Raw genomic sequence first — 82071 nt, 5'->3', positions numbered from 1 at the left:
TCAACACCAGACCCCGGAAAACCCTCGGCTGGAAAACACCAGCGGAAACTCTCGACGAATTTCTCCGAGTGAGCCATACCTGAAGTGTTGCGACGACCGGTTGAATCCGCCCTGGGTCGCCCGGTCAAGCCGGGCGATGACAGCGAATATGTGGGTGCAGATCGGTTCACTCTCTCAGGCCGTGTGCTTGGCGTAGGCGGCTTCGTCCATCAGGCCGCCGAGCTCGCTCTTGTTGGCGATCTTGAGCTTGAAGAACCATGCTTTGCCCGCCGCGTCGGAATTCACCATCGCGGGCTCGGCGGCGAGCGCGTCATTGACCTCGATCACTTCGCCCGAGATCGGCGCATAGACGTCGGAGGCCGCCTTGACGGATTCGACGACCGCGGCGGCTTCCGCCTTCGTCAGGCTGCGGCCGACTTTCGGCAACTCGACGAACACGACGTCGCCGAGCTGCGACTGCGCGTAGTCGGTGATCCCTATGGTGGCGACGTCGCCTTCGATGCGGAGCCATTCGTGGTCGGACGTGTACAGCGTCGTCATGGAATTCCTCTAGCGTTTATAGGTATTGGGAACGAAAGGCGTGGGCGAAACCTTCAGCGGCAGGCGTTGCCCGCGCACTTCGGCGAAAACGGTGGTGCCGACGGCAGAGAGGGAAGTGGGCACATAGCCCATCGCGACCGGTGCATTGAGGCTCGGCCCGAAGCCGCCGGAGGTGACCTTGCCGATACCGGCAGAAGAGGCGGCATCGGCGAAAAGCTGGGCCCCCTCGCGCACCGGCGCGCGGCCTTCGGCCCTCAGCCCGACACGGCGGCGCGGCGCGCCCTTGTCGAGCTGTTCGAGAATTCTTGCCGCGCCCGGAAAGCCGCCGGCGCGTGCGCCGCCATGGCGGCGGCTTTTCTGCACGGACCATTCGAGGGCTGCTTCCGCCGGCGTGGTCGCGGTGTCGATATCGTGGCCGTGTAGGCAAAGCCCGGCCTCGAGCCGCAGGCTGTCGCGCGCGCCGAGTCCGATCGGCAGCACATCGGGATTGTCCAGCAGCCGCATTACCAGCGCCTCGGCGGCGGCGGCCGGCACCGAAATCTCAAAGCCATCCTCGCCGGTATAGCCGGAGCGCGACACGAAGCAGTCGAAGCTGCCGACGCGGCGCGGCCCGGCATCCATGAATTTCATGGCCGAGACGTCGGCGCCCAGCTTCGCGAGCGCGCTCTCCGCCTTCGGGCCCTGGAGCGCAATCAGCGCGCGGCCGGCGAGCGAATCGATGATGCAGCTGTCCGACAAATGCGCGCGCAGATGCGCCTCGTCCTCGGCCTTGCAGGCGGCGTTCACCACCAGGAACAAGTGATCGCCGAAATTCGCGACCATCAAATCGTCGAGGATGCCGCCGTCCTCGTTGGTGAACTGGGCGTAGCGCTGCCGTCCCGGCGCAACCGCAACGATGTCCTGCGGCACCAGCCGTTCCAGCGCGCGCGCGGCGTCCTCGACCCGGCCGGATTTCGGCCGGAGCGCGAGCTGGCCCATGTGGGAGACATCGAACAGGCCGGCCGCCGTGCGGGTATGCAGATGTTCTTTCAACACCCCGGCCGCGTATTGCACCGGCATGTCATAGCCGGCGAACGGCACCATCTTGCCGCCGCGCGCAAGGTGCAGCGCGTGCAACGGTGTGTGTTTCAGGGTGCTATTCGTCGCAAGCATCACAGGGCCCTCTCGGTTCCCGGGAATCGGTCCCGAAAACCAGCAAGAAAGCCCCATCTGTCGCTGTGCCTGAGAGTATTATCCCGTCGGCGGACGCGTCCGGACCTTGCCGTCCTCAGCGCCTCTTTCCAGATGTCGTCAAGTCACGCGGTCCGTTTGCCTGAGAGTTTCCGGGGCGGTTGCTCCTTCGGCGCCGGCACCAAAGCCGATCTCTCCCGACGTGACTGTACTCGAACAGATGGGGAGGAAACACGTCCGGCCCAAGCCTGTCAACGCGGCATGCGCGCTATCAACGAGGTTTGTGTGCTGCGGCAACCCCCTGATCTGGCTGCACAGTTTCTGGACAGGGTGGCAAGCAATGTCTAAAAGCGTTTGCCCGGGAGATTCAGGCGTTTTGGCCGGACCGGACCCCAAGCCCCCGATTGGAAGAACATGAGCGGCGTCAACGAGATCAGGTCGACTTTTCTGAACTACTTCAAGACCAACGGTCATGAGATCGTGGCCTCGTCCCCGCTCGTGCCGCGCAACGACCCGACCCTGATGTTTACCAATGCCGGCATGGTGCAATTCAAGAACACCTTCACCGGGCTCGAGAAGCGGCCCTACCAGCGCGCCACCACCTCGCAGAAATGCGTCCGCGCCGGCGGCAAGCACAACGACCTCGACAATGTCGGCTACACCGCGCGCCATCTCACCTTTTTCGAGATGCTCGGCAACTTCTCGTTCGGCGACTACTTCAAGGAGCGCGCGATCGAGCTGGCCTGGAACCTGATCACCAAGGATTTCGGGCTGAAGAAGGACAAGCTGCTCGTTACCGTTTATCACACCGACGACGAGGCCGCCGGCTACTGGAAGAAGATCGCGGGCTTCTCCGACGATCGCATCATCCGCATCCCGACCTCCGACAATTTCTGGGCGATGGGCGATACCGGCCCGTGCGGGCCCTGCTCGGAGATCTTCATCGACCGCGGCGAGCACATCTGGGGCGGTCCGCCCGGCAGCCCCGAGGAGGATGGCGACCGCTTCCTCGAATTCTGGAATCTCGTGTTCATGCAGTTCGAGCAGGTGACGAAGGAGGAACGCGTGCCGCTGCCGCGCCCCTCGATCGACACCGGCATGGGGCTGGAGCGCATGGCCTGCATCATGCAGGGCGTCGACAGCGTGTTCGAGACCGATCTCTTCCGTCACCTGATCGATGCCACCGCCTCGGCGCTGGGCAGCGGACCGGAAGAGCAGACCGTAGCCTCGTTCCGGGTGATCGCGGATCATCTGCGCTCCTCGGCTTTCCTGATCGCCGACGGCGTGCTGCCCTCGAACGAAGGCCGCGGCTATGTGCTGCGCCGGATCATGCGCCGCGCGATGCGCCACGCGCAGCTGCTCGGCGCGCACGAGCCGCTGATGCATCGCCTGGTCTGGGCGCTGGTGCGCGAGATGGGTCAGGCCTATCCGGACCTGGTGCGCGCGGAGAACCTGATTGAGGAGACGCTGCGGCTGGAAGAGACCCGCTTCCGCAAGACGCTGGCGCGTGGCCTTGCCATTCTCGACGAGAAGAGCGCCGGCCTGAAAAAGGGCGACATGTTCGACGGCGACACGGCATTCACGCTGTACGACACCTACGGCTTCCCGCTGGACCTGACGCAGGACGCGCTGAAGTCGCGCGGCATCAGTGTCGACCAGGCCTCGTTCACCGACGCCATGGAGCGCCAGCGCGAGAAGGCGCGCGCATCCTGGGCGGGCTCGGGCGAAGCTGCCAGCGAAGCGATCTGGTTCCCGCTGCGCGAAAGGCTGGGGGCGACCGAATTCCTGGGCTACGAGACCGAAAGCGCCGAAGGCGTGGTCGCAGCGCTGGTGAAGGACGGCAAGGAGATCGACAGCCTCAAGGCCGGCGAGACCGGTTCGATCGTGCTGAACCAGACGCCGTTCTATGCGGAGTCCGGCGGCCAGGTCGGCGACATCGGCGTGCTGACTGGCGAGGGCGGGATCAAGTTCCGCGTCACCGATACGCAGAAGAGGGCCGGCGATCTCTTCGTCCACAACGGCACGGTGGAGCAGGGCACGCTGAAGGCCGGCACCGCGTTGCAGCTCGAGGTGGATCATACGCGCCGCTCCTCGATCCGCGCCCACCATTCGGCGACGCATCTGCTGCACGAGGCGCTGCGCCAGGTGCTCGGCGACCACATCGCCCAGCGCGGCTCGCTGGTGGCGCCCGATCGCCTGCGCTTCGACTTCGTGCATCCCAAGCCGATCACGGCGGAAGAGCTCTCTCGCGTCGAGGACATCGCCAACGACGTGGTGCTCGAGAATGACGAGGTCACCACCCGCATCATGGCGGTGGACGACGCCCGCGAGGCCGGCGCGCGTGCGCTGTTCGGCGAAAAATACGGCGACGAGGTCCGTGTCGTCTCGATGGGCAAGGGTCCGCGCGAACAGGGCCGCAACGCGCTCGGCTGGTCGGTCGAGCTGTGCGGCGGCACGCATGTGCGGCGCACCGGCGATATCGGGCTGATCTCCGTCATCAGCGAAAGCGCGGTTGCCTCCGGCGTGCGCCGTATCGAGGCGCTGACCGGCCGTCACGCCCGCAGGCACGCCAACGACACCATGGCGCTCGCCAAGACCGCGGCCTCCGAGCTGCGCACCTCGATCGAGGACGTGCCGGCGCGTATCGCTTCGCTGCTCGAAGAGCGCAAGAAGCTGGAGCGCGATCTCTCCGACGCGCGCAAGAAGCTCGCCATGGGCGGCGGCGCCTCCGCGGGCAACGGCGCGGCAGGCGGCGTGCGCGAGGTCGGCAACGTCAAGCTGCTGGCGCGCGCGGTCGAGGGCGTCGAGACCAAGGATCTGAAGAGCCTGGTCGACGACGGCAAGAAGCAGATCGGCTCGGGCGTGGTCGCCATCGTCGGCGTCACCGGGGACGGCAAGGCCGGCCTCGTGGTCGGCGTCACCGCCGACCTGACCTCGCGCTTCAACGCGGTCGAGCTGGTGCGCAAGGGTTCGGAAGTGCTGGGCGGCAAGGGCGGCGGCGGGCGGCCCGACATGGCGCAGGCCGGCGGGCCCGACGGCGCCAAGGCCGATGCGGCGCTGTCGGCGATCGAAAAGGCCATGGCTGGCGCCTGAAGCGTTGAGGCGGCGCAAGCCAGCCCGCGCCTTCCGCGCTAGTATCGCAAAATCCCCTTGATTCCGCAGTCCGCGTCAGGGGAAGGGCCGGCTGGCGGACTTGGGCTCGTGGGGCACTGGCGGTGGCAATCGTTCCGGAAAGGCGTTCGGTGGACGATCCCGATCTGAGGGACCGCCTCTACGAACTGCTCGAGCACGATCATCTGCCGAATTCGGTCGGCTCCCGCTTCGTCCGGCTGGTCGTCGCCATCATCGTCATCGACGTGCTGGCGATGATCTTCGCTTCCGTGCCGGAGATCGACGCCAGGTTCGGCGCGCTGTTCACCGCCATCGAGATTGCCGCAGTGGCGGCCTTCGCGCTGGAATATGCCGTCCGGCTCTGGACCATTGCCGGGCATTCGATCGGCGACGTCTCGCCGCTGCGGGCGCGGCTCGACTATGTCTTCTCCAGCCTCGGCGTCATCGACCTGCTGTCGTTCCTGCCCTCCGGCATCGCGCTGGTCGCGGGCGACCGCATTACGCTGGTGCTGACGGGAATGCTGCCGTTTCTGAAGCTGGTGCGTTATTCGCCGGCGCTGCGCTCGCTGCTGTCGGCCATCCAGGCCGAGCGGCGGGCGCTGTTCGGCTGCGTGGTGATCCTGACCGGCGTGGTGCTGCTGTTCGCCTGCCTGCTCTATGCCATCGAGCACAATGTGCAGCCCGACAAGTTCGGCAATATTCCGCAGGCGATGTGGTGGGCGATCGTCACGCTCGGCACCGTCGGCTATGGCGACGTGGTGCCGGTGACCGTGCTCGGCAAGATGATCACGTCGGTCGCCGTCGTCCTCGGCTTCGCCATGATCGCGCTGCCGGTTGCGATCATCTCGACGTCCTTTGCCGAGGAAGTGCGGCGCCGCGATTTCGTCGTCACCTGGGGCATGCTGGCGCGGGTGCCGCTGTTCTCGCATCTCGGCGCCTCCGAGATCGCCGACATCATGCGCCTGTTGCGCGCGCAGACCATCGAGGCCGGCGAGGTGCTGGTCCGCCGCGGCGACATCGCCTCCTCCATGTATTTCATCACCACCGGCGAGGTGGAGATCGACCTGCCCAACCAGCGCGTGCGGCTGACCGACGGCACCTTCTTCGGCGAGATCGCGCTGCTGCGGCGGACCAACCGCAGCGGCACCGTGACCGCCACCCGCAAGACGCGCCTGCTTGCGCTCGACGCCCAGGACTTCCACGCCCTGATCGAGCGCCTGCCGGCGTTGGCGGCCCATGTGAAAGAGACCGCGGAAGCCCGGCTTGCCGAAACCGGGGAAGCGGCGCAGCGCGGCGACATTGCGCCCGCCGAAATCGCGCTGGCCGAGCAGGCCGCGGAGCCCACCGATCGCTAGATGCGAAAAAGGCGGCCCAAAGGCCGCCTTTCGTCATTGCCGGATCGGGCGAAATCTCAGGCCATCGCCTTCGCGAGATTGTCCGAGACCTTGTCGAGGAAGCCGGTGGTCGACAGCCAGCGCTGGTCGGCGCCGACCAGCAGCGCGAGATCCTTGGTCATGTAGCCGGCCTCGACGGTGTCGACGCAGACCTTCTCCAGCGTGTTGGCGAACTTCGCCAGCTCCGCGTTGTTGTCGAGCTTGGCGCGGTGGGCGAGGCCGCGCGTCCAGGCGAAGATCGAGGCGATCGAGTTGGTCGAGGTCTCCTTGCCCTTCTGGTGCTCGCGGTAGTGGCGGGTCACCGTGCCGTGGGCGGCTTCAGATTCAACCGTCTTGCCATCGGGGGTGAGCAGCACCGAGGTCATCAGGCCGAGCGAGCCATAGCCTTGCGCCACCGTGTCGGACTGCACGTCGCCGTCGTAGTTCTTGCAGGCCCAGACATAGCCGCCGGACCATTTCAGCGCCGAGGCCACCATGTCGTCGATCAGGCGGTGCTCGTAGGTGAGGCCCTTGGCGTCGAACTGCTTCTTGAACTCGCGCTCGAAGATGTCCTCGAAGATGTCCTTGAAGCGGCCGTCATAGACCTTCAGAATCGTGTTCTTGGTCGAGAGATAGACCGGGTAGCCGCGCATCAGGCCAAAGTTGAGGGAGGCGCGGGCAAAGTCGATGATGGAGTCGTCGAGGTTGTACATCTCCATCGCCACGCCGGCGCCGGGTGTCTTGAACACCTCGCGCTCGATCACGGTGCCGTCCTCGCCGACGAATTTCATCGACAGCGTGCCCTTGCCGGGGAATTTGATGTCGGTAGCGCGATACTGGTCGCCATAGGCGTGGCGGCCGATGATGATCGGCTTGGTCCAGCCGGGGACGAGGCGCGGCACGTTCTTGCAGATGATCGGCTCGCGGAAGATGCAGCCGCCGAGGATGTTGCGGATGGTGCCGTTCGGCGACTTCCACATCTCCTTCAGGCCGAATTCCTTCACCCGGGCCTCGTCGGGGGTGATGGTGGCGCATTTGACGCCGACGCCGACCTTCTTGATGGCGTTGGCGGCGTCGATGGTGACCTGGTCGTTGGTCTTGTCGCGGTATTCCATCCCGAGGTCGAAATAGAGCAGTTCGACGTCAAGGAAGGGGTGGATCAGCTTGTCCTTGATGTACTGCCAGATGATCCGGGTCATCTCGTCGCCATCGAGTTCGACGACGGGGTTGGACACCTTGATTTTTGCCATGTCGAAAGAAGCCTCTAGGGAACAGCGCGTTTTAGGCGGGTTGGCGGGATTATGCGTCGGGCTATAGCACTGCCCGTCCCCGGGCGGAAGCGATGCGGATATGCACTTTAAGCTCATCCTTTGGCTGAGAATGCCGCCGGACGGACCGCGGGTCCGCAGGGCTCCGGGAGGCGCGTCCGGGCCGCAAAAAGGGCTTCCGGCCCAACTTCCAAAGCCGCCGCTAACGTGATTATTCCACTTGAGAATTTCGGCCGGACAGGCAAACGAGGGCGAAAGAGGATGGGCAGGGCCGTTGAGACCCTGATTCAGAATCTTCGCAAGTTGAATCAGAAAGTGAAGTGATGTCCGGAACGGACAGGACAAAATCAGCTCCCGAGCTCGCGGGTCCCGTCGTCATCCTGGTCGAGCCACAGCTCGGCGAGAATATCGGCATGGCCGCGCGCGCCATGGGTAATTTCGCGCTGGGCAGGCTGCGCCTGGTCAATCCGCGCGACGGCTGGCCGAACATCGCCGCCCAGCGCGCGGCCGCCGGGGCCGACCACATCCTGGAGAAGGCGGAGCTGTTCGACACCGCGCAGGCCGCGGTCGCCGATCTCGACCTCGTGTTTGCCACCACCGCGCGCGCCCACGACCAGGCCAAGCCCGTGATGGCACCGGAAGCCGCCGCCCGCGAGATGGTCGGCCATATCGCTGCCGGGGGCGGCGCGGGTATCCTGTTCGGCCGCGAACGCGCAGGCCTGACCAATGAGGAAGTGGCGCTCGCCAACCGGATCGTGACCTTCCCGGTCAATCCCGGCTTCGCCTCGCTCAACCTTGCCCAGGCCGTGCTGCTGATGGGCTACGAGTGGTTCAAGCTGGCAACCGCGGGTGCGCTGCCATTCGCCATGCCGGAACGTTCGGAGCGGGCCTCCCACCACCAGATCGACGCCTTCTTCGAAAACCTGGTGCGTGAGCTCGACAAGGTCGAATTCCTCCGCCCGCGCGAGAAACGCGACACCATGCTGGTGAACCTGCGCAACATCTTCACCCGGATGGAGCCGACCAAGCAGGACATGCACACCCTGCACGGGGTGGTGATGGCGATCGCCGAGGGACGCAAGGGGCCGGCCAAGGGCGGGGTGCTGGACGGGCAGCAGGCAACCCGGCTGCGTGCATTGCTGGCCGAGCAGGGCCAGCAGGGCGGCGTGGTTTCCGACTCCGGCAGCACCCTGAAGGGGCTGGCCCGGCTGCTGCGGCGAAATCCGACCGACGCCGAGCGCATCCTGTGGCAGGCGCTGACGCGCGACCGCCGCTTTGCCGGCCAGTTCAAGCGGCAGACTCCGGTGGGCCGCCAGATCCCCGATTTCGTCTCCTTCGTGCATCGCCTCGCCATCGAGCTGGTCAATCCGGAGGAGTCGGAGGCGATCGTCGCCGATCGCGCGGCGCGAAAGACCTGGCTGGAGAGCCGGGACTACAGGGTGGTCAGCATCAGGACGGCCGACATCGAGCGCGATCTTGAGACCCAGCTCGACCTGTTGCAGAAGAGCCTGACTGGCGGAGACTAGACCGCCGCGAGTTCAGCAGCGCCCGCGCGCTTCGGCCGCTTCGTCTTCGCCGGCTCGAACAGCGAGCCTGCCGCGAGTGCCGCCGTATCGGCAACGCCGGGATCGCGCGACACCATGGCGGCGACGATCGCGCCGTCGATCAGCAGGGCGAGCTGATGCGCGAACAATGCCGGCTCGGCTGCGCCCATTTCGGCCGCAAGCCTCTCGATATGCGCGAGCACGACCTTCTTGTGGCGCAGCGCGATGTTGCGGAACTGCTTCTGGTCCTTGTCGTGCTCGGCCACCGCATTGATGAAGGGACAACCGTAGAAGCGATCCTCGGCGAACCAGGTCTTGAGAGCGGGGAAGATGCGCATCAGCTTGGTCTGCGCGTCGCCGCCGCCGGATTCAATGGCGCCGATGAACCATTCGCGCCACTGCTTGCCTTCGCTCTCCAGCACGGCATGAACGAGGTTGGTCTTCGAGCCGAACAGTTTGTAAAGCGTGGTCTTCGCCGTGCCGGCTTCGTCGATGATGGCGTCGATGCCGGTGGCGTTGATGCCGTCCTTGCAGAACAGCCGCGTCGCCGCGTTCAGCAAACGTCCGCGCGCGGATTCGTCATCGGCAGGTGCGAACGCCGCGGCGCCTTTCTTCCTCGAAGCTGATTTGCCCATGCGCTTCAGTAAATCGGAACGCGGCAAAATCATCAAGCCGCATCTTGCATCTGCCCAAAACAATCGCTGCGGCGGCAGCATCTGCATCGCCCATGAGCAGGCACGCGCTGATCAATCTGCGGGCAGGGCAGCGTAACGACCTGCAACGCCTCGTCTTTTGATTTCCAGCGTTTCTGGCACGACTTATGCAGGAAACAGACCGTTCGGTATCCTAACTCCCGGGAGAGAAACTGATGACTGCGGTCGCTCAAAAAACAGTGCTGACAGGCTGCCTCGCGCCCATCGACAAGGGCGGGCTGGAGCAGCTCATCGCCAACGGCAAGGCCAACCCCAAGGTGATCAAGACCTTGAAGTGCAAGACGGTCGCCGAGGGCAAATTCCGCCACGCCAACTACATCCGCAATCTCGCGCCCTACATCGTCGACGAACCGCCGGGGCTCCTCGGCGACGACACTGCTCCGAATCCGTCGGAAGCCTCGCTTGCCGCGCTCGGGTCCTGCCTTGCCGTCGGCCTCCACGCCAACGCCGTGCACCGCGGCTGGATCGTCAACAAGCTCGAGCTCGAACTCGAGGGCGACCTCAACATCACGGCGGTATGGGGCACCGGCGACGTCAGCGAGAAGCCGGTCGGTTTCACTGACGTGCGCATCAAGGTCGACATGGAATGCGAGGGCATCTCGCAGGACGAGATCAGCGCACTGGTCGCGCATGTGAAGAAGTGGTCGCCGGTCGCCAACACCTTTACCCGCCCCGTCAATCTCGAAGTCGGAATCTAGGCAACGCAAAGGTGCGGGAGGCGATCATGGGTTCACTGGCTTTATCGCGGGTCGAAACGCTCGACCGGCCCGCACCTTCCATTGTCGACGAGGTGGCGCGCATTGCGCGTCAGGAACTCTCGCCGCTGGCCTCCGCCATCGACGAGGGGACGGTCTATCCGGCCGAAGTGCTGCGCAGCTTCGGCAAGGTCGGCGCCTGGGGCAGCCACGTCCCGCAGGAAGGGCCCGCCGACCTGCGCGGTGCCATCCAGTCGATGGCCGTGATCGGGGAGGTCTGCGGCGCCACAGCCTTCATGGCATGGTGCCAGAGCACGCTGGTCTGGTACGCAGCCAATTCGTGCAACGTGAAGCTCGCCGCGCGGTTTGGCGACGGCTTTTGCTCCGGGCGCGTGCTCGGCGGCACCGGGCTCTCCAACCCGATGAAGACGTTCTTCGGCATCGAGAAGTTCAAGTTGAAGGGGCGCAAGGTCGACGGCGGTTACATCGTCAGGGGCGCGTTGCCCTGGGTGTCCAATCTCGGTCCCGATCATTTCTTCGGCACCATCTTCGAGCGCGAGGACGAGCCCGGCGGCATCGTCATGTTTCTCGCCGACTGCTCCGATGCCGCGATCACGTTGCAGCCCTGCAAGCCGTTCCTGGCCATGGACGGCACCGGCACCTATGGCGTGCAGTTCCGCGACGTCTTCGTGCCCGATGAATTGATCCTGGCCGAACAGGCAGGACCCTTCGTCAAGAAGATCCGCGCCGGCTTCATCCTGCTGCAGGCCGGCATGGCGCTCGGGCTGATCAAGGACTGCATCAACATCATGGATGAGGTCGACCCAATGCTCGGCCACGTCAACCGCTATCTGCCGCAGCAGCCGGCGCAGTTCCGTGAGCTGTACGCCGAGTTCGAGAAGGAAGGGATGACGCTCGCAGCCGATCCCTACAATCCGGACGACAGCTTCTGGCGCCGCGTGGTCGCGCTGCGCCTGCGAATGGGAGACGCCGCGGTCGCTGCAGCGCACGCGGCGATGCTCCATTGCGGCGCGCGCGGCTACCTGAAGAGCCATCGCGCACAGCGCCGGCTTCGCGAAGCCTATTTCGTCGCCATCGTCACCCCTGCCACCAAGCAGCTCCGCAAGATGCTGGCGGAGTTCTGATGGCGCGATTCGGTTCGACCTGACTGCAACCACCACAACAGGAGAGGCCTGCCATGACGGACGTTCTGATTACTGCCGGCGAACTCGCCGAATTCATCAAGAAGGAGCCGTGCGTGATCATCGACACGCGCAATCCGGATGCCTATGCGGCCGGCCACCTGCCGGGCGCGGTGAACGTGCACGAGATCTTCACCTACCTTGCGACATCGACGCCGGAAGGCATTCATGAGCTGAAGACCAAATTCGCCGACGCCTTCGGCGCCGCCGGCCTTTCGGGCAAGGAAACCGCCGTCATCTACGAACAGTCGATGAATTCCGGCTTCGGCCAGTCCTGCCGCGGCTACTACCTGCTGACGATGCTGGGCTATCCCAGGGTGAAGGTGCTGCACGGCGGCTACGACGCCTGGGCGGCGGCAGGTTTGCCGACGACCAAGGAAGTGCCGAGCCCGGTGAAGGCATCGTTCCCGATCGTGCCGGAAGCCGGCGACATCCTTATCGACGCCAAGACAATGCTTGCGGCGCTCGACAAGCCCGGCATCGCGATCCTCGACGTCCGCGACGTCGACGAATGGATCGGCGACAGCTCCTCGCCCTACGGCAAGGATTTCTGCCCGCGCAAGGGCCGCATTCCAGGTGCCGTGTGGCTGGAATGGTACCGGATGATGAAGCCTACCGGCGAGGGGCCGCGCTTCAAGTCCAAGGACGAAATCCTGGCGGAATGCGCCACCGTCGGCATCTCCCAGAACACGCCGGTCTATCTCTACTGCTTCAAGGGTGCGCGAGCATCGAACACCTTCCTGGCGTTGAAGAACGCTGGCGTGAAGGACGTCCGGATGTATTTCGGCTCATGGAACGAGTGGTCGCGCGATCCCGCGCTGCCGATCGATCAGGGATTGCCGATGGCATCCGGCGTTACCGGCAAGGCGGCATAGAAACTGCATGAACAACCAGCGCCCGGCCGCGCAAGACGCGGCCGGGCCTTGATGAAGACAAAGGGGCGCAGCATGTCCATCTTCGACGATCCCTTCGATTCCGAGCGCGAGCTGGTCAGGGCCGGCTGTGTTTGCGGCCAGCACCGCTCGGCCGCCGAACATGATCATGCGGAGCGCGAATTGCGCTGCGAGCCGGTCGCCCCGCCGTCGAGCGATGAGAAGCGCTACGAGGGAGTCGTTGCCTCCGCGGTGATGCGCGCGGTGTTTCCGCAGGACATGGCGCGCCGCGCCTTCCTGAAATCGGTCGGTGCATCCACCGCGCTTGCGGCGGTCTCGCAATTCTTCCCGATCAAGGCCGTCACCGAAGCCTTCGCGCAAGGCGGCCCGCCGGAGAAAAGGGATCTCAAGGTCGGTTTCATCCCGATCACCTGCGCCACGCCGATCATCATGGCATCCCCGCTGGGATTCTACGCCAAGCAGGGGCTCAACGTCGAAGTGGTGAAGACCGCGGGCTGGGCGGTGATCCGCGACAAGACCATCAACAAGGAATACGACGCTTCCCACATGCTGGCGCCGATGCCGATCGCGATCTCGCTCGGGCTCGGCGCGCAGCCGATCCCGTTCACGGTGCCGGCGATCGAGAACATCAACGGGCAGGGCATCACGCTTGCCATGAAGCACAAGGACCGGCGCGATCCCAAGGACTGGAAGGGGATGAAATTCGCCATTCCCTTCGATTACTCCATGCACAATTATCTCCTGCGCTATTATCTCGCCGAGCACGGGCTCGACCCCGATACCGACGTGCAGTTGCGCTCGGTGCCGCCACCGGAAATGGTGGCGAACCTGCGCGCCGACAACATCGACGGCTTCCTGGCGCCCGACAACATCTGCCAGCGCGCGATCTATGACGGCGTCGGCTTCCTGCACATCCTCTCCAAGGAGATCTGGGACGGCCATCCCTGCTGCAGCTTTGCCGCCAGCAGGGAGTTCATCACGACGTCGCCGAACAGTTTTGCGGCGCTGACCCGCGCCATCGTCGATGCCACCGGCTATGCGGCGAAGGCGGAGAACCGCAAGCAGATCGCGGAGGCGATCGCGCCGGCAAACTACATCAATGCGCCCGTCACCGTGCTGGAGCAGGTCTTGACGGGCACCTATGCGGACGGGCTTGGTGGCGTGAAGACCGATCCCAAGCGCGTCGATTTCGATCCGTTCCCCTGGCAGTCCTTTGCGGTGTGGATGCTCACCCAGATGAAGCGCTGGGGCCAGATCAAGGGCGATGTCGACTACAAGACGGTGGCCGAGCAGGTCTATCTGGCCACCGACACCAAGAAGGTGATGGCCGAGATGGGGTTGACGCCGCCCTCGGACTCCTACAAATCGTTCTCTGTGATGGGCAAGACGTTCGACCCCACCAAGCCCGACGATTATCTCGCGAGCTTCAAGATCAGAAAGTCGGCCTGACGGGTTACTGCCAGCCCGCCTGCCGCGGGCGGGCGGGCGCAATCCCGAGCGACTTCATCCGCGACGCCAGCGTGGTGGGCTTGATGTCGAGCAGGGAGGCGGCGCCGTTCGCGCCGAACACTTTTCCGTTGCACGCCGCCAGCGCCGCCAGGATGTTGCTGCGCTCGAGATCGCGCAACTCGGCCGATGTCATCACCGCCGGCCGTTCATCGCTGTTCGGGCGCTCGCCGCCCGCAACCGGCTTCGGACCCGATACGTCCGGCAGATCGATCCGCAGCCGGCCGTTTTGCGCCAGGATCGCGGCGCGCTCGATCACGTTCTGCAATTCGCGGACATTGCCGGGCCAGTCGTAGCGCGACAGCCGCCGCACATCGCCTTCCGAGAGGCGCAGGTTGGACGCGGGCTCGGAGCGCTCGCGCATCAGGAAATGCTGCGCGAGCAGCGGAATGTCCTCGCGGCGCTCGCGCAGCGGCACCGACTCGATCGGAAACACGTTGAGGCGGAAGTACAGGTCCTCGCGAAACCGTCCGCGCTGCACCTCCTGCTTGAGATCGCGGTTGGTGGCGGCGATCAGGCGTACGTCGACCACGCGCGTGCGTTCCTCGCCGACCCGCTCGAAATTACCCTCCTGCAGTACGCGCAGCAGCTTGCCCTGCAGCTCCAGGGGGATTTCACCGACTTCGTCGAGGAACAGCGTGCCGCCATCCGCAAGCTCGAAGCGGCCGATGCGGTCGCGTAGCGCGCCGGTGAAGGCGCCCCTGACATGTCCGAAGAACTCGCTTTCGAACAGCTCGCGCGGGATGGCCGCGCAGTTGACCCGGATCAGCGGCCGGTCGCGGCGCTGGCTCGCCTCGTGAATGGCGCGCGCGATCAGTTCCTTGCCGGTGCCGGACTCGCCGCTGATCATGACGGCTGCGGTGGCGGGTGCGACCAGCTTGACCTGGCGCAGCGTCTTCTGGATCGCCTCGCTCTGGCCGATGATGCCGCGCGGATTGGTCTCGATGCGGATTTCCTCCTGCAGATAGGCGTTTTCGAGCTCCAGCCGTTCGCGCAGGCGGTCGACCTCGGCAAGCGCTGCGTGCAGTTTTTCGTCGGCCTCGCGGCGCTGGCTGACGTCGCGGAAAACGATCACGGCGCCGACCACCACGCCGCGGTCGCGGATCGGCGTCGAGGTGTATTCCACCCACACCGGCGTTCCGTCCTTGCGCCAGAACACTTCGCCATCGACGGTGTGAACCGCGCCGTCGCGGAATGCCGCATAGATCGGGCAGTCGTGATCGGGATAGTGCCGGCCGTCGGGATAGGTGTGATGCACAATCGGGTGGATTTCCTTGCCGACCAGTTCGTCCGCCGCCCAGCCGAGCATGCGCTCGGCGGCGGGATTGACGAAGGTGGTCTTGCCCTCGGCGTTGACGCCGTAGATGCCTTCGCCCGCCGCGCGCAGGATCAGCTGGTTTTCGCGCTCGATGTCCTGGAAGACGCGCTCGACGCGCTGCCAGGCCGCAAGCCCGCTGCGCATGTGGTCTTCGGCCGTGGCATCGACGTAGCGGCGGCGGCGCTGATCGAGGTCGCTCATGCCTAGCAGCATCAGCGTGCGCCCCTCATGCGGCAGCCACGATCCCGAATATTCCAGCCGCAATTGCTGTCCGGTGGCGTGGCGCGGGGTCAGCGCGTCGGTCCAGTAGGAGCCCTTGTCGAGCACGGCCTGGGTGAAGGCGATCAGCGCCGGCATCTGTCCGGCATGCAGGGTGCTGATCCTGGTCTCCCGCAGCAGCGCGCGATCGTAGCCGAGCAGGGTGCAGGCGGCGGGATTGGCGTCGACGATCTGGTCGGCCTGGGGATCGAGCAGCAAAGTGGGCTCCACCAGGTAGTCGAAGGCGAGGGTGCGCAGGTCGGCCTCACGCCCGGCTGCGGCAAGCCCCGGTGCTGCGAACTCCATGGTTCGTACTCCGAAAACTCGTAATTTGGCTACGATTTCTCGTACACTACGAAATATCGTGATAGTCCGTCAAATCCGGAAGCTGCGGAGCTGACTGGATAATCGCCTCTTTCCGGGAATGGCACGCTCCTTGCTCCAATTGCCTCAGCAATAGGCAGGAGGCCTCATGTCCACCTTCGACAATCCCTTCGATCCGAACCGCAGGCTTCACGCTGGCGGCTGCAGCTGCGGCCGGCATGTCAGCGAGGCCGAGCATCAGGCGGACATCCAGTTGCAGGTCCAGCCATCGGTCGAGAACGAGGCGAAGCGCTACGAGGGCGTGGTTGCGTCCGCCGTGATGCGCGCGATGTTTCCGCAGGATGCCGCCCGCCGCGCCTTCCTGAAATCGGTGGGCGCAGCGACGGCAGCCGCGGCACTTTCGCAGTTCTTCCCGCTGAAGACGGCGACCGAAGCGTTCGCGCAAGGTGGGCCGCTGGAAAAGAAGGACCTCAAGGTCGGCTTCATCCCGATCACCTGCGCTACGCCGATCATCATGGCCGCGCCGATGGGGTTCTATGCCAAGAACGGCCTCAACGTCGAAGTCATCAAGACCGCCGGCTGGGCGGTGATCCGCGACAAGACCCTCAACAAGGAATACGACGCGGCACACATGCTCTCGCCGATGCCGATCGCCATCACCATGGGCGTCGGCTCCAATCCGCTGCCTTACACGGTGCCGGCGATCGAGAACATCAACGGCCAGGCCATCACGCTCGCGATCAAACACAAGGACAGGCGCGACCCGAAGAGCTGGAAGGGCTTCAAGTTCGCCGTGCCGTTCGACTACTCGATCCACAATTACCTGCTGCGCTACTACCTCGCCGAACACGGTCTCGATCCCGACGTCGACGTGCAGATCCGCGCGGTGCCGCCGCCGGAAATGGTCGCCAATCTGCGCGCCGACAACATCGACGGATTCCTCGGCCCCGATCCGATGAACCAGCGCGCGGTCTTCGACGGCGCCGGCTTCATCCACATCCTCACCAAGGACATCTGGGAAGGACATCCCTGCTGCGCCTTTGCGGCGTCGAAGGAATTCATCACGACGATGCCGAACACCTATGGTGCGCTGCTGAAGTCGATCATCCAGGCGACCGCCTTTGCGCACAAGGCGGAGAACCGCAAGCAGATTGCGGAAGCGATCGCGCCGGCCAATTATCTGAACCAGCCGCAGATCGTGCTGGAGCAGATCCTGACCGGCACGTTTGCCGACGGCCTCGGCAATATCGTCAACCAGCCGAACCGCGTCGACTTCGATCCGTTCCCCTGGCAGTCGTTTGCGATCTGGATCATGACGCAGATGAAGCGCTGGGGGCAGGTCAAGGGCGACGTCGACTATGCCGGCATCGCCGCGCAGGTCTATCTCGCCACCGACGCCATCAAGCTGATGAAGGAAGCCGGGCTGACGCCCCCCACGGCGACGACGAAGAGCTTCTCCGTGATGGGCAAGACCTTCGACCCCGCGAAGCCGGAAGATTATCTCGCCAGCTTCAAGATCAAGAAGGCGAGCTGACGATGTCCGCTTCCCTCCGCCTGCGTGCAGCGATCGTCTCGATCGCGCTGTTCGCCGTCTTCATCGGCATCTGGCACATCGCGACGCGCCAGACCGCGGCGGTCGGCAACATGAGCCCGGAATACGCCAAGCTGATGGGCGTGACCGCGACGCAGGGCAAGTCGGCGATGCCCGGCCCGCTCGACGTCGGCGCCAAGCTGTGGGAGCACCTCAAGCGTCCCTTCTACGATAACGGTCCCAACGACAAGGGGCTGGGTATCCAGCTCGGCTATTCGATCGCCCGCGTCGGGCTCGGCTACCTGATCGCGGTCCTCGTCGCCATTCCCCTTGGCTTCCTGATCGGCATGTCGCCTCTGATGAGCAAGGCGCTCGATCCCTTCATCCAGGTGCTGAAGCCGATCTCGCCGCTCGCCTGGATGCCGCTCGCGCTCTACACCATCAAGGATTCCTCGATCTCGGCGATCTTCGTCATCTTCATCTGTTCGGTCTGGCCGATGCTGCTCAACACCGCCTTTGGCGTGGCCAGCGTGCGCAAGGAATGGATCAACGTCGCGCGCACGCTGGAGGTCGGCACCATCCGCCGCGCCTTCACCGTGATCCTGCCCGCCGCGGCGCCGACCATCCTGACGGGCATGCGCATCTCCATCGGCATCGCCTGGCTCGTGATCGTCGCGGCCGAGATGCTGGTCGGCGGCACCGGCATCGGCTACTTCGTCTGGAACGAGTGGAACAACCTCTCGATCACGAATGTGATCATCGCCATCCTGACCATCGGCGTCGTCGGCATGCTGCTCGACCAGATCCTCGCGCGCTTTGCGCGCATGGTCACCTTTCCGGAGTAGGCTGGCGTGACCGACAAATTCATCTCCATCGAAGGCATCGCCAAGCGCTATCCCGGCGCCGACGGCGGCACCACCGCCGTGTTCGAGAATTTCTGGCTCTCGATGTCGCGCGGCGAATTCGGCTGCGTGATCGGCCATTCCGGCTGCGGCAAGACCACCGTGCTCAATATCCTCGCCGGCCTCGACGAGCCGAGCGAGGGGGCGGTGATCGTCGACGGCCAGGCGATCGAAGGCACCAGCCTCGACCGCGCCGTGATCTTCCAGAGCCATGCGCTGCTGCCGTGGCGCACGGTGCTCGGCAACGTCGCCTACGCCGTCACCTCGAAATGGCGCAACTGGGACCGTGCGAAGGTCAAGGCGCATGCGCAGACCTTCATCGACCTGGTTGGCTTGACCGGCTCCGAGCACAAGCGCCCGTCGGAACTGTCCGGCGGCATGAAGCAGCGCGTCGGCATTGCGCGCGCGCTGTCGATCACGCCAAAGATCATGCTGATGGACGAGCCGTTCTCGGCGCTGGATGCGCTGACGCGCGGCACGCTGCAGGACGAAGTCCGCCGCATTTGCCTCGAGACCGGCCAGACCGCCTTCATGATCACCCATGACGTGGATGAGGCGATCTATCTCGCCGACAAGATCTTCCTGATGACCAACGGTCCCGGCGCGGTGCTGGCGGAGGTCGTCGAGAACCCGCTGCCGAAGGATCGCGGCCGCATCGATCTGCACCGCCATCCCTATTACTACGCGCTGCGCAACCACATCGTCGATTTCCTGGTCAGCCGCAGCAAGATCTTCGTCGCCGAGAATCCCGGCCACGATCCGCGCCACGTGCCGGTGGTGCGGCCGGGCCTCAACGAGCCGGCCATCGTCGCGCCGCCGCGCCCGGTCGATGTCAATTCCGCGCAGGCCATCGCGCGCTGATCTCAGGAAAGGAAGACTGCCATGATACGATCCGACCTCACGGAGAAGCTGCTCGACATCAAGCGCGAGAAGGGCTGGAGCTGGAAGCACATCTGCGACAAGATCGGCGGCTATTCCGAGGTGCTGATCGTCGGCGCCATTCTCGGCCAGATGAAGCTGACCAAGCCGCAGGCGGCGAATGCCGGCGAGTTGTTCGGGCTGTCGAAGGCGGAAGTCGCGATGCTCAACGAGATCCCGATGCGCGGCACCGGCACGCCGATGCCGCCGACCGATCCCCTGATCTACCGCTTCTACGAAATGGTGATGGTCAATGGCCCGGCGTGGAAGGCGCTGATCGAGGAAGAATTCGGCGACGGCATCATGTCGGCGATCGATTTCGACTTCGTCATGGAGCGCCTGCCCAATCCCAAGGGCGACCGCGTCAAGATCACGATGTCCGGCAAGTTCCTGCCCTACAAATACTACGGCGCCAGCGGCAACGTGCCGGAGTATGGGTTCAAGGAGGGGTGACATTGGCGTCGCGGTGGCGACGACAATGTCATTTCGGGCGGCTCGAAGAGCCGAACCCGGAATCTCGAGGTTCCGGGTTCATGCTTTGCATGCCCCGGAACGACGGTAGATTACGCCGCCGCGCCCTTCGCAAACGCCTCGCGCACTTCCTTCATCGGCGCCATCTCGCGAACATAGGTGAAGGACTCCTGGTCCTTCATCTCGCGGGCGCATTTCAGGAACGCCGCCAGCGCGACGCGCGCCATGGCGCCGCCGACCGAGATGCGCTTGACGCCGGCAGCTGACAGTTGAGGGACGGTCAGTGTCGGATCGGCGAAGCCCATCACCAGGTTGAACGGCTTCTTCAGCGCCGAGACGACCGTCTTGATGGTCGCGAGGTCGTAGAGGCCCGGCGCGTACAGCACGTCGGCGCCGGCGGCCTCGAAGGCCTGCAGCCGCTTGATGGTGTCGTCCACATCCTTGCGGCCATAGAGGAAATTTTCCGCGCGCGCCGTCAGCGTGAACGGAAAGGGCAGCGAGCGTGCCACTTCGACCGCGGCCTGCACGCGCTCCACCGCGAGATTGAAATCGTAGATCGGATTGCTCCGCTCGCCGGTCGCATCCTCGATCGAGCCGCCGACGGCGCCGGCCTCTGCGGCGAGCCGGATCGCCTGTGAGGCCGCCTTCGGCTCGTCCGCGCCGCAGTTCTCCAGGTCGGCATTGACCGGCAGGTCGGTGGCTTCCGCGATGGCACGGCAGTTGTCGATGATTTCCGCAAGGCTCGGCGTCGCGCGGCCGAGCGTATTTGCCAGCCCGAGGCTGGTGGTTGCCAGCGCCTCGAAGCCCATGGCGGCGAGCAGGCGCGCGGTGCCGGCGTCCCAGGGGTTCGGGATGATGAAGGCGCCCGGGCGCTCATGCAGGGCGCGGAAGGTTTCTGCTTTTTCAAGTTGCGTGGGCATCGGGCTCTCCAATCCTGCGATCGGTGAGGGATAGCGCCGGTTTACCCATCAGCCAAATTTGTTATTCTTTGCCATATCATTAGTTTCTTGCATGGAGGTGCGAAGTGGACAGCGACGCGCTCAACACTTTTCTCACGGTGCACCGCAGGGGCGGTGTGTCCAATGCGGCCCGCGCGCTGCATCGCTCGCAGCCGGCGATCTCGCGCCGCATTGCGCTGCTCGAGCAGGAACTCGGCGTGCCCCTGTTCGAGCGTGCGGCCGGCCGCACCAGGCTCAGCGACGCCGGGCGCGTGATGGTGCCCTATGCCGAGCGTGCAGTCGCGGCAGCGCAGGATGCGGAGAATGCGATCCGGGCGCTGACGCGGCAGAATGCGGGGCCGGTTTCGCTGGCGGTGGTGGGCACGCTGGCGGGCGGCCGGCTGTCGCAAATCCTCAGGCGTTTTGCGCGCGAATATCCCGATGCCGATCTGACGCTGCGCACGGCGACCAGTGCGGAGGTGAGCGATCTGCTCCGCCGCGGCGAAGCGACGGTCGGCCTGCGCTACGACATGGACCGCTTGCGCGACCTCGACCATGAGCGTCTGGCCACCGAGCAGTTGCAGGTGGTTTGCGCGCCGGACCATCCGTTGGCCGGCAAGCGCGTCGCACGGCTGGCGGATCTGCGCGGCGAGCGGTGGATCGCCTTCCCGGAAATCCCGGGCCGCCGGGAAATCGCGGCCTCGCACGTCTTCGCGCTGTTCATGACCCATGGGCTGGGCGAGATCGCCTGGACGCCGGTGGACAGCCTCACCGCGCAGAAGCGGCTGGTGGAGGCGGGGCTTGGCATCGCGCTGCTGACGCAAAGCCATGCGGCGGACGAGTTGAGATCGAAAGTGATCGCGACCATAGGGGTCGGCGACCTCGCGGCAAGCCAGGACATTGTGGCCGTGACCCGACGCGGCGGCTTTCTCAGCGCGGCATCGCAGCGGCTGCTCGAAATCATTCGCGAGGGCTACGCCGGAACGAATTCGGCCGGCCACAAGGCGGGCCGGCCGAAACGGGTTCGCGCACGCAGTCGAAGAAAGTAGGCGGAGACCGTTACTTCCCCTCTTTCACCTGGGCAGCGGCCACGGCCATGAGATCGCTCATCTTGGCACGGACGTCCGCATCCGTGATCGCAACGCCCTTCTTGGCGAAGTCTCCGGCTACCTTGCGGAGCACGTCGTCATCGCCGGCTTCCTCGAAGTCCGCGGCGACTACTTCCTTGGCGTAGGCGCTGGCGGCATCGCCCGATATTCCGAGCTTTTCGGCGGCCCACAGGCCGAGCAGCCGGTTGCGGCGGGCTTCGGCCTTGAATTTCTGTTCCTCGTCGAGGGCAAACTTCTTCTCAAAACCCTCTTCGCGCTTGTCGAATGTCGTCATGTCGGAGTTCCGATCCCCTGCCGGTTTGGACGAGGGGCGGCCGATTGCGACGACCCTCTCGGCTGCCTACATAAGTGTCAGATTGGGGCGGAACAACGGGTTTTTAAGCCGCAGGTAAAACGAACGGAATCGGCCCGGAAACCGCCCCGGTATAACTAGCCCCCCAAGGGCCGGGTCGATTGTGCTGGATAGGCCAATCGGTTAGGTTGCCCAAAGGTCCGGTTCCTGTTCTGTTTCCGTTGGGCGATTCAGGTTCCTGGCCTTCACGGCAGCTCCGTCGTGGGTCTTCAGTCCTGTTCATCCGGAGCACACCAAATCGATGGATTTCAACAAAACACGGTACATCCCAATGAGCCGTCGGCGACGCATTTATGAAGGCAAGGCCAAGGTGCTTTACGAGGGCCCCGAGCCGGGCACCCTGATCCAGCACTTCAAGGACGATGCGACCGCCTTCAACGCCAAGAAGCATCAGGTGATCGAGGGCAAGGGCGTCCTCAACAACCGGATCTCGGAGTACCTGTTCCAGCACCTCAACGACATCGGGGTGCCGACCCACTTCATCCGCCGTCTCAACATGCGCGAGCAATTGATTCGCGAGGTTGAGATCGTGCCGTTGGAGGTGGTGGTGCGGAACGTCGCCGCCGGTTCGCTGTCGCAGCGCCTCGGCATCGAGGAAGGTACCCAGCTGCCGCGCTCGATCATCGAGTTCTATTACAAGAACGACCAGCTCAACGACCCCATGGTGTCGGAAGAGCACATCACCGCGTTTGGCTGGGCGACGCCCCAGGAGATCGACGACATCATGGCGCTGGCCATCCGCGTCAACGACTTCCTGACCGGGCTCTTCCTCGGCATCGGCATCCGCCTCGTCGACTTCAAGATGGAATGCGGGCGGCTGTTCGAGAACGAGATGATGCGAATCATCGTCGCCGACGAGATTTCCCCGGATTCGTGCCGGCTGTGGGACGTCAAATCCAACGAGAAGCTGGACAAGGACCGTTTCCGCCGCGATCTCGGCGGCCTGCTGGAGGCCTACACCGAGGTGGCGAAGCGCCTCGGCATCCTCATGGAGAACGAGCGGCCGGCCGGCACCGGTCCGGTGCTGGTGAAGAGCTAATTCTTAAGGAAGCGATCGTGAAGGCACGCGTTACCGTTACGTTGAAGACCGGCATCCTGGATCCGCAAGGAAAGGCCATCGAAGGCGCGCTGAAATCGCTCGGCGTCGAGGGCGTCGCCAGCGTACGCCAGGGCAAGGTGTTCGACATCGAGATGGCCGGCGCCGACAAGGCGAAGGCCGAAGCCGCACTGAAGGACGCCGCCGACAAGCTGCTGGCGAACACCGTGATCGAGAACTATCGGGTCGAGCTGCTCTAGATGAAATCCGCCGTCCTCGTCTTCCCCGGAATCAATCGCGAGCGCGACATGGCGCGGGCGCTGAAGCTGGCCTCGGGCAAGGAGGCGGCGATGGTCTGGCACGCCGAGACCGCGCTGCCGAAAGGCATCGATCTCGTGGTGGTGCCCGGCGGCTTCTCCTATGGCGACTATCTGCGCTGCGGCGCCATTGCGGCGCGCGCGCCCGTGATGGACGCGGTGCGCGACTTCGCCGCCAAGGGCGGCCTCGTGCTCGGTGTCTGCAACGGCTTTCAGATCCTCTGCGAGGCGGGCCTCTTGCCAGGCGTCCTGATGCGCAACGCGCGGCTGAAGTTCATCTGTCATGACGTGCATCTGCGCGTGGAGCGTTCCGACACGCCGTTCACGCGCGGCTACAATGCCGGGCAGGTGATCCGCGTGCCGGTCGCCCATGGCGAAGGCAATTACGAGGCCGATGAGGAAACGCTGAAGCGGCTCGAGGGCGAGGGGCGGGTGCTCTATCGCTACTGCTCGGCGGAGGGCGTGGTGGACGAGGCCTCCAACATCAACGGCGCCGCCAATTCCATCGCCGGCATCGTCAGCGAGCGCGGCAACGTGCTCGGCATGATGCCGCATCCGGAAAACCACGTCGAAGACATCATGGGCTGCACCGACGGCCGCGGCCTTTTCGCCGGGCTGGTGCAGCACCTGGAGCAGGCGGCCTGAGACGGGCGCAGTCGCTCTTGCCTGGACCCTGCCTTGACTGCATCATCTGCCCAACAGCATTGATGAGGAGGCCGTCAATGGTTGGGACCAAGACCGGTGCGTGGCTCGGGCTTCTAATGGCTGTTGGCTTGCCGGCGTTGGACGCCAACGCGGCGCCGAAGCAGCTCTATGGCAAGTCCGTTGTTGTCGGCTGGACCGAGCAGGTCACCCAGAAAAGATCCGATGGCGCCGCCTCCAACCCGACGATCGTGCGCGAACGCCTGGTGTATGTCAGTGGCGCCGGGCGCGTATTCGTGAAGGGTAGAAATAGCATCAACAACCCGAGATATTCGGGCCGCAAGGATTTCGAACGGGGCCCTGGCGAAGGTGCTTCCGAGGGTACTCCCAATTTCCAGGGTGACCGGTTGGTGGGAACCGGGGTTTATAGCGGCTTCGCGCGGCGCCTGGTCGTGACCTTCGATCCGTCGTTCACAAGCTGCTCCGCCTCGGTGGTGTATGGGCGTTCCGGCGGTCCCAGCGTCTGGAAAGATATGAACGACAGCCGGATCACTTACGAGGTTCAGTCGATCAACGTGGGTGGAACGACTTGCTCCGTTCGCGAAGGTAACGCGGTGGCAAATTGATTTGGGCTTGGCTCGTCGCGCTGCAACCAGCAAAGCGATATCTGTGCCGGCGGCGGCTGTCTGTGGGAGAGATGAATTTGAAGCGAAACGTCCTTGCCGGGATATTGCTGATGCTGGCAGGCGTGTCCGCGGAAGCGCAGAACTTTCCCTCCCGGCCCGTCACTTTGGTCGTGCCGTTTGCGGCTGGCGGCACATCCGACGTGATCGCGCGCACGGTCGCCGAACAAATGACGATCGCGCTCGGCCAGCCCGTGGTGATCGAGAATGTCGGCGGCGCCGGCGGGTCGATCGCGCTGGCGCGTGTCGCCCGCGCGGAAGCCGACGGCTACACCATCACGCTCGGCAACGCCGGCACCAATGCGGCTGCCTACACCATCTATCCCAAGCTGAGCTTTGCGCCGGAATCGTTCGCGCCGATCGCCGTGGTGGCGAAGACTTTCGGCATCATCGCGCTGCGCAAGGATTTTCCGGCGAAGAACCTGCAGGAGTTCATCGCCTGGGCCAAAGCCAATCCCGGCAAGGTCAATCTCGGCCATGCCGGCGTCGGCTCCTCGAATTTCCTGATCTGCAAGGCCTTTGCGCATGCTGCGGGCGTTGACGTGACGCTGGTCGGCTATCGCGGTGCGGCGCCCGCGCTGACGGATGCGATCGGCGGCCAGATCGACGGCGTCTGCGATGCTGCTGCCTCGGTCGCGCAGCCGATCAACGAGAAGCTGGTGAAGGGCCTCGTCGTCGGCGCAAATGTGCGGCTCGCCTCGCTGCCGGAGCTGCCGACGTCGGCGGAAGCGGGCTTGCCGGATTTCGAGGCGCAGGGCTGGAACGGCCTGTTCGCACCCAAGGGCACGCCGGCCGATATCATCGCGAAGCTCAATGCGGCGGCGAAGACGGCGGTCGAAAGCGAGCCGGTGAAGAAGCGCTTTGCCGATCTGTCGACCGTGGCGCCCGCCGCCGGCGAGCAGACGCCCGACGTGCTGCAACAACTCGTCACGCGCGACGTCGAGAAATTCCGGAAGCTGCTCGCCGATCCCGGGGATCAGAAGTAGCGTTCTACTCGCCGCGCAGCCGTCGCATCGCGACCCTGAACGCATCGCCCGGCACGGTCATCGCTGCCACACCAGCCATGACCAGCACGAGGCCGAGCGCGAGATTCGTCGGAACGGCTTCGCCGAGCAGCAGCACCGACAGGCCGACGCCGATCGGGATGCGCAGATATCCTTGCGCATTCGTCGTGAGCGTGCCGAGCCGCTGCAGGCACATGTAGAACAGCATCAGTCCGAGCGCGCTGGAGAATATCCCCATGGTGAAGGCCGCCGCCAGCGCTTCCGGCGTCGGCCGCAGGGTCCAGGGGTGATCGATGATCAGCGACAATGGCAACAGCACGCAGCCGCCGAACAGCAGCGAGCCCGCCGCCACCACCATCGGATCGTAGTCCGACAGCCGCAAGCCAAAGATCGTCGCGCAGGCAAAGGAGACGGTGGCGAGCAGGATCGCCATCTCCGCGACGATGTCGCTGGACAGGCCGCCGAGCGCATCGAGGCCGATGATCGCGGCGGTGCCGCCAAGCCCGAGGATCGCGCCAACGAGTTTGAGCAGCGTCGCCGGCTCGTGGCGGGTGATGCCCCAGGTGATCAGGAATGCGAAGATCGGCGTGGTCGAGGCCAGCACCACCGTGGTCGCTGCCGGCACGTATTGCTGCGCCCAGGTGATCATCAGGAACGGAATGGTCGAGTTGATGGTCTGCTGTTGCGCAAACAGCTTCCACGCCTTCGCATCCGTCAGCAGGCGCAGTCCGCGGAAGCGCAACACCGCGATGAGGAAGGCGGCTGCGATCAGCGAGCGCGCCGAGATGAAGGTGATCGGCGGGATCGACCCCAGTCCGATCTTGGTCAGCGGATAGGTGGAGCTCCAGCAGCATGCCAGCGCCAGCAACAGCACGTAGTCGCGCCAATGGTGTTGCCGCGGCTCGACGGGGGAAGGGGCGGGCTGCGGCGCAGGCGCCGCTTCGATCTCGCTGAGTGCTGTGCTCTTCGGCAACTTGTTCTTCCCGGCGCTCCCCAGCCTTTATGGACTTATCGACGGGGAGCACACAAGGCGGCAAGCTGCATGGCTATGCGCCGGCCGCGGGCGGCTTCTTCCACTTCACCCGCTTGATGGTGCCGGAGAAGGTGAACAGCTTGCGCTCGCCCGAACGCAGCGTGCCGCGCAGGAAGATCAGCGAGCCGCCGGCGCGCGTGACCTCGCCGTCGCATTCGATCAGCTCGCCCTCATGTGCCGCGTCGAGGAATTCGCAGGAAAAGCCCACGGTCACGCCTGGGCCCCGCAAATGCGCCGAGGCGATCGCGAACAGGCAGTAGTCGGCAAAGGCCATGTAGCAGCCGCCATGGACGTTGCGCTGGCCGTTGAGGTGCTTCTTCTCGACCCGGAAGACGCATTGCACCTTTCCGGTCTCGTCCATGCGGTGCCAGAACGGCCCGTTATGGGTCTCGAAGGCGTCCCGGGTCCAGGTGCGCCATCCCTTGAATTCGCCCTCGGTTTCGGTGTGTACGTCGGGGCGGAGGTTGAATGCGTTTTGGGGAAGCTCGTTCACGAAAATGGGCCTTCAATTCAGGATTTGGGCCCTTAAATCCGATCCTTGGCCAATAGGCAAACCGCGTTCCTGCGGCACCCCTCTGCAAAGCTCTGGACAGCGGGAAAATGCCCCCTAAAAGGCCTTTTCCAGCCCCTCCGGACTTCCTATTACGGGCCTCATGCAGACCAACGAACCCGAGATCACCCCCGAACTCGTCGCCAGCCACGGGCTCAAGCCCGACGAATATGAGCGCATCCTGAAGCTGATCGGGCGGGTCCCGAGCTTCACCGAGCTCGGCATCTTCTCGGCGATGTGGAACGAGCACTGCTCGTACAAGTCCTCGCGCATCCACCTGCGCGGGCTGCCCACCAAGGCGCCATGGGTGATCCAGGGTCCCGGCGAAAATGCCGGCGTCATCGACATCGGCGACGGCCAGGCGGTGGTCTTCAAGATGGAGAGCCACAACCACCCGAGCTACATCGAGCCCTATCAGGGCGCCACCACCGGCGTCGGCGGCATCCTGCGCGACGTCTTCACCATGGGCGCGCGGCCGATCGCCTGCCTCAATGCGCTCTCCTTTGGCGCGCCGGAGCATCCGAAGACGCGGCATCTGGTGTCCGGCGTCGTCGCCGGCGTCGGCGGCTACGGCAATTCCTTCGGCGTGCCGACGGTGGGCGGGCAGGTGCGTTTCCACACCCGCTATGACGGCAACATCCTGGTCAACGCGATGGCCGTCGGCCTCGCCGACGCCGACAAGATCTTCTATGCGGCCGCCTCCGGCGTGAACATGCCGATCGTCTATCTCGGTTCGAAAACCGGCCGCGACGGCATCCACGGCGCCTCGATGGCTTCGGCCGAGTTCGACGACGATTCCGAGGAGAAGCGCCCCACCGTGCAGGTCGGCGATCCCTTCGCCGAGAAGCTCTTGCTGGAAGCGTGCCTCGAGATCATGGCAGCCGATTGCGTGATCGCGATCCAGGACATGGGCGCGGCGGGACTGACCTGCTCGGCGGTCGAGATGGGCGCCAAGGGCGATCTCGGCGTCGACCTCATTCTGGATTCGGTGCCGACGCGCGAAACCGGCATGAGCGCCTACGAGATGATGCTCTCGGAAAGCCAGGAGCGCATGCTCATGGTGCTCAAGCCCGAGAAGGAAAAACAGGCCGAGGCAATCTTCAAGAAGTGGGGTCTCGATTTTGCCGTGGTCGGCTACACCACGCCGAGCAAGCGCTTCGTGGTCAAGCATGGCGGCGACGTGATGGCCGATCTGCCGATCAAGGAGCTCGGCGACGAGGCGCCGCTCTATGACCGGCCGCATGTCGCGTCGCCCGCATTGCCCGTCGTGCATGCGCGCGACGTGAAGACGCCGATGAGCATTGCGGCCGCGCTGGAAAAGCTGATCGCCACGCCGGAGCTGTGTTCGAAACGCTGGGTGTGGGAGCAGTACGACCACGTCATCCTCGGCAATACCGTGCAGCGGCCCGGCGGCGATGCCGCCGTCGTGCGGGTGCAGGACGGCCCGAAGGGCCTCGCCATGACCGTCGACGTGACGCCGCGCTATTGCGAGGCAGATCCCTATCAAGGCGGCATGCAGGCGGTTGCGGAGGCCTGGCGCAACATCACCGCGGTCGGCGGCAAGCCGCTCGCGATCACCGACAACCTCAATTTCGGCAATCCAGAGCGGCCCGAGATCATGGGCCAGTTCGTCGGCTGCCTGAAGGGCATTGGCGAGGCCTGCCGCGCGCTCGACTTCCCCGTCGTGTCCGGCAACGTGTCGCTCTACAACGAGACCAATGGCCGGGCGATCCTGCCGACGCCATCGATCGGCGGCGTGGGCGTCCTCGACGATTTCACTAAATCCGCGACGCTCGCCTTCAAGGCCGCAGGCGAGGCGATCCTGCTGATTGGCGACACCCATGGCTGGCTCGGCCAATCCGTGTACCTGCGCGACGTCTGCGGCCGCGAGGAGGGCGCTCCGCCCCCGGTCGATCTGTCGGCCGAGAAGCGTAACGGCGACGTCGTGCGCGGCATGATCCACGCGGGGACTGCCACGGCTGTGCACGACGTCTCTGATGGCGGGCTGCTGGTGGCGCTTGCCGAGATGGCGATGGCGAGCAACATCGGCGCGCAGCTCCTGGCCGCGCCGTCCTCGATCGTGCCGCATGCCTACTGGTTCGGCGAGGACCAGGCGCGTTACATCGTCACCGTGCCCGCGGCCGACGCTGGCCTCGTGCTGGCGAAGATGAAGGGCGCGGGCGTGCCGTGTGTACGCATCGGCACCACGGGCGGTGAGGCGATAGCGGTGGCGGGCGAGCCGCCGGTGTTGATCGCGTCGCTGATGAAGGCGTTCGAAAGCTGGCTGCCGAATTACATGAACGGCAAGGGTTAGTTCCGCCGTCATCGCGAGAATTGCTTCGCGGAGCCTGTCATCGGGCGCGCATTCGCGCGACCCGTTGGCTCGCAATGACGGCATAGAGACAGCGCGCCGTCACAACACCTTGCTCGCCCCCGGAATCTGCCGCAGCGCGCGGGTCAGCGCCCAGCTGAACGCGACCGTCAGCACGAAGACGATCGTCGCCTTGATGATGGCGTGCAGGCCGTAGTCATTCAGCCAGTAGACCAGCCACAGCGCGATCGGATAGTGCACCAGGAACATGCCGTAGGCGTCCGACTGCATCGGGTCGAGCAGCATGGCTGTGCCCGAATGCTTGAACCTTTGAAAAAACGCCAGGATCAGGAACATGATGGCGACGCTGAAGACGGTGAAGCAGATGGCATAGATCGCCTCATACCAGTCCGGCAGCGGCGACGGATTCCCCAGTATCTCGCGCTTGATGAAGATCAGCCCCCAGAGCAGGCAATACGGCACGATCGCGAGCACCATCCAGTCCCAGCTGACCCTTGCCATCCGGCCGTCCGCCGCGAGCAGGCCGCGATCCATGTTCGCAACGCCGATGCCGGCGCCGAAGAAGAAGTAGCTCGCATAGAGCATCACGCGGCCGTGCTGCACCGAGAACGGCCCGAATTCGAACCAGCTGCTCGGTCCGTAGTGAACCAGGCCGGGAACGTAGAACGCAGCGGTAACGGCGAGCATGACCGCGAAGAACACTGCGGGCCGGCGCCGGCCGTGCAGCGAGAGGCGATTGATGGGATCGAGCAGGTTGGGTGACAGCCGATACAGCAGACAAGCTACCAGGTCGAAGGCGAACAGGACCCAGAGAAACCAGATGGGTCCGCTCGGCCACGGGCCCTTCGTGACCATGTTCCAATAGTACTCCGCAAAGCCGATCTCGGGATGGTGCCGCAGCGAGATGGCGTAATAGGCGAGCGGAATGACCGTGAAAGCGCAGATCACGAACGGCAGGCCGAGCCGAAGCAGGCGGCCCGCCAGATAGCCGCGCGGTCCCTTGCGAGCGATGCCAGACCATGCAAACAGGCCGGACAGGAAGAAGAACATCGCCATGAAGAAGCTGTCGGTGGCCAGCACGACCATGTCGAAGCCGAAGAAGTATTTCGGATCGGAATGCCCAAAGTATGTGTAGGGGATCACGGCATGATGCAGCAGCACCACCAGCGTCAGAAAGGTGCGGGCACGATCGAGCGAAAGGTTGCGCGACTTGGCCCTCGGCGCGGCGTGCGCGTCGGCCACAACAGGTGAAACGGTAGTCATGGACCCCCGGGCAGGCTCTTTTGCCGGTCAAATCTCGCAGCGAGAACCGGTTTCAGCAAGACCTAACCAGGCAGGTACGCACCGGAATCAGTGACGTTTCAGCGAGCCGCCGTCATTGCGAGGAGCCAACGGGTCGCGCGAACGCGCGCCCGATGACAGGCTCCGCGACGAAGCAATCCATTTCTCTCACCCCACTTCCTCGACCTTCACTCTGTCCGGGTAGAACGCCAAGTATCCCGCAATCTCCGCCATCGCGGGATACGGGTCCTCGTAGGTCCAGATCGCGTTCTGCAGCGTCGTGCCGTTGGCCTTGATGGAAAAGTAGTTCGCGTCCCCCTTGTAGGGGCAGTGCGTCACCCGTTCGGTGCGCTCCAGCAGCGCCGTGTTGGCATCGGTGCGCGGCACATATTGCACGGCGGGATAGCGTGCCTCCTTCAGGGTCAGCGCATGGGTGGTGTCGGCGATGACCACGGAGCCGGCGGAGACGCGGACCCGCTTCGGATTGGGCGTGATCGTTATCGGATGGTCCGGACCGGGGAGTTTCATGGATTTTGTGCCTTTTTTGATCAGCCCGTCGTGATCGATGCGGGACAATTGGGCAGATTCCAAACCTTGGGCCGCCGCAATATAGTATCGGGATACGTGACCTAGAAGGCCGTCCGCGCTAGGTTCGGCCATCTCGGCCGCGCGATCCGGCCCTGATTCGAAACCCCCAAGGAGGTCTGCTGGAATGCCGATGGACGCCCACGATATCGAATCGATGATCAAGGCAGCGATTCCCGACGCCGAGGTGACGATCCGGGATCTGGCCGGCGATGGCGACCACTATGCGGCAACCGTGATCTCGGAATCTTTCCGCGGCAAGTCCCGTGTGCAACAGCACCAGATCGTCTACCAGTCGCTGAAGGGCCAGATGGGCGGCGTGCTGCACGCACTCGCCCTGCAAACCGGCGTGCCCGAGGGCTGAACGCCGGGACACGGGGGCAGGGCCATGACGGCGGACAATCCACGCGGCGCGATGTTCCGCGTGCTGGTGCCGGACCGGCACGCCCGCGTCACCAATGCCGAGCTGTTCTTCGATCTCGTCTTCGTCTTTGCCATCACGCAGCTGTCACATTCGCTGCTGCATCACCTGACGCCATTGGGCGCGCTGCAGGTCACGCTGCTGTTCCTCGCGGTGTGGTGGGTCTGGGTCTACACCACCTGGGTCACCAACTGGCTCGACCCCGAGCAGACCCCGGTTCGCATCCTGCTGTTCCTGTTGATGCTCGGCGGGCTTGTGCTGTCGACGTCGATCCCGAAGGCGTTCGAGGAGCGTGGCCCGTGGTTTGCGAGCGCCTATGCCGCCATGCAGGTCGGCCGCACGGCATTCTGGCTGTTGGTGACACCGAAGCACCGGACACCGGTTCGCCACAATGCGACCCGCATCCTGGCCTGGCTCTCCTTCTCCGCCCTGTTCTGGATTCTCGGCGGGCTCGCCGAGGGAGAGACCCGGCTCTATTTCTGGATCGTGGCGCTTGCCATCGAATACCTCTCGGCAGCGGTGAGGTTCTGGACGCCAGGGCTGGGATTTTCGTCGGTTGAGGCCTGGGCCGTCGAGGGCGGCCACATGGCGGAGCGCTGCTCCCTCTTCATCATCATTGCGCTCGGCGAAGGCATCGTCGTCCAGGGCGCGACCTTTGCCGAGCTGTCATGGACCCACGAGAACACTGCCGCGTTTCTCTCGTCGCTGACAGGCAGCATCGCGATCTGGTGGATTTATTTCCACAGGGGTGCGGAGGCCGGCGCCGAGATGATCACCAGGTCCGCCGAATCCGGGCGGGTGGCGCGTCTCGCCTACACCTATCTGCACATGCCGATCGTCGCCGGCATCATCCTTGCCGCCGTCGCCGACGAACTCGTGCTCAAGCATCCGGGCGGCCATGCCGACAGCACGACCGTGCTGGCCGCAGTCGGCGGCCCGCTGTTGTTCCTGGTCGGCACCATCCTGTTCAAGCACGCGATCCGCGGCTTCCTGCAACTGTCCCACGGCGCCGGCATCGTTGCGCTCGCAGCCGTCGGCTGGTTCGGCCGCGATTTGTCGCCGCTATGGCTGTCGATCGCCACCACCGCGATCATGATCATGGTCGCGGTCTGGGAAACGCTGTCGCTGCGCTCGAAGCCTTGAAGCGTTGTGCTATTTCTGGTCGACGACGCTCTTGAGCACGAGATCGGAAAGTCGCACCACAAGTGCACGGAGCCGTGCATTTTCCTCGAGCAGGGACACGACGTCGTGCTCCATGCCGGCATCCCAGTCGCTATCTTCGTCGTGATGAAATGAGGTTGGGTGCCGGGAATCCTGCCCGGCCGGTTGCGGATACGCGTTGCTCATAACTAACATCCCCTGGCACGAACTCACCCCAGCCAAGCCGCGGCGGGAACGTCGTCTGAGTCGGCGTCAAAATTTCGACGATAAAAGGGTATTCGCTGGCCGAAGCCATTCCGGACTCGACTCAAAAGTTCAGAAAGGTTTAATAAGTCTCTGTCACCTTCGGTAACGAAGAAGATGTCTTTAGGGCGCGGCGGCGCTGACATCTTCTCGCCACAACCCCGACCAGCGCGATAACCCTTAACCCCCACGGTATTCCGTGGCCGGGAATGCGCGCTGATGAAACAACACGAAGCAAAAGCGTTGATCCTCGAGGAATGGGACCGCTGGATCGCCAAACAGGCGGTCGATGCGGGCGGCCCGACGGGCAAGGATTCCCTGAAGTTCTTTTTCGAGCTGGAAGACAGCAAGTCGCCGCTGCTGGATTTCCAGTCGCGCGGCCACGACAAGTGGCGGATCATCCATGCCTGGCTGTTGAGCGCGGAGCGCGTCAACGACGTCTGGGTGCCCGCGCCGCGCATCGTGCCGTCGCGCCGGCCGAGGACCGCGCGAGACAGGCTGCGGGCGAAGACCTGAACTCAGGTGACGAGCAGGCCCGCGGCGAGCGCAAGCCCGCAGATATAGGTGAACAGCGCGCCGAAAAACCGCGCCGGGTTCGGCCGGTTGAGCGACGGTCCGAACAGCAGCGCGCCCGCCAGCGCAAAGCGCGCCACCGTCGCGAGCACGATGATGGCGACGATCCAGGTCGGTGCGGGCTTCGTCGCGTACCACAGAAACAGCACCGCAAAGAACGGCGCATATTCGGCGGTGTTGGCATGGGCCCGCACCGCACGATGCAGCGGGTCGACGGGGCTCGCGTCATGCCCGACACTGCGCCGGTTCTGCCGGCGCTGCATCGATACGTTGAGGCCGAGCCCGAACAGCAGCAGTCCGAGCAGCGCGGTGCAGACGATGGCGACGTTCATGGCTTCCCCAATTCCCGATGGCGGGGAAGCTAGCAAGACAAGGCGCGGTCTCGCAACCTATTCGGCGGAAGCGACCAGCGCGTGGACCGAGAACATGCGGCCCTCGTCGGTCCAGCTCTCCTTCACCTGCCAGCCCGAGGTCTGAGCCAGCGTCGTGAAGCGGTCGAGACTGTATTTGTAGCTGTTCTCGGTGTGGATGCTTTCGCCGGGGCGGAACGAGAAGTGGTGGCCGAGCACGCGCACGCGCTGCGCCTTGCGGCTGATCAGGTGCATCTCGATGCGATGGCGGTCGCGGTTGTAGACGGAGCGATGGATGAAACCCGAGAGGTCGAAATTGCCACCGAGCTCGCGGTTGATGCGTTCCAGCACATTGAGGTTGAAGCGCGCGGTGACGCCGGCGGCATCGTTATAGGCGTCGTAGAGCGTGCGTTCGTCCTTCTCCAGATCGACGCCGAGGATCAGCTGCGCGCCGCGCCCGAGGATCTTGCGCGCGCTGAGCAGGAAAGCCTCGGCTTCCTGCGGTTCGAAATTGCCGAGCGTCGATCCCGGGAAGAAGCCGACCTTCGGCATACCAGCGACGGCGGCCGGCAAGGCGAACGGCGCGGTGAAGTCGGCTGCGACCGGATGGACGTCGAGCGCAGGAAAATCCCGGCGCAGGCCGTCGGCCTGGGCGTTGAGAAAATCGCCGGAAATATCCACCGGCACGTAGGCCGCAAAGCGCGAACGCTCGAGCAGCAGCCGGACCTTGGTGGTGGCGCCGGCGCCGAACTCGACCAGTGCGGCGCCCTGCGGGATCAGGCCGGCGATCTCGCCGCCGCGCTCGCGCAGGATCGCAAGCTCGGTGCGGGTCGGATAATATTCCGGCAGCACCGTGATCTGCTCGAACAGCTCCGACCCCTTCGCATCGTAGAAATATTTCGGCGAGAGTTTCTTGGGGAATTTCGAGAGGTCGCCGATCACGTCGCCGGCGAATGCCGACATCGCGTCGTCGAAGCGGTGCGGTTCGGCCAAAGCGGGGGCATGTACGTTCATGATACTCTCCCGAACGCGCTTTCCGGCGCGCGATTGTGATGAAATCAGGCGTAATCGGCGAGGCGCAGCCCGGTGAATTGCCAGCGATGGTGCGGATAGAAGAAGTTGCGATAGGTGATACGGCTGTGGCCAGCGGGAGTTGCAAGCGATGAGCCGCGCAGCACCAGCTGGTTGACCATGAACTTGCCGTTGTATTCCCCGAGCGCGCCCTCGACCGCGCGGTAGCCGGGATAGGGCGAGTAGGAGCTGCGGGTCCATTGCCAGACGATGCCGAAGGCGTCGTTGAGGAGGCCGGCGCGTGCGGCGACTTCCCATTCCATCTCGGTCGGCAGGTGTTTGCCGGCCCACCGCGCGAAGGCATCGGCCTCGTAGTAGCTGACATGGCAGACGGGCGCGGCGGGATCGACCGGCCGCAGGCCGCCCAGCGTCATGATCTGCCATTCGCCGTCGGCCTTGCGCCAGTGGCCGGGCGCTTCCCAGCCCTCATTGCTGACGGTTGCAAAACCGTCCATCAGCCAGAGCGTCGCGGTCCGGTAGCCGCCGTCGGCAATGAAGGCGAGCCACTCGGCGTTGGTGACCAGGTTGCGTGCGAGCTTGACCGGGCCGACCAGCGCGCGGTGCGCCGGCTTCTCGTTGTCGAAATGAAAGCTGTCGTCGGCATGTCCGACGGTGTGAATGCCCTCGTTGAGGGCAGCCCAGTCCTCGCCGCCGCGGGTCGATGCCGGGAACGTCCAGGCCGGATCGTAAGCCGGCGGGATCGGGTTCTGCGCAAAGGCGTGCAGGATGTCCGTGTACATCAGCTCCTGATGCTGCTGCTCATGGTTGAGGCCGACTTCCACCAGCGGCGCCAGCGCCTTCAGCGTGGCTTCGTCTGCGCTCTGGAAGAATTTCACGACCGCTGCGTCGACATGCTTGCGATAGGTCGTGACCTCATCGGCGGTGGGGCGGGTGAGAAGGCCGCGCTGGGCGCGGGCGTGGCGGGGGCCGGCGCTGACGTAATAGGAATTGAAGAGATAGGCGTAGTCGGGATGGAAGGGCGCATAGCCCGCGCAGTGCGCGCCGAGCAGGAACTGCTCGAAGAACCAGGTGGTATGGGCGCGGTGCCATTTCGCCGGGCTCGCGTCAGTCATTGACTGGATCAGCTGGTCCTCGGGCGACAGCGGCGCCGCACGCCGCTCGGTCTCGTTGCGCACTGCCAGATAGCCATCCACCAGCCGCTGTCCGAGCGTCCCGGGATCGGAAAACAGTGACGGAGCGGAGGCGGAGAGGGGGGCCGCGGCGGAGGCTGTTTTCGTCACGATGGTCTCCAATCAGGGAGAGAACGTTACTCTGGCAGATGGGTTCCTGGAGGACAGTTCGTCCTAGATAGGGCATCCGTTTCGGGAAAAAAGCCTTATGGCGCTATGATATTGCTGCGGCCGGGCTATGGCAGCCTGTGGCAGCAGGGCTCCCGGCCCCGGCCCGCATGCCAGCTCCCCGCCATTTTACTTTGGACGAACAAGGGTTTGGGGTTACATATAGGCCAGTCGCCGGGTTAAATCGGCCGTATCGGTCCCGCCAAGGCAGCGCCGCAGGGGGCCTGCCCAGAAGGAAACCAAGATGAGCATCGAGCAATTTATCGACAACGAGGTGAAGGCCAACGACGTCGTGCTGTTCATGAAGGGCACGCCACAATTTCCGCAGTGCGGATTCTCCGGCCAAGTGGTGCAGATCCTCGATCACATCGGCGTCGGCTACAAGGGGCTGAACGTCCTGGAGTCGGCAGAACTGCGCGACGGCATCAAGACCTATTCGAACTGGCCGACCATCCCGCAGCTCTACGTCAAGGGCGAGTTCATCGGCGGCTGCGATATCGTGCGCGAGATGTTCCAGGCCGGCGAATTGCAGCAGCTGTTCGCCGACAAGGGCATCGCGGTCAACGCTGCGGCCTGAGGCCGGGACTTGGCTTCGCGCCTGATCGGCAAGGCGCGGCTGGAAGTCATCGTTGCCGACATCACAACACTTGGCGTTGACGCCATCGTCAACGCCGCCAACACGTCGCTCCTCGGTGGGGGCGGCGTCGATGGAGCAATCCATCGCGCGGCCGGCCCCGAACTCAAGGTGGAATGCGAGACCCTCCACGGTTGCGCAACCGGCGATGCGAAAATCACCAAAGGCTATCGGCTGAAGGCGCGCCACGTCATCCACGCGGTCGGGCCGGTTTGGAATGGCGGCAGCCGCGGCGAAGACGAACTGCTCGCATCCTGCTATCGCCGCGCGATTCAATTGTGTCGGGCTCATGACCTGGCCTCGCTGGCCTTTCCCGCCATTTCCACCGGCGTCTATCGCTTTCCCGCCGACCGCGCGGCACGCATTGCGGTTGCCGCCACCGTGAGCGCGCTGGAAGCCGCCCCCGCGGTAAACCGCGTCATTTTCTGCTGCTTCTCCCGCGACAGCGCGACGCTGCATGAAGAGGCGCTTGCCGCCTTCGGCAGCCCTTGCCCTGACTGACCTCTCCGCTACACTCCTCGTACTGATGCAGGAGGGGTTGATGCATTTCAGGAATTGCGTGCGTGCGCCCGCTATCGGCGCGTTGCTGGCGCTTGTTGCCGTCTCGCCAGCTGCCGCCCAGCCCTTCGCCAGCGAGGGCACGTACGAAATCCCGGCCGGCGCGAAATTCAATCCGGAGAAGCTTGCGAAGATAACCGCGTTCTTCAAGAACGAGGTGGAGACCGGGAAGATCGCCGGCGCGGATATCCTGATCCGGCAGCGCGGCAAGGACGTCTATCACGAGACCTTCGGCGTGCAGGATGTGGTGTCCAAGGCGCCGATCACGGACAAGACCATCTTCCGCCTCTCGTCGCTGACCAAGGCGATCACCTCCATCGTGGCGATGCAGCTGGTCCAGGACGGGAAGATGAAGCTCGACGATCCCGTCTCGAAATACATTCCCTCCTTCGCCAAGGTGAAGGTCGGCGTCGAGAAGAAGGCCGAGGACGGCAGCAAGACGCTCGAGCTGGTCGATCCGGTCCGCCCCATGACCATTCTCGACCTGCTGCGTCACACCTCCGGCGTCACCTACGGCTTCTATGGCGACAGCCTGGTGCGCAAGGCCTACAAGGACGCCAACCTCTATGCGGGCGATTTCGACCTCGCCGAATTCGCCGAGCGCATCGCCAGGCTGCCGCTGCACAACCAGCCCGGGGCGCTCTGGCAATACGGCCATTCCACCGACATCCTCGGCCGGATCATGGAGGTCGTCTCGGGAAAATCATTGCTCGAGGTCGAGAAGGAAAAGCTGCTCGATCCCCTGGGCATGGTCGATACCAACTTCTTCGTCACCGAACCCGAGCGGCTGAAGCGGCTCGCCCAGCCGGTGCCGAACGACAGCGACTTCCGCGTCGGGCGCCAATACCGGACCGAGGTTCGCCAGAAGTGGGAGTCCGCCACCGGCGGCATGGTCTCCACCATGGACGATTTCTCGAAGTTCGCGCAGATGCTGCTCAACGGCGGGACCTATGACGGCAAGACCTACCTGACGCCGGAGACGTTCAAGTTGATGTCCGCCGACCACATCGGTCCCGGCTCCGGCGTCGACCGCGACTATTTCTATTTCCCGGGGGACGGTTTTGGCATGGGGCTCGGGCTTGCCGTGCGCACCGATCCCGGCAACGCCAAGCCGCCGCCGCCGGGTTCGCTGGGCGAGCTGAAATGGGACGGCGCCAGCGGCTGCTATATGGTGATCGACCGCAAGCAGGAGATGCTCTTCGTGCTGCTCGAGCAGACGCCGTCGGAGCGCCAGCGTATCCAGCGCACCCTCAAGCTGCTGGTCTATGAAGCGCTGGCGAACTGAGCGCGCCGCGGGGCGCTGGCTTGCCGCCGCAGCGCTCGCGATTCTGCTGTTCGCCGGTTGGGCCGGCGAGGTGCGCGCCGGCTCCCGCTCGCCGGCCGCGGGGACGCTGTCGCCCGAGGCCTTGAAGCGGATCGGCGATACCGTTCGCAGCGAGATTGCAGCCGGCAAGATTCCCGGCGCCATCCTGCTGATTCAGCAACACGGCAAGCCGGTTCATTTCGAATGCTTCGGCATCCGCGATCCCGACACCGGGCAGCCGATGACGCCGGATTCGATCTTCCAGATCTATTCGATGTCGAAAGCCGTCACGTCGGTCGCGGTGATGATGCTGGTCGACGACGGCAAGCTGTCCCTCGACGACTCCGTCGCGAAGTACATTCATTCCTTCGCGGACGCCAGGGTCGGCGTCGATCTTTCCGATGAGTCGGGAAAGCATCCGCTCAAGCTCGTGCCGTTGCAGCGCCCGATCACGATCAGGGACCTGTTGCGCCACACGTCGGGCATCACCTACGGCTTCTTTGGCGAAACCCAGGTGCAGAAGCTTTATGCCAATCCGCTGCTGTACGCGGGCGATTATGACAACGCCGACTTTGCCGACCGGATCGCCGTGCTGCCGCTCGCCGACCAGCCGGCAACGCGCTGGAACTACAGCCATTCAACCGACGTGCTCGGCCGCGTCGTCGAGGTGGTTTCGGGCCAGACGCTTTACCAGTTCGAGAAGCAGAGATTGTTCGATCCGCTCGGCATGTCCGATACCGCCTATCATGTCGCAGACAAGGCGAAGTGGCCGCTGATTGCCAGGGGATTCTTGGTCGATCGCTTCCGGGTTGCCGGGATCAAGGATCCGACGGAGAAGCGGCGCTGGGAGTCCGGCGGCGCCGGCCTGGTCTCGACCATCGCCGACTACGCCCGCTTCCTGCAGATGCTGCTCAATGGAGGCGAACTGGACGGCAAGAGATATCTCAAGCGCGAGACCGTCGCGCTGATGACGTCGGACCAGATCGGGCCGAAGACCGGGATCATTCATGATCCCTTCTATTTCCCGGGCCCCACCAGCGGCTTCGGTCTTGGCTTTGCCGTGCGCACCTCGCCGCCGCCCGGCACGACCTGGCCGCTCGGCGAGTATCGCTGGGATGGCGCCGGCGGCAGCTTCTATTTCGTCGATCCCGTCGACGACATGTTCGGAATCTTCATGGTGATGGCGCCGACACAGGGCGGGCGGATACAGTTGAACCTGAAGACGATGATATTCGAGGCAATGGGGAAGGGGCTGCGCAGGGACTGACGAGATCAGGCCACCGCGTTTCGCGCAATCGTCTCCCGATAGAACGATGCGCTCAGCTTGGGTGAGCGGCGCTGGGTTTCGAAATCGACGTGGTAGAGTCCGAAGCGTTGCTCAAATCCGTCTCCCCATTCGAAATTGTCCATCAGGCTCCACAGGAAATACCCGGATACGGGCACGCCTTCGGACGTCGCGCGCTGCAGCTGCGCCAGGTAGTTTCGCAGATACATGATGCGGTCCACATCGTAGATGGTGCCGTCGGCGGCCGGCTGGTCGCTCCCGGACGTCCCGTTCTCGGTGATGTAGATCGACTTCACGTTCCACACCTTGGCGACGTGGCGCGGTACCCAGTACATCGTTTCGGGACCCGGTCTCAGCCAGGTCGCCTTCATGTGGGGAAACGATGCGGGGAACGGCGCGAGCGTAAAGCCGCGTTCGTTTTCGGCGGCAATGACATAGTGGTCCGGTGTGTAGACGTTCAACCCGACAAAATCGAGCGGCGATGAAATGATGCGCAGGTCTTCGGCGGTGAATTTCGGTGCATCCTTGCCGGCCAGGTATGTGTCTGGATATTTTCCTTCCAGGATCACCGTCAGATAGCCGGCGTTGAGCTCGCGCATGGCCATCTCGGCCGCGCGGATGTTCGCTGGCGTTTCGATGGCGGGAATGCAGCTCACGGCGTTTTCCGCCGGACCGACCTTCGTTCCGGCACGCGCACTGGCCCGGATCGCCCGCACCGCCATGCCATGTCCGAGCGCGACGTGGTGGCGGACCTGGTTGAGTTCCGCCTGCGGCAATTTGAGGCCGGGGGCGTCGGCGCCGATGCCGTGGCCGAGGTGAACGAACCGGGAGCATTCGTTGATGGTGAAGAAGTGCTTCACCCGATCGCTCAGGCGCGCAGCCACATAGGCTGAATAGTCCGCAAAGGCTTTCGATGTGTCGCGGGAGGTCCAGCCGCCGAAGCGGTCCTGCAGCGCCTGCGGCAGGTCCCAATGATAAAGCGTGGCAAACGGCGCTATGCCGTTTGCCAGCAACTCGTCCACCAGTCGGTTGTAGAAATCGAGGCCTTTCGGATTTGGCGAGCCGGTGCCTTCCGGAAAGACGCGCGGCCAGGCAATCGAGAAGCGGTAGGCCTTGGTGCCCAGCGCCTTCATCAACTGAACGTCTTCCTTGTAGCGATGAAAGTGATCGCTCGCGGTGTCGCCGGTGCTGCGATCGGAGATCGTCCCCGGCGTGTGCGCAAAGCGGTCCCAGATCGACGGGCCGCGGCCATCCTCGTTCACGGCTCCCTCGACCTGGTAGGACGAGGTGGCCGTGCCCCACAGAAAGCCCTTGGGAAAGGTCGATCGGGCTCGTCGTTTCGGCTCGCTCTTCCTGGACCGGTCGGTCTGACCGGAGGCCGCCGAGGGGGCCGACAGGCCAAGCGCCGACGCGGCGGCGAGGCCAGCGAACTGGCGGCGGGAAAACTGGTTGGAGGCCATCATTTCACGTGTTTGCAGCCGGGTTGCCATTCGCGCCCAGCCTTGATGCAGATTGGAAGCAGATGCTACAAACTCCCGTCACATCGCGCAAACCGTACGGGATCATCACCTTGCGCACGCCGCTGGCGCTTCTGTCCGTTTCCCTTGGCATCGTTGCAGCGGTCTGGTGGTGGTTGGCCGCGCCGGTCACCCTGGCGCGTGCGCCGATCGATCCCGCGGCGAAACTGGAATGCGTCTCCTACGCGCCCTTCAGGGGCGATCAGACGCCGCATAACCCGGACCTGATCGTCAGCCCGGACCAGATCGCCGAGGATCTGGCCGTACTGGCCGGGATAACCAAATGCATCCGCACCTATTCCATCGACAATGGATTGGACAAGGTGCCCGAGCTCGCGTCCAAGGTGGGATTGAAGGTCCTGCTCGGGGTGTGGCTCGGACGAACTCGCGCGACGAACGCTATCCTGGCGGACAAGGCGATCTCGCTCGCCAGGGATCATTCCGGAACGGTCAGCGCGATCATCGTCGGCAGCGAAGTGCTGCTGCGCGGCGACATGATCGTGTCCGACCTCCGCGAGATCATCCGCTCGGTCAAGCAGCGCGCGAATGTGCCGGTGACCTATGCCGACGTCTGGGAGTTCTGGCTGCGTCACAAGGAGGTCGCCGCTGACGTCGATTTCGTCACCGTTCATTTCCTGCCTTATTGGGAGGACGTTCCCGTGCGCGCCGAGGAGGCCGCCGCCCATGTCGATCAGGTCCGGCTGCAGGTCGTGGCGGCGTTCCCCGGCAAGGAAATCCTGATCGGCGAAACCGGCTGGCCGAGCCACGGGCGGATGCGCGACGGTGCGCTGGCTTCGCGCATCAATCAGGCCCGCTTCATTTCCGATATCCTCGGCCGCGCCGCGCGCGACAAGTTTCGCGTCAACCTGTTCGAGGCCTATGACGAGCCGTGGAAGCGCAAGTGGGAGGGGTCGGTGGGCGCCCATTGGGGCTCGCTGGATGCGACCGATCGCAAGCTGAAATATCCGGCCGGGGCGGAGATCAGCAACTATCCGTCCTGGAAGCTGCAACTGGCATGCGGCCTCGCTTTCTGCATTTCGGTGTTCGGGGCCGGCTTGCTGACGCTGCGGCTTCGGCCATCGCCGCCGCCGCGAGCCTCCGCTTGGGTTGCGGTGGCGATCTGCGCGACGACAGGCGGAGTCCTGCTCGGAATCGGCGTCGAGAAAATGCTGCTCGAAAGCTACGGGATCGGCGGCTGGCTGCTGCAGGGCTCGCTGATTGCCGCAGGAATGGCCGCACCGTTGCTGTCGGCTCATGCGCTGGTGGCGGGGCGTTCGCTTCCGACTTTCTTCGCAGTCCTGAGTCCGGCGGACGACCGGGGCCCGTCGCCGATGACGCGGAGCCTGGGCATCACCCTGATCTTGACCACCCTGCTGGCAACGGAGACGGCACTGGCCCTCGTCTTCGACGGGCGCTGGCGGGATTTTCCGTTCGCCAGCCTCACCATGGCCGTGATGCCGTTTTTTGCGGTGGCCATGTTCAATTCCGCCGAATCGGGCAGGCGGCCGCTGGCCGAGTGCGTGTTCGCGGGATTGTTCGCTGTCACCGCGCCCTATATCGCCTTGAACGAAGGCGCGCAGAACTGGCAGTCGCTGTGGACCTGCGCGGCCTATCTCGTGCTCGGCATCACGCTATGGCGGCCGCGCGCCGTTACCTTCGCCGAGACGGCGGCGGATGCCGTCCCGGCCGTTGTCATGGAGCCGGCTGCGCGCGGCTGACGGGCGGGCGCTACGCCGAGCGAACGATCTCGCGCACGTGGCCGACCATCTCCTCGATCATCCCTGCCGTGACATCGAGATGCGTGCAGGCCCTGATGCGGCCGTCCATCATCGCCAGCAGCACGCCGCGCGGGCGCAAGGCCGCCACCATCTTATCGCCGGAGACGCCGGCGCCGTCGGGCTTGAAGAACACGAGGTTGGTCTCGGGCTGCTGCACCTCGATGCCGTCGATCTGCGACAGCCCGCGGGCCAGCGCGCGCGCATTGGCGTGATCTTCCGCAAGGCGGTCGACATGATGATCGAGCGCGTAGATGCAGGCGGCTCCGCAGACGCCGGCCTGCCGCATCGAGCCGCCGAGCCGCTGCTTCCAGCGCCAGACCTCGTCGATGAATTCGCGGGAGCCTGCGATGACGCCGCCGATCGGGGCGCCGAGACCCTTTGAGAAATCGATCCAGGCCGAATCCCATCCCGCCGCCATGTCGCGCGCGGAGATGCCGGTGGCAACCGTGGCATTCAGCAGCCGCGCGCCGTCCATGTGGGTCGCCATGCCATTGGCCTTGGCGATGTCAACGACTTCATCCAGCGCCGCCTTCTTCCAGATCGTGCCGCCGCCGATATTGGCGGTCTGCTCGACGCTGACCACGGTCTGCGGCGGCTGGTAGCGCGAGCGCGGATGCAATGCTGCCCGAAGCGTTTCCGGCGAGAATTGTCCGTCATCGCCCTTCAGCGGCGTGATTTGGAAGCCGCCGAGCGCGGCATGCGCGCCGCCCTCGCGGGCGATGATATGCGCGGTCTCATGCGCCAAGATCTCGTCGCCCGGCCGGCAATGCACCAGCGTCGCCGCGACATTGCACATGGTGCCCGAGGGCATGAACACCGCGGCTTCCTTGCCGAGCAGGTCGGCCACGCGCTCGCATAGCGCGTTCACCGTCGGATCGTCGCCGATCTGCTCGTCGCCGACTTCCGCTCTTGCCATGGCCTCGCGCATCCCCGGCGTCGGCCGCGTCTGCGTGTCCGACAGCAGGTTGATGCGCACCGGCGGCGCCTTGGGATCGCGCGGGGGAGGGGTGTAGAACATTGTGATCCTCATCTTTCCGGGCGAATTGAATCACGATCCGGATTTGTTGTCAGCATCGGAGACATCAGGGATAAAGTTGCCGGCGGGCGGAGTGGCGAAATCGCAAGATCACGATCTCGTCCTCGTCGACGCGATAGTCGATCAGATAGGGATAGGGATTCGTTGGCAGGCGCCGGATATTGCGGCGGCTAGTCATGCGTCCGGCAAACGGACGCTCTTGCAAGAGCGAGACGAGGGCAAAGATGCGGTCTCGGACGTGCGTCGCTCCCCGAGGTGACCGCGCGTCAATGAAGGTTAGTACGTCGTCGATCTGTGCGAGAGCACGGCGTGTGTAGCGGACGTTCACCGGCCATGCTTCTTCCACATGGCGTCGACTTCCTCTGCAGAAGCCAACTCACCGCGCGAAACCTCGGCTTCCGCTTCAGCGAGATCGGCATCTTCCTCTGCTGTCAACTGGATCGGCGGCTGTTCGACGCCCGCGAGCTCCAAAAGAACGCGTGCAAGTTCGTCCTGCTCTGCGTCGGGCAGGGTGGCAACTTTGCTAAAGGCTTGTTCCAGCAAACGGGTCATAGCGAAAAGATACCACAACAAAAAGGCCCCGGCAAAACCGGGGCCTTTGGATATCGCGAAACGCGGAACCGATCAGCGCGAATAGAATTCGACGATCAGATGCGGCTCCATCTGCACAGGGAACGGCACGTCTGACAGGGCCGGGATGCGGACGAACTTGGCGGTCATCTTGCCGTGGTCCACCTCGAGGAAATCCGGCACGTCGCGCTCGGGGAGCTGGATGGCTTCCAGCACGGGCGTGAGCTGCTTGGAGGCTTCCTTCACCTCGATGCTGTCGCCGACCTTCAGCTTGTAGCTGCCGATGTTGACCTTGCGGCCGTTCACCTTGACGTGGCCGTGGTTGATGAACTGGCGCGCGGCGAACATGGTCGAGACGAACTTGGCGCGATAGATCACGGTGTCGAGACGGCGCTCCAAAAGGCCAATCAGGTTCTCGCCGGTGTCGCCCTTCATGCGGCCGGCCTCGACATAGATGCCGTGGAACTGGCGCTCCGAAATGTTGGCGTAGTAGCCCTTCAGCTTCTGCTTGGCGCGCAACTGCACGCCGAAGTCGGAGAGCTTGCCCTTGCGGCGCTGGCCGTGCTGGCCGGGGCCGTATTCCCTGCGGTTCACGGGGCTCTTCGGGCGGCCCCAGATGTTCTGGCCCATACGGCGATCGATCTTGTATTTCGCCTCACTGCGCTTTGTCATCGCGTCCTCTTGCGTAAGTTTGGGTTTTGAGGAGACGCGCCCTCCTGTGCAGCCGGACTGTCCGGTTGCCGACAGGTCCGCACTCGAAAGCTCAAGCACGGACCACGGGTCGCGAAACGCAACGCGGGCCGAAAACCGGCCCGCGAGCAGGGCGGTTTCTAGGCAGAAACGGCCCAGATGTCAAACAAATGCGGCCGGTTTCTAAAGCCAAAATGGCAGGTCCGGGAGCGCAAAATCCCCTGGTTTCTGACCACCCGGACCCTGCTCCGGCTCGATTGGACGCGGATTCGGCCCCGATTTCCCGGTTCAGGACCTGTTCGGGCCGGGTCGGGGCCATCTCCATGGGGCGGCCGCGGACCCGACGGGCCAAAGCGCGGCCCCGAATCGTCCGGATTGGCGGCTGTCAGCGCTTGATGCCCTCGAGGCTGGCCGCAATGCCGCGCTGGAACAGCGACCAGTCGAAGCCGAGCGCCAGCGCCACATAGCCGCGCGCGATCATCGCATTGGCCGCCTCCGCGGTGCGCGCCACGCCGCCGATCGGCACGCCGCTCTTCAGGATGCCTTCCTCCGCGCGCTTCATCAGCGCCACCACCTCGGGATCGTCGGGCAGGCCGCGCTTGTTGATGGAGGTGGCGAGGTCGCCTGGGCCGATCACGGCGAGATCGATGCCGGGGGTTGCCATGATCTCGTCGATGCGCTCGACCGCGGCGACATGCTCGATGGTGACCATGCAGATCATGTCGTCGTCGGCGGTTGCCATGTAATCGTTCATCGAGACGTTCCAGCGGAACGGCGCGTGGAACGGGCCCCACAGCCGATCCCCCTTCGGCGGATAGCGCACGCTGCGCACGGCTTTCTCCGCATCGGCGCGGCTGCAAATCATCGGAAAGTTGATGCCGAGCGCGCCGAGATCCATCGGTGCCTTCGCCAGCCACGGTTCGTTGGCGGCGATGCGCAGCATCGGCACGCAGGGCGTGCCCGCGGTGGCGACGATCATCGCATGCGCGGAGCCGAGGTCGATCGGCCCGTGCTCGAGATCGACGATGATCCAGTCGAGCGTTTGCGCCATGATCCGCACGGTCTGGATGCTGGGAATGGTGGCGATGGCCCCGAAGGTGGGGCGGCCCTCCCGCCACATCTTCTTGAGGCGGTTGAGCGGCGGCAATGTCGATGTCAATGCAGAAACTCCGGCGGGTGTGCCCCGCGCCAAAGTCTAGAGCATGATCCCGAACAGTGGGAACCGGTTTTCGTGCAGGATCATGCTCAAGAAATAGAGATCACGCCGGAACGCGGCCACCGAAAAACGGCGTCAAGGCACGGCTCAGCGTGTGCGGTCGTCCCGACGTGAAGATCATCTCGGCGCCGGCGCCGTCGTAGACGTCGCCGGGCTGGCCCATCAGATCGACCACGCGCCGCGCGATTGCGGGCGCTGGATCGATCCAGTCGACCGGCCAGGGCGCGAGTTCCGCCAGCCGGTCCAGCAGCAGGGGATAATGCGTGCAGGCCAGCACGACCGTATCGGTGCGCGCAGAGGCGTTGTCGGCCGCGCCGACGAAGCACGGCGCTATCTCCGCCGCGATATCCGCATCGCGCACCGTCTCGCCGCTGAGCGCTGCTTCCGCCAGCGAAGCCAGTTCCGGCGAGCCTACCAGCGTCACTTCGCAGCCCTGCGCGAAATCGCGGATCAGGCCGTGGGTGTATTCGCGCTTCACTGTGCCCCTGGTGCCGAGCACCGAGACGCGCTTGGTCTTCGAGCTCGCGCAGGCCGGCTTGATCGCGGGCACCGTACCGACGAAGGGGATGGCGTAGGCGGCCCGCAGATGCGCCATCACGAGCGTGGACGCCGTGTTGCAGGCGATCACGGCCAGGTCCGGCGCGTGCTTGTCGATGAGTTCACCGATCAGCGGCACCACGCGGGCGATGATCTGCTCCTCGCTGTGGTGGCCGTAGGGAAAGAACGCATCGTCGGCGACGTAGGTGTAATGCGCATCCGGCCGCGCAGCGACGATCTCGCGCAGGACGGTGAGACCGCCGAGGCCGGAATCGAAAACGAGAATCGTGGGGGGCGCTGGCACGGGCGCATCCTAGCCGATCCGCAGTTACGAATCAGTTGTTTTGGCGGGACGCCGGCTCTCCTGACCCCTGGCGACGCGGCGACCTCCCGGCATGTTCCCGCTTTGATTGCGCCTTGCGCTCTCTGCAATTTCGCGCGACCATTCGTCTTTTGCGGCATTCCGGGGACAGGTCGTCCATGTCGAAAAATATCGTCCTTTTGTCCGACGGGACCGGAAACAGTTCCGCCAAGGTTTTCAAGACCAATGTCTGGCGGCTGTTTCAGATTCTCGATCTGGGCGATCCGGCGCGCCAGATCGCGTTTTATGATGACGGCGTCGGCACATCCTCGTTCAAGCTGTTTGCGATCCTGGGCGGCGTGTTCGGCTTCGGACTGAAGCGCAATGTGATCGACATCTACAGCTTCTGTTGCCGGAATTATCGGCCGGGAGACCGGATTTACGGTTTCGGCTTCAGCCGCGGCTCCTTCACCATGCGCGTGGTTGCGGGAATGATCGCCCGCGAAGGCCTGGTGCCCTATTCCGGCGACGAGGCGGCGCTGGCGCGTCATGCGGCGGACGCCTACAGGGCCTATCGTCGGCGCTTCAACATCACCAAGGGGCTGGTGACTCCGTTGCGGGATCTGCGCGATCTCTGCATCAAGGCATATCGCCATGTCAGGGGGATTCCGCAATTCGACGGGAAGAAGCAGATCGAGATCGAGTCGATTCATTTCCTCGGGCTTTGGGATACGGTGGACGCCTATGGCGGCCCGATCGAGGAGATGACGCGCGCGATCGACTACTGGATCTGGCCGCTGTCCATGCCGGACCGCTTCCTGAATGCGAAGGTGCACAGGGCCTGCCACGCATTGGCGCTGGAGGATGAGCGCGATGCCTTTCGCCCCGTGATCTGGGACGAGCGCTATGTCCGCGGCAGGGCGGAGGTCGCTGGACGCGAAAAGAAGGACTGGCTGTTCGGCGTCGAACACGATCCGCGCAGCGATGCGGCAAAGGCCGCGGACCCGGCGCCGCACTTGCGCATGGACCTGCCGCCCATCGATCGCGAGCGCATCAGCCAGGTCTGGTTCACCGGCGTTCACGCCGACATCGGCGGCGGCTATCCGCAGGACGGGCTTTCCCATGTCGCGCTCGACTGGATGCTCGACCGCGCGCAGCCCTACGGGCTGCTGTACTCGGCTTTCCAGCGGCAACACGTCTGCGGCCCGCAGATCAACCCGTACGACAAGCTCAACGACTCGCGGAAGGGCCTTGCGGGCTACTACCGCTACAAGCCGCGCAATATCAAGGAGACCTACGAGGCGCCGCCGTACAAGCCTTCGTTCAGGGCCGACGTCGCCACCATGTGGCGATTGCTCCGGAAGCAGCACGATCCGCAAACGGAAATCCTGGCCGACCTCCATCCCAGCATGCCGCAGACCGTATTGCCGCCGCCGCAGGCCACCGTTCATGAGGCTGTGTTCCAGCGTATCCGGCATGGGACGGATCGCTACGTCCCGGTGGTCATGCCGAGGCAATACAAATACACCGACAAGGCCGGCGCGGTTACGCGTGCGCTGCATCCCGTCGATCCCGGCAATCTGCGATCGAGGGTGCAGGACGACGTCTGGAACTGGATCTGGCTGCGCCGCGTCGTCTATTTCCTCACGGTGCTGGCTACGCTGCTGGTTGTCGGCATTCCGTTCTTCGTCATCTACTTTCCCGGAGTTGGCCTCTCCTGGGTCGGCGCCTTCGTCAATCCGCTGGTGAATGCCGCGGCATCGTTCCTGCCGGGTTTCCTCGAACCCTGGTTCGTTGCCTTCCGCAACGCGCCCGGCTTGCTGCTGGCCGGTTCGATCGTAGTTGGCGGTTTCCTGTGGCTGGGGTCCAACCTGCAGCACACCATCCGCGATGTATCGCGGGTGGCCTGGCACGCGCCGGCCGGTCATCCCACCCCCGGCGGCTGGCATGCCGCTGTCCACAAGCTGCGCAGGGCCGGCATCTACCGCGTCACCTTCTACTTCCTGAAGCATTGGCTGTTCCCGACCGCCATCGTGGTCTGGCTGTTCTGGTGGCTCGCCTTCGGCACGGCCAATACGCTCGGTCTGATCTGCAAGGGGGAGGGCGGCGTCCTGGTCGAGGACGCGGCGGCGAGGCCTGCGGTCATGCAGACAGCGAAGGCGTGCAACGCGACCGGACTCCGCGTTGCGCAGGGAGAAACCTACCGGATCACGCTCAAGGTCACCGACGCCTGGAAGGATCACATGACTGAGACCGGTCCGAACGGTTTTGACAACAGCCGCGCGCCCTGGATGCAGCTGTGGGGGTGGCCCTACAAGCGGCTGATCTGGTCGAACTGGTTCGCGACGATTCTTCGTGTCGGCGGTCCCGGCCTGGAAGAACATCTGCTGCAGTTCGAGGGAAAGGAAGGCGGTATCTGGACGGCGACCTTCGCGCCGCGGGCAAACGGCGAAGTCTTCCTTTACGTCAATGACACCGTGCTGAGTTTTCCATGGATCTACGACCTGTTCTACCGATGCAACAACCACGGCAAGGCCGAGGTCACGATCGAAAAGCTTCCCAAACCGGGGAGGCCTTGACCCTGACCATCACCTAGCTTGAAACTCAGCTCGCCCCGAACACGCGCTTGAAGATCGTGTCGACGTGCTTGAGGTGATAGCTGAGGTCGAACTGCTCGGCGATCTCGGCATCGCTGAGATATTTCTTCACGTCGGCGTCCTTCTTCAGCAGCGTCAGGAAATCGCCTTCGCCGCGCCACACCGGCATGGCGTTGCGCTGCACGAATTTGTAGGCGTCCTCGCGGCTGGCGCCCTTTTGGGTCAGTGCGATCAGCACGCGCTGCGAATGCACGAGTCCGCCGAGCCGGTCGAGGTTCTTCTGCATGTTGGCGGGATAGACCAGGAGCTTCTCGATCAGGCCGGCGAGGCGCATCAGCGCGAAGTCGAGCGTTACCGTGGCGTCGGGCCCAATCATGCGTTCGGCGGAGGAGTGCGAGATGTCGCGCTCGTGCCACAACGCGACGTTCTCCAGCGCCGGCGTCACATAGGCGCGCACCATGCGCGCCAGACCCGTGAGATTTTCCGACAGCACGGGGTTGCGCTTGTGCGGCATCGCGGAGGAGCCCTTCTGGCCTTCCGAGAAGAACTCTTCGGCTTCCAGCACTTCGGTGCGCTGCAAATGGCGGATTTCGATCGCCAGCCGCTCCACCGAGGAGGCGATCACGCCGAGGGTGGCAAAATACATCGCATGCCGGTCGCGCGGGATCACCTGCGTGGAGATCGGTTCGGGCGCGAGCCCCATCGCCTTGGCGACATGTGCCTCCACGCGCGGATCGATCTGCGCGAAGGTGCCGACCGCGCCCGAGATCGCGCAGGTCGCGACCTCCTTGCGCGCGGCGACCAGGCGCTCGCGGCCGCGGGAGAATTCGGCATAGGCATAGGCGAGCTTCAGCCCGAAAGTGACGGGCTCGGCGTGGATGCCGTGGGAACGGCCGATGGTCGGCGTCATCTTGTGCTCGAAGGCGCGCGTCTTCAGCGCCGCCAGCACCTTGTCCATGTCGGCAATCAGCAGGTCCGCCGCGCGGACCAGCTGCACGTTGAGGCAGGTGTCGAGCACGTCGGAGGAGGTCATACCCTGGTGCACGAAACGCGCTTCGGGTCCGACGATCTCTGCGAGGTGCGTCAGGAAGGCGATGACGTCGTGCTTGGTCTCGCGCTCGATCTCGTCGATGCGCGCGACATTGAATGTCGCATCCTTCGCCTTGGCCCAGATCGTCTTCGCCGCTTCCTTCGGGATGGTGCCGAGCTCGGCCAGCGCGTCCGCCGCATGCGCCTCGATCTCGAACCAGATCTTGAAACGCGTCTGCGCCTCCCAGATGGAGGCCATTTCCGGGCGGGTATAGCGGGGGATCATCGACGACTCTGACGTTTGGGGTTACGCCGCGCTTTAGCAGACGGGGAGAGGTGAGACAAACTTCCGCGCCGTCCGAATAGGGTTCGTCATGCCCGGGCTTGTCCCGGGCATCCACGCCTTCGGGTGCGTGGCCAAAGGAAGACGTGGATGGCCGGGACAAGCCCGGCCATGACGCGGGGAAGGGCCGCCCAAGTACTCACAGAAGTGTGAATGACAGATATTGAAATCTGTCAGCACAAGATGCTATATGCATTTCCGACGCCCGAGCATGCTGCAGAGAACGGGGCATGCCCAAGACCAACAAGTGACCAGGGCGCCGCGCGGGTTGATCGGCCAACAAGGCCGGCAACCTCGAAAACTCAAGGGCTTATCACCATGACTACCGAAATTCTTGGTTTGGCGGTTCAATTCCAGCTCTGGGTCAACCGGCTGGTTGCCCGCCGTCTCGAGGCCCAAGCGACCAAATTCATCCGCTAAGGCCGCATTTCAGCGAGACGCAGAGGGAACGTCCATGAACGAAGTCGTTGTCTTGACCCCGGAGCGGATTCTCGAAGCGACCGAAGAAGTCCTGCGCCGCTACGGACTGGCCAAAGCCACCGTCGTCGACGTTGCGCGTGCGCTCGATGTGAGCCACGGCAGCGTCTACCGGCATTTTCCGAGCAAGGCTTCGCTGCGCCAGGCGGTGGCCAAGCGCTGGCTCGACCGCGCCAATGCGCCGCTGCAGAAGATCGCCGAGAGCACCGGCCCCGCGCCGGCGCGGCTCGACAAGTGGCTGCGCACCATGATCGACATCAAGTACAAGAAGGTCTGCGAGGATCCCGAGATGTTCGCGACCTACCTCACGCTGGCGCAGGAAGCCTGCGAGGCCGTGAAGGCCCACAAGGAGCGCCTGGTCGACCAGGTCGCGCATATCATTTCCGACGGCGTCAAGCAGGGTGCTTTTCAGGCGGCGGACGTCAAAACCACCGCGCGCGCGGTGTTCGACGCCACCACCCGCTATCACCATCCCGCCCATTGCGACGACTGGAAGGATCCGGCCAAGGCCGCGCGGGTCGACGCCCTGCTGGGTCTCCTGCTCAGGGGCCTGGAGGCTCCGCGCAAGCGCTGAGGCTGTCTGCACTTTCCGCAATTGTTTGATATCCATCAGAGACCGGTTCGGGCCGGACCGCTAGGATGGTTGCGGAGGAAATTTTGCGGCTCGCCATTTTTGCCGACATTCACGCCAACCGGCAGGCCTTTGCCGCATGCCTCGATGCTGCGCGCGCCAAAGGCGCGGAGCGGATCGTCTGTCTCGGCGACATCGTCGGCTATGGCGCCGATCCCGAATGGGCCGTCGATACCGTGATGGAACTCGCCAGCCAGGGCACCCCGGTGGTGCTCGGCAATCACGACAACGCCGTTGCGACCTCCACCGAGAGCATGAATGCCGAGGCCCAGGCCGCGATCGAATGGACGCGGGGGCGCCTGAGCGCGCCGCAGCGGCAGTTCCTCGCCGGTCTGCCCTACACGGTCGAGGAGGAGACGCGCCTCTACGTCCATTCGGAGGCCTCCAATCCGCCGCGCTGGCGATATGTGCGCGAGGCGGCGGACGCCGGGCGCAGCATGATCGCGACCTCGGCGCACATCACCTTCTGCGGCCACATCCACCGCCCCGCGCTCTACTCGATGTCGGCCACCGCCAAGATGACCAGCTTTGTCCCGGTCGCCGGCGTTCCCGTGCAGCTGTTGCGCGGGCGGCAATGGCTCGCCGTGCTCGGCTCGGTCGGCCAGCCGCGCGACGGCAATCCCGCCGCGTCCTTCGCCATGTTCGATACCGACAAGGACGAGATCACCTACCTCCGCGTGCCCTATGACATCGCTGCGGCTGCCGATCGCATCCGCGCCAACAGCCTGCCGTCCTGGCTCGCCGACCGGCTTTTCACGGGGCACTGATGACGACGAAATCGAAGATCGAGCCCGGCACCGTCATCGACGGCTTTGTCATCGGCGAGCAGGTGCATTCCGGCGGCATGGCGACGCTGTGGAGCGTCACCCATCCAGGCATCTCGGCGCCGCTGTTGATGAAAATCCCGCGCGTGTCGGAAGGCGAGGATCCCGCCGCCATCGTCAGCTTCGAGATGGAGATGATGATCCTGCCGCGGCTGTCGGGGCCGCACGTGCCGCAATGTTTCGGCACCGGCGATTTCGCCCGCCAGGCCTATGTCGTGCTGGAGCGCATCCCCGGCCAGACGCTGTACAAGCGGCTCGGCGACCTGCCGCTGCCATATGAAGAGGCGAGGGTGCTGGTCGGCAAGATCGCGGACGCGCTCGCCGACCTGCACCGGCAGAACGTCGTGCATCACGACATGAAGCCGAGCAGCGTCATGTTCCGCGAAAGCGGCGAGGTGGTGCTGATCGATTACGGCCTGTCGCACCACAACCATCTGCCCGACCTGATGCAGGAAGAGTTTCGCGTGCCCTACGGCACCGCGCCCTACATGGCGCCGGAGCGGCTGTCGGGCGTGCGCGACGATCCGCGCAGCGACCTGTTTTCGCTCGGCGTGCTGCTTTATTTCTTCACCACCGGCGAGCGGCCGTTCGGCGAGGGCGAGACCATGCGCGCGGTGCGGCGCAGGCTGTGGCGCGATCCCTATCCGCCGCGCAAGCTCAAGGCCGATTATCCGCCCTGGCTGCAGGAGATCGTGCTGCGCTGCCTCGAGATCGAGCCGGCCTGGCGCTATCCGACGGCGGGGCAGCTTGCCTTCGAGCTCGGCCATCCCGACCAGGTCAGGCTGACCGGGCGCTCGGAGCGGCTCGCGCGCGATCCCTTCACCACGGTGTTGCGCCGCCGCTTCAATCCCGGCGTGACGCTGCAGCAGCCGAAAGCCGACGTCGCCGCCCAGCTCGCCTCCAGCCCGATCGTGGCCGTCGCCATCGACCTCGCGGAGGAAGCCGAGGTGCTGCATGAGGCGCTGCGTGTCGCCGCCGCGCAGGTGCTGGCGACATTGCCGTCGGCGCGGCTGGCCTGCCTCAACGTGCTGAAGCTCAACCGCCTGACGGTGGACCGCACGCTGGATCAAGAAGGCCGCAACAAGCACGTCGAAAGCATGGTGGCGCTGCAGCACTGGGCGCAGCCGCTGAAACTCGACGAGAGCCGGCTGACAGTGCACGTGCTGGAGGCGTTCGATCCCGCCAATGCCATCCTGGAGTTTGCCCGCACCAACCACGTCGATCATATCGTGCTCGGCGCGCGGCAGAATTCGCTGGCGCGCTCGCTGCTCGGCAGCGTCTCCGCCGAGATCGCGGGCCAGGCGCCATGCACCGTCACCGTGGTGCGGCCGCCGCGGCGGGCAGAGCAGGATTCCTAGGCCGGATCAGCTAAGCCTGGTGCGCGCGCGTTCGAGAATGCCGCGGACCCGCTGCGGGTCTCGAATGCAGCGAAACCCGTATCGGCCGGTATAGTCGGTGTCGGGAGAGCGGGTGGATATCCCCGACGCGAAATTGAGATGACCGGCGCCGCGGCCGATGTCGAGCACTTCGAGCGCGGCATCCATGTCTGCAAAGGCGGTGCTCGTTCCGCTCCGCTTGCCCCAGGCCGTGCGCAGGATCAGTGCGCGGCGGTCGGTGATCACGCACAGCGTCTGCATGTCGTGCAGCAGCATCACCAGCGGCGCAGCGATGAGCATCGCCCCGAAGAGGAGGGGAAACGGAGCCCATTCGCCGATCCAGCGCCGCGACAACGCAATCACGGTGAGGATCAGCCAGGGAAATCCGACCCACCACAGGAATCGCCACATCATCATCCGTGCGACTCCGTCGGGCTGCCCCTGCCAGAGCACGCGCTCGCCAGGCTGCAGCGTCTTGGAGAGAAGCCGCCGCAATCCGCCGGAAAAGGGCGTCGATCGGAGTTCGTCCAGATTCATGCGCGTTAGTCGCAGCAGTGCGGGGAATCGTTCGGACTCAAGCGCTTTTTGGCTTTCTGGACCGCGCGACCTGAGCGGAAATGTTCAGCTCCACCGCCTCGCGGATCAGCGCCTTGAACGCCTTCTCATTGATTTTCCCGCCCTCACGAATATCAATCGCGCGCCGCGTGCCGCCTTCTAGGCTGGCATTGAAGAGGCCGGCGGGATCCTTCAGCGAAGCGCCCCTGGCGAAGGTCAGCTTCACCACAGCCTTGTAGGTCTCACCGGTGCAGATGATGCCGTCGTGCTCCCACACGGGAACGCCGAGCATCCCGTTCGACGGCTTTCGCCATTTCACTTCCTCGATCACATCGGGATCGGCCTGCCTGATGAGCGCGCGGATGCGGGCGAGCGTCTCGCCGCGCCAGTCGCCGAGCTTCCTGATGCGCGCCTCGATCAGCTTCGAGGGGTTCTCGCCCTGCTTTGCTTCCTTCGCGCCGCCCGTTTTCATGGTCGCTTTCTTCCTGGCCGTCGTCATTGCCTTTACATCCGTTCGCCGGGCAACCGGCTCGCTTGCTTCACCCAGTCGACAAACTGTGCTTCGTCGAGCTTGCCTTCATGAATATCGAGATAGCGCACTTCCTTGTGTTTGGACTCGCCGGGCGGCAGAGGGCGCAGCGATGAGCCGCGGAAGAAGGTCACTTTGATGTACTTCGTGAAGCAGTGATAGCTGAGGAACCAGCCCCCGCCCTTGATGCCGTAGAAGGGCGAATTCCATTTCACTGCCTTGTGCGCGCCGGGCACGGTGCGCTCGACCAGCGCGTCGAGCCGGCGTCCCACGTCGCGCTTCCAGCCCGGCATGGCGGCGATGTAGGCCTGCACCGGGGCGTCGCCCTCGGCCTTGGCGATCTGCGGATTGCCCCCGGATAGCAGCACCGGCTTTGCGCTGGCTCCCCTGGCGGCCTTCTTCCTGACGGTCACGGTGTCCGCCATTTCGCAGCGTAGGGCAATGCGAACAGGTAAAGACCGGACAGCAGCAGCAGGATCAGCGGAAACAGCGCCAGCAGGCCCACCCAGATCGCCTGCTTCTCCTGCACCATGGCGACGATATTGACGATGACCGCGAGCGTAAAGGCAATCGACAGCCAGCGGTGGCCCTGCCGTATCAGCTTGTTCATTGGACACTCCTAGCAAACCAAAGTGAAACCTGGCGGATGTCAGTCCGCCTTCGCCAGAACCTGCTCCAGCCTTTCGAAGAACTGCTTCCATCCGGCATGCGCGCCGCCGAACGCCTGCCTCTGGTCAGGGCGGAAGCCCTTCTGCTCCATGCGCAGGCGAGTGCCCGTGCCCGTCGGCGTCAGCGTGAACGTCACCACGCTCTCCAGATTGAAGGCTGCATCGTCGTGCTTGAAGTTCCAGGTGTAGGACAGCTCCCTGTTCGGCTCGACGACGAGCACCTCGCAGTCCAGCACGCCGCCCCAGTCGCCGCGCAGGTTGAAGCGGTGGCCGACGCGCGGGGTAAAATCGTTCTTCATCAGCCATTCCTCGATCAGATGCGGCTGCGTCAGCGCGCGCCAGAGTTTTTCCGGCGGATGGGCGATGTCGCGCTCCACGACGATCGAGCGCGTTTCGGTCGCGGCACTTGTCATTGGTCCATCCTTTTCAGCAGGCTTTCGAGATCGTCGAAGCGCTTCTCCCAGAATCCGGTCAGCTGGCCGGTCCAGTCGATCAGCGGGGCGAGCGCGCTCATCTGCGCGCTGTAATGCGTCAGGCGGCCCTCGTGGCGATCGCGCACGAGACCGGCCTGCTTCAGCAGCCCCAGATGTTTCGACACCGCCGGCTGCGAAACGCCGGCCCGCGCGGTCAGCGCCCCGACCGTCTGCTCGCCGTCGCGGCACAACCGCTCGAAGATCGCCCGCCGGGTCGGGTCGGCGAGCGTTCGGAACAGCGTGTCGTGGGCCTTGGTCATGCCAGATCGATAACCCTTTGGTTATGGGATTTACGTATAACCGGTGAGTTATGGATTAGTCAAGCGGCTTGGCCTCATGGTTCGAGACGCGCCGCAAGCGGCGCTCCTCACCACGAGGGTCCAGGATTTCGCCGCGAAACAGGACCTCATCCTGAGGAGCCCGCCAAAGGCGGGCGTCTCGAAGGATGGGCGTCAAATGCGATAGCATCGGCGGGGCATTTTCGTTCGGGCGAGCGGCGGTCGCGCGCGAATGTCAGGGGCGCCGCTTCGCCTTCTTGCGTTCGCGGCGCGGCTGCTCGAGGCGGACCTTGGTCAGGTCGCGCAGCATCTCGTTGAGATAGTGGGCCAGCGCGACGCGGTCGTCGAATTTGAAGCCGGCCATCGCCTGGTCGTAAAACTGGAAGATGCGCTCGCGCAGATCGGTCCAGAACGCAAAGCCCTCGCGCGTCAGGCGGACCATGCGCGCGCGCTTGTCGGCGGGGCCGGTCACCCGTTCGACCAGGCCGTCGCGTTCGAGGCGCTTCAGCACGCCGTCCAGGTTCTGCCGGCTGACGACGAGGAAGTCGGCAAGCGTGCCGACTGACATGCCGGAGGTCGGCCGTGGATCGGACAACGCGCCGAGCACCGCCCATTGCACGGTCGTCACCCCGAGTTCCTTCACCGCCTGCTTCTGCAGGGTGTTGGCGACCTGGAACAGGCGGAAGAAGATCCGGTTGTTGAGGTGATCGGCGACCCGTTCCGGCTGGCCGGGCAACAGGCCGCCGGCCTCTTCGAGAGAGGCCGCGCCTGCTTGCTTTCGCGGGGGAGTGGCCATCCGGGCGCCTCTGGATTCCCTAGCGGAATTGCGGCTTGCGCTTTTCGAGGAACGCCTTGACGCCTTCGCGCGACTCCTCGGTGTCGTAGAACAGGCTCAGCGCCTGCATGCCCATCGCCGAGATGCCGCGGATCGATTCCGAATCCTGGTTGAAGGATCGCTTGGCGATCGCGATCGCGGTCGGGCTCAGCGCCGCGATTTCCGCGCACCAGCGCTCGACCTCGGCGTCGAGCTCGGCCGGTTCGACCACGGTGTTGATCAGGCCCATCTCGAGCGCCTGCTGCGCGGTGTAGCGCCGGCACAGCATCCAGATTTCGCGCGCCTTCTTCTCGCCGACGACGCGACCCAGCAGCGCGGTGCCGAAGCCGGGGTCGACCGAGCCGACCTTGGGACCGACCTGGCCGAACACCGCCGAGGACGCGGCGATGGCGAGATCGCAGCAGGTGACGAGCACGTTGCCGCCGCCGATCGCAAAACCGTTGACGCGCGCGATCACGGGTTTCGGCACGTCGCGGATCGTGGTCTGCAGCTCCTCGACCGGCAGGCCGATGATGCCCCGCCCGTCATAGGAACCGTCATGCGCCGACTGGTCGCCGCCGGTGCAGAACGATTTCGTGCCGGCGCCGGTCAGCACGATGGCGGCGATCGACTTGTCCCATCCCGCCTTGTTGAAGGCGTGGATCAGCTCCTCGCAGGTCTGGCCGCGGAAGGCGTTGTACTTGTCTGGCCGGTTGATGATGATCCAGGCGGCGGGACCGCGGACTTCGTAAGTGATGTCGTTGTACTGCACCTTGCTCTCCTCAACCATTCATCGTGAGACCGCCGGAGACGCTGATCACCTGGCCGGTCATGTAGTTGGCATCGTCGCTGGAAAGGAAGGCGATGAGGCCGGGCATGTCGTCGGGCTGTCCGAGCCGCTTCAGCGGAATCGCCCGCTTCAGTCCCTCATAGATCTTCTGCCCGAATTCGCCTTCGCCGGCGAAGGAGCGCAGCAGCGCCGTGTCGGTCGGTCCCGGGCAAACCACGTTGACCCTGATGTTGTCGCGCGCGCATTCCCGCGCCATCGTCTTGGAGAACGAGATGATGCCGCCCTTGCACGCGGCATAGACGGCTTCGCCCGACGATCCGACCCGGCCGGCATCGGAGGCGATGTTGACGACCTTGCCGCCGCCGGCGGCGATCAGGTGGGGCAGGGCGGCCTTGTGCAGGTTGAGCGGGCCGCGCAGGTTGATGGCGATGATCTTGTCCCAGAGATCTGGCTCGGTCTGCAGGAACGGTTTTGCAACGTCCCATCCGGCATTGTTGACGAGGATGTCGAGCTTGCCGAATTTTGCGACGCCGCGGTCGACCGCTTCCTTGACCCGTCCATAGTCGATGATGTCGGCCGTGACGCAGAACAGCCGCGACTCGCCGGCGCCGAGATCGGCGGCGAGCTGCTTCAAGGCGTCAGCGTTGACATCGATGGCGATGATGTTGATTTCCTCGTCGAGGAACCGGCGGCAGATCGCGCTCCCGATTCCACCGGCTGCGCCAGTGACGACCGCAACGCGGTTCTTGAGACCTCTCATGTTCCTACCTCACCTTGCTCTATCTTCCGCAGATCTTCGCGGTGGTTTCAAATCCGGTTTCCCAGGATGGCGCCTTCGTAGATCGCGCGCTTGGCGTCGAGTTCGCCTGCGAGCCTCGCGCCGCCGATCACGTGCACCGGTTGCCCGTTCGCCGCGATCTCGTCGGCGATCCGCCGCTCCGGTTCCTGGCCGGCGCAGACGACCAGCGTATCGAACGGCAGGATTTCGTTGCGGTCGGGGAGGGCGATGTGCAGCCCCTGCGCGTCGATCCCCACATAACGTGCGTCGGAGATCTGGCGTACCTTCATGTCCTTCAGCTCCTGTCGCAGGATCCAGCCCGTGCTCTTGCCGAGCGTGCGGCCGAAGGCGCCGGGCGAGCGCTTCACCATCGTGATCTGCCGCCGCGCCGCATGGGTTTTCGCCGTGCCGCCGATGCCCCAGCGCTCGAAAAATTCCTCGCGCGTTTGCCTTCGGCCGTTGCTCTCCAAGGCGAGGAAGAGCGCGACGTCGTGCCCGATGCCGCCGCCGCCGACGATCACGACGCGGTCGCCGGCCTTCACGCTGCCGTCGAGGATCCTGATGTATCCGACGACGCGCGGATCGTCGCCGCCGGGGATGTCGATCGGACGCGGCGACACGCCGGTCGAGACGATCACCTCGTCGAAGTCAGACCGCTTGAGCGTATCGGCATCGACCGCCGCTCCCGTCCGGATCTCGACCCCGCAATCGGCGAGCTGCGCCGCAAAGCTTTCGAGCGAGAGTCCGTAGTCCTCCTTGCCGGGAATGTGCGCCGCCAGCGCCAACTGCCCGCCGATGCGGCTCGCCGCCTCGAACAGCGTGACGTGATGGCCGCGGCGGGCGGCTTCGAGCGCCGCCGCAATGCCGGCCACGCCGGCACCGAGCACGGCGACGCGCTTGGCGGCAGGCGCAGGGGTGTCGGAAAACTCGTTCTCGCGGGCCGCGCGCGGATTGACCAGGCAGGTGATCACCTGGTCGGTGAAGTAATGGTCGAGGCAGGCCTGGTTGCAGGCGATGCAGACATTGACGAGATCGGGGCGGCCGCGGCCTACTTTGCTGACGAATTCGGCGTCCGCCAGCAGCGGCCGCGCCATCGAAACGAGATCGGCGGAGCCGCTCTCGATGATCCCGGCTGCGTCGCCGGGAAGATTGATGCGGTTGCTGGCGGTGACGGGGATGCCGACGGCCTCCTTCAGGCGGCGCGTCGACTCGATGAAGGCCGCGTGCGGCACGGGGCCTGCGATGGTGGGCACCGCGGCCTCGTGCCAGCCGATCCCGGTCGAGAGACAGTCGGCGCCGGCCTTTTCGACTTCCCTGGCGAGCCAGGTCGTTTCGTCCTGCGTCAGCCCGCCCTCGACGAGCTCGAGCGCGGAGATCCGATACGAGATGACGGCGTCGCCGATTGCGGCGCGGACCGCCCTGACCACGCCGAGCGGAAAGCGCGCCCGGTTTTCCAGCGGGCCGCCCCATTGGTCGTCGCGGTGATTGGTGCGCGGCGCCAGGAATTCGCTGATGAGATAGCCTTCCGAGCCCATGATCTCCACGCCGTCATAGCCGGCCTCGATGGCGAGACGCGCCGTCGTCGCATAGTTTGCGATCGTCTCCTCGATCTCTGCGGAGGTGAGTTCGGCGGGCACGTCGCGGTTGATCGGCGACTTGATGGGCGAGGGCGCCACCACGGCCGGGTGATAGCCGTAGCGGCCGGCGTGCAGGATCTGCAAAAGGATGCGGCCGCCCGCCGCGCGGACGGGCGCGGTGATCCTGCGGTGGTCGCCCACCTGGTCCGGCCGCTCGAACGTGCCGGGCTCGTTCTTCATGCGGCCCGCGAAATTCGGCGCGAACCCGCCGGTGACGATCAGTCCCGTGCCGCCCTTGGCGCGCTCCGCATAGAACCGGCCAAGCTCGTCGAAACGCTCGGGATGGCATTCGAGGCCTGTGTGCATCGATCCCATCACGATCCGGCTCTTGAGCGTCACCGCGCCGACCCGGATCGGATCGAGAAGTACAGCGTGCGCGTTCGGCATGCGGGGCTCCGGCGTTTCCAGGCGTTTGTTGCCTGTCGACTAGCGCTGTCCGCATAATATGTCAATATATTTATATATATGGGAGCGGGATTGCCAAATGGAAGTGAGATGCAGCGCATCAAGCGAGATCGCGCCGTTCACGAGTGAAATATAAGACAATATATTGTAATTAATGGGCGACTCGCGCGATGTAGCAGCCGCCCAGCTCTGCTTGTTGCGATTGAGACACGAAATGCCGGCACTAATGTCGCCGTCGCCGCCGGGCGGAAACGTCCGGCGGCAAGATTGGAAATCGAATTCCGCAGCAAGTTCAGCTAGTTCTAAAAATCGGAACAATATCTGTTGACAGTTCCGTAAATCGGAAGTATATCCGGCGCATCCCGCGCCTCCATGAGGGGACGCTTCGCGGTCGTCACGAACGTTGGCGCGGGTTGCGATGGACGCTGCGGCGTCAGGCGAGATTGTTCCCGCCCGACGAAACGTTGGCAGCGTACGGCGAAATCGTGTGGTCCTGGCGCCGCGACCCTGGCGTCTATCCCCGCCGGCCTGTGCTGGCGAGGCAACGGGGGCAAGAAAGGCCGTTCCCCGGGGAGAGCGCGACATAAGTCGTAAAGCCATTGCGCGGGGAAAGCCGGGATGTCTCGGCTGTACCTGTCAAACCCGTGTGCATTTTCTTTCGCTACAGATCGCACACGGTGATGCGGGTGCCGCCGGCGCCCGGCTTTCCCTGCGCCCTCTTCAAAAAAGGGGGCCAACGAGATGCAAAGCTCAGGCGAAAATCGCGTCGTGAGAACGAGAATGCATGTCTTCAAGTGTCATCGCCCGCGAAAGCGGGCGATCCAGTATTCCAGAGACGTCAGCTGTCATGTCGATGGGCTGCGGCGGACTGGATACCCCGCATGCGCGGGGTATGACGGCCGGTGGTCGTGGCTCTAACATTCAAATCGGCAGCAGCACGTCCGCCGCCTCAAATCGCCTCGCCCCGCGCAAGCAGCGCTGCATTCCTGATTGCGGCGATGTTCGCCTTGTACGACTCCATCGTGCCGCCCTTGAACACTGCGGAGCCTGCGACCAGCGCATTGGCGCCTGCGGCCGCAAGCTGGCCGGACACATCGGGGCCGACGCCGCCGTCGACCTCGATGTCGATCGGCCGTCCGGCGGTCATGGCGCGGATGTCCCTGATCTTGCCGAGCGCGGAGGGAATGAAAGCCTGTCCGCCGAAGCCGGGATTGACCGACATGACGAGCACGAGGTCGATCAGGTCGAGCACATATTCGATCGCGCTCGCCGGTGTTGCCGGATTGAGCGAGACGCCGGCCTTCTTGCCGAGCGCGCGGATCGCCTGCAGCGAGCGGTGCAGATGCGGGCCCGCCTCGGCATGCACGGTGATCTGGTCGCAGCCGGCTTTCGCGAAGGCTTCGAGATAGGGGTCGCACGGCGAGATCATCAGATGGGCGTCGAAGATCTTCTTGGTGTGCGGCCGCATCGCCTTGATGACATCGGGGCCATAGGAAATGTTCGGCACGAAATGCCCGTCCATCACGTCGAGATGGATCCAGTCGGCGCCCGCTGCATCGACGTTGCGGATTTCCTCGCCGAGCCTGGAAAAATCCGAGGCGAGCACCGACGGCGCGATGACGAGGGGACGTGGCGCAAACGGCTGGGACATGGCGCTTCCGGATCATATGGACGGGTCGGAATGGTTTCGCGTAACACGCAAGGCCCCGAGGGGGCAATGCGGAGGAAAACTTCTCCTGTGGGCGGAAAAATCTGCCGGAAGCGGCATTTGTTGCCGGGGTTGCCGGGGCCGGCCGATGGCGAAAAGCCCTTATTTTGCTGGGTTTTTCCGCTGGCACGGCGCTTGCTGAAGAATCCGGCGAGAAGGTACGCGCCGCGCCGATAGCGGCCATTGTTGGAGTTCTCGTCATGATGCTTGCCTTGGGTGCAGCGGCATCCGTCATCGACGGCCTGTTTGGCCTCGCCTCGGCGAAGCAGACGCCGTCGGCGGGTTCCGGCCAGGACCAGGCCAACCTGTTCGCCTTCCAGGCGGACGCTGCGACCTCGTCGGGTCCGTACGCGGGCCCTGCCGCAGGCGGCGGTGCGCATATCTCGCCGGAAACCATGAGCGCGCTCTTGGCGGCGCAGAGCCAGTCGGGATCGACCTTCCAGCCGATGAGCCGCGCGGACGCGCTGAAGGATCTGTTCGCGAAGATCGACGCCGATGGCGACGGCAAGATCAGCAAGGACGAGTTCGAGGATGCGCTCGGCGCCGGCGGCACCAACCTTGCGAAAGCTGACGACGTCTTCGGCAAGCTCGACAGGGATGGCGACAACTCGGTCTCGCTGGAGGAGATGTCCTCGGCGCTGAAGGGCCGCGGCCGTCACCATGGCCATCATCACACGGCCGGCGGCGCGAGCGATGAATCCGGCGATCCGCTGTTGCAGGCGCTCGAGGGCGCAAGCGGCACCACCGTCACCAACGCCGACGGCTCGAGCACGACGTCGCTGACCTATGCCGACGGCTCGACGGTCACCATGACGAAGCCGGCCGCCTCGAGCACATCGACCGCGGCGACGTCGTCCTACAATCTCCTCGAACAGCTGATCCAGCGGCAGGCGAACGCACTCGCCACGCAGGCCAGCTCATCGCTATCCGTCAGCGTTTAGTTCTCAGCTAAATGCGGGATGCTAGCCGAACCGGTCCTTCCAAGCCGGTAACGCGCCCAGAAAGGGCAGCGCGGCGGCATGATAGACGCCTCGCGCAATGGATCGCGCCACGACATTGGCGGCGACCATGCCGAGCTCGGTGAGACCGAACAGCGGATCGACCGGCTTGGCGCCGGTCGCCGCCGCAAACACCACGTCGCCGTCGAGCGGGGCGTGCACGGGATGGATCGCGCGCGCCATGCCGGTCTGCGCGATCATCGCCAGCCGCTTGGCCTGCGGCTTGGTCAGGATGGCGTCGGTGACGACAACGACCAGCGTGGTGTTCTCCACCGCCGTCGCATCCGGTCCGCCCTTGATGCGGAATCTGTGCATGTCGGCGGTGAAGGCGGCAGGCATGCCGCGCCCGCCAAACTCGCCGTCGAGTTCGAACGGCGCAGCCCAGAACCACGGCCCGTCGCCGATCGTGACGCTGCCGACGGCGTTGACCACGGCAAGCGCTGCGACCTTGACGCCGGCTGCGGTCGCCGCCGAGGCAGAGCCTAGTCCGCCCTTGAAATTCGCAGTGGTGGCGCCGAGGCCGGCGCCGACGCTGCCGATGGCGAAATCGCTGCCGGCTGCGCTAGCCGCGGCGTAGCCGAGGTCGCGATAGGGCGAGAAGCGGCCCCAGGCCTTGTTGCCGCCGTTGAGGAGATCGAAGCAGATCGCGCCGGTGACGATGGGAATGACGGCGTCGCGGATGCGGAAGCCGCGGCCGCGCTCGGCGAGCCAGGCCTGCACGCCGCCGCCGGCATCGAGGCCATAGGCCGAGCCGCCGGAAAGCGCGATGGCATCGATCGCCTCCACCGTGCTGACGGGATCGAGCAGGGCGTCCTCGCGCGTGCCCGGCCCGCCGCCGCGCACGTCGACGGAAGCAACAGCCGGCTTGTCGAACAGGATGGCGGTGACGCCGGAGGCCAACGCCGCATCGTCCGCATGGCCGACGCTGACGCCCGCGATATCGGTCAGGAGATTTCTCATGCGGTGAGATGACCGCAGCGCCGCGGCGCCGTCAACAGCGCCGGCCGAACCTAGAGTCAGGAGCCCGCCCGTTCGACGGACGGCTCGCGCACGGTGCTGCGCCCGGACATTGCGGCCTCCGGCGACAGCGGTACCGACAGCCGGCACAGCAGCCCTTCGCTGCGCCAGTCGAAGTCGGCTTGTCCGCCAAGCTGGGATTCGACGCTGGCCAGCACGCTGCGCGTACCAAAACCCTGCGATGTCGGCTTGCGCACGGGCGGGCCGCCTTGCTCCTGCCAGACCAGGCACAGCACGCCGTCCTTGTCCTGCCAGCTGACGGACAGCCGCCCCGACTGCGTCGACAGCGCGCCATACTTGGCGGAGTTGGTGACGAGCTCGTGCAGCGCCAGCGCCAGCGTCTGCGCGGTCGCCGGCCGCAACTGCACCTCGGGGCCGGTGAGGGCGATCTGGTTGCCGACGGCATAGGGCGCGAACTCCTCGTCCACCAGGCGGCGGATTTCGGCGCCCTGCCAGCTCGACAGCGACAGCACGGTATGCACCCGCGCCAACGCGTTGATGCGGCCCTCCACGGACTGCACGTAGGATTTCACGTTGTCGCCGCGCGTCAGCCGCACGATCGACTGCGCCAGCGCCAGCGCATTCTTGGCGCGATGGTCGACCTCGCGCGCGAGCAGATTCTGCCGCTCCTCGGCATGCTTGCGCTCGGTGATGTCGACGGTGACGCCGCTGACGCGCACGACGCGGCCGGCATTATCGAGCGTCACGGCGGCCGTGCCGACGCACCAGCGCACCTCGCCGTCCGGCCGCACGATCCGGAATTCAGCCTCATAGGATTTCACGCCCTTGGTGAACTGCGCCTGCGCCTTGCGCAATTCGCTGATGTCGTCGGGATGCAGCAGCGCCTGCACGTTCGACGACGTGACGACGAAGTTCTCGGGATCGAGGCCGAAAATCTGGTACTGGCCTTCGTCCCACATCCAGTCGCCATTGACCCAGTCCCAGTCCCACGAGCCCATCTTGCCGGCGGCGATCGCGAGGCTGCGGCGCTGCTCGCTTTCGAGCAGGCGGCGGTGCGATTCCTCGAGTTCCGCGGTGCGGGCACGCACGCGGTCTTCGAGCTCCGCATTGAGCCGCTCGAGCTGCCGGGTCTTGCGATAGAGTTCGGCGAACACCTTGATCTTGGCGCGCAGCACCTCGGGCACGACCGGCACCGGCACGTAGTCGACGGCACCCATCTCGTAGCCGCGCAGGCGGTCGAGGTCGCTGACCTGGATCGCCGAGATGAAGATGATCGCGGTCTTGCGGAAGCGGGGATGCTCGCGGATCATTGCCGCGAGCTCGAACCCGTCGAGCTCCGGCATGCAGACGTCGACGAGGACGATGGCAACCTCGTTCTTCAGGAGATATTCCAGCGCCTCGCGGCCCGAGGAGGCCACGACGAGGTTCTCGCCGAGCTGCTTCAGGATGACCTCGTAGGCGAGCAGCTTGGCAGGCTGATCGTCAACCAGGAGAATATTGACCTTCTCGTGATCCATCATTCGCTTTCACGAGCTAGCGGTGCAGCCACATGCGGATCGCCAGCAGCAGCTGCTCGGTGTTGACGGGCTTCGCCAGATAGTCCGACGCGCCGGCCTCGAGGCATTTCTCGCGATCGCCCTTCATCGCCTTGGCGGTGAGCGCAATGATCGGGAGCCGGCGGAACGCGGGGTTCTCCCGGATCGCGCCGATGGTCTGGTAGCCATCCATCTGCGGCATCATGATGTCCATCAGCACGATCGCGATCTCCGGATTGGATTCCACCAGTGCGACCGCTTCGCTGCCGGTAGTGGCGGTAAGGACCTTCATGCCGCGGCGTTCCAGCACGCTGGAGAGCGCAAAGATGTTCCGCGCGTCGTCGTCGACCAGCAGCGCGGTACGCCCCACCAGATCCTCGTCGGAACTGTTGAGTTTCTCGAGCATCCGCTGCTTGTCGAGCGGCAGTTCCGTGATCACGCGATGCAGGAACAGCGCGGTTTCGTCGAGCAGCCGCTCCGGCGATTCGACGCCCTTCACCACGATGCTGCGCGCCATGGTGTGAAGTTCCGCATCCTCCTCGACCGAAAGTTCCCGCCCGGTGAAGACGACGACCGGGACGTTGGACAGTTCGTCGTCGCCGCGGATGCGGTCGAGCACCTCGAATCCGCTCATATCGGGCAGCTTGAGGTCCAGCACGACGCAGTCGCAGGGGTTGTCGCGCATCGTCGCCAGCGCGCCGGCGCCGGTATCGGTCGTCACGATCTCGATGTCGTCGTGGTCGAGCAGTTCCCTGATGCTCATCTGCTCGGCGGCGTTGTCCTCGACGATCAGCAGGCGCTTGCGCCGCGGCCGGGCATACTCCCTGATCTGCGAGAGCGCGGCGCTGACGCCCTCGGTCGTGGTCGGCTTGTTGACGAAGGAGAAGGCGCCGCGCGCGAGCGCATGCTGGCGGTCCTCGTCGAGCGTGATGATCTGCACCGGGATGTGCCGGGTGAGGGGGTTGTGCTTGAGCTGGCTCAGCACGGTCCAGCCCAGCATGTCCGGCAGGAACACGTCGAGCGAGACGGCCGCCGGCTGATATTGCTTGGCCAGTTCCAGCGCCTCCGCGCCGCGCGCGGCCACCAGCACCTTGAAGCCCTTGTCGCGGGCGAGATCGACCAGCACGCGGGCGTAATGCGGGTCGTCCTCGACGATGAGCAGGATGGTGTCGCCGGCCTCGAGATTGAGCCGGTCGTCCGGGATCTGCTCGATGACACGCTCCTGCGAGACGGCCGGCTGCGCCGGAATCGCGCTGTGGGTTGCAAACGCCTGCACCCGCGGCGCCACCGTCGGGCCGGAATATTTCAGCGGCAGATAGAGTGTGAACGTCGAGCCCTTGCCGGGCGCGCTGGTCAGGTGGATTTCCCCGCCGAGCAGCGTTGCCAGTTCGCGGCTGATGGCAAGTCCCAGACCGGTGCCGCCATACTTGCGGCTGGTGCCGGCGTCGGCCTGCTGGAACGCCTCGAAGATCAGCTTCTGCTTGTCGAGGGGGATGCCGATACCTGTGTCGGATACCTCGAACGCGATCACCGCGGGCGAATGTGAAAGGACCGGGTGTTCGGTACTCCAGCCGCCGACGGCGGCGGATACGCTCAGGCGCACGCCGCCCTCGGCGGTGAACTTGAAGGCATTCGACAGCAGGTTCTTCAGCACCTGTTGCAGGCGCTTGGAGTCGGTGACGATGCTGCGCCCGAGATTCGGGTCGATATCGATGTTGAACGAGAGTTGGCGGTTGTCGGCCTCGTGCCGGAACGGACGCCCGACGGTCTCGAGCAGGTTCGTCATCAGGATTTCCTCGGCATCGACCGTGACCGTGCCGGATTCGATCTTGGAGAGGTCGAGGATGTCGCTGATGAGATTTAGCAGGTCGGTGCCCGCGCCATGGATGGTGCGCGCGAATTCCACCTGCTTGCCGGTCAAATTGCCGTCCGGATTCTCGGTGAGCTGCTGGCCGAGGATCAGGATGCTGTTGAGCGGCGTGCGCAGCTCGTGGCTCATGTTGGCGAGGAACTCGGACTTGTACTTGGAGGTCAGCGCGAGCTCGCTCGCCTTCTCCTCGAGCGCGCGGCGGGCCTGTTCGATTTCCTGGTTCTTGCGCTCGACCTCGACGTTGCGCTCGGCGAGTTGCTGCGCCTTCTGCTCGAGCTGCTCGTTGGTCTGCTGCAGCTCGCGCTGCTGGGTCTGCAGTTCGCCGGCGAGCTGCTGCGACTGCTTGAGCAGTCCTTCGGTCTGCATCGTGGCTTCGATCGAGTTCAGCACGATGCCGATGGAATCGGTGAGCTGTTCCAGGAAGGTCATCTGCGAATTGGTGAAAGCACCGACCGAGGCAAGCTCGATCACGGCCTTGACCTGGCCTTCGAACAGTACCGGAAGCACAACGAGGTTCTTCGGCAGCACGCGCAACAGCGCGGAGTTGACCGGGGTGGCGTCGGGCGGGATGTCCGCGACCAGGCGCCGGCGCTTGTCCATGGCGCACTGGCCGACCAGGCCTTCGCCGATCTGCACCACGGGCGGATGCGGATAGGTGGAGTCGGTTGCATAGGACGATTGCAGGCGGAGTTGCGGATTGTCCTCGTTCTCGACCTGGTAGATCACGCCCATATGTGCGTTCACCAGCGGCGCGAGCTCGGTCAGCAACAGGCGGCCGACGGTGGAGAGATCGCGCTGGCCCTGCAGCATGTTGGTGAAGCGGGCGAGATTGGTCTTCAGCCAATCCTGTTCGGTGTTGAGCTCCGTGGTCAGGCGGAGATTGCCGATCATGGTGTTGATGTTGTCCTTGAGCTCGGCGACTTCGCCGCGCGCATCGACCTGGATCGACCGCGTCAGGTCGCCCTTGGTCACGGCGGTGGCGACCTCCGCGATGGCTCGCACCTGCGAGGTCAGGTTGGCGGCGAGCAGGTTGACGTTGCCGGTGAGGTCTTTCCAGGTGCCGGCGGCGCCGGGCACGTTGGCCTGGCCGCCGAGCCTGCCTTCGACGCCGACTTCGCGCGCCACGCTGGTCACCTGATCGGCGAAGGTCGCAAGCGTCTCGGTCATGTTGTTGATGGTGTCGGCAAGCGCTGCGACCTCGCCCTTGGACTTCACGGTGAGCTGCTGTTTCAGGTCGCCGTCGGCGACCGCGGTCACGACCTTGACGATGCCGCGCACCTGTTCGGTCAGGTTCGCCGCCATGAAGTTCACGGTGTCGGTGAGATCCTTCCAGGTGCCGGCAACGCCGGGCACTTCCGCCTGGCCGCCGAGCTTGCCCTCGGTGCCGACCTCGCGCGCCACGCGCGTCACTTCGCCGGCAAACGCGTTGAGCTGGTCCACCATGGTGTTGATGGTGTTCTTCAGCTCGAGGATCTCGCCCTTCACGTCCACGGTGATCTTGCGGGAGAGGTCGCCGCGCGCCACGGCGGTGGTGACTTCGGCGATGTTGCGGACCTGCGTGGTGAGGTTGGCGGCCAGCAGGTTGACGTTGTCGGTGAGATCTTTCCAGGTGCCGCCGACGCCCGGCACGACGGCCTGGCCGCCGAGCCGGCCCTCGGTGCCGACTTCGCGCGCGACGCGCGTCACTTCGGCGGCGAAGGAGCGCAGCTGCTCGACCATCGTATTGAGGGTATCCTTGAGCAGGAGGATTTCGCCGCGCACGTCGACCGTGATCTTCTTCGACAGGTCGCCGCCGGCGATCGCGGTTGCAACTTCGGCGATGTTGCGGACCTGCGCGGTGAGGTTGGAGGCCATGAAGTTGACGTTGTCGGTGAGATCCTTCCAGGTGCCGGCGACTTCGGGCACCTCGGCCTGGCCGCCGAGCTTGCCTTCGGTGCCGACCTCGCGCGCCACGCGCGTCACTTCGGAGGCAAAGGCATTGAGCTGGTCGACCATGGTGTTGATGGTGTTCTTCAGCTCGAGGATTTCGCCCTTCACGTCCACGGTGATCTTGCGCGAGAGGTCGCCGCGCGCCACGGCGGTCGTGACTTCGGCGATGTTGCGGACCTGGGCGGTGAGGTTGCCCGCCATGGAGTTGACGCTGTCGGTGAGATCCTTCCAGGTGCCGGCGACGCCGGGGACGTTGGCCTGGCCGCCGAGGCGGCCTTCGGTGCCGACCTCGCGCGCGACGCGGGTGACTTCACCGGCGAAGCGGTTGAGCTGGTCGACCATGGTGTTGAGCGTTTCCTTGAGCTGAAGGATTTCGCCGCGTACGTCCACCGTGATCTTGCGCGAGAGGTCGCCGCCGGCAATGGCGGTTGCGACTTCGGCGATGTTGCGGACCTGGGCGGTGAGGTTGCCCGCCATCGAGTTGACGGAGTCGGTGAGGTCCTTCCAGGTTCCGGCAACGCCCGTCACCTGCGCCTGTCCGCCGAGCTTGCCGTCGGTGCCGACTTCGCGGGCGACGCGCGTCACTTCGCCGGCAAAGGCGTTGAGCTGGTCGACCATGGTGTTGAGCGTCTCCTTCAACTGAAGGATTTCGCCCGACACGTTCACGGTGATCTTCTTCGACAGGTCGCCCTTCGCGACCGCGGTTGCGACTTCGGCGATGTTGCGGACCTGGCCGGTGAGGTTGGAGGCCATGGAGTTGACGCTGTCGGTCAGGTCCTTCCACGTGCCGGCCACGCCGCGCACCAGCGCCTGACCGCCGAGCTTGCCCTCGGTGCCGACCTCGCGCGCGACGCGGGTCACTTCACCGGCGAAGGCGTTGAGCTGGTCGACCATGGTGTTGATGGTGTCCTTCAGCTCGAGGATTTCTCCGCGCACATCCACGGTGATCTTCTTGGACAGGTCGCCATTGGCGACCGCGGTCGTCACTTCAGCGATGTTGCGGACCTGTGCGGTCAGGTTCGACGCCATCGAGTTGACGCTCTCGGTGAGGTCCTTCCAGGTGCCGGCGACGCCGAGCACGTTGGCTTGTCCGCCGAGACGTCCCTCGGTGCCGACTTCGCGGGCAACGCGGGTCACTTCGCCGGCGAACGCGTTGAGCTGGTCGACCATGGTGTTGAGCGTTTCCTTGAGCTGAAGGATCTCGCCCGACACGTTGACGGTGATCTTCTTGGAAAGGTCTCCGCCGGCGATGGCGGTGGCGACGTCGGCGATGTTGCGGACCTGCGCCGTCAGGTTGGAGGCCATGAAGTTGACGTTGTCCGTGAGATCCTTCCAGGTGCCGGCAACACCGGGCACCTGGGCCTGGCCGCCGAGCTTGCCTTCGGTGCCGACCTCGCGGGCGACGCGCGTCACTTCCGATGCAAACGAGTTGAGCTGGTCCACCATGGTGTTGATGGTGTCCTTCAGCTCCAGGATCTCGCCGCGCACGTCCACCGTGATCTTGCGGGAGAGGTCGCCGCGCGCCACGGCGGTTGTGACGTTGGCGATGTTGCGGACCTGGGCGGTGAGGTTGCCGCACATGGCGTTGACGGAGTCGGTGAGGTCCTTCCAGGTGCCGGCGACACCGGGCACGATGGCCTGGCCGCCGAGCTTGCCGTCGGTGCCGACCTCGCGGGCCACGCGCGTCACTTCCGAGGCGAACGAGCGCAACTGGTCCACCATGGTGTTGATGGCTTCCTTGAGCTGCAGGATCTCGCCGCGAACGTCGACCGTGATCTTCTTCGACAGGTCGCCATTGGCAACCGCGATGGTCACTTCGGCGATGTTGCGGACCTGGCCGGTGAGATTGTTGGCCATCGAGTTGACACTCTCGGTCAGATCCTTCCAGACGCCGGTCACTTCCGGCACCTGGGCCTGGCCGCCGAGCTTGCCTTCGGTGCCGACCTCACGGGCGACACGCGTCACCTCCGAGGTGAACACGGAAAGCTGCTTGATCATCGTGTTGACGATGTCGGCCGACTGCAGGAATTCTCCGCCGAGCGGTCGGCCGTCGACGTCGAGCTTCACCGTCTGCAGGAGGTTGCCCTGCGCCACGGCGGCGACCGCGCGGGTGACTTCGCGCGTCGGCCACAGCAGATCGTCGATCAGCGTGTTGACGGAACTCTCCATGTCCGCCCACGAGCCGGTGGTAAGGTCGAACTTGACGCGCTGGCGGGTCTTGCCTTCGCGGCCCACCACTTGCCCGACATGTTCGAGCTGCTGCGCCATGCGCTGGTTGGCGGCGACAATCTCATTGAAGGTGTCGGCGATCTTGCCCTCGATGCCGAGATGATCGCCGGTCATGCGGACCGAGAAGTCGCCGGAGCGCATCGCCTGCAGGGCGTGGAGCAGATCTTCTAGCGGGGCCGGCTTGCCGTTCGCGATGGATTTGCGCTTTTGGCTACGGCGAAGCTGGGAGGAGGGCCCGGTAGCAAGATCACTCATGGTGTCTCCTGAGCGGAAAGCGCGGCTCGCGTTACGGGCTTGAGTGCGATTCCGCCCCACAAAACGGACTGTCCCGATACCGGATCAACAGGGAACAGCAGGTGATGCAGCAAAATCAAATACTTGGAACCCAGCCCAACTCTCTAAGCGCGTTGCAGGGTTTTGGTTCCGAACGGGCATGCAAAAAATTCTTCGTGCACTCGGGAACCTTTTCGGGTTCCACAGCCCCGCAAAAAAGAAGCGCCCCGGCGAACCGGGGCGCTGGCATTCTCGGATTGTGAAAGGGAAGCTTACGAACCCTTCGGGTTGATCTCGGTGTAGTTGCCCTTGGCGTCCCACTTGTAGACGACGTAGTCGATCACCTTGATGTCGCCCTTGGCGTCGAAGCCGAGCTTGCCGAGCACGGTGTCCCACTCGCCGGCCTTGATGGTCTCCATGACCTTCTTGGGGTCGGTGGTCTTCGCCTTCGCCACCGCCTGCGACCAGACCTGCATCGCGGCGTAGGTGTAGAGGGTGTAGCCTTCGGGATCGATGTTCTTGGCCTTGAACTTCGCGACGATGGCCTTCGCAGTCGGCTTGTTGCGGGGATCGGGACCGAAGGTGAACAGCGTACCTTCGCCGGCAGGACCGGTGATCGAGGCGAACTCCTTGTCGTTGAGGGCGTCGCCCGCCATCAAAACCGTTTTGAGGCCCTGGTCGCGCATCTGGCGCACGATCAGGCCGGCTTCCTGGTGATAGCCGCCGACGAAGACCAGATCGATATTGTCGCGCTTCAGGCGCGAGACGATCGAGTTGAAGTCCTTGTCGCCCTTGTTGTAGGACTCGAACATCTTCTCGGTGAAGCCCGCCTTGTTGAGCGCCTTCTTGGTCTCGTCGGCAAGTCCCTTGCCGTAGGTGGTCTTGTCGTTGAGGATGGCGACGTTCTTGCCCTTGAAGTTCTTGGCGATGTAATCGGCGGCCACCAGTCCCTGCTGGTCGTCGCGGCCGCAGACGCGCGCCACGTTCCAGAGCTTGCGCTCGGTGAACAGCGGGTTGGTCGAGGCCGGCGTGATCTGCAGCACGTTGCCTTCGGCATAGGCCTCCGAGGCCGGGATCGACGACGACGAGCAGAAGTGACCGGCGACGAAGGGGATCTTCGAGCCCGCAAATTTCTCCGCCACCGAACGCGCCTGCTTCGGATCGCAGGCATCGTCGCCTACCTGCAGCGCCAGCTTCTTGCCGAGCACGCCGCCGGCGGCGTTGATGTCGGCCACCGCCTGTTCAGCCCCGTTCTTCATCTGCCGGCCGAACGCGGATTCGCCGCCCGTCATCGGGCCTGCGACGGCGATGTTGATGTCCTGCGCGAACGCGCTTGCCGACAGCGCAAACGACGCGCCCAATGCCAGGCCGATCAGTTTCAGTGATTTCATGGAAGATCCTCGCGATGATCGCTACTTATGGAGATCCGGCGCCCCGCCGGGTCGGTAGATCGGGCGCATTCTCGGCTGATTTTATCGCGAAGTCATCGGCAATTTTCGGGCAAACCGGCTATCCCTTCGCCGCATCTTGCCGCAGCCCGGCCAGGTGAATCGGACCACTAGCCCCGGCGGCCGCCTTCCAGATAGGCGGCGCGAATTTCCGGCCGTTGCAGCAATTCGCTGCCGGTCCCCGACAGGGTGATCAGGCCGTTGACCATGACATAGCCGCGATGGGCGAGCTTGAGGGCGTGGTTGGCGTTCTGCTCGACGATCAGCACGGTGAGGCCGTCCTGCCGGTTGAGGGTGCGGATGGCGTCGAAAATCTGCCGTGCAATCAGCGGCGCCAGACCGAGCGAGGGCTCATCCAGCAGCAACAGGCGCGGCCGGCTCATCAGCGCGCGGCCGATCGCCAGCATCTGCTGCTCGCCGCCGGACAGCGTGCCGCCGCGCTGGGTCATGCGTTCCTTCAGCCGCGGGAACAGGGCGAAGACGCGCTCCAGTCCCGCGGCGCGGTCGGCTTCGCTGCAGTCGGTGGCGTCGGCCCCCATCTGCAGGTTTTCCGCCACGCTCATGCGCGGGAAGATGCGGCGGCCTTCCGGCGACTGCGCGATGCGCAGCCGCGCGATCTCGTGGGTCGGCACGTCGGTGATGTCGTGGCCGTCATATTCGATGCGGCCTTCCCTGGCGCGCGGCCTGCCGAAGATGGTCATCATCAGCGTGGACTTGCCGGCGCCATTGGCCCCGATCAGGGCGACGATCTCGCCGGCATTGATCTCGATGTCGACGCCCTTGAGCGCCTCGATCTTGCCATAGGCGGCGCGGAGACCGCGGATGGCGAGGAGGGGCTGCGTCATGCCGTGCCCTCCTTCTTCGGGCGCGCGCTGGCGCTCGTTTTCCCTCCCCCTGAAAGGGGGAGGGTCAGGGTGGGGGTTGTCTCCGCGTGCGCCAGTCTTTCCGTCTGAACGAGAAGATCGCTGAGCACACCGTCCAGGTTCGACAGCACATCATTGTTCCAGTAGCGGACAACGGTGATGCCTTTCTCGGCAAGCCAAGCCGTCCGACGCTCGTCGGACTGCTTTCGCAGTTCGGCATGTTGTCCGCCATCTACTTCGACTGCCAGGCGGAGTCTCGAGCAATAGAAGTCGAGAGTGAATGGGCCGATCGGGTGTTGGCGCCTGAAACTCAGTCCGTTCAGTTGATCGCGACGGAGCGCGTGCCATAGCCGAGCCTCGGCATCGGTCATGTTTGCGCGGAGATTTCTCGCGCGTTCGGTCATATCTTTTGTGCGGGAAAACCGTGACCCCCACCCGCCCGCTTCGCGGTCGACCTCCCCCTTGCAGGGGGAGGTGGGGGATTTGTCGCGGGGCGCACTCACGTCTCGCTCTCCATCACGGCGATGGCTTCCTGCTCGTCGGCGCCGAGATAGGCAGCGATCACCTTGGGATCGTCGCGCACGTGCTGCGGCGTGCCCTCGGCGATCTTGACGCCGTAGTCCATGACAACGACGTGGTCGGAAATCTCCATCACGACCGACATGTCGTGCTCGATCAGCAGGATCGAGGTGCCTTGCTCGCCGCGGATCGAAAGCAGGAGCTCGCTGAGCGCGCCGCTCTCGCGTGCGTTGAGGCCCGCGGCGGGCTCGTCGAGGCAGAGCAGCGCGGGCTCCGTGCACATCGCGCGCGCGATCTCGAGCCGGCGCTGGTCGCCATAGGGCAGGTTGCCTGCGGCGTCGTCGGCGCGCTCGAGCAGGCCGATGCGCTTCAGCCAGAACGTCGACAGATCGATGGCGCGTGCTTCCGCCTGACGCCAGGACGGCGCGCCGATCAGGCCGAGGAAGGTGAGGCCGGAAGCGCGCATCAGCGCGTTGTGCTGCGCCACCATCAAATTCTCCAGCGCCGTCATGCCGGGGAACAGGCGGATGTTCTGGAAGGTGCGCGCGACCTTCGCCTGCTTGGAGATGCGGAAATCGTTCAGCCGCTCCAGCGCGATGGTCGTGCCGTCGTCATGGGTGAGGCGGATGGCGCCCGAGGTCGGCTTGTAGAAACCGGTGATGCAGTTGAACACGGTGGTCTTGCCGGCGCCGTTCGGCCCGATCAGCGCCGTGATCTTGCGCCGTTCGGCCGAGAACGACAGCTCGTTGACGGCGACGATGCCGCCGAAGCGCATCGACAGGCGGTCGACGGCGAGGATGTGCTCGCTCATCCGTGCCCCTCCTTGACGAGGTCGGAGGAGATCGCCTGATTTTTCTCCAGGAACACGGTCGGCGCGCGATGGCCGACCAGCCCGCGCGGCCGCCAGATCATCAGAAGCACCATGGCAAAGCCGAACACCAGCATGCGGTACTGGTCGAGCCCGCGGAACAGCTCGAACCCGCCGATCATGGCCAGCGCCGCCAGCGCGACACCAAGCTGCGAGCCCATGCCGCCGAGCACGACGATGGCGAGCACCAGCGCGGATTCGTGGAAGGTGAAAGATTCCGGGCTGATGAAGCCCTGCCGCGTCGCAAAGAACGCGCCGGCAAAGCCGCCGAACAGCGCGCCTGTCGCAAACGCCGTGAGTTTTGTGGTGGTGATGTTGATGCCGAGCGCACGGCAGGCGACTTCGTCCTCGCGCAGGGCTTCCCAGGCCCGGCCGATCGGCAGCCGGCGGAGGCGGATGGTCACCCAGTTGGTGAGCAGCGCCAGCGCCAGGATCAGATAGAACAGGAATACCACGCGATGGGTCGGCGAGAATTCGATGCCGAGCATTGCCGCAAGCCCGTCATCGCCCGGCGTCAGCGGAATGCCGAAAAAGGTCGGGCGCGGAATGCCGGTGACGCCGTTCGGCCCGCCGGTCAGGCTCTGCCAGTTGATGAGGACGAGGCGGATGATCTCGCCGAAGGCGAGCGTCACGATGGCGAGATAGTCGCCGCGCAGGCGCAGCACGGGGAAGCCGAGCAGCACGCCCCAGAACGCGGCGAGGATTCCGGCGAGCGGCAGGCAGATCCAGAACGAGAGACCGAAATTGGTCGCCAGCAGCGCGTAGGAATAGGCGCCGACCGCATAGAAGGCGACGTAGCCGAGGTCGAGCAGGCCGGCGAGGCCGACCACGACGTTCAATCCCCATCCCAGCATCACATAGGTGAGCACGAGGATGGCGAGATCGAGGATGTAGCGCTGGTCGTAGAAGATGACGGGGATGAGGAAGGTGAAGACCAGCAGCGCCGGCGTCAGCCAGCGTCCGGCAAAATCCATCAGGTCCTTCAGCCATGCCGGAATGAGTCCCGCGGCGCCGACCGGTCCGATCCATTGCCGCAGCAGTTCGATGACGATGCTGCCACCGAACACGGCGGCGACGATGGCGGCGAGCTCGCCGAAGCGCGTCCAGTAGATCAGCAGGCCTTCCGGCCCGGCCTCGGTGCGCACGCCGATCATCAGCGAGAACAGCACCAGCGCCACCAGCGCGCTGAGCACGGCTTTCTTCAGGATGAAGGCAGGGCCCGAGTTGCGTGCGGCGTGCGAGGGGGCGGGCAGAGGGGCTGGAGAGGGTGAGCTCACGCGCGCGGCCCGTCAGACTTTTTCGACTTCGGGCCGGCCGAGCAGGCCGGTCGGAAGGAAGATCAGGACCACGATCAGGATCGAGAACGCGGCGACGTCCTTGTACTCGACCGAGAAATAGGCCGACCACAGCGTCTCGATCAGCCCGATCAAAAGTCCGCCCAGCATCGCGCCCGGCAGCGAGCCGATGCCGCCGAGCACGGCGGCGGTGAAGGCCTTGATGCCGGCGACGAACCCCATGAAGAAATCGACCAGGCCGTAATAAAGCAGGTACATCATGCCGGCGACGGCCGCGAGCGCGGCACCGATCACGAAGGTAAAGGAGATGGTGCGGTCGACGTCGACGCCGAGCAGCGAGGCCATGGTCTGGTCCTGCTCGCAGGCGCGCATGTCGCGGCCGAGCCTCGTGCGCGACACCAGCCATGTGAACAGCGCGAGCAGCACGACCGTGGTTGCGACCACGATGATCTGGATGTTGGAGAGCTGCACGTTGAAGCCGCTCGCACCCTCATGCAGCGTGTAGCCGCCGGTGATGATCGGCGGCACCGGCTTGACCCGCGCGCCCTGCGCCACCTGCGAGAAATTTGTGAGGATGAAGGACATGCCGATCGCGGACAGCATCGGCGCGAGGCGGAACGAGTGCCGCAGCGGCCGGTAGGCGATGCGCTCGACCGTCCAGCCATACAGCGCGGTGATCGCCATCGACACCAGCAGCACGATCAGCAGGATCAGCGGCACGGCGGTCAGCCCGAACGACACCAGCACCAGGAACGAGATCAGCGCGATGAAGCCGCCGATCATGAAGATGTCGCCATGAGCGAAATTGATCATGCCGACGATGCCATAGACCATGGTGTAGCCGATGGCGATCAGGCCATAGATCGAGCCGAGCACGAGGCCGTTGATCAGTTGCTGGGCAAGATAATCCATGCGCTGCCGCTTGTTGAAAGCGACGCGGCGAGGGCCCCCGGCAGCCTTTGAACGACGCGTCGTCCCATTCTCTAACAGGTGGGAACCGGGGGCGGCAACAGCGTCCCCTGCGGCTTAAGGGGCTTGTACAGAGGTAGATTTTGGTCGCCGGTTCCCCCGTCACGATCCGGTCAGACGGTCGTCGCGGAATGAACGCGCCGGAACCCTCGCATTGGTGCAACCAGCGCCGCCGCGGTCCGTTGTCTCTCCGTGAAGGTCAAACAAGGAGAACCGGAATGACCAATCCGAACCAGAACCCGGGCCAGCAGAACCAGAACCCGGGTCAGAAGCCCGGCCAACAGCAGCAGGGCGGCGGCCAGAAGCCCGGCCAGCAGCAGCAGGATCCGGGCCGTCAGGGCCAGAACCCCAATCAGGGCCGCTAGCCCCGCGGATTGGCGTTCAGTCGAAGGTCCCGCCGAAAGGCGGGACTTTTCTCTTTGCGCCCATCTTTGTTCGCCGGGAAGCCGGCGTCCGGCGCCGGATTAAGGTAAACAAAGGGTTTAAATTGCCGCTCGCAGTTTAACGGCGTTACGTCGCTCCCAAACTCGCATGCCCTCGTCCGGGCGAATGCAGAGATAACGGGAAGCGACATGTCAAACTGGCGGATCGGCTCAATCAATGGCGCGCTGCTTGCGGCCTATTTCATCCCGGTCTGGGGCATCATCGCCTACAACATCATGTTTGCGCCGGTGCACGCGCTCTACGAGCAGCCGAACATTTCGGCCGCGCTGTACATCAGCGATCACCTGCACATGGCCGGCATGGATCTGGTCCGCGTCGCATGGTTGCTCGCGCTCGGCCGCTTTGCCGTGATCGCCTTCTTTGCGGTTTTCCTCGTCATGCTGTGCTGGCCGTCGGCCCGCAAGAGCGGCAGCTGCGACGAGGCGCTCGCCGTTGCGCTCGGCATCGGCAGCCTGATCAGCTTTGCCTGCATGCTGATGGCATCGAAGGTTGGCGAGACAGGTGCGCTGCGGCTGCACGCCACTGAACTCCTGCTGATGCTCGGCACCGCGATCGTGCTGGTATTCGATCGGCCGGCGCAGAAGGTGACAGCCGCGAACGATGCCGTTCTTCGCGAGCCGCAGCTCGCGGACAACAGATAAATCCTGCCTCAATCAGTGCTGCGTCAGGAAGCCGACCACCGCATCGGTGAACGCGTGCGGCTGCTCGACATTTGAAATATGCGCCGCATCCAGGATGGTCATGCTGGCGCCGGGAATCCGGCTGCGCATGAATTCGCCGGCGGCGACCGTCGTGCCCATGTCATGGCGTCCCGCAATGACCAGCGTCGGGCTCTTGATTTTGGGCAACAGCTCGCGCTGGTCGAGCGTGCTCAGCGCCTCGCAGCAGGCGAGATAGCCCTTGACCGGCGTGGCCAGCAGCATCGCTTTCAGGTTCGCGGCCGCCTGCGGCGCGCGCTCGCGGAAATCCGCCGTCAGCCAGCCGGCGATGACGGTGTCGGCGATGGCGGCAAGCCCGCCTTCGCTAACCGCCTTGATGCGGTTGTGCCAGTTGCTGGGATCGGGGAAGTGGCAGGTGGTATTGGCAAGGATGATCTTGCCCAGCCGCTCCGGCGCGTTGGCGCCGAGCCACTGGCCGACCATGCCGCCCATCGACAGGCCGCACCAGTGCGTCTTCTCGATGTTGAGGTCGTCGAGGATCGCCAGCACGTCCCTGCCGAACCGCTCCATGGAGTAGGGGCCGTTCGGCACCTGCGACTTGCCGTGGCCGCGGCGGTCGTAGCGAATCACGCGGAACACCTGGGTGAGCGCCTTCATCTGCGGTTCCCACATCTGCAAGGTGCAGCCCAGCGAGTTCGACAGCATCAGCGTCGGTCCGCCGTCGCGGCCTTCGACGGATACGTTGAGCAGGCAGCCATCGGCGTCGATCATGGGCATGGTGGCATCCTCGTCATGCGGTCGTGCCGGGCAATGACATTGCTGTGGATTCGGCGCAAGCATGCGACATCCCCGCGCATCGCACCATCCCGGCCGGTCCGCCGGCGGTCCACAGGGAATCACGCAGCTTTGTTGCGGTTGCGAGTTTGCTGGGAGCGCCCTGATCCGGCAGGGGTCTTCCCTTTGATGCGCGCCTGCTCTACTTGGGGGAAACCGTAATTTGACGCGACCGAGGAGGCCCCAATGGCGATGACAATGACCGGCGAAGTCCAGCTTCCGGCGACGCGCCAGTCCGTGTGGGACAAGCTCAACGATCCCGATGTGCTGAAGGCCTGCATTCCCGGCTGCGAGGAACTGGAGAAGA

Annotated in this window: 79 protein-coding genes and 1 riboswitch (1 of these 80 only partly in view); of the genes, 35 read left to right on the top strand and 44 right to left on the bottom strand. The window is 64.8% G+C overall.

From position 1 onward, the window contains the following. Positions 1-174 precede the first annotated feature (174 nt). Both gcvH and gcvT read right to left on the bottom strand, forming a co-directional pair. The gene (gene gcvH, locus HZB49_RS29565; RefSeq protein ID WP_291617678.1) at positions 175-540 is read right to left on the bottom strand and encodes a glycine cleavage system protein GcvH; all 366 of its coding nucleotides are present in this window, start codon (positions 538-540) and stop codon (positions 175-177) included. A 9-nt stretch (positions 541-549) separates the two neighbouring features. Then, a complete protein-coding gene (gene gcvT / locus HZB49_RS29560; protein WP_291617677.1) occupies positions 550-1692 on the bottom strand; it encodes a glycine cleavage system aminomethyltransferase GcvT in 1143 nt (380 codons plus the stop codon). 139 nt (positions 1693-1831) lie between these two features. Further along, a riboswitch (glycine riboswitch) is annotated at positions 1832-1920 on the bottom strand. A 204-nt stretch (positions 1921-2124) separates the two neighbouring features. On the opposite strand from gcvT, the gene alaS reads away from it, so the two are divergent. Then, entirely contained in the window at positions 2125-4803 is a 2679-nt protein-coding gene (alaS, locus tag HZB49_RS29555) for an alanine--tRNA ligase (protein WP_291617676.1), read from the top strand. Positions 4804-4952: 149 nt separating this feature from the next. Beyond that, on the top strand, positions 4953-6176 hold the full coding sequence (locus tag HZB49_RS29550; RefSeq protein WP_291617675.1) for a cyclic nucleotide-gated ion channel: 1224 nt from the start codon (positions 4953-4955) through the stop codon (positions 6174-6176). A gap of 56 nt (positions 6177-6232) precedes the next feature. On the opposite strand, the gene HZB49_RS29545 is transcribed toward HZB49_RS29550, so the two are convergent. Beyond that, positions 6233-7444, bottom strand: coding sequence for an NADP-dependent isocitrate dehydrogenase (locus HZB49_RS29545; RefSeq protein ID WP_291617674.1), 1212 nt, complete (start codon positions 7442-7444; stop codon positions 6233-6235). Positions 7445-7785: 341 nt separating this feature from the next. Between HZB49_RS29545 and HZB49_RS29540 the strand changes: the two genes are divergently transcribed. After that, entirely contained in the window at positions 7786-8988 is a 1203-nt protein-coding gene (locus tag HZB49_RS29540) for a TrmJ/YjtD family RNA methyltransferase (RefSeq protein WP_291617673.1), read from the top strand. Here the strand turns inward: HZB49_RS29540 and HZB49_RS29535 are convergent. Beyond that, the gene (locus HZB49_RS29535; RefSeq protein WP_291617672.1) at positions 8985-9641 is read right to left on the bottom strand and encodes a TetR/AcrR family transcriptional regulator; all 657 of its coding nucleotides are present in this window, start codon (positions 9639-9641) and stop codon (positions 8985-8987) included. The genes HZB49_RS29540 and HZB49_RS29535 overlap by 4 nt on opposite strands. 233 nt (positions 9642-9874) lie before the next feature. Here HZB49_RS29535 and HZB49_RS29530 point away from each other — a divergent pair, with 233 nt between their 5' ends. The 4 genes from HZB49_RS29530 to HZB49_RS29515 all read left to right on the top strand — a co-directional run bounded on the left by HZB49_RS29530 (position 9875) and on the right by HZB49_RS29515 (position 13958). Continuing rightward, positions 9875-10417, top strand: coding sequence for an OsmC family protein (locus HZB49_RS29530; RefSeq protein ID WP_291617671.1), 543 nt, complete (start codon positions 9875-9877; stop codon positions 10415-10417). A 26-nt stretch (positions 10418-10443) separates the two neighbouring features. Further along, a complete protein-coding gene (locus HZB49_RS29525; RefSeq protein ID WP_291617670.1) occupies positions 10444-11559 on the top strand; it encodes an acyl-CoA dehydrogenase family protein in 1116 nt (371 codons plus the stop codon). A 53-nt stretch (positions 11560-11612) separates the two neighbouring features. Continuing rightward, on the top strand, positions 11613-12491 hold the full coding sequence (locus HZB49_RS29520; RefSeq protein WP_291617669.1) for a sulfurtransferase: 879 nt from the start codon (positions 11613-11615) through the stop codon (positions 12489-12491). A gap of 72 nt (positions 12492-12563) precedes the next feature. Beyond that, entirely contained in the window at positions 12564-13958 is a 1395-nt protein-coding gene (locus HZB49_RS29515) for a CmpA/NrtA family ABC transporter substrate-binding protein (protein WP_291617668.1), read from the top strand. Positions 13959-13962: 4 nt separating this feature from the next. On the opposite strand, the gene HZB49_RS29510 is transcribed toward HZB49_RS29515, so the two are convergent. Further along, positions 13963-15897, bottom strand: coding sequence for a sigma 54-interacting transcriptional regulator (locus tag HZB49_RS29510; RefSeq protein WP_291617667.1), 1935 nt, complete (start codon positions 15895-15897; stop codon positions 13963-13965). A 166-nt stretch (positions 15898-16063) separates the two neighbouring features. Here HZB49_RS29510 and HZB49_RS29505 point away from each other — a divergent pair, with 166 nt between their 5' ends. From HZB49_RS29505 to cynS, 4 genes are read left to right on the top strand one after another with little or no spacing between them, the layout of a single operon-like run. After that, positions 16064-17449: a CmpA/NrtA family ABC transporter substrate-binding protein gene (locus tag HZB49_RS29505; protein ID WP_291617666.1), complete on the top strand. Its 1386-nt coding sequence runs from the start codon at positions 16064-16066 to the stop codon at positions 17447-17449. 2 nt (positions 17450-17451) lie between these two features. After that, positions 17452-18291, top strand: a complete 840-nt coding sequence (gene ntrB / locus HZB49_RS29500; RefSeq protein ID WP_291617665.1) for a nitrate ABC transporter permease — start codon at positions 17452-17454, stop codon at positions 18289-18291. Positions 18292-18297: 6 nt separating this feature from the next. Next, the gene (locus HZB49_RS29495; protein WP_291617664.1) at positions 18298-19209 is read left to right on the top strand and encodes an ABC transporter ATP-binding protein; all 912 of its coding nucleotides are present in this window, start codon (positions 18298-18300) and stop codon (positions 19207-19209) included. A gap of 21 nt (positions 19210-19230) precedes the next feature. Next, positions 19231-19719 carry a cyanase gene (cynS, locus tag HZB49_RS29490; protein ID WP_291617663.1) on the top strand — a complete coding sequence of 163 codons (489 nt, stop codon included), beginning with the start codon at positions 19231-19233 and terminating at the stop codon, positions 19717-19719. Positions 19720-19829: 110 nt separating this feature from the next. Here the strand turns inward: cynS and HZB49_RS29485 are convergent, their stop codons facing one another. Continuing rightward, complete coding sequence (locus tag HZB49_RS29485) at positions 19830-20657, bottom strand: isocitrate lyase/phosphoenolpyruvate mutase family protein (RefSeq protein WP_291617662.1); 828 nt, start codon at positions 20655-20657, stop codon at positions 19830-19832. Positions 20658-20761: 104 nt separating this feature from the next. Between HZB49_RS29485 and HZB49_RS29480 the strand changes: the two genes are divergently transcribed. Then, a complete protein-coding gene (locus HZB49_RS29480) occupies positions 20762-21724 on the top strand; it encodes a LysR family transcriptional regulator (RefSeq protein WP_291617661.1) in 963 nt (320 codons plus the stop codon). A 10-nt stretch (positions 21725-21734) separates the two neighbouring features. On the opposite strand, the gene HZB49_RS29475 is transcribed toward HZB49_RS29480, so the two are convergent. Next, complete coding sequence (locus HZB49_RS29475) at positions 21735-22058, bottom strand: DUF1476 domain-containing protein (RefSeq protein ID WP_291617660.1); 324 nt, start codon at positions 22056-22058, stop codon at positions 21735-21737. Positions 22059-22407: 349 nt separating this feature from the next. Here HZB49_RS29475 and purC point away from each other — a divergent pair, with 349 nt between their 5' ends. From purC to HZB49_RS29450, 5 genes are all read left to right on the top strand, one after another. Further along, complete coding sequence (gene purC, locus HZB49_RS29470) at positions 22408-23175, top strand: phosphoribosylaminoimidazolesuccinocarboxamide synthase (RefSeq protein WP_198509814.1); 768 nt, start codon at positions 22408-22410, stop codon at positions 23173-23175. A 17-nt stretch (positions 23176-23192) separates the two neighbouring features. Then, positions 23193-23432: a phosphoribosylformylglycinamidine synthase subunit PurS gene (gene purS / locus HZB49_RS29465; RefSeq protein ID WP_291617659.1), complete on the top strand. Its 240-nt coding sequence runs from the start codon at positions 23193-23195 to the stop codon at positions 23430-23432. Then, positions 23433-24134, top strand: a complete 702-nt coding sequence (purQ, locus tag HZB49_RS29460; protein WP_291617658.1) for a phosphoribosylformylglycinamidine synthase subunit PurQ — start codon at positions 23433-23435, stop codon at positions 24132-24134. A 77-nt stretch (positions 24135-24211) separates the two neighbouring features. After that, a complete protein-coding gene (locus HZB49_RS29455; protein WP_291617657.1) occupies positions 24212-24757 on the top strand; it encodes a hypothetical protein in 546 nt (181 codons plus the stop codon). A 110-nt stretch (positions 24758-24867) separates the two neighbouring features. Further along, entirely contained in the window at positions 24868-25800 is a 933-nt protein-coding gene (locus HZB49_RS29450) for a tripartite tricarboxylate transporter substrate-binding protein (RefSeq protein ID WP_291617685.1), read from the top strand. Between the two features lie 4 nt (positions 25801-25804). Here the strand turns inward: HZB49_RS29450 and HZB49_RS29445 are convergent, their stop codons facing one another. Then, entirely contained in the window at positions 25805-26764 is a 960-nt protein-coding gene (locus tag HZB49_RS29445) for an EamA family transporter (protein WP_291617684.1), read from the bottom strand. A gap of 100 nt (positions 26765-26864) precedes the next feature. Continuing rightward, positions 26865-27344 (bottom strand): PaaI family thioesterase, encoded by a 480-nt coding sequence (locus HZB49_RS29440; RefSeq protein WP_291617656.1) that lies wholly within the window; start codon positions 27342-27344, stop codon positions 26865-26867. Positions 27345-27504: 160 nt separating this feature from the next. Between HZB49_RS29440 and purL the strand changes: the two genes are divergently transcribed. Continuing rightward, entirely contained in the window at positions 27505-29715 is a 2211-nt protein-coding gene (gene purL / locus HZB49_RS29435) for a phosphoribosylformylglycinamidine synthase subunit PurL (RefSeq protein WP_291617655.1), read from the top strand. Between the two features lie 99 nt (positions 29716-29814). On the opposite strand, the gene HZB49_RS29430 is transcribed toward purL, so the two are convergent. Both HZB49_RS29430 and HZB49_RS29425 read right to left on the bottom strand, forming a co-directional pair. Then, on the bottom strand, positions 29815-30996 hold the full coding sequence (locus tag HZB49_RS29430) for an acyltransferase (protein ID WP_291617654.1): 1182 nt from the start codon (positions 30994-30996) through the stop codon (positions 29815-29817). Positions 30997-31182: 186 nt separating this feature from the next. After that, on the bottom strand, positions 31183-31542 hold the full coding sequence (locus HZB49_RS29425; RefSeq protein WP_291617683.1) for a DUF427 domain-containing protein: 360 nt from the start codon (positions 31540-31542) through the stop codon (positions 31183-31185). 184 nt (positions 31543-31726) lie between these two features. Between HZB49_RS29425 and HZB49_RS29420 the strand changes: the two genes are divergently transcribed. Together HZB49_RS29420 and HZB49_RS29415 are read left to right on the top strand one after the other, a co-directional pair. Beyond that, entirely contained in the window at positions 31727-31963 is a 237-nt protein-coding gene (locus HZB49_RS29420; RefSeq protein ID WP_057838868.1) for a BolA family transcriptional regulator, read from the top strand. A 24-nt stretch (positions 31964-31987) separates the two neighbouring features. Next, the gene (locus HZB49_RS29415; protein WP_291617653.1) at positions 31988-33163 is read left to right on the top strand and encodes a low temperature requirement protein A; all 1176 of its coding nucleotides are present in this window, start codon (positions 31988-31990) and stop codon (positions 33161-33163) included. 9 nt (positions 33164-33172) lie between these two features. Here HZB49_RS29415 and HZB49_RS29410 read toward each other — a convergent pair whose 3' ends face one another. After that, on the bottom strand, positions 33173-33367 hold the full coding sequence (locus HZB49_RS29410) for a hypothetical protein (protein WP_291617652.1): 195 nt from the start codon (positions 33365-33367) through the stop codon (positions 33173-33175). 276 nt (positions 33368-33643) lie between these two features. On the opposite strand from HZB49_RS29410, the gene HZB49_RS29405 reads away from it, so the two are divergent. Continuing rightward, positions 33644-33940: a hypothetical protein gene (locus HZB49_RS29405; RefSeq protein WP_291617651.1), complete on the top strand. Its 297-nt coding sequence runs from the start codon at positions 33644-33646 to the stop codon at positions 33938-33940. A gap of 2 nt (positions 33941-33942) precedes the next feature. Here the strand turns inward: HZB49_RS29405 and HZB49_RS29400 are convergent, their stop codons facing one another. From HZB49_RS29400 to egtB, 3 genes are read right to left on the bottom strand one after another with little or no spacing between them, the layout of a single operon-like run. After that, positions 33943-34329: an MAPEG family protein gene (locus tag HZB49_RS29400; protein ID WP_291617650.1), complete on the bottom strand. Its 387-nt coding sequence runs from the start codon at positions 34327-34329 to the stop codon at positions 33943-33945. A gap of 57 nt (positions 34330-34386) precedes the next feature. Then, positions 34387-35361 carry an L-histidine N(alpha)-methyltransferase gene (egtD, locus tag HZB49_RS29395; protein WP_291617649.1) on the bottom strand — a complete coding sequence of 325 codons (975 nt, stop codon included), beginning with the start codon at positions 35359-35361 and terminating at the stop codon, positions 34387-34389. Between the two features lie 44 nt (positions 35362-35405). Then, complete coding sequence (gene egtB, locus HZB49_RS29390; protein WP_291617648.1) at positions 35406-36659, bottom strand: ergothioneine biosynthesis protein EgtB; 1254 nt, start codon at positions 36657-36659, stop codon at positions 35406-35408. Between the two features lie 301 nt (positions 36660-36960). Between egtB and grxD the strand changes: the two genes are divergently transcribed. The 4 genes from grxD to HZB49_RS29370 are packed head-to-tail and all read left to right on the top strand — an operon-like array spanning position 36961 to position 40478. Continuing rightward, a complete protein-coding gene (grxD, locus tag HZB49_RS29385; protein ID WP_291617647.1) occupies positions 36961-37293 on the top strand; it encodes a Grx4 family monothiol glutaredoxin in 333 nt (110 codons plus the stop codon). Between the two features lie 9 nt (positions 37294-37302). Beyond that, positions 37303-37851, top strand: coding sequence for an O-acetyl-ADP-ribose deacetylase (locus HZB49_RS29380; RefSeq protein ID WP_291617646.1), 549 nt, complete (start codon positions 37303-37305; stop codon positions 37849-37851). 40 nt (positions 37852-37891) lie between these two features. Then, positions 37892-39193 carry a serine hydrolase domain-containing protein gene (locus HZB49_RS29375; protein ID WP_291617645.1) on the top strand — a complete coding sequence of 434 codons (1302 nt, stop codon included), beginning with the start codon at positions 37892-37894 and terminating at the stop codon, positions 39191-39193. Then, a complete protein-coding gene (locus HZB49_RS29370) occupies positions 39174-40478 on the top strand; it encodes a serine hydrolase domain-containing protein (protein WP_291617644.1) in 1305 nt (434 codons plus the stop codon). The genes HZB49_RS29375 and HZB49_RS29370 overlap by 20 nt, the downstream gene beginning before the upstream one ends. A gap of 5 nt (positions 40479-40483) precedes the next feature. Here the strand turns inward: HZB49_RS29370 and HZB49_RS29365 are convergent, their stop codons facing one another. Next, positions 40484-41986: a GH1 family beta-glucosidase gene (locus tag HZB49_RS29365; RefSeq protein ID WP_291617643.1), complete on the bottom strand. Its 1503-nt coding sequence runs from the start codon at positions 41984-41986 to the stop codon at positions 40484-40486. A gap of 80 nt (positions 41987-42066) precedes the next feature. On the opposite strand from HZB49_RS29365, the gene HZB49_RS29360 reads away from it, so the two are divergent. Beyond that, positions 42067-43731 carry a glycosyl hydrolase family 17 protein gene (locus HZB49_RS29360; protein WP_365859675.1) on the top strand — a complete coding sequence of 555 codons (1665 nt, stop codon included), beginning with the start codon at positions 42067-42069 and terminating at the stop codon, positions 43729-43731. A gap of 10 nt (positions 43732-43741) precedes the next feature. Here HZB49_RS29360 and HZB49_RS29355 read toward each other — a convergent pair whose 3' ends face one another. From HZB49_RS29355 to murI, 6 genes are all read right to left on the bottom strand, one after another. Next, positions 43742-44809, bottom strand: a complete 1068-nt coding sequence (locus tag HZB49_RS29355; RefSeq protein ID WP_291617641.1) for a threonine aldolase family protein — start codon at positions 44807-44809, stop codon at positions 43742-43744. A gap of 64 nt (positions 44810-44873) precedes the next feature. Then, positions 44874-45155 (bottom strand): type II toxin-antitoxin system RelE/ParE family toxin, encoded by a 282-nt coding sequence (locus tag HZB49_RS29350; protein ID WP_291617640.1) that lies wholly within the window; start codon positions 45153-45155, stop codon positions 44874-44876. After that, the gene (locus HZB49_RS29345) at positions 45152-45379 is read right to left on the bottom strand and encodes a hypothetical protein (protein WP_291617639.1); all 228 of its coding nucleotides are present in this window, start codon (positions 45377-45379) and stop codon (positions 45152-45154) included. Before HZB49_RS29345 ends, HZB49_RS29350 begins: the two co-directional genes overlap by 4 nt. Before the next feature lie 72 nt (positions 45380-45451). Beyond that, complete coding sequence (rpsD, locus tag HZB49_RS29340; RefSeq protein WP_291617638.1) at positions 45452-46069, bottom strand: 30S ribosomal protein S4; 618 nt, start codon at positions 46067-46069, stop codon at positions 45452-45454. A gap of 403 nt (positions 46070-46472) precedes the next feature. Further along, positions 46473-47246, bottom strand: coding sequence for an aldolase/citrate lyase family protein (locus tag HZB49_RS29335; protein WP_291617637.1), 774 nt, complete (start codon positions 47244-47246; stop codon positions 46473-46475). Between the two features lie 100 nt (positions 47247-47346). Beyond that, complete coding sequence (murI, locus tag HZB49_RS29330) at positions 47347-48144, bottom strand: glutamate racemase (protein WP_291617636.1); 798 nt, start codon at positions 48142-48144, stop codon at positions 47347-47349. Positions 48145-48320: 176 nt separating this feature from the next. On the opposite strand from murI, the gene HZB49_RS29325 reads away from it, so the two are divergent. After that, positions 48321-50720: a DUF2235 domain-containing protein gene (locus tag HZB49_RS29325; RefSeq protein WP_291617635.1), complete on the top strand. Its 2400-nt coding sequence runs from the start codon at positions 48321-48323 to the stop codon at positions 50718-50720. A gap of 25 nt (positions 50721-50745) precedes the next feature. On the opposite strand, the gene purB is transcribed toward HZB49_RS29325, so the two are convergent. Then, entirely contained in the window at positions 50746-52053 is a 1308-nt protein-coding gene (gene purB / locus HZB49_RS29320) for an adenylosuccinate lyase (protein ID WP_291617634.1), read from the bottom strand. A gap of 210 nt (positions 52054-52263) precedes the next feature. On the opposite strand from purB, the gene HZB49_RS29315 reads away from it, so the two are divergent. The 4 genes from HZB49_RS29315 (at position 52264) to HZB49_RS29300 (ending at position 55400) form a co-directional block, all read left to right on the top strand. Next, positions 52264-52530 (top strand): hypothetical protein, encoded by a 267-nt coding sequence (locus HZB49_RS29315; RefSeq protein WP_291617633.1) that lies wholly within the window; start codon positions 52264-52266, stop codon positions 52528-52530. A 34-nt stretch (positions 52531-52564) separates the two neighbouring features. After that, the gene (locus tag HZB49_RS29310; RefSeq protein ID WP_291617632.1) at positions 52565-53161 is read left to right on the top strand and encodes a TetR family transcriptional regulator; all 597 of its coding nucleotides are present in this window, start codon (positions 52565-52567) and stop codon (positions 53159-53161) included. Positions 53162-53244: 83 nt separating this feature from the next. Further along, positions 53245-53985, top strand: coding sequence for a metallophosphoesterase family protein (locus HZB49_RS29305; protein WP_291617631.1), 741 nt, complete (start codon positions 53245-53247; stop codon positions 53983-53985). Further along, positions 53985-55400 (top strand): bifunctional serine/threonine-protein kinase/universal stress protein, encoded by a 1416-nt coding sequence (locus HZB49_RS29300; protein WP_291617630.1) that lies wholly within the window; start codon positions 53985-53987, stop codon positions 55398-55400. Before HZB49_RS29305 ends, HZB49_RS29300 begins: the two co-directional genes overlap by 1 nt. Positions 55401-55406: 6 nt before the next feature. On the opposite strand, the gene HZB49_RS29295 is transcribed toward HZB49_RS29300, so the two are convergent. The 11 genes from HZB49_RS29295 to rpe form a co-directional block, all read right to left on the bottom strand. Beyond that, complete coding sequence (locus HZB49_RS29295; protein WP_291617629.1) at positions 55407-55955, bottom strand: hypothetical protein; 549 nt, start codon at positions 55953-55955, stop codon at positions 55407-55409. A gap of 37 nt (positions 55956-55992) precedes the next feature. Then, the gene (locus tag HZB49_RS29290; RefSeq protein ID WP_291617628.1) at positions 55993-56445 is read right to left on the bottom strand and encodes a DUF1801 domain-containing protein; all 453 of its coding nucleotides are present in this window, start codon (positions 56443-56445) and stop codon (positions 55993-55995) included. A gap of 32 nt (positions 56446-56477) precedes the next feature. After that, positions 56478-56927 (bottom strand): DUF1801 domain-containing protein, encoded by a 450-nt coding sequence (locus tag HZB49_RS29285; RefSeq protein WP_291617627.1) that lies wholly within the window; start codon positions 56925-56927, stop codon positions 56478-56480. Then, the gene (locus HZB49_RS29280; RefSeq protein WP_291617626.1) at positions 56912-57112 is read right to left on the bottom strand and encodes a hypothetical protein; all 201 of its coding nucleotides are present in this window, start codon (positions 57110-57112) and stop codon (positions 56912-56914) included. Before HZB49_RS29280 ends, HZB49_RS29285 begins: the two co-directional genes overlap by 16 nt. Before the next feature lie 39 nt (positions 57113-57151). Then, positions 57152-57583, bottom strand: a complete 432-nt coding sequence (locus HZB49_RS29275) for an SRPBCC domain-containing protein (RefSeq protein WP_291617625.1) — start codon at positions 57581-57583, stop codon at positions 57152-57154. Next, the gene (locus tag HZB49_RS29270) at positions 57580-57903 is read right to left on the bottom strand and encodes a metalloregulator ArsR/SmtB family transcription factor (RefSeq protein WP_291617624.1); all 324 of its coding nucleotides are present in this window, start codon (positions 57901-57903) and stop codon (positions 57580-57582) included. The genes HZB49_RS29275 and HZB49_RS29270 overlap by 4 nt, the downstream gene beginning before the upstream one ends. 253 nt (positions 57904-58156) lie before the next feature. Beyond that, positions 58157-58717 carry a MarR family transcriptional regulator gene (locus HZB49_RS29265; protein ID WP_291617623.1) on the bottom strand — a complete coding sequence of 187 codons (561 nt, stop codon included), beginning with the start codon at positions 58715-58717 and terminating at the stop codon, positions 58157-58159. Positions 58718-58736: 19 nt separating this feature from the next. Continuing rightward, the gene (locus HZB49_RS29260; RefSeq protein ID WP_291617622.1) at positions 58737-59507 is read right to left on the bottom strand and encodes an enoyl-CoA hydratase-related protein; all 771 of its coding nucleotides are present in this window, start codon (positions 59505-59507) and stop codon (positions 58737-58739) included. A gap of 10 nt (positions 59508-59517) precedes the next feature. Then, on the bottom strand, positions 59518-60285 hold the full coding sequence (locus HZB49_RS29255) for a glucose 1-dehydrogenase (protein ID WP_291617621.1): 768 nt from the start codon (positions 60283-60285) through the stop codon (positions 59518-59520). A 47-nt stretch (positions 60286-60332) separates the two neighbouring features. Continuing rightward, entirely contained in the window at positions 60333-62327 is a 1995-nt protein-coding gene (locus tag HZB49_RS29250; RefSeq protein WP_291617620.1) for an NADPH-dependent 2,4-dienoyl-CoA reductase, read from the bottom strand. Positions 62328-63294: 967 nt separating this feature from the next. Then, entirely contained in the window at positions 63295-63996 is a 702-nt protein-coding gene (gene rpe, locus HZB49_RS29245) for a ribulose-phosphate 3-epimerase (protein WP_291617619.1), read from the bottom strand. Between the two features lie 257 nt (positions 63997-64253). Here rpe and HZB49_RS29240 point away from each other — a divergent pair, with 257 nt between their 5' ends. Continuing rightward, on the top strand, positions 64254-64994 hold the full coding sequence (locus HZB49_RS29240) for an EF-hand domain-containing protein (protein WP_291617618.1): 741 nt from the start codon (positions 64254-64256) through the stop codon (positions 64992-64994). A gap of 21 nt (positions 64995-65015) precedes the next feature. On the opposite strand, the gene HZB49_RS29235 is transcribed toward HZB49_RS29240, so the two are convergent. The 9 genes from HZB49_RS29235 to HZB49_RS29195 form a co-directional block, all read right to left on the bottom strand. After that, on the bottom strand, positions 65016-66011 hold the full coding sequence (locus HZB49_RS29235; RefSeq protein ID WP_291617617.1) for a P1 family peptidase: 996 nt from the start codon (positions 66009-66011) through the stop codon (positions 65016-65018). A 56-nt stretch (positions 66012-66067) separates the two neighbouring features. After that, the gene (locus HZB49_RS29230; RefSeq protein WP_291617682.1) at positions 66068-67546 is read right to left on the bottom strand and encodes an HWE histidine kinase domain-containing protein; all 1479 of its coding nucleotides are present in this window, start codon (positions 67544-67546) and stop codon (positions 66068-66070) included. Positions 67547-67562: 16 nt separating this feature from the next. Beyond that, a complete protein-coding gene (locus HZB49_RS29225) occupies positions 67563-73847 on the bottom strand; it encodes a HAMP domain-containing protein (protein WP_291617616.1) in 6285 nt (2094 codons plus the stop codon). A gap of 290 nt (positions 73848-74137) precedes the next feature. Then, the gene (locus HZB49_RS29220; protein WP_291617615.1) at positions 74138-75256 is read right to left on the bottom strand and encodes a branched-chain amino acid ABC transporter substrate-binding protein; all 1119 of its coding nucleotides are present in this window, start codon (positions 75254-75256) and stop codon (positions 74138-74140) included. Positions 75257-75423: 167 nt separating this feature from the next. Beyond that, entirely contained in the window at positions 75424-76158 is a 735-nt protein-coding gene (locus tag HZB49_RS29215) for an ABC transporter ATP-binding protein (protein ID WP_291617614.1), read from the bottom strand. Then, a complete protein-coding gene (locus tag HZB49_RS29210; protein WP_291617613.1) occupies positions 76155-76580 on the bottom strand; it encodes an endonuclease domain-containing protein in 426 nt (141 codons plus the stop codon). Before HZB49_RS29210 ends, HZB49_RS29215 begins: the two co-directional genes overlap by 4 nt. A gap of 95 nt (positions 76581-76675) precedes the next feature. Beyond that, positions 76676-77506, bottom strand: a complete 831-nt coding sequence (locus HZB49_RS29205; protein ID WP_291617612.1) for an ATP-binding cassette domain-containing protein — start codon at positions 77504-77506, stop codon at positions 76676-76678. Continuing rightward, positions 77503-78816: a high-affinity branched-chain amino acid ABC transporter permease LivM gene (livM, locus tag HZB49_RS29200; protein ID WP_291617681.1), complete on the bottom strand. Its 1314-nt coding sequence runs from the start codon at positions 78814-78816 to the stop codon at positions 77503-77505. The genes HZB49_RS29205 and livM overlap by 4 nt, the downstream gene beginning before the upstream one ends. A gap of 36 nt (positions 78817-78852) precedes the next feature. After that, positions 78853-79770, bottom strand: a complete 918-nt coding sequence (locus HZB49_RS29195; protein ID WP_291617611.1) for a branched-chain amino acid ABC transporter permease LivH — start codon at positions 79768-79770, stop codon at positions 78853-78855. 275 nt (positions 79771-80045) lie between these two features. On the opposite strand from HZB49_RS29195, the gene HZB49_RS29190 reads away from it, so the two are divergent. Further along, positions 80046-80192: a hypothetical protein gene (locus tag HZB49_RS29190; RefSeq protein WP_291617610.1), complete on the top strand. Its 147-nt coding sequence runs from the start codon at positions 80046-80048 to the stop codon at positions 80190-80192. Positions 80193-80399: 207 nt separating this feature from the next. Further along, the gene (locus HZB49_RS29185; protein ID WP_291617609.1) at positions 80400-80912 is read left to right on the top strand and encodes a hypothetical protein; all 513 of its coding nucleotides are present in this window, start codon (positions 80400-80402) and stop codon (positions 80910-80912) included. Positions 80913-80924: 12 nt separating this feature from the next. Here the strand turns inward: HZB49_RS29185 and pcaD are convergent, their stop codons facing one another. Beyond that, positions 80925-81707, bottom strand: a complete 783-nt coding sequence (gene pcaD, locus HZB49_RS29180) for a 3-oxoadipate enol-lactonase (protein WP_291617608.1) — start codon at positions 81705-81707, stop codon at positions 80925-80927. Between the two features lie 243 nt (positions 81708-81950). On the opposite strand from pcaD, the gene HZB49_RS29175 reads away from it, so the two are divergent. Beyond that, a protein-coding gene (locus HZB49_RS29175) for a carbon monoxide dehydrogenase subunit G (protein WP_291617607.1) crosses the window boundary here: on the top strand, positions 81951-82071 show its beginning. Its footprint extends 326 nt past the window's final position; 121 of the gene's 447 nt are visible here — the first part of the coding sequence; its start codon is at positions 81951-81953; its stop codon lies off the right edge, out of view.

Origin of the sequence: Bradyrhizobium sp. (genome assembly GCF_016219575.1) — a bacterium.
Lineage (GTDB): Bacteria > Pseudomonadota > Alphaproteobacteria > Rhizobiales > Xanthobacteraceae > Bradyrhizobium.
This window is presented reverse-complemented; position numbering and strand designations above follow the sequence as displayed.

What these genes read in the sequence shown, in the direction of transcription:
- gcvH (WP_291617678.1), bottom strand. Translation starts at nt 540, where the DNA reads ATGACGACGCTGTACACGTCCGACCACGAATGGCTCCGCATCGAAGGC.
- gcvT (WP_291617677.1), bottom strand. Translation starts at nt 1,692, where the DNA reads ATGCTTGCGACGAATAGCACCCTGAAACACACACCGTTGCACGCGCTG.
- alaS (WP_291617676.1), top strand. Translation starts at nt 2,125, where the DNA reads ATGAGCGGCGTCAACGAGATCAGGTCGACTTTTCTGAACTACTTCAAG.
- HZB49_RS29545 (WP_291617674.1), bottom strand. Translation starts at nt 7,444, where the DNA reads ATGGCAAAAATCAAGGTGTCCAACCCCGTCGTCGAACTCGATGGCGAC.
- HZB49_RS29540 (WP_291617673.1), top strand. Translation starts at nt 7,786, where the DNA reads ATGTCCGGAACGGACAGGACAAAATCAGCTCCCGAGCTCGCGGGTCCC.
- HZB49_RS29535 (WP_291617672.1), bottom strand. Translation starts at nt 9,641, where the DNA reads ATGGGCAAATCAGCTTCGAGGAAGAAAGGCGCCGCGGCGTTCGCACCT.
- HZB49_RS29530 (WP_291617671.1), top strand. Translation starts at nt 9,875, where the DNA reads ATGACTGCGGTCGCTCAAAAAACAGTGCTGACAGGCTGCCTCGCGCCC.
- HZB49_RS29525 (WP_291617670.1), top strand. Translation starts at nt 10,444, where the DNA reads ATGGGTTCACTGGCTTTATCGCGGGTCGAAACGCTCGACCGGCCCGCA.
- HZB49_RS29520 (WP_291617669.1), top strand. Translation starts at nt 11,613, where the DNA reads ATGACGGACGTTCTGATTACTGCCGGCGAACTCGCCGAATTCATCAAG.
- HZB49_RS29515 (WP_291617668.1), top strand. Translation starts at nt 12,564, where the DNA reads ATGTCCATCTTCGACGATCCCTTCGATTCCGAGCGCGAGCTGGTCAGG.
- HZB49_RS29510 (WP_291617667.1), bottom strand. Translation starts at nt 15,897, where the DNA reads ATGGAGTTCGCAGCACCGGGGCTTGCCGCAGCCGGGCGTGAGGCCGAC.
- HZB49_RS29505 (WP_291617666.1), top strand. Translation starts at nt 16,064, where the DNA reads ATGTCCACCTTCGACAATCCCTTCGATCCGAACCGCAGGCTTCACGCT.
- ntrB (WP_291617665.1), top strand. Translation starts at nt 17,452, where the DNA reads ATGTCCGCTTCCCTCCGCCTGCGTGCAGCGATCGTCTCGATCGCGCTG.
- cynS (WP_291617663.1), top strand. Translation starts at nt 19,231, where the DNA reads ATGATACGATCCGACCTCACGGAGAAGCTGCTCGACATCAAGCGCGAG.
- HZB49_RS29485 (WP_291617662.1), bottom strand. Translation starts at nt 20,657, where the DNA reads ATGCCCACGCAACTTGAAAAAGCAGAAACCTTCCGCGCCCTGCATGAG.
- HZB49_RS29475 (WP_291617660.1), bottom strand. Translation starts at nt 22,058, where the DNA reads ATGACGACATTCGACAAGCGCGAAGAGGGTTTTGAGAAGAAGTTTGCC.
- purC (WP_198509814.1), top strand. Translation starts at nt 22,408, where the DNA reads ATGAGCCGTCGGCGACGCATTTATGAAGGCAAGGCCAAGGTGCTTTAC.
- purQ (WP_291617658.1), top strand. Translation starts at nt 23,433, where the DNA reads ATGAAATCCGCCGTCCTCGTCTTCCCCGGAATCAATCGCGAGCGCGAC.
- HZB49_RS29455 (WP_291617657.1), top strand. Translation starts at nt 24,212, where the DNA reads ATGGTTGGGACCAAGACCGGTGCGTGGCTCGGGCTTCTAATGGCTGTT.
- HZB49_RS29450 (WP_291617685.1), top strand. Translation starts at nt 24,868, where the DNA reads ATGCTGGCAGGCGTGTCCGCGGAAGCGCAGAACTTTCCCTCCCGGCCC.
- purL (WP_291617655.1), top strand. Translation starts at nt 27,505, where the DNA reads ATGCAGACCAACGAACCCGAGATCACCCCCGAACTCGTCGCCAGCCAC.
- HZB49_RS29430 (WP_291617654.1), bottom strand. Translation starts at nt 30,996, where the DNA reads ATGACTACCGTTTCACCTGTTGTGGCCGACGCGCACGCCGCGCCGAGG.
- HZB49_RS29425 (WP_291617683.1), bottom strand. Translation starts at nt 31,542, where the DNA reads ATGAAACTCCCCGGTCCGGACCATCCGATAACGATCACGCCCAATCCG.
- HZB49_RS29420 (WP_057838868.1), top strand. Translation starts at nt 31,727, where the DNA reads ATGCCGATGGACGCCCACGATATCGAATCGATGATCAAGGCAGCGATT.
- HZB49_RS29415 (WP_291617653.1), top strand. Translation starts at nt 31,988, where the DNA reads ATGACGGCGGACAATCCACGCGGCGCGATGTTCCGCGTGCTGGTGCCG.
- HZB49_RS29410 (WP_291617652.1), bottom strand. Translation starts at nt 33,367, where the DNA reads ATGAGCAACGCGTATCCGCAACCGGCCGGGCAGGATTCCCGGCACCCA.
- HZB49_RS29405 (WP_291617651.1), top strand. Translation starts at nt 33,644, where the DNA reads ATGAAACAACACGAAGCAAAAGCGTTGATCCTCGAGGAATGGGACCGC.
- HZB49_RS29400 (WP_291617650.1), bottom strand. Translation starts at nt 34,329, where the DNA reads ATGAACGTCGCCATCGTCTGCACCGCGCTGCTCGGACTGCTGCTGTTC.
- egtD (WP_291617649.1), bottom strand. Translation starts at nt 35,361, where the DNA reads ATGAACGTACATGCCCCCGCTTTGGCCGAACCGCACCGCTTCGACGAC.
- grxD (WP_291617647.1), top strand. Translation starts at nt 36,961, where the DNA reads ATGAGCATCGAGCAATTTATCGACAACGAGGTGAAGGCCAACGACGTC.
- HZB49_RS29375 (WP_291617645.1), top strand. Translation starts at nt 37,892, where the DNA reads ATGCATTTCAGGAATTGCGTGCGTGCGCCCGCTATCGGCGCGTTGCTG.
- HZB49_RS29370 (WP_291617644.1), top strand. Translation starts at nt 39,174, where the DNA reads ATGAAGCGCTGGCGAACTGAGCGCGCCGCGGGGCGCTGGCTTGCCGCC.
- HZB49_RS29365 (WP_291617643.1), bottom strand. Translation starts at nt 41,986, where the DNA reads ATGGCAACCCGGCTGCAAACACGTGAAATGATGGCCTCCAACCAGTTT.
- HZB49_RS29355 (WP_291617641.1), bottom strand. Translation starts at nt 44,809, where the DNA reads ATGTTCTACACCCCTCCCCCGCGCGATCCCAAGGCGCCGCCGGTGCGC.
- HZB49_RS29345 (WP_291617639.1), bottom strand. Translation starts at nt 45,379, where the DNA reads ATGACCCGTTTGCTGGAACAAGCCTTTAGCAAAGTTGCCACCCTGCCC.
- rpsD (WP_291617638.1), bottom strand. Translation starts at nt 46,069, where the DNA reads ATGACAAAGCGCAGTGAGGCGAAATACAAGATCGATCGCCGTATGGGC.
- HZB49_RS29325 (WP_291617635.1), top strand. Translation starts at nt 48,321, where the DNA reads ATGTCGAAAAATATCGTCCTTTTGTCCGACGGGACCGGAAACAGTTCC.
- purB (WP_291617634.1), bottom strand. Translation starts at nt 52,053, where the DNA reads ATGATCCCCCGCTATACCCGCCCGGAAATGGCCTCCATCTGGGAGGCG.
- HZB49_RS29315 (WP_291617633.1), top strand. Translation starts at nt 52,264, where the DNA reads ATGACAGATATTGAAATCTGTCAGCACAAGATGCTATATGCATTTCCG.
- HZB49_RS29310 (WP_291617632.1), top strand. Translation starts at nt 52,565, where the DNA reads ATGAACGAAGTCGTTGTCTTGACCCCGGAGCGGATTCTCGAAGCGACC.
- HZB49_RS29300 (WP_291617630.1), top strand. Translation starts at nt 53,985, where the DNA reads ATGACGACGAAATCGAAGATCGAGCCCGGCACCGTCATCGACGGCTTT.
- HZB49_RS29295 (WP_291617629.1), bottom strand. Translation starts at nt 55,955, where the DNA reads ATGAATCTGGACGAACTCCGATCGACGCCCTTTTCCGGCGGATTGCGG.
- HZB49_RS29290 (WP_291617628.1), bottom strand. Translation starts at nt 56,445, where the DNA reads ATGAAAACGGGCGGCGCGAAGGAAGCAAAGCAGGGCGAGAACCCCTCG.
- HZB49_RS29285 (WP_291617627.1), bottom strand. Translation starts at nt 56,927, where the DNA reads ATGGCGGACACCGTGACCGTCAGGAAGAAGGCCGCCAGGGGAGCCAGC.
- HZB49_RS29280 (WP_291617626.1), bottom strand. Translation starts at nt 57,112, where the DNA reads ATGAACAAGCTGATACGGCAGGGCCACCGCTGGCTGTCGATTGCCTTT.
- HZB49_RS29275 (WP_291617625.1), bottom strand. Translation starts at nt 57,583, where the DNA reads ATGACAAGTGCCGCGACCGAAACGCGCTCGATCGTCGTGGAGCGCGAC.
- HZB49_RS29270 (WP_291617624.1), bottom strand. Translation starts at nt 57,903, where the DNA reads ATGACCAAGGCCCACGACACGCTGTTCCGAACGCTCGCCGACCCGACC.
- HZB49_RS29265 (WP_291617623.1), bottom strand. Translation starts at nt 58,717, where the DNA reads ATGGCCACTCCCCCGCGAAAGCAAGCAGGCGCGGCCTCTCTCGAAGAG.
- HZB49_RS29255 (WP_291617621.1), bottom strand. Translation starts at nt 60,285, where the DNA reads ATGAGAGGTCTCAAGAACCGCGTTGCGGTCGTCACTGGCGCAGCCGGT.
- HZB49_RS29250 (WP_291617620.1), bottom strand. Translation starts at nt 62,327, where the DNA reads ATGCCGAACGCGCACGCTGTACTTCTCGATCCGATCCGGGTCGGCGCG.
- rpe (WP_291617619.1), bottom strand. Translation starts at nt 63,996, where the DNA reads ATGTCCCAGCCGTTTGCGCCACGTCCCCTCGTCATCGCGCCGTCGGTG.
- HZB49_RS29240 (WP_291617618.1), top strand. Translation starts at nt 64,254, where the DNA reads ATGATGCTTGCCTTGGGTGCAGCGGCATCCGTCATCGACGGCCTGTTT.
- HZB49_RS29235 (WP_291617617.1), bottom strand. Translation starts at nt 66,011, where the DNA reads ATGAGAAATCTCCTGACCGATATCGCGGGCGTCAGCGTCGGCCATGCG.
- HZB49_RS29230 (WP_291617682.1), bottom strand. Translation starts at nt 67,546, where the DNA reads ATGGATCACGAGAAGGTCAATATTCTCCTGGTTGACGATCAGCCTGCC.
- HZB49_RS29225 (WP_291617616.1), bottom strand. Translation starts at nt 73,847, where the DNA reads ATGAGTGATCTTGCTACCGGGCCCTCCTCCCAGCTTCGCCGTAGCCAA.
- HZB49_RS29220 (WP_291617615.1), bottom strand. Translation starts at nt 75,256, where the DNA reads ATGAAATCACTGAAACTGATCGGCCTGGCATTGGGCGCGTCGTTTGCG.
- HZB49_RS29215 (WP_291617614.1), bottom strand. Translation starts at nt 76,158, where the DNA reads ATGACGCAGCCCCTCCTCGCCATCCGCGGTCTCCGCGCCGCCTATGGC.
- HZB49_RS29210 (WP_291617613.1), bottom strand. Translation starts at nt 76,580, where the DNA reads ATGACCGAACGCGCGAGAAATCTCCGCGCAAACATGACCGATGCCGAG.
- HZB49_RS29205 (WP_291617612.1), bottom strand. Translation starts at nt 77,506, where the DNA reads ATGAGCGAGCACATCCTCGCCGTCGACCGCCTGTCGATGCGCTTCGGC.
- HZB49_RS29195 (WP_291617611.1), bottom strand. Translation starts at nt 79,770, where the DNA reads ATGGATTATCTTGCCCAGCAACTGATCAACGGCCTCGTGCTCGGCTCG.
- HZB49_RS29190 (WP_291617610.1), top strand. Translation starts at nt 80,046, where the DNA reads ATGACCAATCCGAACCAGAACCCGGGCCAGCAGAACCAGAACCCGGGT.
- HZB49_RS29185 (WP_291617609.1), top strand. Translation starts at nt 80,400, where the DNA reads ATGTCAAACTGGCGGATCGGCTCAATCAATGGCGCGCTGCTTGCGGCC.
- pcaD (WP_291617608.1), bottom strand. Translation starts at nt 81,707, where the DNA reads ATGCCCATGATCGACGCCGATGGCTGCCTGCTCAACGTATCCGTCGAA.